Raw genomic sequence first — 111,264 nt, 5'->3', positions numbered from 1 at the left:
GGGCCGCCGCGCCGTTGGTGCCGACGCCTCCGGCCGGGCCGTTGACGTAGTTCCGGCGCAGGTGATCGTCGTCGCGGGCGAAGGTCTGCTCGTGCCAGTTGGTCAGGCTGAAGCGCTCGTCGAAGGCCTCGAAGTCGTAGCCCAGCACCCAGCCGGCCATGTAGCCGTTCTCGCCGTCGTAGCCGCCGTCGCCGCTCTCGACCCAGGCCTTGCCGAGGAAGGGCTTGATCCACAGGCCGCCCGGGAAGGTGTGGCGATAGCCCAGCCCGGCGATGCGGTCCTGCTCCTCGCTGTTGAAGCCATAGTCGCGGAAGTCGTAGACGTGGAAGTAAAGCGAGAAGGGCGTCTCGCCGAGATAGAGATGCGAGGTGACCTTGGCGGCGCTACGCCGGTTGTCGCGGGTGTCGTCCTCGAGGGTGTCGTTGTGGGGGTTCTCGGTATCGTAGAAACCGTAGAACTCGCCCCAGTCGAAGCCCACACCGCCCTCGAGCTCGAGGTAGAAGAAGTCGCCCTTGGCGGCGTTGCTGGCGGTGCGCCGCTCGGTGCCGTCGGACCAGTCGAGGTAGTTGATCGAGGCGTTGGCGAACGACCAGATCGGCGTCAGGGCGTCGGCCTGGGCGATGGGCGCGATGCCGGCCAGCAGGGCGGTACCGGCGATGGTCAGGGGCTGGCGGCGTGCAGGGTAAGACATGGGGTCCTCGCGTTGTCGTTGTGCTTGAGGGGGTATCGGGGGTGGCCGGGCGGGCGACCGGCCGTGAAGGGACGTCAGCCGACCAGACGCAGCAGCTCGTCGTAGGCCCGGTCGAAGGCCGCCAGGCCCTCGCGCTGCAGGCGCTCGCCGATGTCGTCCAGGTCGATGCCCTGGGCGTCCAGCTCGGCGAGTTGCTCGCGGGCCGTCGCGAGGCCGGCGGTCAGCGTCTCGGCCGCCTCGCCGTGGTCGGCGAAGGCCGCCAGGGTGGCGTCGGGCACGGTGTTGACGGTGTCGGGGCCGATCAGCTCTGCCACGTAGAGGACGTCGGAATAGGCCGGGTTCTTGGTGCCGGTGCTGGCCCACAGGCAGCGCTGGGGGCGGGCGCCGGCCGCCCGCAGTGCGGCGAAGGCCTCGCCGGCGAAGGTCGCCTGCCAGCGGGCGTAGGCGGCCTTGGCCGAGGCCACGGCGATGCGGCCGCGCAGGTGGGCGGCGGCCTCCGGTAGCTGGGCGTCGACCAGGGTGTCGACCCGACTGAGGAAGAAACTCGCCACGGCGCGGATGTGGTCGACCGGCTTTCCGGTGGCGTGCCGGGCGGCCAGGCCGTCGCGATAGGCGGCGAAGACCGCGTCGAGGTGGCGCGGCGAGAACATCAGCGTGACGTTGACGTTGAGGCCCGCGGCGATGGCGTCGCGGATGGCCGGCAGGCAGGCCCGGGTGGCCGGGATCTTGATCATGGCGTTGGGCCGGTCGATGGCGGCCCACAGGCGCTCGGCGGCGGCCAGGGTGGCGGCCGCGTCCTGGGCCAGGCGCGGCGAGACCTCGAAGCTGACATAGCCCGCCTCGCCGCCGGAGGCCTCGAAGCGCGGGCGCAGCAGGTCGCAGGCCGCGCGGATGTCGGGCAGCACCAGCGCCTCGAAGCGGCGCTCGAGGTCGGGTTCCTGGTCGCGCAGCCGCGCCAGGTCGTCGCGGTAGAGCGGATCCTCGGCGATGGCCTTGTGGAAGATCGCCGGGTTCGAGGTGACGCCGGCGATGGCGTCCTCCTCGACCCAGCGCTCGAGGCGACCGCTCTCCAGCAGGCGGCGCGACAGGTTGTCCAGCCAGACCTGCTGGCCGAACTCGGCGATGCGACTCAGACGACTCATGGGGAAACCTCCTGGGTGGCGGGGCGGGGGGCCAGCAGCCGGCGGGCCCGTTCGGTCACGGCCTCGGCGGTGAGGCCGAAGTGGCGGTAGAGCGCGTCGGCCGGGCCCGACTCGCCGAAGGTGTCGAGCCCCACGACATCGCCGTCGAGGCCCACGTACTTGCGCCAGTAGTCGCTGACCCCGGCCTCGACCGCCAGGCGCGGCACGCCGGGTGGCAGCACGGCGTCGCGGTAGTCGCGGTCCTGGCGGTCGAAGGCGAAGGTCGAGGGCAGCGACACCACCCGGGCCTCGAGGCCCTCATCGGCGAGTCGCGCTCGAGCCTCGACGGCCAGTTCGACCTCGGAGCCGGTGGCGATCAGCACGATGTCCAGGGGGCCGCTCTCCCGGGCGAGCACGTAGCCGCCGCGACGGATCTCGGCCAGCCGTCGGGCATCGCGGGGCTGGGCGGGCAGCGCCTGGCGGCTGAGGATCAGGCTGGTGGGGGTGGCGCTATGCTCGAGGGCGGCCTGCCAGGCCACCCGGGTCTCCACGGCGTCGCAGGGGCGCCAGACGTCCATGTTGGGCATCAGGCGCAGGGTGGCGGTCTGCTCCACCGGCTGGTGGGTGGGGCCGTCCTCGCCGAGGCCGATGGAGTCGTGGGTGAAGACGAAGATCGGGTTGATCTTCATCAGCGCGGCCATGCGCAGGGCGTTGCGGGCGTATTCGGAGAACATCAGGAAGGTGCCGCCGAAGGGCCGCAGGCCGCCGTGTAGGCACAGGCCGTTCATGACGGCGGCCATGCCGAACTCGCGCACGCCGTAGTGCACATAGTTGCCGCCGCCGTCGCGGGTGACCGCGCGGGCCTGGTCCCAGAGCGTCAGGTTGGAGCCCGCCAGGTCGGCCGAGCCGCCGACGAGTTCCGGCAGCCCCTCGGCGAAGGCCTGGATGGCCTGCTGGCTGGCCTGGCGGGTGGCGAGTGTCTCCGCCCGTTCGGCCACGGCCTCGAGGCATTGTCGGGCCCGGGCCGCGAAGTCCTCGGGTAGCCTGCCGGCGAGGCGGCGTTCGAAGTCCGCGGCGGCTTCGGGATGGGCTTCGGCGTAGCGGGCGAACAGTGCCCGCCAGGCGGCCTCGTCGCGCCCGCCGCGCTCTCGGGCGCTCCACGCCTCGGCCACGTCGTCGGGAATCGCGAAGGGCGCGTGCGGCCAGCCCAGGGCCTCGCGGGCGGCGCGGATCTCGGCGTCGCCCAGCGGCGCGCCGTGGCTGGCGTGGCTGCCCTGCTTGGTGGGGGCGCCCTTGCCGATCAGCGTCCGGCAGGCGATCAGGGTGGGGCGGTCGTCGGCCCTGGCTCGGGCGATGGCGGCGTCGACGGCCGCCACGTCGTGGCCGTCGACGGCGGGGATCACCTGCCAGCCGTAGGCCGCGAAGCGTCCCGCGGTGTCGTCGGTGAACCAGCCCGCGACCTCGCCGTCGATGGAGATGCCGTTGTCGTCGTAGAGCACGATCAGCTTGCCGAGGCCCAGGGTACCGGCCAGGGAGGCGACCTCGTGGCTGATGCCCTCCATCAGGCAACCGTCGCCGACGAAGGCGTAGGTGTGGTGGTCGACGATCGGGAAGCCATCACGGTTGAACGCCTCGGCCAGCAGCTTCTCGGCGAGCGCCAGGCCCACCGCATTGGCCAGCCCCTGGCCCAGCGGGCCGGTGGTGGTCTCGACGCCGGGGGTATAGCCGAGCTCGGGATGGCCCGGGGTGCGGCTGTGCAGCCGCCGGAAGGCGGCGAGGTCGTCGCGCGAGAGGTCGTAGCCGGTCAGGTGCAGCAGGGCGTAGAGCAGCATCGAGCCGTGGCCGTTGCTGAGCACGAAGCGGTCGCGGTTCGCCCAGTCGGGATTGGCCGGGTTGTGGCGCAGGTGGCGGTGCCAGAGGGCGACGGCGATCTCGGCCATGCCCATGGGCATGCCGGGGTGGCCGGAGCCGGCCCGCTGCACGGCGTCCATGGACAGGGCGCGCAGGGCGTTGGCGAGGGTAGGGGTATCGGGCGTTGTCATTGTCGGTGTCCAGCTTGTGAAGGGCAGTGGTCGATCGTGGGCTGTGGAGGCGGGCCTTTTCCGGCGACAAGCCCCGAGGTGTCGGACCATCGCGAGGGCGCTGTGAACCCGTCCCTGGGCGCTACCGCCGCCCTGCGGCGCTCTTGCTTCCTGCGCCGCTTGCAGGGCCTGGGTTGGCCATCCATGGCCAACCCGTTCGGCGGTAGGAACATCCACTGGATGTTCCTCTCCTTCCGCCTCACCCCTGGCAAAGGACCCTCGCTTCGCCTTGTCCCCGGCGACCCGCTGAAAAGCGTGTGGCGAGAGCGCTCATTCCCGCTGTGGCCGGTCGGGGGAGATAAAGGTATCCATGAACAGCGTCATCAGGCGCGGGCCGTCGACGTCCACGCAGACCCGCTGCGAGGGCCGGCCGTCCCAGTCATTGGGCGGGAAGTCCCGGTCATCGGGGCGCTGGATGGTCTGGCCCATGGCCAGGCCGTCGCGCACGGCGCGCACCGGGCCGCGGCGCGTCTCGAACAGGCTCGGGTCGAGGACATAGGCCACGGCGCTGGAGTCGTGGATATAGCAGCCGTCGATGGCCTCGCGCTCGGAATAGAAGCCCACGTAGTGGCGCGAGATCCGCCACATGAAGTCGCCGTCCTCGCCGCCCTGCTCGCGCAGGCGGTGGAAGTCGGCGTTGCGCATCAGCACCCGATGGGTGACGTCCAGGCCGACCACCGTGACCGGCCAGGCGGCGGTGAAGACCAGGTCGGCGGCGTGGGGGTCGCCGTGGATGTTGGCCTCGGCGACCGGGGTGATGTTGCCACCCTGGCCGCCGATGGCGAAGGCGCCGCCCATCACCACCACTTCCTTGACCAGGCCGGCGATCGCCGGGTCCTCCTTGAGCGCCAGGGCCAGGTTGGTCAGCGGGCCGACGGCGATCAGCGTCACCTCGCCCGGGTGGCGTCGCATCGTCTCGATGATCAGTCGATAGGCCGGGCGCGGGTCCGGCCGGCGGGTCGGCGCGAAGGACAGGCCGACATTGCCCAGGCCGTCGTCGCCGTGGACGACGGTCGGCGGCGCGGACTTGGCCATCGCCAGGGGTTCCGTGGCGCCGCGGGCGACGGGTACCTCGAGGCCGAAGCGCTCGGCCAGGTAGAGGGCGTTGCGGGTGGTGGTGTCGGTGCGGGCATTGCCGTGCACCGTGGTGATGCCCTGCAGGTCGAGGCCTGGATGGCGGTGCAGGAACAGCAGCGCCATGGCGTCGTCGATGCCCGGGTCGGTGTCGAAGAGCACCTTGGTGGGGGACTGGGTGGCCATCGTCATTCTCCTGTGGGGCGTCAGTGGGGGGCGAGCTCGTCGCGGTGAGGGATCGACGCCTGGGCGCCGGCGCGGGTCACGGCGAGGGCGGCGGCGGCCTGGCCCTCGCGGACTGCCGCCGCCACGGCCTCTCCACGCAGCAGCGCCGTGGCGAAGCCGCCGACGAAGGTGTCGCCGGCTCCGGTGGTGTCGACGGCCGCCACTCGCGGGGCCGGGTGGTGGTGCAGGCCATCCTCGTCGGCCGCGACCACGCCGTGGGCGCCCAGGGTCACGAGGATCCGGCGGCAGCCCGACCGGCGCAGGCGGCGGATCGCCTGGACGGCCTCGTCGGGATGGCCGACGGGGTGGCCGGAGAGGGCGGCGGCCTCGCTCTCGTTGACCACCAGCCAGTCGACCAGCGCCAGGACGTCCTGCGGCAGGGTCATGGCCGGGGCGGCGTTGAGCAGCGTGGTGGTGCCGTGCCTACGGGCGCGGGCCAGCGCCTCGCGTACCGCCGCCAGCGGCACTTCCAGCTGGCAGACCAGCAGCCGGGCATGGGCCAGCAGGGCGTCGGCGCCGGCCACGTCCGCCGCGGACAGTTCGCCGTTGCTGCCGGGGATGATCACGATGCTGTTCTGGCTGGTGTCGTCGACCTGGATCATGGCCACGCCGGTCTCGGTGTCGGCGCTGGTCTGCACACCGCGGCAGCGGATGCCCTCGCGATCGAGGTTGGCCAGCAGCGCCCGGCCGTAGGCGTCGTCGCCGATGCGGCCGACCATCGCGGTGCTCGCACCGAGGCGCGCCAGGGCCACGGCCTGGTTGGCGCCCTTGCCGCCGGGGGTGGCCGAGAAGTGGCGCCCGCGCAGGGTCTCGCCGGGGTGAGGGGCGCGCGGCGTGCGGACCACGAGGTCCATGTTGAGGCTGCCGACGACGACCGCGTCGGCATGGGAAGCCGAGGTGGCGTCCCGGGGGGGAGTGATGGGGGCGGTGGTCACTGCAGTCACCCTGTGGGGTTGATGGACGGTCGGCCAGGGCGTCGCGGGGCCCAGGGATCGATGGGTTGCGCTCACCCTAGCGCAGAGAAAAACGTTTGCGCAAACGTTTTTCTCTGCGCCGCTCGGGGTATCATGGTGCCGATCCCGGCATGGTTCATGGCGAGGCGGCGGTGAGCCCGACCGAGGCGGAGAGCGCTGCTACTCGATGAATCAATACGTTATGCTGGGTGTGGCGAGGGCCGGCACGGCGACGCCGTGGCGCGGGCCGGGGCTGGCGATCCGGGCGGCAGACAGGAGAGACGATGAGCGGCAGGCGAGCGACGGGTGCGTGGGGCGGGAGTGGCCGCTTCCGATGGTGACGATTACCGATGTGGCCAGGGAGGCGGGGGTGTCCGTCTCGACCGTGTCCCATGTGGTCAACGGCACGCGCTTCGTCAAGGCGGCGACCCGCGAACGGGTCATGGCGGCGATCGAGCGGCTCGATTACACCCCCAGCACCTCGGCGCAGTCGCTGAAGAAGAACGTGACGCACACCATCGGGATGATCGTCACCAGCTCCACCAACCCCTATTTCGCCGAGATCGTTGCCCGGCTCGAGGCCGAGCTCTACGCGGCCGGCTTCAACCTGATCCTGTGCAACTCCGGGCGCGACATCGACAAGCAGCGCAGTTACATCCGCACGCTGAAGGGGCGGCGCATCGATGGGCTGCTGGTGCTGGAGTCGGTGCTCTCCGAGGCCTACCTGGAACTGCTGGCGTCCTGCAGCTTCCCGGTGGTGATGCTGGATTCGGACACGCCCGACCTGACCAGCGTCAGCGATGATTCCGAACTCGGCGGCTACCTGGCGACGTCCCACCTGATCGCGCAGGGCCACCGGGCGATCGGCTGTATCGCCGGACCCGAGCGGCATCACCAGTCGATGCGGCGTTTTCGCGGCTTTCGGCGTGCTCTGGCCGAGGCGGGCCTGCTCCTCGAGCCCGACTGGGTGCATGCCGGCAACATGGATATCGACAGCGGGGAGGCGGCGGTGCGTCGACTGTGCGGCGGGACACATCGCCCCACGGCGCTGTTCGCCTTCAACGACTTCTCGGCGCTGGGGGCAATCAGCCAGGCGACCCGACAGGGGCTGCAGGTGCCCGGGGATCTCTCGGTGATCGGCTACGACGACATCGAGATCGCGCGCCTTTTCACCCCCGCCTTGACCACCGTGCGTCAACAGGCGGGGGCCCTGTGCCGGGAAGCCAGCCGCCTGTTGACGGCGGCCATCGCCGACAAGGCGACGAGCGTCGAGCACCTCAAGATTGCACCGGAGCTGGTAGTGCGCGATTCCGTGCGGACGCTGTCGGCGAGCCAATAACCGCTCAGTTGCCGTCGCCGCAAGCGCCCGCCGGCACCTCTTCCGGGCATGCCGGCGCTCCCGCGGGCCGACAATCCTGTCGCGGGTCGAGGCCTGGACCGGCGAGGCTTGCTATGCTGACAAGCGACAGGCCGGAAACGGCCGCCGCTACCGCCTAACGCATTCCCATGCTCTGGAGGTCTCACCATGCATGCCGCCGACGTCATGACGCCCAATGTGATCACGGTGTCCCCCGACAGTGAAGTCAGCGAGATCGCCAGCCTGCTGCTGGAGCATGGCATCAGCGCCGTGCCGGTGGTCGACAAGGACGACCGGGTGCTCGGCATCGTCAGCGAGGGCGACCTGATTCGCCGCATCGAGAGCGATGAAGCGGACAAGGCGCAGGGCTCCTGGTGGCTGCGGCTATTCTCCACAGGGGACAAGGACGCCGATTATGTGCGCACCCACGGGCGTCTGGCCGGCGAGATCATGACCCCGTCACCGGTCACCGTGGAGGAAGACGAGCCGCTGTATCGCATCGCGGCGCTGCTGGAGAAGCGGGGCATCAAGCGAGTGCCGGTGGTCCGCGACGGTCGCCTGGTGGGGATCGTCAGTCGTGCCAACCTGCTGCGCGGCTTCTCGGTCGCGTCGCCGGGCGACGCGCCGCTGGCCGATGACCGGGCGATTCGCGAGGCCATCCTCAAGGAAGTCGATGCCCATACCGGGGTGATCGTCGATCGCCTCAATGTCATCGTCTCCGACGGCCACGTCCAGCTATGGGGCCTGGTGGAAAGCAAGGAGCAGCGCTGGGCGGTCCAGGTCGCCGCCGAGAACACCCAGGGCGTGAAGGCCGTGGAGAACAACCTGGGTTTCATGCCCAAGGGCATGGGCGCCGCCTAGCCCGAGCCGACGTCATCCGCCCGCCGTACCGACCGCCGCCCCCGCGAGAGGGCGGTGCGACACCCTGCGTCAAATCGTCCCTTCCGTTTCGCCCTCACTGTTTGCACAATTCCGGCCTCGCGGCCACCGCCTGCTCGTGACACCGTTCGACGTGTCCCGATCCTGAGGCCGTGAGTCAGCCCCGGAGCCCTCTCCACGACGGTCGCATGATCCCGGCAGGGTGAGCGTCGACCTGCGCCGGAGAGGTCTTGGGCATGCATATAGCTTGCTTAAAATGAATAGGCTATGCGCCTGTCACCAAGCCCCTGACGAGGTCGAAACATGAGTCGAACCCCCTCCCTGCGCAAGCTCGGCGCCCTGCTGCTGGCGGTGCTGCCCTTGCTACTGGCGGGCTGCAGCTCGGCGTTGCTGGATCCCAAGGGACAGATCGGGGAAGAGCAGCGCACCCTGATCCTGACCGCCTTCGGTCTGATGCAGATCGTCGTCGTCCCGGTCATCGTGATGACCCTGCTGTTCGCCTGGCGCTACCGTCGCAGCAATCGTGACGCCACCTACCAGCCCGACTGGGCCCACTCCAACAAGATCGAAGCCGTGGTCTGGCTGATTCCCTGCGTGATCATCGCCTTCCTGGCGCTGCTGACCTGGTACACCTCCCACAGCCTCGACCCGCACAAGCCCATCGCCGCCGACGACGGCCAGGAGCCGATGGAGATCCAGGCGGTCTCGCTGGACTGGAAGTGGCTGTTCATCTACCCGGAACAGGGCATCGCCACGGTCAACGAGCTGGCCTTCCCCGAGGATACCCCGGTGCGTTTCCGTGTCACCTCGGGCTCGGTGATGAATGCCTTCTTCATTCCGCGCCTGGGCAGCCAGATCTACGCCATGGCCGGTATGGACAACGACGTCCACCTGATCGCCGACGAGCCGGGCACCTATCCGGGGCGCTCCACCAACTACAGCGGCGCTGGCTTCTCGGGGATGACCTTCGATGCCCACGTGGGCTCCGAGGAGGACTTCGACGCCTGGGTGGCCGAGGTGCGTGAGTCGTCCCGGTCGCTGAGCTTCCCCGAGGAGTACTACGCGCTCGCCTCGCCCAGCGAGAACGACGAGATCCAGTACTTCTCCGAGGTATCCCCGGCTCTCTACGAGAGCATCCTCAAGAGCTTTCATGCCGGTGGCGAACACGCCGAACACATGGCGGCCTACGCCGACCAGCGTCCGGGTGGCCATGGTGGCGGCCACGGCGAACCGGCCGAGTCTCACGGTGCGTCCCTGAGCGCGAAGGGAGCGGAGTAAATCATGTTAGGAAAACTCAGTCTCGAGGCGATCCCCACCCACGACCCGATCATCATGACGACCTTAGTGGCCGTCGTGCTGGGCGGGCTCGCGGTGATGGGCGGTGTCACCTACTTCAACAAGTGGGGCTATCTGTGGCGGGAGTGGATCACCTCCATCGACCACAAGAAGCTCGGCATCATGTACTTCATCGTGGCCCTGGTGATGCTGCTACGCGGCTTCGCCGATGCCATCATGATGCGCAGCCAGCTGGCCATGGCCTCGGCCGGGGCCGAGGGCTTCCTGCCGCCGGAGCACTACGACCAGATCTTCACCGCCCATGGCGTGATCATGATCTTCTTCGTGGCCATGCCCATGGTCATCGGCCTGATGAACCTGGTGGTGCCGCTGCAGATCGGCGCGCGTGACGTGGCCTTCCCCTTCCTCAACAACCTGAGCTTCTGGCTGTTTGCCGCCGGCGTGGTGCTGGTCAACGTCTCGCTGTTCGTGGGCGAGTTCGCCAAGACCGGCTGGCTGGCCTATGCGCCCCTATCGGGACTCGAATACAGTCCCGGGGTCGGGGTCGACTACTGGATATGGGCGTTGCAGATATCGGGGATCGGCACGACCCTGACGGGGATCAACTTCTTCGTCACCATCCTGAAGATGCGCACCAAGGGCATGACGCTGTTCCGCATGCCGATCTTCACCTGGACCTCGCTGTGCGCCAATATCCTGATCATCGCCTCCTTCCCGATTCTGACGGCGACGATTGCCCTGCTGACGCTGGATCGTTACCTGGGGATGCACTTCTTCACGAACGATTTCGGCGGCAACATGATGATGTACGTCAACCTCATCTGGGCCTGGGGCCACCCCGAGGTGTACATCCTGATCCTCCCGGCCTTCGGCGTGTTCTCCGAGGTCATCGCGACCTTCGCCAGGAAGCGCCTGTTCGGCTACAACACCATGGTCTGGGCCACGGTGGCGATCACCTTCCTGTCGTTCATCGTCTGGCTGCACCACTTCTTCACCATGGGGGCGGGCGCCAACGTCAATGCCTTCTTCGGCATCATGACGATGATCATCGCCATTCCCACCGGCGTGAAGATCTTCAACTGGCTGTTCACCATGTACCGCGGCCGGCTGGAATTCACCTCGCCGGTGCTGTGGACCCTCGGCTTCATCATCACCTTCACCATCGGTGGCATGACCGGTGTGATGCTCTCGGTGCCGGCGGCGAACTTCGTGCTGCACAACAGCCTGTTCGTCATCGCCCACTTCCATAACGTCATCATCGGCGGGGTGGTGTTCGGCATGCTGGCGGGCCTGACCTTCTGGTTCCCCAAGGCCTTCGGCTTCACGCTGGACGAGAAGTGGGGCAAGCGCTCCTTCTGGTGCTGGATCATCGGCTTCTACGTGGCCTTCATGCCGCTCTACGTGCTGAGCTTCTTCGGTGCCGTGCGCCGCATGCAGTCCTATGCCAACCCCGAGTGGCAGCCGATGATGGTCATCGCCTGGGTCGGTGCGCTGATCATCGCCGCCGGCATCGCCTGTACCGTGATCCAGTTCTACGTCAGCCTGCGCGATCGCAAGCAGAACCAGGACGTCACCGGCGATCCCTGGGACGGCCGCACCCTGGAGTGGTCGACCTCCTCGCCGGCGCCGTTCTACAACTTCGCGCACCTGCCCGAGGTGAAGGGCGTCGATGACTTCTGGACGGTCAAGCAGGCCAACGGCGGCCAGTCGCCGCTGTCCGAGCCGCCCTATCAGGACATCCACATGCCCAAGAACACCTGGGAAGGCCCGGTCATGGCGCTGTTCGCCACCATCGCCGGCTTCGCCCTGGTGTGGCACATCTGGTGGCTGGTGGCCGTGGGCGGCCTCGGGGTCTTCGCGACCTTCATCGCCCGGGTCTTCAACGAGGACGTCGACTACTACGTGCCGGCGGCAGAGGTGGAGCGCATCGAGCGCGAGCACCGTCAGCGCCTGAAGCAGAAGGGTGACCTCGCGTATTCAACTCGGCTGGGAGTGCAGGCGTAATCATGGCTACCGATACTCTGAGCAATCACGGTCATGCCCACGGGCATGACCACCACGACGATCATCACGATACGGCGGGCACCAAGGTCTTCGGGTTCTGGGTCTACCTGATGAGCGACCTGGTGATCTTCGGATCCCTGTTCGCGACCTATGCCGTGCTCCTGCGGGGCACGGCCGGGGGCCCGACCCCGGGCGAGATCTTCGAACTGCCGTTCATCCTCGTCGAGACCTTCCTGCTGCTGTTCTCGAGCTTCACCTACGGCATGGCCGTGCTGTCGATGAACGCCAACCAGGCGGCCAGGGTCGGCCGCTGGCTGTGGATCACCTTCGCCCTGGGCACCGCCTTCGTGGCCATGGAGATCTACGAGTTCCAGCACCTGATCCATGAAGGGTTCGGCCCGGATCGCAGCGGCTTCCTGTCGGCCTTCTTCACCCTGGTCGGCACCCACGGCCTGCACGTGACCTTCGGCCTGATCTGGATCCTGGTGATGATCCTCCAGGTCAAGCAGAAAGGGCTGACCGAGGTCACGCGCCCGCGGATCATGTGCCTGAGCCTGTTCTGGCACTTCCTGGACATCGTCTGGATCTGCGTCTTCTCCTTCGTCTACCTGATGGGAGTCCTGTGATATGAGTGGACAAACGCACAGCGAGCACAGCCACGGCAGCGTCAAGTCCTATGTGATCGGCCTGATCCTGTCCATCGTCCTGACCATCATTCCCTTCGGGGTGGTGATGACCGGGGCCCTCGACACCCTGGCGACGGTGATCACCATCGTGGTGGCGGCCGTGGCCCAGCTGCTGGTGCAGCTGGTGCTGTTCATGCACATGAATACCAAGGCTGACGAAGGCTGGAACTTCATGTCATTCGTCTTCACCGTGACGATCCTGGTTCTGGTCATCGGAGGTTCGCTATGGATCATGCATCATCTGCATCTGAACATGATGATCGGCTGACTCCGGCGCCGACCCTGCGCCAGGACTACCTCACCCTCACCAAGCCGGGAATCATCGGTGGCAACACCATCTCGGTACTGGGCGGCTTCTTCCTGGCCGCCCGAGGGGAGGTGGACCCGCTGCTGCTGCTGGCGACCCTGGTCGGGCTGGCGCTGGTGATCGCCTCCGGATGCGCCTTCAACAACGTCATCGACCGGGACATCGACGCCCTGATGACGCGCACGCGCAACCGGCCGCTGGTCCAGGGCCGGCTCACGCCGGCCGCCACGCTGCGCTTCGCGACCCTGCTCGGGGTCGCGGGCTTCGCCTTGCTGGCGCTGTTCACCAACGGCCTCACGGTGGGGCTGGCGGTATTCGGCTTCGCCATCTATGTGGGGGCCTACAGCCTGGTCATGAAGCGCCGCTCCGCCTACGGCACCCTGGTGGGCAGCCTGTCCGGGGCGGTGCCGCCGGTGGTGGGCTACTGCGCGGTCACGGGGACGTTCGATACCGGTGCCCTGACGCTGCTGGTGATCTTCTGCCTGTGGCAGATGCCGCACTCCTACGCCATCGCCATCTTCCGGCTCAAGGACTATCGCGCGGCCTCGATCCCGGTGTTGCCGGTGGTCAAGGGCATCCAGACGGCCAAGCACTATATCCTCGGCTACATCCTGGCCTTCGTGGCGGCCTCCCTGACGCTGAGCGTGGCGGGCTATGCGGGACCGGGCTACTTCGCCGTGGCCCTGGGCATGGGCGGCTACTGGCTGTACCTGGCCCTGCAGGGCTATCGCGCCGATGACGAGGAGCGCTGGGCGCGGCGGGTCTTCGGCTTCTCGATCCTGACCATCACCGCCCTGAGCCTGATGATGTCGCTGGATGCGAGCCTGCCGCCGGCCGCGCCGCTCTGGGCCGCCGCGTTGAACTGAGCGTTCCTTGGCGCGGGCATGCCGTCCCGCCTCCTGCCTATACTGCATGTGTCGCCTGACACAATGGACCGACGGGCCGCCCGGCCCGTCGACGGCAGGAGGTAACGCGATGTTGACACATGCCTGGGGACTGCTGGCCCACCCGCAGCGCGAGTGGCGCCAGATCAAGGAAGAGCGCGAGACGCTCACTCATCTCTACGAGCATCATGTGCTGTTGCTGGCGGCCATCCCGGTCATCTGCTCCTATATCGGTACGACCCAGGTGGGGTGGGGGCTGGGGGGCGAGACCACGATACGGCTCGGCTACCTGGATGCCCTGGGCGCCGGGATCGTCTTCTATCTGGTGATCCTTGCGGCGGTCTATGCGGTGGGCAAGGTGATCCGTGCCATGGCCAAGCGCTTCACGAAGCCACCGAGCCAGAGCCAGTGCATCGTGTTCGCCGGCTATGTGGCCACGCCGATGTTCCTCAGCGGCATCGTGGCGGTCTACCCGCTGATCTGGCTGTGCCTGCTGGCCGGCGTCATCGGGCTCTGCTACACCGCCTACCTGCTGTACCTGGGGATTCCGGCCTTTCTGGGCATCAGTCGCGAGGAAGGCTTCATCGTCTCGAGTACCACGCTCGGCATCGGCGTGCTGGTGCTGGAGGCCCTGCTCGGGGTGACGGTGCTGCTGTGGGGCTACGGGGAGCGGATCCTGCTCTCGCTGCTCGGTTCCTGAGGCGAACGCGCCTCCCGTCTTACACCTGGACACACGAAGGGCGGCCAATGGCCGCCCTTCGTCGTGCCGGGGAGTGTGCTCAGGCCCGTTCGTGGTCGGCCTCGACCGCCGTGAGCGCGCGCTCGAGGTGCTCCAGGCTGCGCTCGATATGATGCAGCTTGTCGAGGCCGAACAGGCCGATGCGGAAGGTCCGGAAGTCGTCGCCCTCGTCGCACATCAGCGGCACGCCGGTGGCCACCTGGACGCCGGCGGCGGCGAACTTGACGGCGATGTCGGGATCCTGGGTGTAGCAGACCACCACGCCGGGCGCCTCATAGCCAGGGGCGGCGACGCTCCGGTAGCCGTGCTCGGCGAGCAGCTCGCGGACGCGGCGCCCCAGTTCGAGCTGTTCGTCGCGGACCTTGTCGACGCCATAGGCCTCCGTCTCGGCCATCACGTCGCGCAGCCGGCGCAGGCCGTCGGTGGGCATGGTGGCATGGTAGGCATGGCCGCCGGCCTCGTAGGTCTCCATGATCGACAGCCACTTGCGCAGGTCGCAGGCGAAGCTCGAGCTCTCGGTCTCGTCGATGATCTCCCGGGCCAGGCGCGAGAGCATCACCATGCCGCAGCAGGGCGAGCCGCTCCAACCCTTCTGGGGCGCACTGATCAGCACGTCGACGCCGACGTCCTGCATGTCGACCCAGACGGTGCCCGAGGCGATGCAGTCGAGCACCAGCAGGCCGCCCTCGTCGTGGATGGCCTCGGCGATGCGCCGCAGGTAGTCGTCCGGCAGCTGTATGCCGGAGGCGGTCTCGACGTGGGGGGCGAAGACCAGGTCGGGCTTCTGGTCCTGGATCGACTCGATCACCTCCTCGAGGGGCGGCGGCGCGAAGGGCGAGGTCGGGTCGTCGTCATCCAGCCGGCGTGCCTTGCGCACGCCGAGGTCGGAAGGAATGTCGCCCTTCTGCAGGATCTGGCTCCAGCGGTAGCTGAACCAGCCGTTGCGGATCACCAGGCAACGTCGGTCGGTGGCGAACTGGCGGGCGACCGCCTCCATGCCGAAGGTGCCGCTGCCCGGCACGATCACCGCGGAATGGGCGCGGTAGACCTGCTTGAGGGTGGCGGAGATGTCGCGCATCACTTCCTGGAAGCTCTTCGACATGTGGTTGAGCGAACGGTCCGTGTAGACCACCGAGTACTCGAGCAGTCCATCGGGGTCGACATCGGGTAACAGTCCGGTCATTGCGGTCTCCCTGTTGTGGTGCGGGCCATCACGTATGGCTCAGAGGATATGCGCAATCTCCCCCTCAAGCCAGGGCGAGCGGCATCGTGCCCTCGGTAGGCCGCTCTCGCCCGGCGTCATGGCCAGTCCTGGTCAGGGCGTCGGGTCGCCCCGCGGCATTGGCCTGGCCAGGCATGCAGTGATCCCTCATCGATCCGCCGAGGCGAGATCGGCCGCTTCCGGCAGGGCTTCCCGATTGATGTTGGCGATGGCCTCGGCGGCTCGTTGCAGGGCCGGCAGGCAGGCCAGCGCCTTGTCGCGATTCATCCGCATCACCGGCGCCTGGATGGCCAGGCCGGTGTTCGACGGTCCCGCCGGGTTGGGCGCCAGCACGGCGATGCACAGCAGTCCGGGCAGGAATTCCTCATCATCGAAGGCATACCCCTGGCGACGCACGGTCTCGATCTCGGCCTCCAGGATCGCCGGGTCGGTGAGGGTGTTGTGGGTGAACGCCGTCAGCGGCATCTGATCCAGCAGCCGCCGGCGCTGGGCGGGCGCCATCTGGGCCAGGAACAGCTTGCCACTGGCCGAGCAATGCACCGGTACCCGGGAGCCGGGGTGCAGATAGAAGCGCAGGGGAGCCGAGGTCTCCACCCGGTCGAGGTACAGCACCTCGCCGCCGGAGAGTGCCGTGATATTGCAGCTCTCGCCGACCTCGTCGACCAGCTGCGTCAGCACGGCATGGCGTGCCCCCTGGATCGTGTCGTTGAGCAGCAGTGTCTCGGCCAGCCGGCGCAGGCGGCTGCCCTTGCTGTAGTGCCGGCCATCGGCCTCTCGCTGCAGCATGCCCGAGGACTCCAGCTGCTGGAGCATGCGGTGCAGGGTCGGCTTCGGCAGGCCGGTTTCGTCGACCATGCCCTGCAGTGTGAAGAATTGGTCCTTCCCCGCGATGACCTCCAGCAGGGCCAGCAGGCGCTGTGCCGGCGTATCGCCCTCGAGGCGGCTCATGTCGGTTCGATTGGTGGTCATGATCAGTTCTCCCTTTGCCGACAAGATAATTCGTTCCTGAAAAGAAATCAATTTGTCCCATTTTATGGAATTTGTGTTGACGAGGCGTGGGTGTGGCGCTACTTTTTACTCGCGTTCCAAATTCTGGAACTTCTCGTACCATAAACAGGATTCGCGAGAACAACATCCATCCAAGCGCTCCCGTGGAGGTTCCCATGAGCACCGACAACACCGCAGACACCCGCCAGGTCGTGCAGGGCAAGCAGACCATGACGCCCTCGGAGGCCTTCGTCGAGACCCTGGTCGCCAACGGCGTCACCGACATGTTCGGCATCATGGGCTCGGCCTTCATGGACGCCATGGACATCTTCGCGCCGGCCGGCATCCGCTTGATCCCGGTGGTCCACGAGCAGGGCGCGGCGCACATGGCCGACGGCTATGCGCGGGTCTCCGGCCGCCACGGCACGGTGATCGGCCAGAACGGCCCGGGGATCTCCAACTGCGTGACCGGCATCGCCGCGGCCTACTGGGCGCACAGCCCGGTGGTCATCGTCACCCCCGAGGCGGGCACCACCGGCATCGGCCTGGGCGGCTTCCAGGAGTGCCACCAGTTGCCGATGTTCCAGGAGTTCACCAAGTACCAGGGTCACGTGACCCACCCGGCGCGGATGGCCGAGTACACCGGGCGCTGCTTCGACCGGGCGATGTCGGAGATGGGCCCGACCCAGCTGAACATCCCGCGGGACTACTTCTACGGCGAGATCGAGGCGGAGATTCCCCAGCCGGCGCGGCTGGACCGCGGCCCGGGCGGCACCCGCACCCTCAACGAGGCCGCCGAGCTCCTGGCCGAGGCCGAGTTCCCGGTGATCGTCTCCGGCGGCGGGGTGGTGATGGCCGACGGCGTTGGCGCCTGCCAGGCGCTGGCCGAGCGGCTGGGTGCGCCGGTGGTCAACAGCTACCAGCACAACGACTCCTTCCCGGCCAGCCACCCGCTGTGGTGCGGCCCGCTGGGCTACCAGGGCTCCAAGGCCGGCATGAAGCTGATCGCCCAGGCCGACGTGGTGGTGGCGCTGGGCACGCGGCTGGGGCCGTTCGGCACCCTGCCGCAGCACGGCCTGGACTACTGGCCGAAGAACGCCAAGATCATCCAGGTCGACGCCGATCACAAGATGCTGGGCCTGGTGAAGAAGATCGCGGTGGGCATCTGCGGCGACGCCCGGGAAGCCGCCGAGGCGATCACCGAGCGCCTGGCGGGTCGCGAGCTGGTCTGCGACGCCACCAAGGGAAGCCGCGCCGAGCGGATCGCCAGCGAGAAAGAGGCCTGGGAGCGCGAGCTCGACGAATGGACCCACGAGACCGACCCGTTCAGCCTCGACGCCATCGACGAGGCCGCCAGCGAGACGCCGTTCTCCGGCGGCGAGTACCTGCACCCGCGGCAGGTGCTGCGCGAGCTGGAGAAGGCCATGCCCGAGGACGTGATGGTCTCGACCGACATCGGCAACATCAACGCCGTGGCGCACAGCTACCTGCGTTTCGATCGGCCGCGCAGCTTCTTCGCGCCGATGAGCTTCGGCAACTGCGGCTATGCGCTGCCGACCATCATCGGCGCCAAGGTGGCCGCGCCGGAGCGCCCGGCGATCGCCTATGCCGGCGACGGCGCCTGGGGCATGAGCCTGATGGAGACCATGACGGCGGTGCGCCACGACATCCCGGTGACGGCGGTGGTGTTCCACAACCGCCAGTGGGGCGCGGAGAAGAAGAACCAGGTGGAGTTCTACAACCGCCGCTTCGTGGCCGGCGAGCTGGACAACCAGAGCTTCGCCGAGATCGGCCGGGCGATGGGCGCCGAGGGCATCACCGTGGACCGCCTGGAGGACGTGGGTCCGGCGCTGAAGAAGGCGGTGGACCTGCAGATGAACGAGGGCAAGACCTGCATCCTCGAGATCATGTGTACCCGCGAGCTGGGCGATCCCTTCCGCCGCGATGCGCTGAAGACGCCGGTGCGCCTGCTGGAGAAGTACCAGGACTACGTCTGAGTCGGTTGAGTCGTAGTGTGTTGCCCCCGACGATGTCGGGGGCTTTTTTGCCTGATGACTGCCGCGACGCGCGGCAGTGAGGGGAGGCCACATCATGAAAGCCTTGAATCAGATCCTCGAGCGCGCCCAGCGCTCGCCCCGGCGCATCGTGCTCTGCGAAGGCGAGGACGAGCGGGTGCTGCGCGCCGCCGCGAGGGCGGCCGAGGACGGCATCGCCAAAATCATCCTGGTGGGGAAGTGGGCAGCGATGGCCGAGCTGGCGAGATCGCAATCCTTGAGCCTGTCGCGCATCGAGCTGATCGACCCGGCCGATTCGCCCCTCGCCGAGCTCCTGGCCGAGGCGCTGTTCGCGCTGCGCCAGAAGAAGAGCATGACCCGGGAACAGGCCGCGGCGGCGGTGCGCGAGCCGCTGTGCTTCGCCAACATGCTGGTCCGTGAGGGGCATGCCGACGGGTCCGTCGCCGGCGCGGTGCACACCACCGCCGATGTGGTGAGAAGCGCCATCCAGCTGCTCGGCCTGGCGCCGGGCAGCCAGCTGGTCTCGAGCTTCTTCCTGATGATGCTGTGTCAGCCCTTCCACAACCTCAAGGGCGGCATGATCTTCTCCGACTGCGGCCTGGTCATCGACCCCGATGCCGAGCAGCTGGCCCAGATCGCCATGGCCGCGGCGGACAGCGCCGAGGCCCTGCTGGGTGAGCCACCCCGTGTCGCCATGCTCTCCTTTTCCACCAGCGGCAGTGCCCGGCACGGCAACGTGGAGAAGGTGGTCCAGGCGGCCCGCAGCGTGAAGGCGCAGCGGCCGGGGCTCGCCATCGACGAGGACGTCCAGCTCGATGCGGCCATCGTGGCGGAGATCGCCGAGCGCAAGCTGCCCGACTCGAAGGTCAAGGGCAAGGCCAACGTGCTGATCTTCCCCGACCTGGAGGCCGGCAACATCGGCTACAAGCTGGCCGAGCGGATCGGCGGCGCCGAGGCCATCGGTCCGCTGCTGCAGGGGCTGGACAAGCCCGCCAACGACCTGTCCCGGGGCTGCGGCGTCGACGACATCTATCACGTCATCGCCGTGACCACGGTACAGGCCCAGGCCGCCGAGGCGCGGGACGCTGCCGGCTGATCACCCATGAGCCTCGAAGTTCCCCTGGCCTTCCTGGCCATCGCCGCCCTGGCCGGCTACTTCCAGACCGTGACCGGCTTCGGGCTGGGGATGATCGTGATGGGCGCGACCAGTGGGCTGGCCATCGCCCCGGTGGCCTCGGTGGCCGCGGTGGTGAGCCTGATGACGCTGGCCAACAGCGCGGTGGCCCTGCCGGGCAAGCTCGCCCATCTCGACCGGCGGGTGACCCTGGCCACGATCGCCGGCATCCTGCCGGCGATCGTGCTCGGCGTGTTGCTGCTCGATATGCTCAGCGGCAGCGCCGCCAGCCTGGTGCGCATCGCCCTGGGCGTGGTGGTCCTCTATGGGGGGCTTAGCCTGGTGCTGCGCCCCCGCCAGCGGACGACCCTCTCCTCGCCAGCGAGCTTCTTCGCCAGCGGCGTGTTGTCGGGGCTATGCGGCGGGCTGTTCGGGATCGCCGGGCCGCCGGTGATCTACCAGTGCTATCGCCAGCCGATGCCGCTGGTGGCGATCCGCAACATGCTGATCCTGCTGTTCGCCGCCACCTCGGGCATGCGCACCCTGTTCGTCGCCCTGCGCGGGCAACTGGATCTCGAGATCCTCACCCTCACCGCCTGGGCCATTCCGGTGGTGGCCCTGGCCACTTACGCGGGGCGGCGCTGGCCGCCCCCGCTCTCCCCGCTCGCCATGCGCCGCCTGGCCTTCGCCACCCTGATGCTGATCGGGGGCGGGCTGATCCTCTCGGAGTTGAGCTGAGCGCGCCCCCTCACCGGCGGTGAAAGGGCGTGGTCCGGGGGAGGGCGCTTAGCCGGCGGGCTCGCAGAGCCGCCAGGCGCCGTCCTCGATGGGCAGGAAGGCGGCGATCGCCGCCGTGGCGATGACGTGGGTGGTGGCGTTGTCCGGGGCGTGGACGTTCAGGCCGCCGTGCACCATGCTCACCTCGGCGCGGCCGCGGGGCAGCTCTGCCGCCACCACCTTGGCGTCGACCCGCTCGGGGGCCTGCACGGCGATGGTCACCTGGACGCGCATCTCGCGGTGGTCGATGCCCAGCGACGTGAACAGCACGAGGGACGAGTGGTGCAGGGCGTCCTGGACGGCGCGGCAGGCCGCCTTGGTGTAGTCCTCGCCGTAGAGGTCGTTGCCGGTGCCCATCTCGAGGATGATGCGTCGCTCAGTCATGGCTTCGCTCCATGTCGAAGGAGACGATGACGGCGGCGTTGGCGATCACGGTGGTGCCGCCGCCGGGCTTGTCCACGTCGAGACCGCCCTTGACCACCGAGATCCGCGGTTGCCCATAGGGAAAGATGCCCAGCAGGGCCGCGGTCTCCACGGCCTCGGGCTGCTGGACGCCGATCTCGACGTCGATCAGCATGGCGGCCTTGGGAAAGCCGAAGGCGTCGGCCACGTTGAGGGAGTGGTGCCACAGGGCGTCGCGGACCGCCCGCGCCGCCGCCTCGGTATAGTTGCGGCTGCGGATCGAGCTGCCCATGCCGAACTGATGCACCATGCGCGTCTTGGCCATTGCGGTCTCCTCGGTAGTGGCACGAATGCCGTGCCAGGTCGTGCGATCGTCAGCGTCGGTGGCGGCCGCCGATCAGCTCGACGATCTCGTCGAACAGGTGGGTGTCCAGCGCCTCGGACATGTCGGTGGCCAGGCAGCGGCGATAGAAGGGGCTGAGGTCCAGGCCCACGCCCAGGCCCAGCACCTCCACCTGGCCCTGCAGGGTGCGCCGGGCGGCGACCTCCTTGAGATGGTTGTCCAGGTAGAAGGCGTCGTTGGCCAGGTTGGTGGCGCTGTCCGCCGGGCAGCCGTCGGCGATCACGATCAGGATGCGGCGCGTCTCGGGACGGGCGAGCAGGCGCTCGCAGGCCCAGTCCACTGCCTCGCCGTCGATGCCCTCGCGGAACAGGTCGGGCTTGAGCAGGGCGGCGATGTCGGTGCGGGCGCGCCGCCAGCTGCGCTCGGCGTCCTTGAAGACCAGGTGGCAGACCTCGTTGAGACGCCCCGGGCCGCGGGGGCGACCCGAACGCATCCACTCCTGGTAGGCACGGCCGCCGTTCCAGGCGCCGGTGGTGAAGCCGAGCAGCTCGGTGCTGGCCCCGATCATCTCCAGGGCGCGGATCAGGCTCTCGGCCATCAGCGTCACCGGCATGATGTGGTGCTTCATGGACCCCGAGCAGTCGATGAGCAGGCTGACGGCACAGTCGGCGCCCAGCTTGATCTGGTCGAGGTAGAAAAGGCGTCGCTCGGTGGGCGAGCTGACCAGCTGGGCGAGGCGACGGCCATCGATACGGCCCTCCTCCTCGCCGAAGGCCCGGCCATCCGGGCGCGGTTCCCAGAGCACGCTGCCCAACCGGCGGGCCAGGCGGGGCAAGTTGATGCCCTGCTCGGCGGTGGCCTGGTCCAGCCGTTCGCGGTTCTCGCGCAGCAGCGCCCGGCGGACCAGGCTGCCGGCGGCGACCTCGCGATCGAAGCGGGTGGTGAAGACCCGGTAGGCCAGGGCGGCGTCCTCGAAGGTCTTGCTGTGCCCGGTGGTGGCGGCCGCGACGCCGTCCTCGTCGCCATCGCCGTCCTCGAGATCGAGCAGCAGGGCGAAAGCGTCGCTGGCCGCTTCCGCTGGCTCCTCGTCCTCGTCGTCACCGGCCTGTTCCCGTTCGGCGCGCACCCGCGTGGCGACGATCCGGGCGATGGCCAGGGCGTGCTCGGCATAGGCCGCCTGGTCGTGGCGCTGGCGGCGCAGGCCGTAGAGCGCCGTGCCGAGCTCGCCGACCAGGGAGGCGCGGGTGCCCTCGATATAGTCCTCGGTCTCCTCGAGCACTGGCCGGGCCTGCAGGCGCGACCAGCACATCTGCGCCACGGTGTAGAGCAGCAGGCCGATGCTGCCCTCGGTGAGCCCGGAACGGTAGAAGGCCCGCGACCAGCTCTCGAAGCGCCGCAGCAGGTTGTCGGCCATGCCCGGCATGTCGTCGGGGACGCGCGTCTCCACGCGCAGCTGTTCGAGCAGCTCGAAGATCAGGCGCTCGACCGCGTCCTCGGGGCAGCGCGTGCGGTGGAGGGCCGGGTCGGAGTGCAGCAGGCGCAGGGCCATGCCGTCGGCGGCGGCCCGGCAGTCGGCGAAGTCGTCTTGCTCGGGGTCGATGCGCAGGTGGGGCGCATGGGTCGGCAGGCGTGTCTCCCCCTGATACAGCCGGCGCCCCCGATAGTGCAGGTCGGCATGGCCGGTCAGGGCGCGCAGGCTGGCCGCGCACAGCTCCTCGATCCGCTGTTGGCGGCGCGCCTGGTGCTGGGCGCTTCGGGTCATGACGCGGTCGCCTCCCGCATCCACGACTCGTCGAGCTCCTCGCCGAAGCAGCGCTGGTAGTACTCGGCGACGAGGGGCCGCTCGGCCTCGTCGCACTTGTTGAGGAAGGAGAGCCGGAAGGCCAGCGCCGGGTTGCGGAAGATCTCGCAGTTCTCGGCCCAGGTGATCACCGTGCGCGGCGACATCAGCGTGGACAGATCGCCGGCGGCGAAGCCCTGACGCGTCAGGTTGGCCACCGCCACCATCGAGGCGATCAGCGCGCGTCCCTTGTCGGTGTCCTTGCTGGGCACCCGGCCGAGCACGATGGCCGCCTCCTCCTCGCGGGGCAGGTAGTCGAGCTTGGCGACGATGTTCCAGCGGTCCATCTGGGCGTGGTTGAGCACCTGGGTGCCCTGGTAGAGCCCGGTGAGGTTGCCGAGCCCCACGGTGTTGGCGGTGGCGAACAGCCGGAAGTAGGGGTGGGGATGGATGACCCGGTTCTGGTCGAGCAGGGTGAAGTGGCCGTCCCGCTCGAGGATGCGCTGGATGACGAACATCACGTCCGGCCGGCCGGCGTCGTACTCGTCGAAGATCAGGGCCACCGGCCGCTGCAGCGACCAGGGCACGATGCCTTCCTGGAATTCGGTGATCTGCACCCCGTCGCGGACCACGATGGCGTCCTTGCCCACCAGGTCCAGGCGACTGATATGGCCGTCCAGGTTGACCCGCATGCAGGGCCAGTTGAGGCGCGCCGCCACCTGCTCGATATGCGTCGACTTGCCGGTGCCGTGCAGCCCTTGGACCATCACCCGGCGGTTGCGGGTGAAGCCGGCGAGTATCGCCAGGGTCACGTCGGGGTTGAAGCGATAGGCCTCGTCGATCTCGGGCACGTACTCGTCGCGCCAGCTGAAGGCGGGCACCTCGAGGTCGCTGTCGATGCCGAAGAGCTCGCGCACCGACACCTGGATGTCGGGCTGGGCATTCATGGGGTCTGTCATCACCGTCTCCTCGGCCCGTGGGACCGTTGACCTTGGGCGTCCCTGATCGATGCGTGGGCAGGGGACGTCGCTGCCGGCGTGTCCGAGGAGCATAGTTCAATTCCATAAAAAGAATCAAATTGTACCGTTTTGTGAAATATGTTCTTGACGGTCGTGTGGAGGAGGGCCTAGAGTCATCTGTATTCCGAAAACCGGAATGATAAGTTCCGTATAAAATCACCAATAATGGCTCGGAGGACTCCCATGAGCACCGACAACACCGCAGACACCCGCCAGGTCGTGCAGGGCAAGCAGACCATGACGCCCTCCGAGGCCTTCGTGGAGACCCTGGTCGCCAACGGCGTCACCGACATGTTCGGCATCATGGGCTCGGCCTTCATGGACGCCATGGACATCTTCGCGCCGGCCGGCATCCGCTTGATCCCGGTGGTCCACGAGCAGGGCGCGGCGCACATGGCCGACGGCTATGCGCGGGTCTCCGGCCGCCACGGCACGGTGATCGGCCAGAACGGCCCGGGGATCTCCAACTGCGTGACCGGCATCGCCGCGGCCTACTGGGCGCACAGCCCGGTGGTCATCGTCACCCCCGAGGCGGGCACCACCGGCATCGGCCTGGGCGGCTTCCAGGAGTGCCACCAGTTGCCGATGTTCCAGGAGTTCACCAAGTACCAGGGTCACGTGACCCACCCGGCGCGGATGGCCGAGTACACCGGGCGCTGCTTCGACCGGGCGATGTCGGAGATGGGCCCGACCCAGCTGAACATCCCGCGGGACTACTTCTACGGCGAGATCGAGGCGGAGATTCCCCAGCCGGCGCGGCTGGACCGCGGCCCGGGCGGCACCCGCACCCTCAACGAGGCCGCCGAGCTCCTGGCCGAGGCCGAGTTCCCGGTGATCGTCTCCGGCGGCGGGGTGGTGATGGCCGACGGCGTTGGCGCCTGCCAGGCGCTGGCCGAGCGGCTGGGTGCGCCGGTGGTCAACAGCTACCAGCACAACGACTCCTTCCCGGCCAGCCACCCGCTGTGGTGCGGCCCGCTGGGCTACCAGGGCTCCAAGGCCGGCATGAAGCTGATCGCCCAGGCCGACGTGGTGGTGGCGCTGGGCACGCGGCTGGGGCCGTTCGGCACCCTGCCGCAGCACGGCCTGGACTACTGGCCGAAGAACGCCAAGATCATCCAGGTCGACGCCGATCACAAGATGCTGGGCCTGGTGAAGAAGATCGCGGTGGGCATCTGCGGCGACGCCCGGGAAGCCGCCGAGGCGATCACCGAGCGCCTGGCGGGTCGCGAGCTGGTCTGCGACGCCACCAAGGGAAGCCGCGCCGAGCGGATCGCCAGCGAGAAAGAGGCCTGGGAGCGCGAGCTCGACGAATGGACCCACGAGACCGACCCGTTCAGCCTCGACGCCATCGACGAGGCCGCCAGCGAGACGCCGTTCTCCGGCGGCGAGTACCTGCACCCGCGGCAGGTGCTGCGCGAGCTGGAGAAGGCCATGCCCGAGGACGTGATGGTCTCGACCGACATCGGCAACATCAACGCCGTGGCGCACAGCTACCTGCGTTTCGATCGGCCGCGCAGCTTCTTCGCGCCGATGAGCTTCGGCAACTGCGGCTATGCGCTGCCGACCATCATCGGCGCCAAGGTGGCCGCGCCGGAGCGCCCGGCGATCGCCTATGCCGGCGACGGCGCCTGGGGCATGAGCCTGATGGAGACCATGACGGCGGTGCGCCACGACATCCCGGTGACGGCGGTGGTGTTCCACAACCGCCAGTGGGGCGCGGAGAAGAAGAACCAGGTGGAGTTCTACAACCGCCGCTTCGTGGCCGGCGAGCTGGACAACCAGAGCTTCGCCGAGATCGGTCGGGCGATGGGCGCCGAGGGCATCACCGTGGACCGCCTGGAGGACGTGGGTCCGGCGCTGAAGAAGGCGGTGGACCTGCAGATGAACGAGGGCAAGACCTGCATCCTCGAGATCATGTGCACCCGCGAGCTGGGCGACCCCTTCCGTCGTGATGCGCTGAAGACGCCGGTGCGCCTGCTGGAGAAGTACCAGGACTACGTCTGAAAATTGACTGCGCTCGGCCATACGGCGTTAAAAATCAGCTCAAGATACTCATTTACACCCACGTAAACTCCGTTCTTTCGCTGATTTTTGCCTTGTCTGGCCTTCGCTCGTCGAATTTTCAGTCTGCATACGTGCTGTCCGACGGCCCCGGCCGTCTGGCGATCTGTCGCCGGGCCGGGGCTTTTTTGTGACCGGGGCATTACTCCCCACAACGACGATTTCGAGGAGGCGATCCATGAAGGACTTTCTGATCATCGGTGGCGGCGTCATCGGCATGATGACCGCCTGGCAACTGGCCGAGGCCGGCCACGAGGTGACCCTGCTCGAGCGGGGGCCCTGCGGCGGCGAGGCCTCCTGGGCCGGGGGCGGCATCGTCTCGCCGCTCTACCCCTGGCGTCATCCGGCCCCCATCTCGAAGCTGGCGAGCTGGTCGGAAGGCCGCTATCCCCACCTGACGGCACACCTGGCCGCGGTCACCGGCATCGATCCGGAGTTTCGCCAACAGGGGCTGCTCTATCTCGACCTGGAGGATGAGGCCAGTGCCATGGCGTGGTCGAGCCGCGTCGACAAGCCGCTGAGCCGGATCGATGCCTATGCCGTCTATGCCCGGGAGCCGTGTCTCGTCGATGGTCTCGAGGGCGGGCTGTGGATGCCGACCCTGGGCAGCCTGCGCAACCCCCGGCTGGGCCAGGCACTGCGTGCCAGGCTGCAGGCCTTGCCCCGCGTCACCGTGCACGAGCATTGCCGGGTCGATCGCCTGGTGGTCGAGCGTGGTCGGGTCGGCGGCGTCGAGACCGCCGCCGGACGGTTCACGGCGGGTCGCGTGATCCTGTGCGGCGGGGCCTGGACGGCCCGGCTGCTGGCGCCCCTGGGGATCCCTCTGCCGGTACGGCCGGTGAAGGGGCAGATGATGGTGTTCAGGACCCCGACCGTCACCGGCAGCCGGCAGTGGCTCGAGCGGGTGGTGTTGCGCGGCGGGCGCTACCTGATTCCCCGCGCCGACGGGCGCGTGCTGGTGGGCTCGACCCTGGAGGAGGCCGGCTTCGACAAGACCCCGACCGTGGAGGCCCGCGAGTCGCTGCATGCCAGCGCGGTGTCCATCCTGCCGGCCCTGGCCGAGTGCGAGATCGAGCATCACTGGTCGGGCCTGCGGCCGGGAGCGCCCGAGGGCCTGCCCTTTATCGGCGAGATCCCCGGCGTGGCGGGGCTCTTCGTCAACGCCGGCCACTACCGCAACGGCCTGGTGCTGGCGCCGGCCGCCACCCGGCTGCTGGTCGACGAGCTGCTGGGGCGCACGCCGATCCTCGACTCGGCCCCCTTCCAACCGGCCGCGCGACTCGCCTCCCAGTCGCCGCTGGCCGCGACCGGCTGAGCCGGGTCGCAACCCTGGTCCAATATCCCGCCGGCAACTGGCGCTAATGCCGGGCCGGCGGGGGCAGTAGGCTCGTTAGCGATGGGGGGCGAGCCCCGCCGCCCCCCTCCGCTTCGCTTTACCTCACAACGACCATTACTCAGGAGATCGAGATGAGCCAACCCGACACCGCCTTTCTCGAGGCCTTCAGCGACGCCCTGAACCGTCATGACATCGATGCCGTCATGGAGATGATGACCGAGGACTGCGTGTTCCATGCCATTGCCGGTCCGGACCTGCAGGGCAAGAGCTTCGTGGGACAGGCGGAGGTGCGTCAGGGCCTCGAGAACGCCTGGAAGACCGCGCCCGATGCCAGTTGGGTCGACGCCGAGCACCACGTGATCGGCGACAAGGGCTTCACCGAGTCCACCTACACGGGCACTACCACCGACGGCGTACGCAGCGAGGCCCGCATGATCGATGCGTTCACCTTCCGCGACGGCAAGATCGCGGTGAAGAACGCCTTCCGCAAGAACCGTCCGCCCGTCAACGCCTGAGCCGGCGAGGACGAACCACGGCATCCGACTGCGAGGAGTCCGATCATGGAGACAACAATGCCGAACGCCGAGGCGGCGACGCAGCAGGCGACCGCTCCCGCCCAGCCGTACGATCCGGCCTATGATCCGCTCAAGAGTGCGACCCCGGGAGCGGGACGCGACTATGCGCCCACCTACTGGATCGGCACGGCCGGCGAGCCCCCGGCGGACGACGGCCCGATCACGCAGGATACGGATGCCGATGTGGTGATCATCGGTTCCGGCTTCACCGGCCTGACCGCCGCCATCTTCCTGGCCCAGGAATACGGCATCAAGGCCACGGTGCTCGAGGCCAATCGCACCAGCTGGGGCTGTTCGACCCGTAACGGCGGGCAGGCCCAGTGTGCCTCGGGACGTCTCAAGCGCTCCCAGTGGATCCAGCGTTATGGCCTGGAGACCGCCCTGAAGCTCCATCGCGAGTGCCTGGATGGCATGGCGACCTTCAAGGAGTTGATCGCCGATATCGATTGCGACCCCCAGCCAGGCGGTCATCTCTACGTGGCCCATCGCGACAAGGTGATGCCGGTACTCGAGAAGGAGGCGAAGCTGCTGCGCGAAACCTTCGACTACGATGCCCGGATCCTGGATGCGGACACGGTCAAGCGCGACTGGATCGGTGACCAGGAAGCGGCCGGCGCCATGCACGAGCCGGAAGGGATCGGCATCCACGCCGGCAAGCTCGCCTTCGGCTATCTGAAGAAGGCCCGGGCGCTGGGGGTGAAGATCCATCCGGCCAGCCCCGTCCAGGGCTTCGAGACCCGGGGCGGCGTGCATTACCTGAAGACCCCCGGTGGGGTGGTCAAGGCGCGCGCGGTGGGTATCGCCACCGGCGGCTACACCTCCCAGAGCCTGCATCGCGAGCTCAAGAACCGCCTGCTGCCGATCCTGTCGAACTCCATCGTCACGCGCCGGCTGACCGATGAGGAGATCGCGGCCTGCAACATGCGCACCCATCAGGTGATCACCGATACTCGGGTACTGCGCCATTATTATCGGCTGCTGCCGGACAATCGGCTGCAGATCGGCAGTCGCAGTGCCATTACCGGCCGTGACGCGCCGCAGCAGAAGTATGAGAACGCGCTGGTCGGCAACATGCACCGCAAGTTCCCGGCGCTCGAGGGCATCGAGATCGACTACTCCTGGTGGGGCTGGGTGGATGTCAGCCACGACATGATGCCGCGCATCCATCAGCCTGATGTCAAGGAGACGGTCTACTACGCCCTCGGCTACGGCGGCAACGGGGTCATGTACTCCGCCCAGGCCGGCCGGCGCCTGGCGCAGTGGATCGCCGGCCACGGCCAGGCGCTGGATCTGCCGATCTTCACCTCCAAGCTGCCCTTCCCCAACGTCCGCGAGATGGTCGAGTCCCAGGCCTTCGCCCCCTTCCGGCGTTTCGGCCAGCGTTTCCTGTATCGCTGGTACTATCTGAAAGACGAGGTGCTCTAAGCCGCTTCTCCCGAAATCTTCCGCCTGAAGCCGCCCTCGAGGCGGCTTCGTTGTTGAGGGAGGGTGAGGCGGCGGCGCTCAGGACGTGCCGATCGCCTGGGGCACCAGCGCCGCCAGACGCTCGATCCCCGGTTCGATGCGCGACTCGGCGATCGCCGAGAACCCCAGCCGGAAGTACTCGAGGCGAGGGGCGTCGAAGAAGTGGATGTCACCGCACTCGATCAGGATGCTCTGCTCGGCCGCGAGGCGGCGGAACTCATGGCAGTCGAGCCCGTCGGGACCCTTCACCCAGAAGCAGGAGCCCCCGTAGGTGGAGGGTACCGAAGCATGGGGCATGTGCCGGGCCAGGGCCTCGCTCATGCGTTGCCAGCGGCTGTGGAAGACCTGGTGGATCTGCCGCAGGAGGGCATCGTGATAGCCGCGATCGAGGAACAGGGCCACGGCGCGCTGGTTGTTGGTCGGCGGGTGTCGCAGCATCAGGCGCCGCAGTGCCCGAGCCTCGCGGATCAGCGCCGGGGGGCCGACCATGTAGCCCAGGCGCAGACCGGGGGCCAGGGTCTTGGAGAGACTGCCCACGTAGATCACCCGATTGTGGCGGTCCAGACTCTTCAGGGCCGGGGTGGGGTTGTCCAGGTAGTTGGTCTCGCTCTCGTAGTCATCCTCGATGATCAGGAAGTTGTCGGTCTCTGCCATGTCGAGCAGTTGCCGGCGACGCTCCAGGGGCATGGTGACCGTGGTCGGCGCCTGATGGCTCGGCGTGACATAGAGCAGCTGGCAATCGGCGATGTCGTCTTCCAGGCGCATGCCTTGCTCGTCCACCGGCAGCAGGCGGATGTCGTCGGTAAAGGTGCGGGCGATGTTGTACATGTCCACGTAGCCGGGGTTTTCCATGCCGAACCGCCGGCCGGCCTTGAGCAGCAGCATGCAGGTGATCCATAGCGCCTGCTGGGCGCCCACCGTGACCAGGATCTCCTCGGGGGCGGCCCAGACGCCGCGGCGGGGGAGCAACCGCTGGTGAATCTGCTCGATGAGCAGGGGATCGTCGTCGTTGAGATGGTCGACCGCCCAGCTGCGAATGGCCGGCACGCTCATCGAATCCCGGCTGCATTCCCGCCAGTGCTGAGTCGGAAACAGCTCGGGGTCGATCTGGCCGTAGAGGAACGGGTAGTCGTAGCGATACCAGTCGCTGGGCTTGCTGATGGTGGCCTGCCGCGACGGGTGCATGGTGAGCAGCTCTTCCCAGGGCAGGCGCTCGGCATCGATATCGTTCAGGCGCACGGGCTTCTCGGCACGCCCCTCGAGGATCTCGGGATTGACGAAGTAGCCGCTGCGTTTCTTGGCGATCAGGTAGCCGTCATCGAGGAGTTGCTCGTAGGCCAGCATCACCGTGTTCCGTGCCACATGCAGTTCCTTGGCCAGCTTGCGGCTGGAGGGCAGCGCCTCGTCCAGGGGAAGATGGCCGTCGAGGATGGCGCGAGCGATCTGCTCGCGCAGTTGTCGCTGGAGGCTTTCCGGCCGATCGGGGTCGAGGTGGAAGAGAAGCTGGCTCATTGAAATTGTGTCTCGCCACGGCTGATGAATCGGCAATCCCCGAGTATGCCATACCCCAGCGGGCATGGGCCTGGAGCGCTGCACCAGACGGGGTCCCGCCGGCCGGCTGCGCACTCTTCCTGGGCTGGACCAATCGACGGTGTCCCACTGGTTCTAGTGGCACGACAGGCGAGTGCGTAGAACATGATAATCAGGATATGGCGAACTGCACGTATCCCGATGATCGGCGAGGAGAGCGCCCGGAGGTCGCGACACAGGCGACAGTACCAGGATGGCACCTCCGGGCTTGCCGCGGTGACTCACCTCGGACAGTCTTTCCAGGCTCACCGGTCATCCAGGAAGGCGTCGCATCACGCTTCCCTCCTGTCTTTCCGACAATAACAAGGTTTGGAGATCACAATGCGTATCCAGAAACTGATCATCCCCATGGCAGTATCCGCCGCAAGCCTGGCCCTGAGCGGTAACGTCATGGCCGAGACCTGGAAGATGGCCCTGGGCGATGCCGCCGGGGGCACCCAGTACGAGCTGGGCACGGCCTTTGCCGATCTCGTCGAGGAGAAGACCGAGGGTGAGGTCACCATCGACCTGTTTCCCAACGGCCAGCTCGGCAGCGAGCAGGACACCGTCAACAATGCCAGTATGGGGCTGCTGGACCTTTCGGTTCTGGCCATCAACAACATCACCCCCTTCTCGCCGACCGTGGGCGTGATGACCTTGCCCTACGTGATCCAGGGGCCCGAGGATGCACGCATCCTGACCCAGGGGGACATCGGGGAGGAGCTGACCCAGAACACCATCCGCGATGCCGGCGTGCGCATCCTGGGCTGGGCCTATTCCGGCTGTCGTCGCCTGACGAACTCCGCCAAGCCGGTGGCGACGCCCGCCGACCTCGAGGGCCTGGTGATCCGGGTACCCAAGAACGAGATCATGATCTCCGCCTATCAGGCCTGGGGCGTGAATCCCAACCCGCTGGCCTGGTCCGAGACCTTCACCGCCCTGCAGCAGGGAGTGGTCGATGGCCAGGACAACCCCTACATCACCATCGATGCGATGAAGTTCTACGAGGTTCAGGACTACGTCACCGATAGCTGCTACGTGTTCTCGCTGGAGCCGCTGATCATCAGCGAGGGCAAGTTCCAGAGCTTGAGTCCCGAGATGCAGGACGTGGTGCTGGAAGCCGGCCAGGAAGCCACCGACCACAGCTACGAGTACCTGCTCGAGACCGAGGCCTCCATCAAGGAGCGTCTGGTGGAGGAGCATGGCATGGAGATTACCCAGCCCGCCAACGACGAGCGGCAATGGATCGAACTGGCGACCGGTATCTGGCCCGAGTTCTACGACAGCATCGGCGGCAAGGAGAAGCTCGACGAGGTGCTCGCCGCCCTGGGCCGCGATCCCGCGCCAGCAGAGTGACCCCCGCCATCACGGCATGCAGCGACTCCCGCATCGGCCTTGGGGCCGATGCGGGGAGGTGCCCACCGGGAGCCGATCGTCAAGGGGCCAGCCTCATGAAACAGCTACTCTTCAAGATCATCGACAACCTGGAGGGCGTCATCTGTCAGCTTCTCCTGGTATCCTTCGTCGTCCTGTTGTTCGCCCAGATCGTGCTCAGGAACCTGTTCAGTTACTCACTTCCCTGGGGCGACGAGCTGGCGACCTATGCCTTCGTATGGTTTGCCTACTTAGGGGCGGTCTATGCCACCAAGATGTCGGCCCATAACCGGGTCACCTTCCAGTTCAAGTTCTTTCCCCGGTGGGTCGAGACGTTCTGTGCCGTGCTCACCGACCTGATCTGGATCGGCTTCAATGCCGTCTTCATCTACCTGAGCTACGACTTCGTCTTCAACAAGATGAACCTCTTCTGGAAGTCCCAGACCCTGGGGGTTCCGATGAAGTATTTCTACCTGATCCTGCCCATTGCCTTTATCGCCATGACGCTGCGTATCCTCCAGAACAACTACCTCAAGTTCGTCAAGAAGGTGGATCTTGTCGACCCCGAGTCCCGGGAAGTCGAGCAACTAAAGCACCATGACGACGCGACGGGTGATGGCCCGAAACCGCGGGAGAAATGAGTATGGATCCCACGATCGTCTACATCCTGTTTGGCGCCTTCTTCCTGTTGTTGATCCTCGGGGCGCCGATCACCGTTTCGCTGGGGGTGGCGGCACTGGCCACCTACCTTAGCTTGGGCGAAAATCCCATGGCGTTCGTGCAGATCGCCTTCACCTCGGTGGGATCCTTCCCGTTGATGGCCCTGCCGGCATTCATCCTCGCCGGGGCGCTGATGGAAGCCGCCGGTATCTCCAAGCGCCTGGTCGATATCGCCGAAGCCTTTGCCGGTCCCGTCACTGGTGGCCTCGCCGCGGCGACGGTGTTCGCCTGCATGTTCTTCGGAGCGATCTCCGGCTCCGGGCCGGCGACCACCGCGGCGGTGGGCATGCTGATGATCCCGGCCATGGCCAACCGTGGCTATGACCGCGGCTATGGCTCTGCCATCACCGCCTCCTCGGGCGGGCTCGGGGTGGTGATCCCGCCCTCGATCCCGATGGTGATCTTCGGCATCTCCGGCATGGGGTTGCAGCCGCCACCGGAGGCCGTGGCCGAGCACGGGGCCTTCCAGACACTGTCGATCCCCAAGCTGTTCATCGCCGGCATCATGCCGGGGGTGGTGATCGCCGGCTGCCTGCTGACCATCAACTACCTCATCTCGCGCAAGCGCGGCTATCGGGGCCTGACCGACCACTGGTCCTTCCCGCAGATCCGCGGGACCCTGCGCAAGGGCATCTGGTCGATGTTGGCGCCACTGATTATTCTCGGCGGCATCTACAGCGGGCTGTTCACGCCTACCGAGTCGGCCATCGTGGCAATCTTCTACACGCTGATCGTGGGTATCTTCCTGCACAAGGAGCTGGCCTGGACGCCGGCCCTGCGGACGCTGGAGACCACCACCTGGATCACCGGTCGGGTGCTGCTGATCCTGTTCACGGCCACCGTGTTCGGGCGCCTGCTGGTGGAACAGCGGGTTCCCGCCTATATCGCCGAGGTGATGCTGGGGGTCACCGACAACACCTACGCCATCTGGGCGATGATCATCTTCTTCCTGCTGTTCGTGGGCATGTTCATGGAGACCCTGGCGGCGATCATGATCCTCACGCCGGTACTGCTGCCGATCATGTACATGCTGGGCATGGACCCGGTGCACGTGGGCATCGTGGTGGTCTGCGCCCTGGCCATCGGCTTCCAGACGCCACCGCTCGGGGAGAACCTGTTCGTGGCCTCGGGGATCGGCGGCTCCTCGATCGAGGAGATCTCGTTGAAGGCGCTGCCCTTCGCTGCCGGCTCCATCGTGGCGCTGTTCATCATCGCCTACTTCCCCCAGATCTCGCTCTGGTTACCCAGCGTGATGGGCTACTAGCCGCTATCCGTTGCTGATACCGGCGCGGTGTCTCCCGATGCCGCGCCGATGGAGGAGGAATCATGAGTCATGGTATCCGTCGTATCCTGTGCGGCGTGGGGCTGAGAGGCGACTGCGACCTGGTGCTGACCCAGGCAGTGGGCCTGGCGTTGGCCACCGGTGCCGAGCTTCACGTCCTGCACGCGGTCAAGTCCCTGTCCGATGACGTGGTGAATACCCTCAAGGTCAATATCCGCGATCGGAAGATGCTCGAGATCCTGATGGCGCAACGCCTCGATCAGGCTCGCGAGGAGCTCGACCAGCGGATCGACACCTTCTGGACCCGTCATGCCGAGCTTCGCGAGGCCTTCGGTGATCGGGATGTGACGCGCAGCGTGCTGGAGGGCTATCCGGCCTCGGTGATCACCCATTTCGCCACGCGTTCCGGCAGCGACATGATCGTGATGGCGGCCAACAAGCGCAGCTTCACGGCCACCTACGCCGGCAAGATCACCAAGGGGGTGATCAAGCGGGCCAGGGTGCCGGTGGTGGTGGTGCCGACCCGCTCCGACTAGGCGACGTCGCCTTGACCCAACCTGTCCGATGACTCGCCCGGCCCCGTGCCGGGCGAGTCGCGTTCGGGCGCCGGGAACCGGCGGTTGGCCTCACCTCTCGCCGGGAACTGGTCCTAACTCCGTGACCTGGCGCCATGCACCATGGGGCGGTGTCATCTCGAGGCGCCTCGCCGGGGGCTCGAGGTGACATCCAGGGCCCCCAGCCCCGGGTTGCGACACCGGGGGCCCCATTCCAATAACGAAGGGCCGTGTCAACCGTCGAGGGAGTCGACGGCCGGCCCCTGGCTTGAAAGGTGGTGATATGACGCGTCGAGACACCGGTGGTACCACCGAAATGTCGACTGCAGAGAACAACAAGCGGGCCCTGCCCCGCAGCCTGGAGCCCTTCCAACGCATCATGCCGGGGCTGATGATCTGCATCACCATCGCTCTGGCGACGACCTTCATCGCCGATCACTACGGCGGGCCGACGCTGCTCTATGCACTGCTGTTCGGCATGACCCTGCATTTCCTGTCCGAGGAGGGACGCTGCCTGGCCGGGGTGGAGTTCGCGGCCAAGCGGGTGCTGCGCCTGGGGGTCGCCCTGCTGGGCGTGCGCATCACCATCGAGCAGGTCGCCGAACTCGGCATCGGGCCGGTGCTGACCGTGGTCTGCGGCGTGATGCTGACCATTGTCATGGGCGCCGTGCTGGCGCGCCTGTTGGGGCTCGACCGGGACATGGGGCTGCTCACGGGCGGGTCGGTGGCCATCTGTGGCGCCTCGGCGGCGCTGGCCCTGTCGGCGGTGATGCCACGCCATTCTACCCATGAGCGCAACACCATCATGACAGTGGTGGGCGTGACCACCCTGTCCACCATGGCCATGGTGACCTATCCGCTGATCGTCGGGGTGCTGGGGCTGAGCGACACCGATGCGGGCATCTTCCTCGGCGGCACCATCCATGACGTGGCCCAGGTGGTCGGCGCCGGCTACATGATCTCCGAGGGCACCGGCGACGTCTCCACCTTCGTCAAGCTGCTGCGGGTGGCTATGTTGGTGCCGGCGGTGATGGTGTTCATGTTCCTGTTCCGGCGTGATCGCTGCGACGAGGACGGCGGCGGCAAGGTGCCGATGCTGCCGGGCTTCCTGGTCGCCTTCGTCGCCCTGGTGATCGTCAACAGCCTGGGCTGGATTCCGCCGATGGTCAGCGAGGGCTTCACCGACCTGTCGCGCTGGTGCCTGGTCACGGCCATCGCCGCCCTCGGCATCAAGACGTCCTTCCAGAAGCTGGCCGTGGTGGGCTGGAAGCCGGTGATCCTGATGGTGGCGGAGACCGTCTTCCTGCTCCTGCTGGTGCTGGCCTTCATCCACTTCGATCTGGCGAGCCTGTGATGATCAGGATCCACATCAACGGCGAGGAACGGACCACCGAGGCAGAAGGTACCCTGGCGCGCCTGCTCGAGGAGCTCGGCCTGGCCGGCTCGCGCATCGCCGTCGAGGTGAACGAGGAAGTGGTGCCCGCCAGCCGTCACGCCGATACCGTCCTCGCCGCGGGCGACCGCATCGAGATCGTGCATGCCATCGGCGGCGGATGAGTCCCGTTAAACGAGGAGCTCCCGGATGACAGATTCCGATCAATCGCTATGCATCGCCGGCCGCGAGTTCGCCTCGCGCCTGCTGGTCGGCACCGGCAAGTACCGCAACGCCGCGGAGACGGCGGCGGCACTCGAGGTCAGCGGCACCGAGGTGGTGACCTTTGCCGTGCGCCGCACCGATCTGGGCCAGGGTAACGACGAGTCGTCCCTGCTCGATGTGGTCCCGCCATCCCGCTATACGTTGCTGCCCAACACCGCGGGGTGCTATGACGCCCGGGCCGCCGTGCGTACCTGCCGGCTCGCCCGGGAGCTGCTTGACGGCCACAATCTGGTCAAGCTCGAGGTGCTGGGGGACGCGACCACTCTCTACCCCAACGTGGTCGAGACCCTCAAGGCCGCCGAGGCGCTGATAGCCGATGGCTTCGACGTCATGGCCTACACCAGCGACGATCCCATCGTTGCCCGCGAGCTCGAGGCGCTGGGATGCTGCGCCATCATGCCGCTGGGCTCGCTGATCGGCTCGGGATGCGGCATCCAGAACCCCCACAACATCCGGCTGATCATCGAGCGGGCCTCGGTGCCGGTGCTGATCGATGCCGGCATCGGCACCGCCTCGGAGGCCGCGCTGGCCATGGAACTGGGCTGCGACGCCGTGCTGATGAATTCCGCCATTGCCCATGCCCGGGACCCGGTGGCCATGGCCAGGGCGATGCGTGCCGCGGTCCTGGCCGGGCGCGGCGCCTACCTGGCCGGGCGCATGCCGCGCCGGGGGCAGGCCGAGCCTTCCACGCCCATGGCGGGTCGCATTCGGGGCTGAAGCCGGCGCACCTCGCCAGGCGTCGGTGCGGGGAGTCGGTAAGCGCCTCAGGAGCGGCAGTAGTAGAGCTTCGCCGGGAGAACGTTGAGGAGCTCGAAATCGCACTCCACGTTGGAGAAGACGCGGCGTAGATCGGGCAGCACCCGGGAGGAGAACTGGTAGATCAACATGGCGCCCTGGGGCGCGAGCGCGTCCAGGCTGTTCCTGAGGACGGACTCGCGGCTCGTGGCCGACATGGTGCTGAAGGGGATGCCGGCCAGCACGTAGTCGGCGGTGGGCAGCCCCAGGCGTCTCAGTTCGGCCTGGACCGTCTCCGCGGAGCCGCGGACCACCCGGAGACGGGGGTCTGGCAGTGACTGCTGGAGGAAGTCGACGAACTCCTGGTTGGTTTCCAGCACCAGCAGAGTGCTCTCCGCCGGCATGCGTTGCAGGAGCTCCCGGGTGATGGTCCCGACTCCGGGCCCGTATTCGACGATGACCCGGGCATTCTGCCAGTCGATCCGCTCCAGCAGGCGGCGAACCAGATAGGGGGAGCTAGGGATGATCGAGCCCAGCATTCGTGGATGCTTGAAGAAGTTGCGTGCAAAGAGCGATAGCTGGGCGCGTCGCCCGTTGCCTGCCAAGGTCGTGGTCCGGTCTTGCGCGGTCATGGGCGAGCCTCCTGCTGCGAAATGGCGACCGATGCTTCCACTCTAGGTCGGCAGAGAGGAAGGAGGAAGGGCGCGCCACTCTCGTCTCGTCGGGCGCGGCCGGCGCCGGTGCGCTCAATCGCCCTGGCCGGCCTGGATGGCGGTCAGGGCGATGGTGTAGACGATGTCGTCGACCAGGGCCCCGCGGGAGAGGTCGTTCACCGGCTTGTCGAGCCCCTGCAGCATGGGGCCGACGCTGGTCACCCGGGCGCTGCGCTGGACCGCCTTGTAGGTGGTGTTGCCGGTATTGAGATCGGGGAACACGAACACCGTGGCGCGTCCGGCCACCGGGGAGCCCGGCGCCTTCTGTCGGCCGACGCTCTCGATGGCGGCGGCGTCGTACTGCAGGGGGCCGTCGATGGCGAGTTCCGGGGCCCGCTGCCGGGCCAGCTGGGTGGCCCGCCGTACCTTGTCGACATCGGCCCCGCGGCCGGACTCGCCGGTGGAGTAGCTGAGCATGGCGACCCGCGGCTCGATGCCGAAGGCGGCGGCGGAGCGCGCGCTCTGTACGGCGATCTCCGCCAGGGCCTCGGCGTCGGGGTCGGGATTCACCGCGCAGTCGCCGTAGACCACCACCTGGTCCGGCAGCAGCATGAAGAACACCGACGAGACCAGCGAATAGCCGGGGGCCATCTTGATCAGCTGGAAGGCGGGGCGGACGGTATTGGCGGTGGTGTGCACCGCGCCCGAGACCAGGCCGTCCACCTTGCCCTCGGCGAGCATCATGGTGCCCAGTACCACGTTGTCGTGGAGCTGCGCCTCCGCGGTCAGGGCGTTGAGCCGGCCCTGGCGGCGCGCCACCATCGGCTTGACGTAGCGCAGGCGGATGCGGTCCGGGTCGATGATCTCCAGCGTCTCGGGCAGCTCGAGGCCGCGCTGGCGGGCCACCTCGGCGATCGCCTCGCGCTTGCCCAGCAGCACGCAGTCGGCGATGCCGCGGCGCTGGCAGACGATGGCGGCCTCCAAGGTGCGTGGCTCGTCTCCCTCGGGCAGCACGATGCGCCGCCGGACCCGCTGCGCCATCTGTACCAGCCGGTGACGGAAGGCCGCCGGCGACAGCCGGTGGGGAAAGCCATGGCTCAGCGTCTGGCGGAGCCAGTCGAGGTCCAGGTGGTCGGCGACGAAGCGCGTCACCCGCTCGGCCCGCTCGGGATCGTCCTGGGGGATGTCGCGACTCATCTGGTCCAGTCGACGGGCCGTGGTATAGCTGTCGCTGTCCACGGCCAGCACCGGCAGGCCGGTCTGCAGGGCCGGGCGGCAGAAGTCGATCATCGCCGGCTCGGGCGGCTCGCCATGGGTCAGCAGGAGCCCGGCCAGGCGGGCCCCGTTCATGGTGGCCAATGCCGTCGCCAGCAGGGTGTCGTCGCGATCCCCGGAACTGACGATCAGCCGCCCCGACTGGAAGGCATGCAGGGAGTGCGCCGCACTGCGGGCGCACAGGCTGGTCCCCAGCACCCGGCGTGTCGCGGCCTCGCCCTCGTGGAGGAAGCGCGCGTCCAGGGCGCGGGCCACGTCCAGGATCCGCGGGGCACTCAGGGCGGCGTGATAGGGGACCGCCGCGATCAGCGGGGGCGTCTCGGCATCGAGGGTGGCCAGGCGCTCCCGCCAGGCCGCGAGGATGGCTTGTGCCCGGTGGGCCGAGGCCTCCGGGGGTTCGGCGGCGGCCTCCTGGGGCGGCAGCCGCATCAGCAGGCAACCCAGGGTGCGCCGCGTCTCGTCGCCGTCGAAGGCCTGGGCATGCATGTCCAGCCGCTCGGCCAGGGCCTGGGGATCGGCGGGGTCGCCATCGGTGACCAGCAGGATGCGGGCATCCAGGGCGTGGGCCAGCTGGGCGTTGAGCCGGGTGGCGTAGCTGCTGTGCAGGCTGGGGGCCAGCCCCTCCACCAGGATCAGTTCGGCCGGCTCGCCGTTCGCCGGGGCGGCCAGCTCGGCGTGGCGCTCCACGGCGTGCTCCATCAGCTCGTCGAGCCGATCCTCGCGCAGCAGCCGCTCCAGCGCCGGCTGGGGCAGTGGCAAGGGGGGCGTCAGCCCCAGGGTGCTGGCCACCAGGGCCGAGGAGCGGTCCGGCCCCTCCCCGTTGAGATCGTCCTGGCGGAAGGGCTTCATGAAGCCGGTGCGCAGGCCCAGGGTGTCCAGGGCCCGCAGCAGGCCGAGACAGGCCGAGGTCAGGCCAACGCCGGCGTCGGTGGGCACGACCAGCAGGGTCCGGGGCTCGGTGGCCGTGGCGTCGACAGGACTCATGGGCAGGGGATCTCCAGCAGGCAGCGCGTTTCCTCGGCGATATGCGCCTCCTCGTCGGTGGGGATCACCCACACCTGTGGCCGGGGGCCGCCGGCATCGATGCGCCCTTCCTCGCCCCCCACCGCGTGGGCATTGGCCGTCGCTGAGAGGCGCAGCCCGAAGTGCGGCAGCTGGTCGATCACCCGGGCGCGGATGGCGGCGGCATTCTCGCCGATGCCGCCGGTGAAGACGATGCCGTCCAGGCGGGGCAGGGCGCAGGACAGGCCCGCCAGGGACTTGGCGAGCCGGTAGCAGAACACCTCGATGGCCAGGGTGGCGCCGGCGTGGTGCTCCGCCGCGGCCTGCTCGAGGCGGCGCATGTCGTTGGACAGCCCGGACAGGCCCAGCAGGCCGCTCTCCTTGTTGAGCAGGGTGTCGATGCGTTCCAGCGACCAACCCAGCCGGCGGGACAGGTGGACATGCAGTCCCGGGTCGACATCGCCGCTGCGGGTGCCCATCACCAGGCCCTCGAGGGGCGTCAGGCCCATGCTGGTGTCGAGGCTCCGACCCTGCCAGACCGCACAGGTGGAGCAGCCATTGCCCAGGTGGGCGATCAGCCAGCCCCCATGGGGGCGATCGCTCAGGCGGTCGACACGGCGGCTGACATAGGCATGGCTGCTGCCGTGGAAGCCATAGCGGCGGATCCCCTGGTTGCGATAGAGGGCCTCGGGAAGGGCATAGCGATAGGCCCTGGGCGGCAGGCTCTGGTGAAAGGCGGTGTCGAACACCGCCACCTGGGGCAGCGACGGGAACAGCCGCCGCGTGGCGGCCACGCCCTCGAGGTTGGCGGGGTTGTGCAGCGGCGCCAGCTCGCTGATGGTCTCGAGGCGACGCAGCACCGCATCGTCCAGCAGGGTGGCGTCAGTGAAGCGCTCGCCGCCGTGGACGATGCGGTGGCCCACGCCGACTGGCGCCAGGCCCTCCAGCTGTTCCAGGATCGCCGACATGGCCTCGTGATGCCCGGCACCGTTCAGGGCGCGGGAAACGCGCTGTCCCCGCCGGTCGGTGCCCGTGAGGCGGGCATCCACGGCCCCCAGCCGTTCCACCAGGCCGGCTAGCCGAGACGCCTGGTGGGCGCTCGGAACCAGCGCGTACTTGATCGATGACGAACCGCAGTTGATCACCAGTACCGGGTCTTGCATGCCGCTTCCTGTGGTGTCCGGGGCCGCCCTGCCGGCGGGCGGCCGAGGTCTCGAATCTACCATGGGCCGGGGGTTCCCGCAGTGACCGTGGCGGCCATGCCGCGCTCCCCCTGACGTCGAGCAAGGCAGCATGGCGGGTTGCCCCACCTTGTACCAGACTGTCATAAACGCGGGGAAACATCGTTTCCCGACGGGAGGAGTATCATGAAGAGATTGGCGATTCCTGTGGTGTCCGCGGCCTGCCTGTTCGCCGCGACGGCCGTCCAGGCCCAGGGCGGGCCAATGATGTACCAGCCGAGCCCCTATGTCGGCGCCGATGCGATGTTCTGGGAGCTGGATCCCGAGGGCCGGGGCGGGGATTTCGACAGCACCGGACTGCGCCTGCGGGGCGGGGTGGCCTTCAATGACTACTTCGCCCTCGAGGGCCACCTGGGCACCGGCGGCTCCGATGGTCCGGTGGACCTCGACTACCTGGCCGGCGGCTACGCCAAGGGCATGCTGCCGGTTACGCCGCGGATCCGGATCTTCGGCCTGCTGGGGGCCACCGAGGTGGAGTTCGAGGGCAGCGACGATTCCGAGAGTGATCTCTCCTATGGCGGGGGGGCCAGCTACGCCGTGATGCCCAACCTCTCGGTGGACGCCGATTACATGCGCTATCTGGAGGAGTCGCGCTTCGACTTCGATGCGGTCAGCGTCGGGGCGACCTACCACTTCTGAGCGCGATTCGCATCACAGGGCGCACCAATACGACGCCCCCGCCGGTCACGGCGGGGGCGTCGCGCGTCGTGGCGGGGCAGGGCGGCAGGGCGCGAGACGCATCCTGCCCTCTTTTGGTGCGTATCCGGGCGCGAGGAGCCGCCTACACGGGCGGCGCGGCCCCGCCGCCACCTCCGACGCCCATCGGCAGGGGAGCTCAAGGCTATCGCAGTTGCCTGTAGCGGGGCGGTGGGCCGGGGGCAGACCTTAGAGGAGGTCCTACGCTAGGGATGGCGTCGGTAGCGCCCAGGGAGGGGTTCACAGCGCCTCCTCGGTGGTCCTGCACCCCGGTCCTGCCGTCGCTCACCCCCTAGCGTTGCTGCTCTCTGCGATACCCTGCGGGGGGCTGCCGGGGGCTTGCGGCCGACCTGGCACGTGCCGTGCAAGGCATTGCCCGTAACCGGGACACACAAGGTGATGCCATGCCCTGCGACTGGATGTTCCCCGGTGATGCGCCGTCCTCGCGACTGCTCTTCACCGATCTCGACGGCTCCCTGCTCGACCACCAGAGCTACGACTGGTCGCCGGCCGCCCCCTGGCTGGAGCGCCTGGCGATGCTCGGGGTGCCGGTCATCCCGGTGACCAGCAAGACCCGCAGCGAGCTGCTGCCCCTGCGCCAGACGCTGGGGCTGACGGCATCGCCCTTCGTCGCCGAGAACGGGGCGGTGGTCGGCCTGCCCCCCGCCTGGTGCCATGCCCGGCTGGAACGCATCCCGGGGCCCGACGGCCTGGTGATTCGCACGCTCGGGGTCGATATCGGCTTCATCCGCCAGCGCCTGGCGGTGTGGCGGGAGCGGCTGGGCATACGCTTCACGGCGATGAGCGAGATGGCGCTCGACGCGCTGGTCGCCTTCACCGGCCTGGGCGAGCAAGAGGCGCGCCTGGCCAGGATGCGCGAGGGCAGCGAGCCCTTGACCTGGGAGGACAGCGACGAACGCCTGGCCGCGTTCCGCGAGGGGCTGGCCGGCGACGGCCTGCGCCTGGTGCGGGGCGGGCGCTTCTGGCATGTCACCGGGGAGGCCGACAAGGGCAGTGCCGTGAGCTGGCTGGTGGCGCGCCTCGAGGCGCTGCGCGGCGTGCATCCCCTGACCCTGGGGCTGGGCGACGGCCCCAACGATATCACCATGCTCGAGGCGGTGGACCAGGCGGTGGTGATCCGGGGCTGCCACGGCCTCGAGGTCGCCCCGCGGCAGCCGGCGCTGTATCGCAGCCGGGCCAGTGGCCCCGCCGGCTGGGCCGAGGGGGTGGACCACTGGTGGGGGCGAGCGAGGTGCCGGGCGCGGCCGGCGCTGACGCCCGCGGATCCGTCGACCCAGGGGAGGGGCCTGGCATGAGCGACTTCCATCAGAACGGCATCATCACCGACTTCCACAACCTCACCCGCCGCCCCCTGGACGCCCTCGAGGCCGACCTGGTGCAGTTTTCCCGGCGGCGGCCCATGAGCCTGATCCTGCCCTCGCTGTTCTCCGAGCTGGAGGGACCGGCGCTGGCCAACATCGTCGAGGAGCTCGCCCGGGTGCCCTACCTCTCGGAGGTGGTGATCGGGCTCGACCGGGCCGACCGGGAGCAGTTCCTGCACGCCCGGCGCTTCTTCTCCCGGCTGCCCCAGCACCATCGTATCCTGTGGAACGACGGACCGGGGCTGCGCGCCCTGGATGCCGAGCTGGAGGCCCAGGGGCTGGCGCCCCAGCAGCCGGGCAAGGGGCGCAACGTCTGGTACTGTGCCGGCTACGTGCAGGCCTCACACCGCAGCGAGGTGGTGGCGCTGCACGACTGCGACGTCCTCACCTACGACCGCAGCCTGCTGGCGCGGCTCTTCTACCCGGTGGCGCATCCCTACTTCAACTACGAGTTCTGCAAGGGCTACTACCCGCGCATCGCCGACGGCCGGCTCAACGGCCGGGTGTCGCGGCTGATGGTCACCCCCCTGCTGCGGGCCCTCAAGCAGATCCACGGCCCGCTGCCCTACCTGGAGTACCTGGACAGCTACCGCTATCCGCTGTCCGGGGAGTTCGCCATGCGCAGCGAGGTGCTGGACGGCATCCGCATTCCCGCCGACTGGGGGCTGGAGATCGGGGTGCTCTCCGAGGTGCACCGCAACTATTCCACCAAGCGCCTCTGCCAGGTGGATCTCGCCGATGCCTACGACCACAAGCACCAGCCGGTCTCCGAGCAGGACGCCTCCGCCGGGCTCAACCGCATGAGCCTCGACATCGCCAAGGCGCTCTACCGCAAGCTGGCCACCCAGGGCGTGACCTTCAGCGCCGAGGGCTTCCGCACCCTCAAGGCCACCTACTACCGGCTGGCGCTGGACCTGATCGAGGCCTACGACCACGATGCGGTGATGAACGGCCTGAGCCTGGATCGCCACGGCGAGGAGCAGGCGGTGGAGCTGTTCGCCACCAACCTGCTGGAGGCCGGCAGCGTCTTCCTCGACAACCCCGGCGAGCGGCCCTTCATCCCCAGCTGGAACCGTGTCCGCGCCGCCATTCCCGACCTGCCGGCGCGCATGGCCGACGTCGTCGAGCAAGACAATACCGGCCGCTAGTCGAGCGGCCGGTTGACCAGCCACAAGGCGCCGTAGGGCGGCAGGCTGTCCACCGGCACCCAGGGCGCCTCCTCCAGCAGATCGTGCCAGGCCTCGCCGGCCAGGGCGTCCAGGGGCAATGGCTGGGGCGTGTCGGTGATGTTGTGCATCGCCAGCAGGCGCCGGCCGTCGTCCAGGGGCCCCCGCTCGAAGACCAGCAGCGACGGCGGCGTCTCCCACACGCGCTGGGGGGCGTCGGGATGGAAACAGGGTTCGCGGCGGCGGGCCTGCAGCAGGCGCGTCAGGGCCGCGAAGACATCGCGAGTCGGGGTGCTGGGGCTGTCGAGCAGCAGGGCGAGCTCCTCGCGCTGCCAGCGGCGGCGATTGATGGAGCGCAGCCGCCCGCTGCGCTCCACGCCCTCCAGGTCGTTCAGGGTCCCGGTCAGCACGTGCAGGTAGAGCGCGGGGATGCCCCGCAGGCCCAGCATCAGCTGCTGGCTGCACAGGAAGCGCGGCACCTGCCAGGGATCCGGGCCGCGGCGCGTGCCCTTCATGGCATCGAACCAGGTGATGTTGATCTCGTAGGGACTGTCCTGGCCGTCGTCCCGGGTGCGCATGCTGACGAAGCCCCCGAAGCGGTGCATCAGCTCGAGCAGCGCCTCGATCTCGTGGGGCGGCAGCCAGCCCTCCAGGGGGCGCACGCCGATGCCGTCGTGGCTGGCGGTGAAGTTGAGGAAGCCGCAGCCCGGCGGCAGCGCCGGCAGGCCCTTCAGCCAGGCGGCCAGGGTGCCCGCCTCGCCGCTGGTCAGGGTGTGCAGCAGCAGCGGCGGCAGGGGGAACTGGTAGACCAGATGCGCCTCGTCGGGCGTCGCCGGCTCTGGGCTGGCCTCGTCGAGCCACTCGAGCCCCCCGCCCGAAAGACGTTCCAGACCGAAGTAGTCGAGGTTCTCCGGGTGGGGGACGTTGGTCTCGGTGAGGATCAGCGTCCCCGGGGCCACATGGTCGACGATGGCCCGCAGCAGACGCACCACCTCGTGGGTCTGGGGGAGATGGATGCAGGAGGTGCCGACCTCCTTCCACAGGTAGGCGATGGCGTCCAGGCGGATCACCCGGGCCCCCTGGGACAGGTAGAAGAGCAGGATGCCCACGAACTCCAGCAACACGTCCGGGTTGGCGAAGTTCAGGTCGATCTGGTCCTCGGAGAAGGTCGCCCACAGGTGTCGGGGGCCGCGCCGGGTAGGCACCTTGACCAGCAGCGGCGAGTTGCGCGGGCGCACCACCGCGGAGAGGTCGGTGTCCGGCGCCATCTCGATGAAGTAGTCGCGGCCCGGCTGGCTGCCGGCGAGGTAGTCGACGAACCACAGCGATTCCCGCGAGACATGGTTGAGCACCAGGTCGACCATCAGGTCGAAGCGCTCGGCCAGGCGGCGTACCTGGTGCCAGTCGCCGAGGGCCGGGTCGACCTCCCGGTAGTGGATGACCGAGAAGCCGTCGTCGCTGCTCCAGGGAAAGAACGGCAGCAGGTGGACCCCGCTGAAGGTATCGGCGAGGCGGCTCGCGAGGAAGTCGTCGAGCACGTCGAGGGGCGCGCCCTCGCCGTCGACCAGGCTGTCGCCGTAGGTGATCAGCCACTGGTCGCGCTCGCTCCACAGCGGGCGGGCCTCGGGCGTCTTGGCTTCGGCGGATTCCCCCACGGGGTGCAGCGATGGGGCCTGGTGCGCCAGGAGGGTGAGCAGGCGGCGCAGCACCTCATCGGCGCGTGGGCCGTAGAGATGGCTCAGGTGACGGTGGGCCCGCTCGCGGAAGCGGGCGGGGTCGAGCGGGGTCGAGCGCGAGGAGGCATGGGGCATGGGGGCTACCGCCGTGTGATCCACTTTCCCTGACCATGCAGGGGACGTGCCAGTGGCCGCACGGCGGTACCGGCGGCGGGAGGGCCCCGCCGCCGCGCCTCACACCTCCTTGTACAGCTCGGCGCCGGTCTGGCGGAACTTCTCGGCCTGCTCCTCCATTCCCTGCATCACGGCCGCCTGGTCACCCTCGAGGCCCCTGTCCCGAGCATAGTCGCGGACCTCCTGGCTGATCTTCATCGAGCAGAACTTCGGCCCGCACATGGAGCAGAAGTGCGCCACCTTGGCGGAGTCCTTGGGCAGGGTCTCGTCGTGGTACTCCCGGGCGGTGTCCGGGTCGAGGCCCAGGTTGAACTGGTCCTCCCAGCGGAACTCGAAGCGCGCCTTGGACAGCGCGTTGTCACGCCTTTGCGCTGCAGGATGCCCCTTGGCCAGGTCGGCGGCGTGGGCGGCGATCTTGTAGGTGATGATGCCGGTCTTGACGTCGTCCTTGTTGGGCAGGCCCAGGTGCTCCTTGGGCGTCACGTAGCAGAGCATGGCGCAGCCGTACCAGCCGATCATCGCCGCGCCGATGCCGGAGGTGATGTGGTCATAGCCGGGCGCGATGTCGGTGGTCAGCGGCCCGAGGGTGTAGAAGGGCGCCTCGTCGCACTCGGCGAGCTGCTTGTCCATGTTCTCCTTGATCAGGTGCATGGGCACGTGACCGGGCCCCTCGATCATCACCTGGACGTCGTGCTGCCAGGCGATACGGGTCAGCTCGCCCAGGGTTTCCAGCTCGGCGAACTGGGCCTCGTCGTTGGCGTCCGCCACCGAGCCCGGGCGCAGGCCGTCGCCCAGCGAGAAGGCGACATCATAGCGCTTGCAGATCTCGCAGATTTCCTCGAAGTGGGTGTAGAGGAAGCTCTCCTGGTGGTGGTAGAGGCACCACTTGGCCATGATCGAGCCGCCCCGGGAGACGATGCCGGTGACCCGCTTGGCGGTCAGCGGCACATAGCGCAGCAGCACGCCGGCATGGATGGTGAAGTAGTCCACGCCCTGCTCGGCCTGCTCGATCAGGGTGTCGCGGAACACCTCCCAGGTCAGGTCCTCGGCCACGCCGCCCACCTTCTCCAGCGCCTGGTAGATGGGCACAGTGCCGATCGGCACCGGGGCGTTGCGGATGATCCATTCCCGGGTCTCGTGGATGTTGGCCCCGGTGGAGAGGTCCATGATGGTGTCCGAGCCCCAGCGGATGCCCCAGGTCATCTTGTCGACCTCGTCCTCGATGGAGGAGGTCACCGCCGAGTTGCCGAGGTTGCCGTTGATCTTCACCAGGAAGTTGCGGCCGATGATCATCGGCTCGGATTCCGGGTGGTTGATGTTGCTGGGGATGATGGCGCGGCCGGCGGCCACCTCGTCGCGCACGAACTCCGGGGTGATCTCCTCGGGGAGTCGGGCGCCGAAGCCCTGGCCCGCATGCTGGTGGCCGAGGATGCGCTCGACCTCCTCGGTGCCGAGCGCCTGGCGGCGCTGGTTTTCCCGAATGGCGATGAATTCCATCTCCGGGGTGACGATGCCCTGGCGGGCATAGTGCAGCTGGGTGACGTTGTGCCCTTCCCTGGCGCGGCGCGGGGTGCGGGTCAGGTCGAAGCGCAGCGGGGCGAGCATGGGGTCGTTGGCGCGGCGGCGGCCGTACTCGGAGGTGGGGCCGTCGAGCAGCTCGGTGTCGCCGCGCTCCTCGATCCAGCCGCGGCGCAGCTCGGGCAGGCCGCGGCGCAGGTCGATCTCGGCCTCGGGGTCCGTGTAGGGGCCGGAGGTGTCATAGACCAGCAGCGGCGGGTTGGCCTCGTCGGCGCCGGAGGTGCGGGTCGGCGACAGGGCGATCTCGCGGAAAGGCACGCGGATGTCGGGGCGCGAGCCCTCGACGTAGCGCTTGCGCGAGCCGGGCAGGGCCTGGATGGCGGCCTCGTCGACGCGGGCGCTCTCGGCGAGGAAGTGATCGGTCTTGGCCATGGGAGTCTCCTTGGGGTCCATCACGGTTGTGGTTGTATCGGGAGGAGACGTAGGCGGGGCGTCGTCCGGCGGGGCCGGGGCGTCGCTTGATCCCTACGCTGGTACCCTCCCCGTGGTCAGGGAATTAGCCAGTTCAGGTTCAACGGGATCCATGCTCGGGCGCCTCGCGCCGCATGATCTCAGCCGTCATCAACGGCACCCCGTCAAGCGTTGTGGTGCCCGCCATCGCCGGCGGGCGGAGTCATCGTGGCTACATGCTTGCCTCGGTCTCGGGGCTGATCCGTCGACAGGTCTGCGAGGGGGCGCTGTGAACCCCTCCCTGGGCGCTACCGACGCCATCCATGGCGTAGGACCCCCTCTTAGACCTGTCGCCGGCGCCCCGTACGTCGTGGCAGCCGCGACGGTCTTGCTCGGCAGTGGTTAGTCCGCGCGATCCAGGCCCATCTGCCAGAAATCGATCTCGAGCCGCGTGGCATCGCGGAAGATGGTCGCCAGGCGCGCGAAGCGCTCCGGCGTGACCTCGGCCAGCCGGGCGTCGAGCCAGGCCCGCTCGTCGTGCATGGCGGCCTGGAAGGCGTCGCCCTCGTACATGGCGATCCAGGCATCATAGGGGTTGGCCGCACCGCGCATCGTGGAGGCCTGGGCGTTCAGCCAGTTCGCGATCTCGCCGTAGCCGATCAGGCAGGGGGCGAGCGCCACGTGCAGGTCGAGCAGGTCGCCGCGGCTGCCGGTGTCGAGCACGTAGCGGGTATAGGCGAGGGTGGCCCGGGCCTCGGGCAGCCGGGCCAGGTCGTCCTCGGTGATGCCCCACTCGCGGCAGTAGCCGACATGCAGGTCGAGCTCCACGTCGAGGATGGTCTTCAGGCCCTCGAAGGCGTGGCGCAGCTCGGCCAGGGTCTGGCTCTTGTAGGCGGCCAGGGCATAGGCCCGGGAGAAATGCACCAGGAACAGGTAGTCCTGTTCCAGGTAGTGGCGGAAGGCGTCCTCGTCGAGCCGGCCGGCGCCCAGCGCGCGGACGAAGTCGTGCTCGATATAGGCGCGCCAGTCCTGCTGGCAGGCATCGGTCAGGTCGCTGAAGCGGTAGCCCATCTTGCCTCCGGTGCGGTCGGGATCCGGGGGCGAGCGAAGCGGAAGACGGGAGGAGGGCCGGACGGAAAGGGGCGTGCCGGGCCCACCGCCTGATTCCCTACGCCGGTTCACGTGCGGGCCTGCGCCACGCACCCACCCGGATCAGGTTCCACGGGATCGGCGCTGGGTTCTCTCGATCGCTCTCGAAGTCGAACCTGCGCCATCTCAGCCGGTTCCACCGGCACCCCGTCAAGCGAGTAGGGCCAGTCTAGCAGCTTGGATCGGCATTACCAGCCCCGGCAGGACAGCGGTCCCGTCGGGGCCGGTGGGCGGGAGCCTATGAGGCGGCTGGCCTCAGTAGAGGCGGAAGCGCTTCCAGTCGGCGCGTCCCGCCTCGCGCTCGGGGACCTTGCGATAGCGCTTGTATTCCCACTGGTACTGGGCCGGGTCCAGGGCGATGGCCGCCTCCACGCTGGCGTTGACGCCGGCGGCGGAGCTCGCCTCGTCGGCATCGTAGACCCGGGCGTCGGCGGCCAGGAAGTGCAGGGCGAAGCCGCGCCCGGGCAGGCGCCGGGCGACGCCGGTGACCACCCGGGCCTCGGTGCGCGCGACCAGCTTGGGCAGCAGGGTGGCGGTGTAGGCCGGGCGACCGAAGAAGGGTGCGAAGACCCCGCTGCCCCAGTCCGGCTCCTGGTCCGGGAGGATGCCCACCGCCTCGCAACGCTTGAGCGCCTTGAGCAGGGCCGCCACGCCACGGGGGTTGGTGGGCACCAGGCGAGCCCCCTGGCGCTCGCGGCCCTGGCGGGTCACCGGGTCCAGGGCGGCGAGCTTGGGTGGCTCGTACATGGCGGTGAAGGGGAAGTGGCTCGACAGCCAGAAGTTGAGGATCTCCCAGTTGCCGAAATGCGGGGCCAGCACGATCACCCCGCGGCCCTCGGCGCGGGCCTCGTCGAGCAGCTCGCGGCCATGGACCTCGAGGATCGAGGCCGCCACCCGCGACGGGTCGCCCATCCAGGCGAAGCCCAGCTCGAGCATGGTGGCGCTGGAGTGGGTCAGGCTGTCCCGGGCCAGGCGACGTCGTTCGGCCTCGCCAAGCGTGGGGTAGGCCTGGGCCAGGTTGACCCGGGTGACCCGTCGCTCCCGGGAGCTGACGGCCTGGACGAGGGGGCCGGCGAGGCGGGCCAGTCGCCACAACGGGGCCGGCCGCCAGGCGGACAGCCAGCGCCACAGGGTGGCGACGGCGCGGGCCTGGTGGCGGCCGGCGTTGGTCTGCGCTGCTGCCATGGCCTCAGACCAGCCAGGTGTCCGGGTTGTCCGGTGCGCGCTTCTCCTGCAGGCCCTTGAAGCCCTTGACGCAGCGGATGATCAGCCACACGGCCAGGGCGATCAGCAGCGGGAAGCCGATCACGATCAGGGTGAGCAGGGCGGCGACGGCCCCGTAGAGCAGGCCGATCCAGAAGGTGCGGATCTGGTAGCGGTAGTGCTCGTCCAGCCAGTCCGGGCCCTTGCCGCGGTAGACGTAGGCGATCACCACGCCCACCAGGGAGGTGAAGCCCACCACGAAGCTGGCCAGGTAGAGGGCATAGACCACCATGGCCAGGGTGGTGTCGGGCGGCGGGTGGGACTCGGCGACCACGGGATCGCGATGGGCGGTCTGGTTCTCGTTCATCGGTCGTCCTTGAGGGTGATGGAGCGGGACAGCGGCTCGCCACATGATACCCGCTGAGGGCCATGATGCCACCGAGGCGGCCGGGTCAGCGCAGGGGGCGACTGATCTCCAGCAGGTTGCCGTCCGGGTCGCGCAGGTAGAGGGACTCGAGCTCGCCATTGGCGCCCTGGCGGATCACCGGGCCCAGCTCCACCTCGACGGACAGGGCCTCCAGGTGCCGGCGGAACTCGTCGAGGGGCAGCTGGCTGCGCAGGCACAGGTCCAGGCTGCCCGGCGTCGGCGTGGCGGCCCGCGGCTGGATGTCGGTGGCGGTCCAGTGCAGGCGCAGGGCCATGTCGCCCAGCATCAGGTCGACGCGTTCCTGGTCCCGGTAGCGCACGTCGAGGCCCAGTACCCGAGTGTAGAAGTCCACGGCGCGGGATATGTCGGTCACGGTGATGACCAAATGGTCCAGACCTGACAGCATGCATGTCTCCTTGGAAGAGTGATCTGGTTCAGAGAATACGATGATGCCGTCCTGTCCGCTATGTGCATCCCCCGAGACCGCCCCCTACCATCGCGATGCGCGGCGCGACTACCGGGCCTGCCGGGAATGCGCGCTGGTCTTCGTGCCCGCCCACCAGCGCCTGGCGCCGGCCGACGAGAAGGCGGTCTACGACCGGCACCAGAACTCCCCGGACGATGCCGGCTATCGACGCTTCCTGTCGCGGCTCTTCGACCCCCTGGTCGCCCGGCTGGCCCCCGGGGCCCGGGGGCTCGATTTCGGGGCCGGCCCCGGGCCCACCCTCTCGGTGATGTTCGAGGAGGCCGGCCATCCCATGGCCATCTACGATCCCTTCTACGCGCCGGATACCCGGGTGCTGGAGCGGACGTACGACTTCATCACCGCCACCGAGGTGGTCGAGCACCTCTTCGCCCCCGGCCGCGAACTCGAGCGGCTGGTCGAGCGCCTGGCCCCGGGGGGCTGGCTGGGCCTGATGACCAAGCGGGTCAGCACGCCCGAGGCCTTCGCCGGTTGGCACTACATCCTCGACCCCACCCATGTGTGCTTCTTCAGCGAGGCCACCTTCACCTGGCTCGCCGGGCGCCTCGACATGCGCGTGCACTTTCCCGCCAACGACGTCGTATTGCTGCAGCGTAGGTGACCGCTTCCCTTTCGATAACGTGCCGTGATCGAAAGGGAAAAACCTCGCTCCGGCGGGGCGCGGGGGATTGGCGGCGACCGGCGCCGGGCGTATATTCGGGCCCAGATCCTCTCCTTGCGCGGCTGCGGCGGCGCCCGTCATACCGTCCGTCTCGAGGCTTCCGCTCATGTCCCGGCAGTTGCTGCTCATGGCCCTGGCTCCCCTGCTGGGGCTGTTCATTCTGGGGATCGGCAATGGCTTTCTGGCCACCTTGATCACCCTGCGCCTCGACGCCGCCGGCGAATCGCCGGTGGTGATCGGCTGGGTATCGTCCGCCTACTTCATCGGCCTGGCGCTGGGCGCGATGCTCAACGACCGCCTGCTGCTGGCGATCGGCCATATCCGTGCCTACGGCAGCTTCGCCTCGCTGGTGGCGGTCACGGTGCTGCTGCAGGGCCTGTTCTTCGAGCCCGTCGCCTGGTTCGTGCTGCGCCTGATCGGCGGCTGGGCCACGGTGGGCGTCTTCCTGGTCATCGAGAGTTGGCTGCTGGCCGCCGGCGACGCCCAGGTGCGGGGGCGGCTGCTGGCGCTGTACATGATCGCCATCTATGCCGCCGGGGTACTGGGCCAGCTGTTGCTGGGCGTCACCCAGTCCATGGGACCCACGGCGCCCTTCATGGTGATCGGCCTGCTCGCCTCGCTGTCGGTGCTGCCGATGGCCATGATCCCGCGGGTCACCCCGCTGCTCGAGAAGGCCGAGCCGCTCTCGCCGCTGCGCCTGATCACCCTGACGCCCACCGGCGTGATGGGCAGCTTCGGCTCGGGACTGGCCGTGGCGGCGGTCTACACCCTGCTGCCGCTCTACCTGCAGCGGGTCGGCTTCGCGGTCGACCGGGTCGGCCAGCTGATGGCGGTGATGGTGCTCGGCGCCATGCTGTTGCAGTACCCGGTGGGGCGCTGGTCGGACCGCCATGACCGCCAGATGGTACTGATCCTGATCGGCGCCTTCTGCGCCCTGATCTCCGCCGGCATCCTCTGGCTGCCGTTGCCGCCCTGGGGGCTGGCCGCGCTGCTGTTCCTGCTCGGTGGCGGGGTCTTCTCCCTGTACCCGGTCTCGGTCGGCCACGCCGCCGACCGCGCCCCGGCCGGTGCCCTGGTGCGCATGAGCCAGGGCCTGCTGCTGATCAACGCCATCGGCTCGACCCTGAGCCCGCCGATCATCACCCCGGTGATGGCGGTAGTCGGCGATGCCGGCCTGTTCTGGTCGCTCGGCGCCCTGGGCCTGATCCTGGTCGGCTTCTTCGGCTGGCGGCGCAGCGTGCGGCCGGCACCGGTGCCGGTGGCGCCGTTCTCGCCCACCACGCCGCTGAGTGCCGCGGGGGCCGAGCTGTCGGTGACCGAGGCGTGGAGGCAGGGGGCCCTGGAGCACGAGCACGTGGAAGACCTGTCCGGGGCCGTGCCCGACGTGGAGGTGGCCGAACCCCTGGTGGGACCGCCGCCGCCCGACGAGGCGCATATCGTCTACTACGCTGACGACGGGACGACCCCGTCCGAGGCTGAGGCGTCGGGGCAGAGGGACATGGCCGGCGCCACGCGGTCGTGAGACGGGCATGCGACCTAGGCCCAATGGTTAGCGGGAAGTAGTAAATCTACTATCGCCGGTATCATTTTTCCTGAGGTGCCGTCATGACCCCCTTCGCCGCTCCCGTTCGCGACGTCCGCTTCGTGCTCGAGGAACTCCTCGAGCACGACTCGCTATCGCTGCCCGGCTTCGAGGAGACCACCCCCGAGCTGGTCGAGGCGGTGCTGGAGGAGGCCGCCCGGCTCGCCGGCGCGGTCTGGGCGCCCCTCAATGCCGGCGGCGACCGCCAGGGCTGCCGCCGGCGCGAGGACGGTGGTGTCGAGGTGCCGGATGGCTTCGCCGAGGCCTATCGCGCCTACGCCGAGGGCGGCTGGAACGGCATCGGGGTCGCCGAGGCGCTGGGCGGCCAGGGCCTGCCCGAGGTGGTGGCCAGCGCCGTGCAGGAGATGCTGCATGGCGCCAACATGGCGCTGGGCCTGTGCCCCATGCTCACCGCCGGCGCCATCGAGGCCCTGGCCCATCACGGCAGCGCGGCACAGCAGGCCCGCTACCTGGCGCCGCTGGTCGAGGGCCGCTGGACCGGTACCATGAACCTCACCGAGCCCCAGGCGGGGTCGGATCTCTCCCGGGTGCGCACCCGGGCGGTGCCCTGCCCGGATGCCGAGGGCGACCACTACCGCCTCACCGGCCAGAAGATCTTTATCACCTGGGGCGAGCACGACTGCGCCGAGAACATCCTGCACCTGGTGCTGGCGAGGACCCCGGACGCCCCCCAGGGCAACCGGGGCCTCTCGCTGTTCCTGGTGCCCAAGTTCCTGGTCAACGACGACGGCTCCCTCGGCGAGCGCAACGACGTGACCTGCACCTCTCTCGAGCACAAGCTCGGCATCCACGGCTCGCCGACCTGCACGCTGAGCTTCGGCGAGCAGGGCGGCGCCATCGGCTACCGGATCGGCGAGCCCGGCCGCGGCCTGAATCACATGTTCACCATGATGAACGAGGCCCGCCACAAGGTCGGCCTCCAGGGCATCGGCGTGGCCGAGCGGGCCTGCCAGCAGGCCCTGGCCCATGCCCTGGAGCGCACCCAGGGGCGCCGTCCCGCGTCCCGCGGCGGCCAGGAATGCGCGATCGCCGAGCACCTCGACGTCAAGCGCATGCTGCTCTCCATGCGGGCCCGCACCGATGCCCTGCGCGCCCTGGCGCTGACCTGCGCCGCCCAGATGGACGTGGCGCGCCATGCCGAGGACGCCGAGGCGCGCCATGCCGCCCAGGCCCGGGTCGACGTGCTGATCCCGGTGGTCAAGGCCTTCTCCACCGACCAGGCCGTGGACATCGCCTCCCTGGGGCTGCAGGTCCATGGTGGCATGGGCTATGTGGAGGAGACCGGGGCCGCCCAGCTGCTGCGCGATGCCCGCATCGCGCCCATCTACGAGGGCACCAATGGCATCCAGGCCCTGGACCTGGCCGGGCGCAAGCTGACCCGGGACGGTGGCGCCGCCCTCGACGGCCTGATCGACGAGGTGGAGGCCACCGCCAGGGCGCTGTCCATCAGCGAGGACCTGCACTACCTCGGCGAGAGCCTGGCCGCCGGCGCCACCGACCTGCGCCTGGCCGCGTCGCTGGTGCTGGAGCAGAGCCACGACCCCGACCTCGGCCCGGATGCCGTCCAGGCCCATGCCACGCCCTTCCTGACGCTGACCGGGCATGTGCTCTGCGCCTGGCAGATGGGCCGCGCCGCCCTCAAGGCCGAAGCCGCCCTGGCCGAGGGCAGCTCCGACCCCTTCTATCGCGCCAAGCTGGCCAGCGCCGACTTCGCGCTGCGTCACTGGCTGCCCCTCGGCCGCGCCCAGCTGGCGGGGATCGAGGCCGGCATGGCGCGCCTGGCCGACCTCGACCCGGCCAGTTTCTGAGCCCCGCTCGCCGGCCCCTGGCCGGCGGTCCTTCCGTCTCGCGCCGTCCCGAGCGAAGGCGGAGAACTTCAATGAGCCGCCCAAGACGTCCATCGGCAAGATCCACAAGTTCGTGCTGCGCGAGGAGGCGCGCAACCGGTAACCTGCAGGACGCGACACACGGTTCCTTACCCCCGAACAGGAGAGTGCAGCAATGAGCCAACAACCGATCGGCGTGGTCGGCGCCGGGACCATGGGGCATGGCATCGCCCAGGTGCTGGTCACCAGCGGCTTCCCGGTCCAGCTCTACGACGTGGCCGACGCCCAGCTCGAGCGTGCCCGGGGCGCCATCGACAAGGGCCTGGGCAAGCTGGTGGCCAAGGACAAGCTGGCCGAGGCCGACAAGGACACCGCCCTGGGTCGCCTCGCCACCAGCACGACGCTGGATGCCCTGGCCGACTGCGAGGTGATCATCGAGGCGGCCCCGGAGCAGCCAGCGCTCAAGGAGAAGCTGTTCCGCGATCTCAGCCACCTGACCGGCGACGCCATCCTCGCCTCCAACACCTCCTCGCTGTCGCTGACCCGCCTCGCCGCCGTCTGCGAGCGCCCCGAGCGGGTGGTGGGCATGCACTTCTTCAACCCGGTCCCGGTGCTGAAGCTCGTCGAGGTGATCCGCGCCGAGCAGACCTCGGATGCGACCGTGGCGCGCATCGGGCGGCTTGCCGAGGCGCTGGGCAAGACCGCCGTACCGGTGGGCGACTCCCCGGGGTTCGCGGTCAACCGCCTGCTGGTACCGATGATCAACGAGGCGGCCTTCCTGGTGCAGGAGGGGGCGGCCACTCCCGAGGCCGTGGACGAGGCCATGAAGCTCGGCGCCGCCCATCCCCTGGGGCCGCTGGCCCTGGCCGACCTGATCGGCCTCGATGTCTGCCTGGCGATCATGGAGGTGCTGCAGGACGGCTTCGGCGACCCCAAGTACCGGCCCTGCCCGCTGCTCAAGCGCATGGTCGATGCCGGCTACCTGGGTCGCAAGAGCGGCCGCGGTTTCCATACCTATTCGTGAGGCCGACAAAAGGCGGGATTGCCGACCAACCAAGCGTTCGCTAGGGTGAGGCGGTAGCCCGTCCCCCCACCAGCCGAGGAGGCCCCATGAGCGAGCAACTGATCGAGATGCAGGACAACGCCGGCGTCGTGCGCCTGACCATCAACCGTCCCAAGGCGCTCAATGCCCTGAACAGCGAGGTGATCGCCGGACTCGAGACGGTCCTGGTCGAGCTGGAGGCCCGCGACGACCTGCGGGCCGTGCTGATCACCGGCGCCGGGGAGAAATCCTTCGTCGCCGGCGCCGACATCGCCGAGATGAAGGACAAGACCCCGGAGCAGGCGCGGGCCTTCGCCGGCCAGGCCCTGCGCACCATCAAGCGCCTGGAGACCCTGCCGGTGCCGGTGGTGGCCCTGGTCAACGGCTTCTGCCTGGGGGGGGGCTGCGAGCTGGCCCTGGCCTGCGACTGGGCGGTGGCCAGCGACAACGCCGTCTTCGGCCAGCCCGAGGCGCTGCTCGGGGTGATCCCGGGCTTCGGTGGCACCCAGCGCCTGCCGCGCCGGGTCGGTCCGGCCATGGCCCTGGATCTGGTCACCACCGGCCGCAAGATCGATGCCCATGAGGCGCTGCGCATCGGCCTGGTCAACCGGGTGATGCCCCAGGCCGAGCTCGAGGACTACGCGGGGGAGCTGACCAGGCAACTGGGCGGCAACGGCCCGCAGGCGGTGCGTGGGGCCAAGCAGGCGGTGCACGACGGCATGGACCAGGACCTCGACAGCGCCCTGGCGCTGGAGACCAGCCTGTTCGCGCTGTGCTTCGCCGGCGAGGAGCAGAAGGAGGGCATGGCCGCCTTCGTCGAGAAGCGCCAGCCGAACTTCTGAGCCGGCCCCGCCCTCGACAGTCTACCGGCCGTGGCGAAGACGCCACGGCCGGCCACGTTCCGGCCCGGCTCATTGCAGGGGGGCGACCCCCTGACCCGCCAGTTCGGGGAAGGCGTCGTGCATGGTCAGCGCCGCGGTGTTCTCCCGGGCCCCCAGAAATTCGGGGCGGCGCATGGGGGCGGCGAAGGGCTCCTCCAGGGGGTTGTCCACGCTGTTGTAGACGAAGAACAGGTTGGAGCGCGGCCAGGGCGACATGTTCTCGTTCGAGGCATGCAGGGTGTTGCACTCGAACAGCAGCAGCGAGCCGGCTGGCCCCTTGGGCGCCTGGATGCCGCCATGCTCGGCCAGCCGGGCCAGCGCCTGCCGGTCCGGCACGCCGATCTTCTGGGCCTTCAGGGATTCCTTCCAGTTCATCGCCGGGGTCTCCCCCACACAGGGCACGAAGTGGCGGTGGGAGCCGGGGATCAGCATCAGCGGCCCGTTGAACTCGTTGTTCTCGGTGAGCATCAAGGAGGCGCTCACCGCGCGCATCTGCGGCATGCCGTCCTCGGCATGCCAGGTCTCGAAGTCGGAGTGCCAGTCGAACCCGCTGCCCTGGAAGCCGAACTTGTCGTTGATGCGGGATTGATGGATATAGACCTCGCTGCCGAGCAGCTGGCGCACCATGCCGAGGATGCGCGGGTCCCGGGTCAGGCGGTCGAAGCGCGCGGAGAGCTCGTGCATGCCGAACACCGAACGGATGGCGCCGCTATGGGGGTCCTGGATGACCTGCTCGGAGTCCATCAGGGCGTCGTCGCGGGCCATCTGGCGCAGTTCCTCGAAGAAGGGCTCGGTGATGTCCCGGGAAAAGAAGCCGTTGAACCACAGGAAGCCGTCGCGCTCGTAGCGCGACAGGGCCACCTCGTCGAGGGGCCCTTCCCAGCGCCGCTGGTTGCGGGAGTGGACCACGGGCTCGTTCCGAGGGAAGGCCGCAGCATGGTCCTCGAGGCGGGTGGGGTAGCGGTCCTGGCGATCACGCATCTGCTCTACCTCCTGGCTTGGCGGGGCAAGCCTTGATGCGATGGGGGCAAAGCAAGCTGACGATCCTCCTGGCGAGCCCCCATCGGGTGACGGATGTCCGGGCTCGGTCCCTGAGAGACGGGGCTGTTATCTACTGTGGTGGTCAGGGGGCGGGCATTTCAAGGCGTTGCCTGAGCCGATCGACCAGGGCCTCCATGTGGGCCACGTGACTGCCGTGCCAGTAGACCTGGCCACAGCCCTGGCACTGCAGGAAGTCGTCCACGTAGCGTCGGGTCAGCGGCTCGAGGTGGTGGTCGACGGCGGCCTTGTCCACGCTCGCGAGCCGTCCGTTGCAGCGCGTGCAGCGGGTGAAGGGCGCCAGTTCGCCGAGCAGCGAGAAGGCGCGGGCGACCTCCTCGAGCTGGATGAAGGGATCGTCGGCGCGCACGAAACGGCCGAGCGCGACGCGCTTGCGCTTGAGCAGGTTGCGATCCCGGGTCAGCAGGATGCGCCCCTCCCGCTCGGCTCGGGCGGCGAGCTCGGCGTCGCCGGCCCGGTGATGATAGCGGCAGTCGAAGCCCAGCAGGCGCAGGTAGCGGGCCAGGCGCCCCAGGTGGACGTCGAGCAGGAAGCGCAGGGGATGGGGCAAGGGCGGACGAAGTCGGCGTGGGGCACGCCCCGGCACGGCCGCGCCGGCGGGATAGACGTCCACCCGGTCGCCGTCCCGCAGGCGGTGGTCGAAGCCCACCGAGGCGCCGTCCACCAGGATGACGTTCACCTCGGGGTGGGGCACGCCCAGGGCCTCGATGGCATCCTTGATGGCGGCCTGGCGATCGAAGGGGTAGGCGAAGCGGCGCTCCCGCCGCTCCGGCGGCAGGAAATCGTTCAGCTCGGCATGGAAGCGGAAGCGGGCGATGGCCATGGCGTGGCCCCGGTGGCCAGCGGAGACGACACGGCTTCAGTCTAGGGGCTCGCCGCCGGGAGGCTCAATGCGGCGCGGCGCAGGACGACGCAGCCGGATCATGCGGGTGGCGATGGCCGTGCCGGTCAGGGTGATGGCCATGCCGGCGAGGACCTGCAGGCTCAGGGTCTCGTCGAGCAGCAGGTAGCCCCACAGCAGGGCGCTGACCGGCACCAGGAAGGTGACGGTGGAGGTGGCGGTGGCCCCGGCGCTGGCGATTAATCCGAAATAGAGCAGGAAGGCCACGGTGGTGCTGAAGACTGCCAGCGCCAGGCCGTTGCCCCAGCCCAGCGCGCTGATGGGGGCCTCGGGCCACAGCCACAGGCCGGGCAGCAGCAGGATCAGCGCCGACATGGCACAGCTGCCGGCGGCCAGCACCCGCACCGGCAGGTGGGTCAGGTAGGTCTTCGAGAAGTTGGTGGCGATGCCGTAGCAGAGGGTGGCGCCCAGCACGGCGAGGATGAACCAGCCATCGCCGCCCAGGGCGAAGTCCAGCCGGTCGGCGGAGAGCACATAGACGCCGAGGAAGGCCAGGGCCAGGCCCAGGTACTGGCGGCGCGGCACCGGCGTGGCGAAGAACAGCGCCCCCAGCAGGGCGGTGAACAGCGGCGTGGTGGCGTTGATCAGCGAGGTGAAGCCGGCCTCGAGCCGCGTGGTGGCGAGCGCCAGCAGCGAGAAGGGCAGCACATGGTTGACCAGGCCGAGCACCATCAGCTTGCCCCTGTTTTCCCACACCTGGCGCAGGTAGTGCCGCCCCAGCAGCAGGGGCAGCATCAGCAGTGCGCCCACGCCCATGCGTACCAGGATCAAGGGCACCGGACCGAACTCGGGCACCGCCACGCGCATGAAGATGAACGACATCCCCCACAGCGAGGAGAGCAGGATCAGGCGAAGGGTATCGGCCGGGGACATGCGGGGTCCTTGATCGAGGATCGGGTGGGGCGGCGATGCATAGGCAGGGTAGGCGTTTCCCTCGTCCGCGGGAAGGACCGGTCGTCGGCCACGGTGCGGCATGGGCACGAGAGCGCTGACGTCTCCGTCGTGGCGAAGCTCCAGCGCCAAGCTTGATGCAGGGCAATTGTCATGGCCGCCGACTATGGTGTGATGAACTTACCAGCCCTGAACGAGGACTCGCCCATGCCCGCCATGATGAAAGCCGCCATCTTCGTCGAGCCCGGCCGCATCGAGATCGACGACAAGCCGGTTCCCGAGATCGGTCCCGACGACGCCCTGATGCGCGTGACCACTACCACCATCTGCGGCACCGACGTGCATATCCTCAAGGGCGAGTACCCGGTCGAGAAGGGACTGACCATCGGCCACGAGCCGGTGGGCGTGATCGAGAAGCTCGGCGCCAACGTCAAGGGCTACGAGGAGGGCCAGCGGGTGATCGCCGGCGCCATCTGCCCGAGCTTCACCTCCTATGCCTGCCAGGACGGTTGCAGTGCCCAGGACGGTGGCCACCACGGCCATGGCTACAAGCCCATGGGCGGCTGGCGGTTCGGCAACACCATCGACGGCGCCCAGGCCGAGTACCTGCGCGTGCCCGATGCCCAGGCCAACCTCGGCCCGGTGCCCGACGGCCTCACCGACGAGCAGGTGCTGATGTGCCCCGACATCATGTCGACCGGCTTCGCCGGGGCGGAGTCGGCCGATATCCGCATCGGCGACACGGTGGCGGTATTCGCCCAGGGCCCCATCGGGCTGTGCGCCACCGCCGGGGCCCGGCTGCGCGGCGCCGGGCTGATCATCGCCGTGGACGGCGTGGACGAGCGCCTGGCCATGGCGCGCCAGCTGGGAGCCGACGTGGTGCTCGACTATCGCCGGGTGGACGTGGTCGACGAAATCCTGCGGCTCACCGGCGGCCGCGGCGTGGATGCCTCCATCGAGGCGCTGGGCCTGCAGGTCACCTTCGAGAACGCCCTGCGCGTGCTCAAGCCCGGCGGCACGCTCTCCAGCCTCGGCGTCTACGCCGAGGACCTGACCATCCCGCTGGCTGCCTTCAGCGCCGGTCTCGGCGACAATCGCATCGTCACCTCGCTGTGTCCCGGCGGCAAGGAGCGCATGCGCCGGCTGATGCAGATCCTCGGTGGTGGCCGGCTCGACCTGAGGCCGCTGGTGACTCACCGCTACGGGCTGGAACAGATCGTCGAGGCCTACGACCTCTTCGCCCACCAGCGCGACGGGGTGCTCAAGGTGGCCATCCGCAACGGCTGAGCGTCTGCGGCGGCGCTGCCCTGCAGGACGCGCCCGCGGCCAGGGGCAAGGCGCCGCCGGGCTTGGTAGAGTGGGCCTTCCACCATCGCCAGGGAGGCACGGATGCGCATCACCCAGCTCAATATCTATCCGGTCAAGTCGCTGCGGGGGATTGCCCTCGAGACGGCGACGCTCACCCGCCGCGGGCTCGCCTTCGACCGCCACTGGATGCTCGTCGACGACGACCATCGCTTCGTCACCCAGCGCGAGCTGCCGGCCATGGCGGGCGTGACCGTGCGGCTGACCGACGAGGCGCTGGTGCTGGAACACCCCCGGGTCGCGCCCCTGATCGTCCCCCTGGCGCGGACGGGGCAGCCGCGGTGCACCGTGCGCATCTGGAAGGACACCTGCGAATCCCTGGACGAGGGCGCTGCCGCGGCCGACTGGCTCGCCGAGGCGCTGGGCCGCGGCCTGCGGCTGGTCCGCTTCCCCGACGACTCTCGCCGCGAGGTGGAGGCGGGCTATCTCAGGGTCGAGCGTGGCGAGCGGGCCGATACCGCCTTCCCGGACGGTTACCCCTTCCTGGTGGCCAGCGAGGCCTCGCTTTCGGCACTGAACGAGCGGCTCGCGTCCCAGGGCCTCGCGCCGGTGCCCATGAGCCGTTTCCGGCCCAATGTGGTGGTGGAGGGCACCACGCCCTTCGCCGAGGGGCTATGGGACGCGCTCGAGGCCGGCGACGCGGGCTATCGGTTGGGCCTGCGCAAGCCCTGCAAGCGCTGCAAGATCATCACCCAGGACCAGCGCACCGGCGAGGCGCCGGTGCCCAAGGAGCCCCTCCGCACGCTGGTGGCGATGGACACCCAGCCGGGCTGGCGGGGCGCCTATTTCGGCCAGAATGCCATCCTGCTCGACGGCGGGGGCCGGACGATCGCCGTCGGCGATCGTCTGACGGTTCACCGGCGTTGAGCCCCCGGGGAGAGGGAGGCACCGCATGCTCGAGGAGGCGAGCCCCCGGGACCGGGCCTGGGCCGCGGCCCTGGTACGGGACAACATGGACGCGACCTATCGCCGGCATGGCCTGGCCTGGGACCCGGCCCGCTTCGCGGCCGACTGGGCCGCCGGGGAGAACTACCTGCTGCGGTGCGACGGGGAGGCCGTCGGCTATCTGAGGCTCTTCCACCACGCAGGGCGGAGTTACCTGCAGGACCTGCAGGTGGTGGCCGGGCGGTGCGGCTTCGGCCTGGGCACCCAGGCGCTCGAACAGGCCAAGGTCCTGGTCGGCGGGCGGGGCGACGACGCATTGCGCCTCAAGGTCTTCGCCGACAGTCCGGCCGTGCGCCTGTATCGTCGCCACGGCTTCGTCGAGCTCCTGCACGAGCCGCCGCTGATCGGCATGGAATGCCGACTCACGCACCGGGGCGGGCATCGGCGACTAGGCGTAACGCGCTAGTCGTCCTTCGGCACTTCCAGGGCGAAGTCCAGGATACGGCGCTTGCCGAGCCAGACCTTGCCCAGGTAGACGCCCGGCTCGATCTCGCGGATCTCGTCGCGCACGGCACGAAAGAAGAACGAGGTGCGCGAGTAGTCGATCACGATGGTCGGCTGGCCGTCCATCCAGCTGGGGGCCCGGTAGACCTTGGCGACGACGAAGCCCAGCCCGAAGGGCGAGACCTTGTTGACCAGCACGCCGGCGGAGCCGTCCTCGGCGAACATGTCGAAGACCTTGCCCTGCCAGGCGAACAGCCGGGCGAAGCCGGCGAACGCCTTGGCCAGGGGCATACCGGCGACGATCGGCGTGCCGCGGGTATCGCCCTGGGGGATCTCGCCCGGCGATGCCTGGCGGTAGAGGGCGTCGAGCTCGTCGCGACTCATGCGTAGCCAGTCCTGGACCGTTGCGCTCATGGGGAACCTCCCGATGGGTGTCGGCGTGCCTCGGCGGGGGAGGCGAGCGCGGCATGATGCTCGGTGCGCAGCGCGCCGACCGCCCGGTAGATGCCGCGTCTCACGCGATTGATGCCGCCCAGCGGACGGTGGTCGGGATGGCCGCTCCAGGGGTTGAAGGCCATGCCCTCGCAGTGCGACAGCGCCGCCGGGTCGTCCACCCGCTGGGGCGGCAGGGTCAGGCGTGCCACGGTGTGGAAGGGCGAGCGGGCCTCGTCCCAGGCCACGAGGCATCCTCGATGGGCATCCGCTGCGGGTCCTGCTGGAACTGTACCTGCAGCGCCAGGCAGGCGCTGTCCTCGGCCAGGCGCTCGGCCATGGCCTGACGCAGGAAGTCGGGGTCGTCGCCCCCGGACGGTGCGGCGGATGCGAGCGTGTCGCCGTCACAGGGGCCCACCGCGTACTTGATCGCCTCGCCCTCGCCATAGCGATAGGGCGTGGTGTTCCAGAAGCGCATGTCGAGCAGGCTGTCGGGCTGGCCGCGCGCCCGCCAGGCGATCCACAGCGAGCGGGGGTGGGTCAGGAAGTACCACCACAGGCGCTCGCCGGTGACCGCCTCGACGAAGGCATGGAAGTCCTCGGGCGTGCCGGCGAACAGCACCGGGTGGCCGTTCAGCAGCAAATCCTGGCGTCCCGGGGTGCCGTCGACGCCGACGGCGCCGGGCACGTCCTCCACGCGGATCGACGCCGGCGCCGGACGACTACCTGCGGGAGGCCATGCAGCGCACGCTTGCCTCGGCCGAGGCGGTGGTCTTCGAGATGCGCATCCAGTGTCAGGAAGATCCCGTGACCATGCCCATCGAGGATGCCTCGGTGATCTGGATCTCGCCGGAGATCCCGGTGGCGACCCTGCGCATCCCGGCACAGGCCTTCGTCACCCCCGAGCGTGAGCGCCTGGCCCGGGAGCTGACCATCAATCCCTGGCATGCCTTGCCCGACCACCGGCCGCTGGGCAATCAGAATCGCGCCCGTCGGGAGATCTACTACGAGACCTCCCGGGTACGCCAGCGCATCAACGGCGAGACCCACTTCATTCCCGATACCCAGGCGTGGCGTCGGCGCCGTGAAGACGTGCATGCAGACCGTGGACACGCTGGTCGAGTCCCGGGGCGGGGCCGTCCACCCTGACGCCGGGCACGACCCGCTGGATCGGCAAGGGCGCCACCGGGGGAGGGGCGACGCCCAGGGCGTTCAGCCAGTCGACGAGCTGCTCGGCGGAACTGGCGTAGACGATGCGCCCCAGCCCCACCCAGCCATGGGCGGCGGCACACATCGGACAGTGCTCGCCGGAGGTGTAGACCGTGGCCGCCGCGCGCTCTTCCGGGGTCAGGTGTTCGGCGGCCCAGCGCGCGATGGCGAATTCCGGGTGACGGGTTGCATCCCCGTCGGCAATGCGGTTGCGATCCTCGAACAGTACCCGGCCGTCGGCGGCCACCAGCAGCGAGCCGAAGGGCTCGTCGCCGGCCTCCAGCGCCTCCTCGGCCAGCCGCACGCAGCGTTCGAGATGGGGCCTGTCCTCGTCGTGGATCATCGTCCTGTCTCCTATCGGGGTGTCTCGTGTCCGGACAGTCTACTCCCCTGTCACGGTGCCTGGGGAGAGCCGCCGGGCCCGTCGGTGCCCGGCACCTCGGGCTCGGCCAGCTCCGGATCGACCGGCCAGGATCTGTGCTAGCTTCACGTTCAACGGCCCGGTCCCATGCCTCGCGAGGTGGTACCTCATGCTCTTCATCACCAACCGCTTTCCCCGCCAGAGCATCAAGACGAGGATTCACCGCAATTTCGACTTCGACCTGGCCAACAATGCCGCCAGCAATTCGGTGTTCTTCTGTGAGCGCCTCGGCCATGAGGTCTACGAAGAGATCGGCAGCAAGCGTTTTCTGCAGCGGCTCAAGGCCGCCAGGCACCGGCAGATCCTGATCTACCTGCATGGCGACTCCAATCTCCCGGAAGATGTCTTTCCCGCCGTCGAGGAATTCCAGGCCCTGTGTGAGGCCCAGGAGCCGGAGGAAGCCCTGGTGGTGCCCCTGATCTGGCCCTGTGACAACGACATGGGAGCGGTCCAGGACTACTGGGACGATCAGGAGTCGGCGGATCTCAGTGGGTTTTCCTTCGCCCGCGTGCTGCAGAAGTTCCTGGCCTGGCGGGAACTCGAACAGTTCGAGGAGAACGCCGCTCCCTGTCTCAAGCGCATCAACCTCCTGCCCCACTCCATGGGCAATCGGGTAGTGGTTGAACCTTCCCCAGCCTGTTCGTCAAGGTGGACGGGGTGCCCGGGCAGCGCACCTCGATGGCCTTTCGCTTCGCCACCGGCCACTACCTTCCCGGCGACCCGCGCACCGGCGACCCGCACAGCGAGGCGAACTGACGGGCTCAGCCGTCGGGCAATGGCGGCACCAGTCCCAGAGCGGTGACCATGCGCACCAGTTCGGCCAGGTTGGCGGCCCCCAGGGCCTTCATGGACCGCAACCGGTAGATCTCCACGGTCTTGGCACTGATCGCCAGGTGCTCGGCGATCTCCCGGCTGGTCATGCCTTCCGCCACATGGATCAGGATCTCGCGTTCCTTGGGGCGCAGGGCATCGAACCGGGTCTGCAGGGCCTCGAGACGTTCCCGCTCGTGGCGGATCCGCTGGTGCTGGGCCAGTGCCTGCTGGACGATGTCGATCAGTTGCTGATGGTTGAAGGGCTTCTCGATGAAGTCGAAGGCGCCTGCCTTGAGCGCCGTGACGGCCATGGGCACGTCGCCATGCCCGGTCATGAAGATGATCGGCGTATCGTCGCCGCGCTCGCACAACCGCTGCTGGACCTGGAGCCCGCTGAGCCCGGGCATGCGGACGTCGAGCAGGATGGCGTCGTGGGCCGCGGGGTCGGTGGCCAGGAAGGCCTCGCCATCGCCATAGGCCAGGGTCGCGAGGCCCACGGACTCGAGCAGCCAGGCCAGCGACTCGCGAAGGGCCTGGTCATCGTCGACCACGGCGATGCAGGACGGTCGGCTGGCGGACTCGGTCACGCGGGACTCCGGTGAGGCTGGGCGGGGTGGGCGAACCTGGAGGGGCAGTGTAGCGCCTCGCACCTGTCCGGGCCATCTCGGCCGCGCCGGTCCTGCTAGGCTGGAGAGGGTGGTCGCGATGCCCCTCTGCCGAGGCGGTTGTCGTCATGGCTCATCCCTCGCCCGGAGGTGCCCCGGACATGTCCCGATCCCGTGCCATCAGCTCCACGCCCGTTGCCGGGTCCCCACAACGGGGGGCGGACGCCGACAACGGACCGCGTCTGGATCGCGCCTTCCTCGCCGGTGTCGCGCGTCTGACGGCGGGGGTCTCGCCGGCGGGGCTGGCGAGCCTCTATGCCGAATGGCTCATGCACCTGGCGCTGTCCCCCGGCAAGCAGCTCGAGCTCGGCGAGAAGTACAACCGCAAGATGCTGCGCTTCGGCCAGTACGTGCAGCGCCTCGCCGCCAACCCGGGGGCGGAGGCCTGCATCGAGCCGCTGACCCAGGACGAGCGCTTCAGCGGCGCGGCCTGGCAGCAGTGGCCCTATAACCTGATCCATCAATCCTTCCTGTTGACCCAGCAGTGGTGGCACAACGCCACCACCGACGTGACGGGGCTCTCATCGGAACGCGAGCATGCGATCAACTTCATCACCCGCCAGTGGCTGGACCGCTGGTCGCCCTCCAACTCGCCCTGGCTCAATCCCGAGGTCAGTTCGGTGACCCTGGCCACCGGCGGCCAGAACCTGGTCCAGGGCTGGCAGAACCTGCTCGAGGACTGGGAGCGGGCGGTGTCCGGCAAGCCGCCGGTGGGCGCCGAGGCCTTCCGGGTGGGGAGCGAACTCGCCGTCACGCCCGGCAAGGTGGTCTATCGCAATGCGCTCATCGAGCTGATCCAGTACGCCCCGACCACCGCGCGCGTGCATGCCGAGCCCCTGCTGATCGTGCCGGCCTGGATCATGAAGTACTACATCCTCGATCTGCAGCCCGGCAAGTCGCTGGTCGAGTACCTGGTCGACCAGGGGCATACGGTGTTCATGATCTCCTGGCGCAACCCCGGCACGGCGGATCGCGACCTGGGCATGGCGGACTACCGGCGGCTGGGGCCGATGGCCGCCTTGGACGTGGTCACCGAGATCACCGGCTGTCCACGCGTCCATGGCGTCGGCTATTGCCTCGGCGGAACCCTGCTGTCGATCGCCGCGGCAGCCATGGCCCGCGACGGTGACGACCGGCTGGCGACCCTCACCACCCTGGCGACCCAGGTGGACTTCTCCGAGGCGGGCGAGCTGATGCTGTTCATCGGCGAGAGCGAGGTCTCCTTCCTGGAGAGCATGATGTGGGAGCAGGGCTACCTGGACGGCTACCAGATGGCCGGCGCCTTCCAGATCCTGCACTCCAACGACCTGATCTGGTCCCGGGTGATCCACGAGTACCTGCTGGGGCGTCGCCGGTCGATGAATGCGCTGATGGCCTGGAACGCCGACCTCACCCGCATGCCCTATCGCATGCACTCCGAGTACCTGCGCTGGCTGTTCCTGGACAATGACCTGTCCGGCGGGCGCTACCTGGTGGACCGGCGGCCGGTGGCGATCCGCGACATCGAGGCCCCGATCTTCACGGTGGCGACCACCGGCGACCATGTCGCGCCCTGGCGTTCGGTCTTCAAGATCCACCTGCTCGGCGACCCCCACGAGGTGACCTTCCTGCTCACCAATGGCGGCCACAATGCGGGGATCATCAGCGAGCCGGGCCATCCCCGCCGTCACTTCCAGATGCACACGCTGGGCAAGAACGATCACTACATCGACCCGGATACCTGGCGGGGGACCATGCCCGAGCGGCAAGGCTCCTGGTGGCCGGCCTGGCAGCAGTGGCTGGCCGAGCACTCCTCGGGGCGGGTGGCCCCGCCGCCGCTCGGTAGTGATCGCCATCCGCCTCTCGACGCGGCGCCCGGCCGCTTCGTGCGGATGCCCTGAGCCGCCATGCCTCAGGGCCGGGAGGCGACGCAGGGGGGCGGCCCCTCGGCGCGCAGGATGGCGACGAAACGGGCGCCTCCCGCCTCGGGGGGCGCTGCCAGGACCAGGCCGCCGCCCATGGCCTCCATCAGCGAGTGACTGATGGCGAGCCCCATCCCCAGGCCGTCGTGACGCCCGGAGTGGAAGGGCGTGAAGATGCGCTCCTGGTCCGCGTCGGCCACCCCGGGACCGCGGTCGCTGACCGTGACGCTGACCTCGCGGGGGCCCGAGCGCCGGGCCGTGATCGCCACCCGGTCCGCCCCGGGATGCTTGCGGCTGGCCTCCATGGCGTTGAGCAGCAGGTTGACCAGCACCTGCTCGAGGGCGATGGGGTCGGCCAGGACCCGGGGCAGGTCCTCGGGCAGCGCCTGGACCAGGGCCACGCCGGCCTGCTGGAACTGCCACTCGCACAGCCGGCAGGCCCCCGCCACGGCCTCGGCCAGTGGCATCGGGCGGCTGCGGGTCTGGCCCTTGCGCACATAGGCACGGATATGGCGTAGCCGCTCGGCGAGCCCCGACACCTGCGCGTTGATGCGCTCGAGGGGCAGGGCGAGGTCGGCGGCCGGCGCGTCGGGGGCGCTGCGCAGCCTCATCAGCGCGCCGCTGGCATAGTTGGCGATGGTGGCCAGCGGCTGGTTGAGCTCGTGGGCGATATTGGAGGCCAGCTCGCCGGTGGTGGCCAGGCGGTTGGCATGGGCGATCTGCGCCTGGTGACGGCGGGCCTGGGCCTCGGCGGCCTTGCGCAGGCCGATATCGCGGTTGAGCAGTGACAGGTGACCGGGCTCGGCGCCGGGGCCGCGATGGGCCAGCACCACGCTGAGCACCGGCAGCGTGTCCCGACGGCCGCGCATGGCCAGCTCGCCGCTCCAGGAGCCGTAGCGGGCCACGGCGGGCAGTACGATGTCACGCAGTTCGCCCAGCGAGGCCTCGGTATAGGCGTCGGCGAGGCCGGCCCCGCCGTCGGGAGGCAGGGCGAGCCGTCGCCGGGCGGCCTCGTTGGAATAGAACAGGCGCTCGGCGTCATCGGCGAAGAGCACGTAGTCGGTGGTGGATTCCACCACCCCGGCCAGGCGCTCGCGGTTGGCTTCCGTGCGCAGGCGTCTTCCGACGTCCCGCGATACGCAGAGGATATCCAGCAGCTCGCCGGTCTCGGGATCGCGGCGGGTGCGACTGGTGGTCTCGAACCAGACGTAGTGGCCGTCCCGGGCGCGGAAGCGATAGGTGTACTGATAGAAGCCGTCGCGGTGGTAGACCCGGGGCGACTTGTTGAGCAGGTCGGCGAGGTCGGCCGGGTGGAAGAGGTCGTAGGCACGGACGCCGATCAGCGCCTCGGGCGCATAGCCGAGCAGGTCCCGGGCCGCCCGGGAGACATAGAGGAAGGTGCCGTCTCGGGCATGGCGCGAGATCAGGTCGGTGGTGCTCTCCGCCAGCCAGCGGTAGTGGCGCGTCTCCGCGTCGAGGGCCGTGTTGCGGGTCTCGAGCTCGGCATTGCGGGCCTCGAGCGCCGCCAGGCGCGCCTCCAGCCGGCGGGACCGGTCGTCCGCCATCAGTGGGCCGGGTCCACCATGCCGCCGAGGGAGGCATTGCGCCGGAACCAGCCGGCGATGCTGGCGCGGGGCCGGCGGGTCGGCAGGACCTCGTGGGGCACGCTGTCGGAGAGGAAGCAGGCGAAGGTGCCGGCCTCGGGGCGCACCCGGGCCACCTCGCGCTGCGGGTCGTCCGGGGCGAAGATCGCCATCTCGCCGCCGGCGTCCAGGGGCCAGGCGGGATTGAGGTAGCCGACGGTGGAGATCACCCGGTTGGCCCGGCCGCGGAAGCTGTCCAGGTGGCGGCGGTAGAAGGCGCCCGGCGGGTACTGGGCGAAGTGGGCCTCGTACTCGAACAGGCCCAGGAACAGCGCCTGGTTCAGCGCCTGCTGCAGCTCGCCCATGGCCTCCAGGTAGCGGCGTTGCGCCAGGCTCTCGCGGTCGAGCCAGCGAATGGCGTCACCGCGGATGTCCCGGCGCAGGTGATGCTCGTTGCCGCGCCCGATGCCGGCGACCTCCAGGGCGTCGCGGCGGGCCATCTCGGCCAGCTCGTCGAGCAACGGCCGGTGCAGGGCCTCGGGCAGGAAGTCCTCGCCGACGTACCAGCCCCGGTCGACCAGGGCATCGACCAGTTCGGCCAGGCGGGACTCGGGCAGCAGGGCAGGGGAGGCGCTTGCGTTCATCGATCGAGCAGCCGGCGTTCGGGGTGGTAGTGGAGCTCGCCGGACGGGCGGGCGAAGAGACTGATCGGCATGCCCCAGCCCTCGGCCAGCAGCTCCACGAGCATCATCGACGACAGGCCCCAGATGACATGGCCGTCGCGTCGATAGCTGGGCACATAGTAGTCCCGACCCTCGACCCGGATCACGTCGGTATGGGTGCGACGATCCTCGAGGAAGTGTGCCACCGGGACCTCGAAGATGGTATCCAGCTCGCGGCGGTCCGGGACCAGGGGCAGGTCGGGCGGGATCACGCCCACGTAGGGCGTGACCTTCAATCCATGCAGGGAGAGCACGTCGGAGAGCCGGCCAAGTATCTCGACCCGGGACGGTGGCAGGGCGATCTCCTCCTCGGATTCGCGCAGGGCGGTGGCCAGCAGGTCGTCATCCTGCTCCTCGCGCTTGCCGCCGGGAAAGGCCACCTGGCCGCTGTGGGTGGAGAGATGGGCGGCGCGGCGGGTGAAGAGCAGCGTCGGCTCGGGGCGCGCCACCAGCGGTATCAGCACGGCCGCCTGGGGCAGGTCGAGCCGCAATCGCCGGGGCGCATGCGCTTGCAGGCGATCGCGAAATTTCTCTAACATGGTGCTTCCGTCGGGTTTCATCCCATTTACCCAGTCGCCGCGAGCGGCGTCAAGCCCGGGCCATGGCCTGTCGCCAGCCTGTCAGGGAGCCACATGAACTTCTGCAGCCATTGCGGCCAGCCGGTCCGCTTCGCGATTCCGGACGGCGACGATCGACCGCGGTATCTCTGCGAGGCCTGCGGCACCATCCATTACCAGAACCCGCGCATCGTCGCCGGTACCCTGCCGGTCCTCGGCTCCCGGGTGCTGCTGTGTCGTCGGGCGATCGCGCCGCGCAAGGGCTACTGGACCCTGCCGGCGGGATTCATGGAGAACGCCGAGACCACCGTGGAGGCGGCGGCGCGGGAGACCCGCGAGGAGGCCCTGGCCGACGTGGCGATCCATGACCTCTACACCCTGATCAACCTGCCGCACATCAACCAGGTGTTCATGATCTTTCGCGCCGACCTCGCCGGCGACTTCGGGGCCGGCCCGGAAAGTCTCGAGGTCGCGCTGTTCGAGGAACACGAGGTGCCCTGGGATGCGCTCGCCTTCCCCACCATCGAGCGCACCCTGCGCCACTTCTTCGCCGATCGCGCCGGCGGCGACTACCCGCTGCACATCAGCGACATCACCCCGGAAGACCGCGAACGCTACTTCGGGTCGGCCTGAGCCGCCCGAGTCGCCCCGCCCGTCGGGGGAGGGGTAAGGGCCCGCCTGGCAGGCCCTATGCCCTACACCGTTGCCAGTGGCCAGACATCATAGGCCGGTTCCTCGTAGGGATGGGCCAGCCGGAGGGCCGCCACCGCCTCGCGGATCACGGCATCCTCGCAGACCAGCTCCACCTTGAGTTCCTCCACCGTCTCCAGCTCGCCGACCCGGCCGATATGCGGCTGGGCGCCCGCCAGCGGGCGAAACTGGCCGGTGCCGGGCGTCTGGAAGCAGCAGGCCTCGTAGTCGCCGATGCGTCCGGCGCCGGTGGCGAAGACGGCCTCCTTGACCCGCTCGGCAGCGTCGACGGGCACGAAGAATGCAAGCTTGTACATGGTGAGGCTCCTTCCCGGGAATGTCCCCCCCCTTGTGCCATAACCGGGCGCCGCCGTCAGCCTCAAGGGGGGGAGCCGCCAGGTCGAGAAAAATAATTCTTGTCCAGTAACTGTACATGGATTACTTTTTGTATAGGAAGGAGCGGCAGTGGTTTCGCCGTCAGGCAAGCGTCACGCCGAGCGCCCCTTCTTGCGCTGGCGTTATCCCCAGAGGAGTGAGCCAACATGAACGCCATCACCACCCACGCCCCGCAATGGATCGGTACCGGCCTGCTGGGCCTGATGCTGGCCGGCAGCGTCCAGGCCGACAGTCATGGCATGAAAGAGGATATCGTCGACACCGCCATGGCGGCCGGCCAGTTCGAGACCCTGGTCGCGGCCGTCGAGGCCGCCGACCTGGTCGACACCCTCAAGGGCGAGGGCCCCTTCACCGTCTTCGCGCCCACCGATGAGGCCTTCGCGGCCCTCCCGGACGGGACCGTCGAGGACCTGCTCAAGCCCGAGAACCGGGAAACCCTGCAAGCCATCCTCACCTACCACGTGGTACCCGGCAGGATTATGGCCGAGGACGCCATGGCGGCCGACAGTGCCACCACGGTGCAGGGGCAGGATGTCACCGTCACCACCATGGATGGCCAGGTGATGGTCGACGACGCCACCGTCATCCAGGCCGATATCGAGGCCAGCAACGGGGTCATCCATGTGATCGACGGCGTGCTGATGCCCGAGTGAGGGCCTTCATCCCCTGCGGTTGTCCCGTGCAACCCCCTTGCCGCCCATCCGGGCGGCTTTTTTGACAAGGCAGCGGGTGTCTGACGAGGCTATGGGCCATCGCAGGAGTGGAGTGGACGCATGCAACGGGATATCGAGCGCCTGATGGAGCGCATCGGCCTGATCCCCCGGGGGGCGCCGATGGCCCTGGCGGGAGGCGACATCGCCGCGGTGTTCCGGCTGGAGACCGACCAGGGTGCGGTCGTGATCAAGCGGGATGCCGCCGGGCGCCTGGTCGGGGAGGCGGAAGGGCTGACGGTGCTGCGCGAGGCCGCGACCCGGCTGGTGGTGCCGGAGGTACTCGGCCAGGAGGGAGAGTGGCTGGTGATGGAGGCCCTCGCCACCTGCGGACGGGCACCGGGTGGCGAGGTCGCCCTGGGCGAGGGGCTGCGTGAGCTGCATGCGGTGACCGGGGGGCCGCATGGCTGGCACCGTGACAATGCCTGCGGCACCACGCCCCAGCCCAACGCGCCCCTCGCCGATGGCCGCGCCTTTCAGCGAGAGCGACGGCTGTTGCCGCTGACCCGGGCCTGCCATGAGCGGGGACGGCTGGACCAGCGACTGCGCACACGCCTGCAGGCCCTGGCGGAAGGGCTGGAGACGTGGTTACCGGATGCCCCGGCGCGCCTGGTCCACGGCGATCTCTGGTCCGGCAATGTGCTCCATACCGATCGGGGACCGGCCGTCATCGACCCGGCGGTCTATCGCCATTATCCCGAGGTGGACCTGGCCATGCTGACCCTGTTCGGCGCGCCCTCCGAGGCCTTCTTCGAGGCCTACTGGAACGGTGCGCCCCCGGACGACTGGCCGCGGCGCGAGGCCCTGTTCCAGCTCTATCCGCTGCTCAACCACCTGCTGCTGTTCGGGGGCAGCTATCGGGGCGCCGTGGAGCGAACGCTGGACCGACTGGCCAGGGACTGAGCCATCGCCGGTGGCGGGGAGGGTGGTCGCGCTGCCGACTGGGCAGCGGCGCTCAGGCCCAGCCGCCGAGATGGCGAAGCCAGCGACGGCCTCGCCGCCACCACCCGGCCACCGGCGTGACGACACGCGGCAGGGAGGGCGCGGCGGACAGGAAGTCAGCGATGGGCGCGACCTGGCGGGGGCGATCGAGCATGGGGGCGTGACCGCAACCGGGGACCTCGAGGCTGACCAGGCCGGGCTGGGTCTCGCGCATGCGGGTCACGCTCTCGGCGCTCAGCAGCGGCGAGGTCTCGCCGCGCACCACCATCAGCGGGCAGCGGATCGCCTGCCAGTCGGCCCAGGTGTCCCGAGGGGTGTCATGGACGAATTGCTCGCCGATGCGCGGATCATAGTGGTAGGTCCAGCTGCCGTCGGGGAGTCGGCGGGCGCTGGCCAGGGCCAGGCGTCGCCAGGCGTCGTCGCCCTCGATGCCGAAGCCGGCATAGTGGCGGCGAAGCTCCTCCTCCAGTTCGCTGAAGCGACAGAAGCGGTGGGGGACAGCGAAGTAGGCGGCCAACGAGGCCAGGCCGTCGGGGTCGAGTTCCGGGCCGACATCATTGAGTACCAGGCGCTCGATGCGCCCCGCGGTGGCCGACTCGGCGGCCAGCAGCATGCCCAGCAGGCCGCCCATGGACGTACCGACCCAGGGCACCCGCTCCAGGCCGAAGTGATCCAGCAGCGCAACTGCTATTGTCATGTAGTGCGAATACAGATAGTCGTGTGATGGATACAGCGACCAGCTGGACAGCCCCCGACCCGGGGTATCGGGCGCCAGGACCCGCCAGTCGGGCCCGAGCGCCCGGGCGAAGTCGGCGAAGTCGCCGCCGTGGCGGGCCAGTCCATGCCAGGCGATGACGGTTCGCGGGGCCTGCGGGTGCCAGATGCGCACCGCCACCTCCAGCTCCCTGACCCGCAGCAGTGTCAGTGCATCCATGTCGCATTCCCCCGGGTTCGACTATGCTGCTTTGCAGCATAGTCGATTCGCCGGCCACTGCCGAGGGCCTCGAAAAATTTCACGCGGCTTGCATGGTTGACGATGGATTGACGCCATAAACATGCGACAATGAATGTATAACCTCTATCGACACAAGGAACTTGCCGATGATGCCGTTTCGTTCGGTGCTTCCGGGCTCTGGTCCTCGCCCCGGGGCACGGGCCCTGCTACCCCTGCTGGTGACCTCGCTGATGGTGGCGCCGGCCCAGGCGGCCGACCTGCTGACCATCACCCGGGACGCCCTGGACAACAACGCCGAGCTGGCCTCGGCGCGCGCCCAGCTCGGCAGCGTGGAAGCCGGCCGCGACGTCGAGCGCGGTGACCTGCTGCCCCAGGTCAACGCCTCGGGCCAGCTGGCCCACAACCGCGAGTACCAGAGCCAGACCTCGCCTCTGGCCGCGCGTTTCGGTACCGGCTCGGAGACGGGAGACGACGCCTACAACAGCGGCGCCCTGACCCTGGAGGCCACCCAGGCGCTCTTTGATGCCCGCAATGGCGCCGAGGTGGAGCAGGCCGACCGTCAGATCGACCAGCAGACCTACCAGCTGGCCGCCACCGAGCAGCAGGTGCTGATCGACGTGGCATCGGCCTACTTCGATATCCTGCGCGCCCACGAGATCCTCGAGGCACGCCGGGCCCAGGAGCGGGCCATCGGTCGTCAGCTCGAGCAGGCCCGCGAGCAGTTCGATGTGGGCCTGATCGCCATCACCGAGGTGGAGGAGGCCCAGGCGCGCTTCGACCAGTCCCGGGCCGAGCGGATCGCCGCGGAGAGCGACCTGCAGGTCAGCTTCGAGGCCCTCGAGCGTCTCACCGGCACGCGCTACGACAGCATCGAGTCGCTCAAGGAGGCCATGCCGGTCACGCCGCCCGACCCCCGCCGGCGGGATGCCTGGGTGGAGAAGGCCCTGGACAACAACCCGCTGGTGCTGGCCAGCCAGGCCGGCGTCGAGGTGTCGCGCAGTGGCGTGGACATCGCCCAGGCCCAGCGCCTGCCGGTGGTCGAGGCCTTCGCCAACTACAACTACAGCGACAACGACCGCGACAGCGTGGAGGGGGAAAACTCCGCCAGCCAGGTCGGGGTCGGGGTGAGCCTGCCGCTGTACACCGGGGGGCGCACCACGGCGAGCATCCGGCAGAGCACCTATGCGCTGGAGGCGAGCCAGTATGATTTCGAGTCCCAGCGCCGCGACACCGTCCAGCAGGTGCGCTCCCTGTTCACCCAGGTCAGCAACGACGTGACCACGGTGGAGGCCCGTGCCCAGGCCATCGTCTCCAACCAGAGCGCCCTGGATGCCACCCGGGCCGGCTACGAGGTCGGGACCCGCAACATCGTCGACGTGCTCAACGCCGAACAGAACCTCTACGACGCCGTCGCCGACTATGCCGATGCGCGCTTCAGCTACGTGACCAATCTGCTCACCCTGCGCCAGCAGTCGGGCACCCTGAATGTCGAGGCCATCGAGGCACTCAATGCGTGGCTCGACGAGGAACAGGGCGTGTCCTTCACCCTGCCCGAGGAGGGAGAGGGAGATCGCTACGAGGCGGCGCTGGAGATCGGAGACCCTCCACGCCCCGCCGACTGATACCGCCGACCATCATGGCATACAGTCGTGGATGTATGGTTTACATTCACGACTGTATGCGTGTAGTCTCTGTCGACTCTTGACGCGCTCAACGGGATAGCAAGGCATGAAAACGATCATCCAGAGGAGCCGGGCCGGCCTGCTGGCGCTGGCCTCGAGCCTGATGCTGGCAGCCTGTGGCCAGGAAGAGGTCCCGCCACAACAGGCCGACGGAGGCGACGCCCCGCCCCGGCCCATGCAGGTGATGGAGATGGCGCGCCAGGACATCCCCCTGGACAAGTCCTATCCCGCCAAGCTGCGCAGCGAGAACGAGGTGACCCTGGTGGCCCGCGTGGATGGCTTCCTGGAGGCCAGGCACTTCGAGCCGGGGGAGTTGGTGGAGCAGGGCGACAGCCTGTACTCCATCGAGCCGGACCTCTACGAGTCCGTCGTGGCCCAGCGCGAGGCCGACCTGGAGAGCGCCGAGGCCGAGCTGGTGCGGGCCCAGCGCGATGCCAACCGCTTCCGGCAGCTGCTCAGCCAGAACTCGGTGAGCCGTCAGCAGTACGACCAGGCCCTGGCGGACCAGAGCGTGGCCCGAGCCGCGGTGGCCCAGGCCGAGGCGGCCCTGGCCAATGCCCGGATCGATCTCGGCTATGCCGACGTCACCGCCCCGGTGACCGGCATGATCGGCCTGAGCCAGGTGAACGTGGGCAATCTGGTGACCGAGGGCACCGAGCTCGCCACCATCACGCCCCTGGATCCGCTGGAGGTGCGCTTCCAGCTGCCCCAGGAGGACGCCTTCGCGCTGCGCCGCCAGCTGGCTGACCAGGCGATCAGCGATATCGGCGCCCGCCTGGAGCTGCCCGCCGGCGGCGGCAGCCTGAGGGGGCACCTGGACTTCCTCGGCTCGCGAGTCGACGAGGCCACCAGCACCGTCCAGGCCAAGGCGACCTTCGCCAACCCCGAGGCGCGGGTGCTGCCCGGCCAGTTCGTGCGGGTGCAGCTCGAGGGCATGAAGCGCTTCGACGTCATGGCGGTGCCCGAGATCGCCCTGACCCAGGGGCTGATGGGGCCCCAGGTCTTCGTGCTCGACGAGGACGACAAGGCCAGGGCACGCACCGTGCAGCTCGGCGAGATTGCCGGCCCCTGGCAGCTCTTGCGTGATGGCCTCGAGAGCGGTGATCGGGTCGTGGTGAGCGACCCCGCGGGCCTGCAGCCCGGCACGCCCATCGCCGCACAGGCCTTCGACGGCGACGCGGCGGCGCTGATGGCCCAGCAGACCGCTGCCGGTCCGGGGCAGGCAGGCGCTGACGCCTCCGCGGCCGAAGGGGACGGCGGGCAATGAACATCTCCAACTTCTTCATCAAGCGGCCGATCTTCGCCTCGGTGCTGGCCATCATCCTGACGCTGATCGGGCTGATGAGCATGCGGGTGCTGCCCATCGAGCAGTACCCGAGCGTGGTGCCGCCCACGGTCTCGGTCAATGCCACCTTCCCGGGGGCCGATGCCGAGACCGTGGCCCAGACCGTGGCCGCGCCCCTGGCCGAGGCCATCAACGGCGTCGAGGACATGCTCTACATGACCTCGACCAGCGCCGACAATGGCTCGATGCAGCTGCAGGTGGCCTTCAACATCGGCACCGACGGCGACATCAACACCATCAACGTCAACAACCGGGTACAGGGCGCGCTGTCGCAGTTGCCCGAGGCGGTGCAGGACCAGGGCGTGACCGTGGAGCTGCGCTCCAGCTCGATCCTGATGCTGGTCTCGCTGATCTCCCCCGAGGGCGACTACGACCGCACCTACCTACAGAACTATGCGACCCTCAATGTCCTGGACGAGCTGCGCCAGGTCCCCGGGGTCGGCGATGCCGAGGTACTGGGGGGCGGCGAGTTCGCCATGCGGGTGTGGATGGACCCGGACAAGCTGGCCCAGTACGACCTGACCCCCGCCGAGGTTGCCTCGGCGATCCGCGCCCAGAGCACCGAGGTGCCGGCGGGCAACCTGGCGGCCACGCCCCAGTCGGACCCGCGTGCCTTCACCTACACCATCACCGCCGGGGGGCGGCTGTCGAGCACCGACGACTTCCGCGAGATCTTCCTGCGTACCAACCCCGACGGCTCGGCGCTGCGCCTGGGCGACGTGGCGCGCATCGAGCTGGGGGCATCGTTCTACGGGGTCGAGGCGCGGCTGAACGGCGGCACCATGGCGCCGATCATCATCAACCAGCAGCCCGGCGCGAACGCCCTGGAGACCGCCGGGGCGGTCGAGGCCGCCATGGACGAGCTGGCCGGCCGCTTCCCGCCGGGGCTCGAGTACGTGGTGCCCTATGACACCACCCAGTTCATCGATGCCTCGGTGGAGACGGTGCTGCATACCTTCATCGAGGCCTTCCTGATCGTCGGCGTCATCCTGTTCATCTTCCTGCAGAACTGGCGCTTCACGGTGATCGCCATGTCGGTGGTGCCGGTGTCGGTGCTGGCGACCTTCGCCGGCTTCTTCGCCTTCGGCTTCACCATCAACCTGCTGACGCTGTTCGCCCTGGTGCTGTCCATCGGCATCGTGGTCGATGATGCCATCCTGGTGGTGGAGAACGTCGAGCGGGTGCTCGGCGAGGACGAGGAGGTCACCGTCCGCCAGGCGACCGTGCAGGCCATGCGCGAGGTGGGCGGACCGGTCATCGCCACCTCGCTGATCATGGCGGCGGTGTTCGTGCCGGTCGCCTTCCTGGGTGGCTTTACCGGGCAGATCTACCAGCAGTTCGCGCTGACCATCGCCATCTCGGTGGCCTTCTCGGCGCTGATGGCGCTGACCTTCACCCCGGCGCTCTCGGCGATCTTCATCAAGCGCAAGTGGCACCAGACGACCACGGCCTTCGGCCGTGCGGTGGGCACCCCGCTGCGGCTCTTCGACCGCCTGTTCGCGGGCATCACCGCGGTCTACATGTGGATCGTGAAGGCGCTCGTGCGCTTCTGGGGGCTGGCGCTGCTGCTCACCGCCCTGGTGGGTGGCGGTTCCTGGTGGCTCTACCAGAGCACGCCGTCGACCCTGGTGCCGGAAACCGACCAGGGCATCGTGCTGGCCGCCGTGCAACTGCCGGATTCCGCCTCCCTGGCGCGCACCCGGGACTACATGGGCCGGCTCAGCGCGGCCATCGAGGAGATCCCCGGGGTCAAGTACTCCTCGGCGGTCGCCGGCTACGACATCCTGTCGAGCTCGGTGAACACCGCCCGCGGCATCATCTTCGTCAACATGGTCCCCTGGGAGGAGCGGACCCTGACCGCCACCGGCCTGGTCGGTCGCATCATGCAGCTCGGCGCCCGGCTCGAGGGTGGCTCGGCCATGGCCTTCAACATGCCGCCGATCATGGGGCTGTCGACCACCGGCGGTTTCACCGGTTATCTGCAGTCCTTCGAGGGCGCCACGCCCCAGGAACTGTACCAGGCCTCGCTGAAGGTGATGCAGGCGGCCGGCCAGCATCCCGCACTGAACCAGGTGTTCACCACCTTCAACGTCAACGTGCCGTCCTTCCGCGCCGAGATCGACCGGCAGAAGGCGCTCAGCTACGGCGTGGCGCTGGAGGACCTGAACGCCACGCTGTCGAGTACCTTCGGCAACGGCTTCGTCAACTACTTCAACTACCAGAGCCGCAACTTCCAGGTCTATCTGCAGAACGAGGACGAGTTCCGCAAGACGCCGGACGACGTGGCCAGCATCTACGTGCGCGGCGGCAACGGCGAGCGTATCCCGCTCTCCGAGTTCGTGACCCTGGAGCGCCAGGCGGCGCCGGCGGTGGTCACGCGCTTCGGTGTCTACACCGGGGCCCAGTTCCAGGGCGGCCCCGCCCCGGGCTACAGCTCGGGGCAGGCGATCGCCGCCATGGAGGACATCGTCGCGGAGCAGCTCGGCGACGGCTGGGGCATGGGCTGGACCGGCACCGCCTATCAGGAGAGCCAGGCGGGCAGTGCGGCGACCCTGGCCATCGTCTTCGGCCTGCTGATGGTGTTCCTGATCCTGGCGGCGCAGTACGAGAGCTGGTCGCTGCCACTGGCGGTGCTGACCGCCACGCCCTTCGCCTTCCTGGGCGGGGTCGGCGGCATCTTCCTGCGCGGCCTCGATACCAGCGTCTACGTGCAGATCGGCATGCTGGTGGTGGTCGGCCTGGCGGCCAAGAACGCCATCCTGATCGTCGAGTTCGCCGAGCTGCAGCGTCGCGAGATGGGCCGGTCGATTCGCGAGGCCGCGGTGACGGCGGCGGAGCTGCGCTTCCGGCCGATCGTCATGACCTCCCTGGCGTTCATCTTCGGCACCCTGCCGCTGGCGCTGGCCACCGGGGCGAGCGACACCAGCAGCCACCATATCGGGACCACGGTGGCGGTGGGCATGGCCTCGGTGGCGGTGCTCGGCAGCCTCTTCGTGCCGACCTTCTACGCCATGATCGCCGCGGTGTCCGACTGGCTGCGGCGCAAGACCCGCCCGGCCGACCGGGAGGCCGAGCCGGCGCCGGCGCACGACACGCCCTGATCCTGCGGCAGCGGTCGGCGGGCACCGTCTCCCTGGGGGGCGGTGCCCGTTTTCGTTGGGGCCTTGCGACCAAAGTGGCGACGGCGTCCCTGATGACGCTGGCTACGCTGAGAAGACAAACACTTTGCCGGCTAATCGGGCCGGCCGGAGGCGCCGCCATGAATGCCCTTCTCGATCTCGCCACGAGCTTTCCGCTGGTCGTCTTCACCGGGCTGCTGGTGCTGCTGGGCGTCTACTGGCTGCTGGTGCTGCTGCGCCTGGCCCCGACCGAGCTCTTCGAGCACGACAGCCTCAAGGAGGAGCACCTGGCCAGCACCATGGTCTCGCTGGGCTTCGCCGGGGTGCCCGTGTCGCTGGCGCTGAGCGTGCTGATCGTCCTGGCGGGCGGGCTGACCCTGGTCGTCGAACTGGCGGTGCTGCGCTGGCTGCCCCTGGGGCTGTTCCGGATCCCGCTGGGGGTGCTGGTCCTGTGGGGCGCCTTCGCCCTGGCCTCGCCCCTGGCGGCCGCGCTATGCCAGCGGCTGCATCGTCGGCTGCACCGTGCGCCCGAGCGCCTGCCGCGGTGCCTGCTCGGCGAACGGGTGCGCGTCACCGCCGAGGCCGGCGCCGATGGGCGCGTCACGGCCGTGCTGGACGAGGATGACCGTCATGAGGTGGTATTGCTGGGCAAGCCGGGCCACCTGCCCAGGCCGGGCGAGCGGCACGTCCTGGTCAAGTACCTGCCGGAAGCCGACGGTTATCGTTCGGTGCTGGAACGGGATTTCCTGGACGCCCATACGCGCCTGATGCGCCTGCACATGCGCAAGCGCCACCATCGCCCCGGAGGACGCAACGGCTCGGCGTCCTCCGCTTAGCGCCTGTCGGACTTGACGCTGATCGGCGGTGACGCTCGGTCCAGGCCGACAGGTTGCTGGGTCTACACGCCTAGGCGGGCGGGGGCTGGCGGCTCAGCAGGGCCAGCTGGGCATCGACCAGGGCCATGCCATGCTCGCGCAGGGAGAAGGCCCGGGTGTCGCGTAGCCAGTCATGGAACAGGCCGCTGAGCAGCGTCTGCAGCAGGCGGGTGGCGAGTTCCGGGGCGATGTCCGTCCGGAGCAGGCCCTGGGCGTGGGCCGCGTCGAAGTAGTCCCCCAGAGCCGCCAGGCATTCGTCGGCCATCTCGCTCTGCATGGCGCCGGGGTCGATGTCGCTGAAGAATTCGCAGCGGTGCACGAGGATGGCATGCACGCGGCGATGGCGGGGCTGTTCCAGGCGCAGGAAGCCCTGCTGGCAGCCCAGCCGGATGGCCTGGAGGGGCGAGGCGGCGGCGCCCGGGTCCTCGGCCTCGTCGACCAGCTCCTGGAAGGGCATGCGGACCCGGTCCATCATCGCCCGGAACAGGTCGGCCTTGTTGCGGAAGTGCCAGTAGACGGCGCCCCGGGTCAGTCCGGCGTGGCGGGCGATCTGCTCCAGGGAAGTGCGGGCGACGCCTTTCTCGAAGAACACCTCCTCGGCGGCATCCAGCAGCGCCGCCCGGGTGGCCTCGGCTTCGGCCTTGGTACGTCTGGCCATGGGGATTTCGCCTCCGGGAGAAAGTCGTCTCATTCTACCGGAGCCGCCGGCTGTTTTACATTCGTTCGTGTATGCCAATCGCCGTTTCGGGGCTCGTCATTTGCCGGTGGCGGGCGTATAACGGGACATGAGGAAACACTGTTTTTGTCATTCAAGGACGGTCCATGGCCCGTGCCCCCTTCGAACTCGCCGGTGTCCGGGTGGCGCCGGGATCCCGCAGCCAGATCGACGTGCCCGTGGCGCGTCTCTATACCCATGCCCCCCTGTACATCCCGGTGGAGGTGGTGCATGGGCGCCAGCCCGGACCGGTGCTGCTGGTGTGTGGCGGCATCCATGGCGACGAGATCAATGGCGTGGAGATCGTGCGGCGCCTGCTGCGTTCCCGCCAGATCCAGCGCCTGCGCGGGACCCTGATCGGGGTACCCATCGTCAACGTCTTCGGCTTCGTGCAGCACAGTCGCTACCTGCCGGATCGTCGCGACCTCAATCGCTGCTTTCCCGGCAGCGAGTCCGGTTCCCTGGGGGGGCGGGTGGCGGCCCTGTTCCGTCAGCAGATCGTCGACCACGCGACCCACATCATCGACCTGCACACCGGCGCCATCCATCGCACCAACCTGCCCCAGATCCGGGCCCAGCTCACCCCCGATGGCGAGACCGAGCGCATGGCCAACGCCTTCGGCGCGCCGGTCATCCTCAACGCCGACCTGCGTGAGGGGAGCCTGCGTCACCATGCCCAGACCCGCGGCATCCCGGTGCTGACCTACGAGGCCGGCGAGGCGCTGCGCTTCGACGAGTGGGCGATCGCCCCCGGGGTGCGGGGCGTGTTGCGGGTGATGCGCCGGCTGGGCATGCTCAGCGGCGAGCAGCGCCGGCGCTCGCCGCCGGCGGCGGAGGTCGCCAATGGCTCGAGCTGGGCGCGGGCCCCCATCGACGGCATCCTCAGGCCCCAGGTACGGCTCGGTGCGCGGGTGGCCGAGGGGGAATTGCTGGGGCGGGTGGCCGATCCCTTCGGCAACGCCGAGGGGGAAGTGCGCTCCATCGCCGACGGTATCGTCATCGGCATGGGGCGACTGCCGCTGGTCAACGAGGGCGAGGCGCTCTTCCATATTGCCCGCTTCGATGCCATCGAGGAGGCGGAGAGTGCCGTGGAGACCTTCCAGTCCAGCCTGGAACCGCCCCCGGATGCGCTCTATTGATCAGCCGGCCAGGGCGGGCTCGGGCGCCGGTACCAGGCCCAGGGCATCGTCGAACACCGCCAGGCCGGCCCCGTCGCGGTGGGCGTTCTCGGACAGGTGGCGCCGGAAGCGGCGACCGCCGGGGCAGCCCTGGAAGAGCCCGAGCAGGTGGCGGGTGAGATGGTTGAGCCGCGCGCCCTCCTCGAGGCGGCTGGCGATATAGGGGCGCAGGGCCTCGGCCGCGGCATGGCGGCTCGCCGCCGGGCCCGGCTCACCGTAGAGGTGCCGGTCGACGCCGGCCAGCAGCCAGGGGTTCTGGTAGGCCTCGCGGCCGACCATCACGCTGTCGACGTGGCGCAGCTGTTCCCGGCAGCCGTCGAGGGTCTTGAGCCCCCCGTTGATGCCGATGTGCAGCTCGGGGTGCCGGGCCTTGAGCCGGTGGATCCGGGGATAGTTCAGCGGCGGGACGTCGCGGTTCTCCTTGGGAGAGAGGCCGTCCAGCCAGGCCTTGCGGGCATGCACGATGAACACCTCGCAGCCGGCCTCGGCGACGGTGTCGATGAAGCGGGCCAGGTCGGCGTCCTCGTCCTGGTCGTCGATGCCGATGCGACACTTCACGGTGACCGGGATCGACACCGCCGCGCGCATGGCCCTGACGGCCGCGGCCACCTTGTCGGGGTGCGCCATCAGGCAGGCGCCGATCAGGTTGTTCTGCACCCGGTCGCTGGGGCAGCCGACATTGAGGTTCACCTCGTCGTAGCCCCAGGCCTCGGCGATGGCCGCGCACTCGGCGAGCTCCCCGGCGTCGCTACCGCCGAGCTGCAGGGCCAGCGGGTGTTCGACTGCATCGTAGCCAAGGAAGCGCTCGCGGGGGCTGCCGTGAAGGATGGCGCCGGTGGTCACCATCTCGGTGTACAGCAGGGCGCGCCGGGTCAGGGTCCGGGCGAAGGCGCGATAGTCGCGGGTCGTCCAGTCCATCATCGGCGCGACGGAGAAGGTGCGGTCGAGATCGGTCATCGGGCATCACGGGCAAGGGGCCAGGGAGAGCGTATTCTACCAGTCGCGGCGCAGGTTGCGAGGGGCGGCGGGTGCCGATGCCGGCACGATCGGCCCCGTCGCCCGGGATATCCCCCATACTGCATGGATCGGCGAGGCGTTTTGCCTGGCCGTCGCGAGGAGCCAGGCATGCATGACGATCTCACTACCTCCCAGCAGGATCTGCTGGCCCGCGTGCTCCAGCACGGGGGCGTGCTGTCCGCGCCCTTCGGGCATGTCGGGGAGGACAGCCAGTTGCCCGGGATGCTGAAGGATATCGATCGTCTGGAAGCTCAGGGGCTGCTAAGGGTGCTGCGGGAGGCTCGGGGGGCGCCCGAGCGCCTCGAGCTCACCGACGCCGGGTATGCCCGCCTGGGCATGACCTGATCGGCGAGCGCTGCGGCGTCAGCGCCTATGCTAGGAGAAGCGGCGGCGAACGGCCCGCCGCCTCGAGGCATGTTCAGGCAGGAGACACGGCATGAGCGATCGGCAGCAACAGCTGGAACGGCTGCGGGACGAACTCAAGGAGCGGCTGGAGCGCTATCAGGCGCACCGGCAGCGGGCGGGCGGTCCGGTGGACAAGGACATGGAGGATCAGCCCCTGCAGACGCGGGACGACGAGGTGGTGGCTTCCCTCGAGGCCGAGGCCGAGGAAGAGCTCAGTCAGGTGCGCCATGCCCTGGCCCGCATCCGCGAGGGCCAGGGGGATATCTGCGAGCGCTGTGGCGAGGTCATCGACGCCGGGCGCCTGGGGGCCGTGCCCTATGCCACCCTGTGCCGGGAGTGCAGCACGGCCTGATCGGAGCAGGCGGCACTCGATGTTAGGCTGGCGATGTAGCCATGGTCACGGAGGGCGTGCATGAAGGCATGGAGATGGAGTGGCGTGGCCGGTGTGCTGCTCTTGCTGGTCGGCTGCGGCGGCAGCGAGGATGCCGATTCCGCGTCCGATGACGCAGAGCGGCTCGGCGGTGTGGCCCAGCCCCAGACACAGGCACAGCCGACGGCGCCGCCATCACCCGAGGTCGCACCCCTCGACGAGGCCGTGGCGGTCGACGTCTCGGCGCGACTGGGCAGTGACCGCCGCCTGCTGGTCGAGGGCACCACCAACCTGCCGGATGACACTCGCCTGCAGGTCCTGGTGGAGCGTGAGGCGAGCGGCGTGCGCTGGCAGGAACGCACCGAGGTCGAGGGTGGCCACTTCGCCGCGGGCCCGTTCGGCCCCGGCAGCGGCCTGCCGGATGGTGGCTATCGGATTACGGTCAACATGCCGGCGGTGAGCATCCAGCCCGCCGAGGTGCGGGCACGCCTCGGTGAGGAGGGGGAGTACCTGAGCGGTCCGCTGGTGCAGGAGTCCCGCCATGGCCTGGGGCGGGTGATCAGTGCCAGCGAGCGCTTCCTGGTCGGCAGCCAGCCGAGGCGGACCACCGATCAGGTGGAGGTGCAGTCACTGGAACTGGAGTGAGGGGGCGAGGCCGCTTAGAGGGGCTCGTGACGCCACAGGGCCACGAGCTTGGCGATCAGGCGGCAATCGGGTGTGTAGGGACGGGCCTCGGCGTCGTCCTGGCCCTGAAACATCAACTCCCCGGTGGGCCCCTGGTGGACCCGGCGGATCACCAGGCGGCCGCCTTCCTCGACGAGATACAGGCCCGGCTGGCGGAAGATATCGGTGGGCGCGACGGCCGCCAGGTCACCCTGGGACAGGAAGTCGAAGGTCTCGCCCGGGGCCGGCGTCACCAGGTGACAGTCACCGTCCCAGCGCTGGCCCGGCGTCAGTTCCATCGGCAGCTCGATGCCCTTGGAGTTGCTGGCCTGCCAGGGCTCGGGAAGCTCATGGCGCAGGTAGAGGGGGGCGGGACGCGACGTGCCGCCGTCCAGTAGCGCCGAGAGCGGACAGTTCAGGGCCTGGGCCAGGGCCACCAGCCGCTCGTGGCCGATCTGCTTGATGGCCCCGGACTCCCAGTAGGAGATGGTCACGTCCGAGACGCCGACTCGGCGAGCCAGGGCGGCCTTGTTGAGCTTGGCCTCCAGCCTGAGCTGCTTGATCCGTGGGCCGAGTGTATCCATGACGCATACCTGTCAGTGGTAAGAAAGGAAGCATGGTCCGTGATCGTTCATGACTGTGCAATAGCGCGCATCAACGGTTGTTCGACCATCCCGTGTCGCCGTTATCACCAGGAAATCGGCTCGGCGTTCCAGTCGCGAAAATCGCCGCTGGCTGCCGGTGTCCGCCGCCCCAGGCCCCCCGGTCGGCGCAGTTCCAACGCGGCGGTCTTCATCAGCACCGGTCGGAGGCACCGGTCACCAGGGCCGAGAAGCCGTCGGGAAGTGGGGGCAGCATGGTCGCTCCGCGGGTCGTCGAGATATCCAGAGGTGGACCGCCGGGCTCGGAAATGATTCCACGGCCACGGCTGCCGGCCATGGGCGAGGTGCGTATAATGCGGCCATCCGCCCTGGCCTCAGGGCCTCCTTCCCACCATTGGACCAAGGACGACATGACCGTACGTACTCGTATCGCGCCGTCTCCCACCGGTGACCCCCATGTGGGCACTGCCTATATCGCCCTGTTCAACCTGTGTTTCGCGCGCCAGCACGGCGGGCAGTTCATCCTGCGGATCGAGGACACCGACCGGGTGCGTTCCACCGAGGAATCGGAGCAGATGATCCTCGACTCGCTGCGCTGGCTGGGGCTGGAATGGGATGAGGGGCCCGATGTGGGCGGCCCGCATGGCCCGTATCGCCAGAGCGAGCGCGGCGATATCTACGGCGAGTATGCCCGCCAGCTGATCGAGGCCGGCCATGCCTTCCGCTGCTACCGGACCAGCGACGAACTCGACGAGCTGCGCGAGGCCCGCAAGGCCGCCGGGCTGCACCTGGCGCTCAAGCCCGCCGACCTGGCTCTGCCCGCCGAGGAGCAGGCCCGCCGGGAGCGCGAGGGCTGGCCCCACGTGGTGCGCATGCGGGTGCCGGACAGCGGGGCCTGCGTGGTCGAGGACATGCTGCGTGGCGTCATCGAGGTGGACTGGGCCCAGGTCGATGCCCAGATCCTGCTCAAGTCCGACGGCATGCCGACCTACCACCTGGCCAACGTGGTCGATGACCACCTGATGGGGATCACCCATGTGCTGCGCGGGGAGGAGTGGATCAACTCCGCCCCCAAGCACCAGCTGCTCTACGAGTATTTCGGCTGGAAGATGCCGGTGCTCTGCCATATGCCGCTGTTGCGCAACCCGGACAAGTCCAAGCTCTCCAAGCGCAAGAATCCGACATCCATCAACTACTACCGCCGCATGGGCTTCCTGCCCCAGGCGGTGACCAACTACCTGGGGCGCATGGGCTGGTCGATGCCCGACGAGCGCGAGAAGTTCACCCTCGACGAGATGATGAGCCATTTCGACATCCAGCGGGTGTCCCTGGGCGGGCCGGTCTTCGACCTGCAGAAGCTGACCTGGCTGAACGGCCTCTACATCCGCGAGGACCTCGACGACGAGGCCTTCCTCAAGGCCCTGCGCGACTGGGCCTTCAACGAGGACTACGTGCGCCGGATCCTGCCCCAGGTGCGCCCGCGGGTGGAGACCCTGTCCGACGTGATGCCGCTGGCCGGACACTTCTTCTCGGGGCTGCCGGCGATCGAGGAGGGCGACTTCGACGCGGTCAAGCTGGGCCGCGAGGACCTGGTCAAGCTGCTGCAGTTTCTGGTGTGGCGCTTCGAGGCGGTCCCGGCCTGGCACAAGGAGAGCCTGCTCGTCGAGGTGAAGGCGCTCGCCGCCCACTTCGAGCTGAAGATGAAGGACTTCCTCGCCCCGGTCTTCATCGCCATCACCGGCTCGGCATCCAGCACCTCGGTGATGGATGCCATGGCCATCCTCGGTTCCGACATGACCCGGGCCCGTCTGCGCCATGCCATCGCGGTGCTCGGCGGCGTGTCCAAGAAGCAGGCCAAGCGCTTCGAAAAAGAATACCGCGAACTCTAATGTAATAGGAAAACGCAGAAGTTCCGTCGCGAGCGACGATAGGCTGGTCGCCGCCGGAGCATAGCGCCCGCAGTGTAGCCTGCTACATGAGGAATCGACCGGGCCGGCGCTCCGGCACCGCCGGCGGCCAGGATGGCTAGGTGTGTAAACCCACCAGGTTGTTCACGGAAAGCCTCAGCCGGCTAACCGGAGGCCGATAATCCAGACTGGCATGTGGCCGATGCCAGTTGTACTGATGAAGCCAGGCAGGCAGATGCCTGCCTCGCTCCTCCGAGTTGATGTATGACCGGGCGTAGGCCCATTCCCGCAGGGCGGTCTGAATGAACCGCTCTGCCTTGCCATTGGTGCGGGGCGTATAGGGTCGAGTGCGTTTGCGCTTCAGTCCCAGACGCTGGCACAGGCGGCGGAACGGCTTGGATTTGTAGCATCCACCATTGTCGGTCAGCACGCGCGAGAAGCGAATGCCCAGGTTCCTGTAGTAACGCACGGCCTCCAATAGGGCATAGCACGCACTCCAACCGGTTTCATCGGGATAGCGGGTGCCGAAAGCGACCCGCGAGTGATCGTCGATGGCGATGTGAACATACTCCCAGCCGGCGCCCCGCGTGTTCTGCTGGCGATCGCCGGTGACACGATGCCCTGGGCGTTCGAAGCGGCCGAGTTTCTTGATGTCCAGGTGCAGTAGATCTCCCGGCGCGTCATGCTCGTAACGATTCACGGGACGGGCAGGTGTCAAGGCCGAGAGACGATTCAGCCCCTCGCGTTCGAGGAGCCGTGCGACCGTGCTGTGTCCGATCCCTAACCGCTCGGCGATCTGGCGGTAGGTCTGGCGCTGCTGGCGACGCTCGAGGACCTGCTCGCGAACCTCGGCAGGGACCGCATGAGGGCAGCGACGGGGACGAGAAGAGCGGTTCTGCAGCCCGGCCTCACCCTCTTGCCGGTAGCGGCGCACCCACTTGTAGACCGTCCTCACACTGACGCCTTGCGCCTGGGCGACCTCCTCGGGCCGGAGCCCTTCGTCAACGACTCGGCGGACCAGCAGGGCTCGACCATGCGGTGTGAGACGGGCATTCTTATGGGTGTTCATCCGGGCCTCCTGGAGGTTGGTTTGGGTCGCACCTCCAATTGTCCGGGTAGGTTCCGGATGAACAACCTACCGAGAGATCACAGCTAGGCTCGTTCCCGACGAGCCTACGCACTTCCCACTTCCATGTGGGGCGTCGAGCGCAGCAGGAAATTCTCGATTTCCCGTTGACGAAGGCGATGGGAATCAGTACTATACGCCTCGTCTTCACGAGATGCGGGGCCTTAGCTCAGCTGGGAGAGCGCGACACTGGCAGTGTCGAGGTCAGCGGTTCGATCCCGCTAGGCTCCACCACCTTCTCGATCGAAGGCGATGCGTCCCATTCGTCTAGTGGTCCAGGACACCGCCCTTTCACGGCGGGAACAGGGGTTCGAACCCCCTATGGGACGCCACTCCTTCTTCAGGTATCTCCAGGCGCTGACGGCGTCTTTTTTTGTGTCCGCTTGCGGGGTGCCCTGCCATCCGGTGTCGGTCATCTCTCATACTATCGCATGGGAAAAGTGGTGCATTTCCTCTTGACTTGTCCACGCGCCCTGTTCCTGCGGCCCTTTCTGTGAATAATTCACCCGCCAGGCCCCGTGCCAGTGGGCTTCTTGTGTTAATCCTTTAAAATCAAGCAATTAGACTAGATCAAAAATTGATCAATCTAAGGCGAAGCCGCTGTTCATGGCGATTCGAGGCGCTTGTCTAGGGGTTTTGAACAGGTTTATCCACAGAATGTGTGGAAAACGCTACAGCGAGTGGGGAGGCTTGGCGGGGCGGAGGCGAGCCGGGCTGCCGGGAGGCGGGAGCGCGGTCGCAGCGCTCCCGCCCGCGGGCGTCACGCCTTGTCCGGGTCGCGCAGTCGGCGCAGCAGGGAAGAGGTGTCCCAGCGGCCGCCGCCCATCGCCTGGACCTCGGCGTAGAATTGATCCACCAGGGCGGTCACCGGCAGCCGGGCGCCGAGGCGTCGTGCCTGGTCCAGGCAGATTCCCAGATCCTTGCGCATCCAGTCCACCGCGAAGCCGTGCTCGTACTCATCTTCGATCATGGTTCGATGACGGTTGTCCATCTGCCAGGAGCCGGCGGCCCCCTGGCTGATCACCTCCACCACCCGGAGGGGATCGAGGCCGGCCCTGTCGGCGAAGTGCAGGCCCTCGGCCAGGCCCTGGATGAGCCCGCCGATGCAGATCTGGTTGACCATCTTGGTCAGCTGGCCGCTGCCGGCCGCTCCCATCAGGGTCACCGCCCGCCCGTACAGGTCGAGCAGGGGGCGGGCGCGCTCGAAATCGGCCAATGCGCCGCCGCACATGATGGTCAGCGTGCCCTGTTCCGCGCCCTGCTGTCCGCCGGACACGGGGGCATCGATGAAGCCGATGCCGTGCTCCCGGCAGGCGGCGTCGAGCTCGGCTGCCAGCTCGGCGGAGGCGGTGGTGTGGTCCACCAGCAGGCTGCCGGCGGCCATGCCCCCCAGGGCGCCCTCCGGCCCCGTGGTGACCTGGCGCACATCGTCGTCGTTGCCCACGCAGACCAGTACCAGGTCGGCGCCGTGGGCGGCCTCGCGGGGGGTGGGGTGGTGGCTGCCGCCATGCTCGGCCACCCAGGCGGCGGCCTTGTCGGCGGTGCGATTGTAGACCCGGACGTCGAGGTCGGCGCCGGCCAGGTGTCCGGCCATGGGGTGGCCCATGACGCCCAGCCCGATAAAGGCGATGCTGGAGATGTCTTGCGGCATGTTCGGTTTCCTCGCTTGGCGATCTGCGAAACGCAGAAGGCCGCCCGGGGGCGGCCTTCTTCAAGGGATGATGCGGAGTGGCGACTTACTCGCTGGGATAGTCGCGCTGGTCGTAACCCACGTAGAGCTGGCGCGGGCGGCCGATCTTGTAGCTCTCGCTGATCATCTCGTGCCAGTGGGAGATCCAGCCGATGGTCCGGGACACCGCGAAGATCACGGTGAACATGTTGGTCGGGATGCCCATGGCCTTGAGGATGATGCCGGAGTAGAAGTCGACGTTCGGGTACAGCTTGCGCTCGATGAAGTACTCGTCTTCCAGGGCGATCTGCTCCAGGCGCTTGGCGATCTTGAGCTGGGGATCGTCGGCCATGCCCAGTTCGGCCAGCACCTCGTCGCAGGTCTCCTTCATGACCTTGGCCCGCGGGTCGAAGTTGCGGTAGACGCGATGACCGAAGCCCATCAGCTTGAAGGGGTCGTCCTTGTCCTTGGCCTTGTCGATGAAGCGCTGGATGTTCTCCTCGGACTCGTCGCCGATCTCGTCGAGCATGTTCAGCACCGCCTCGTTGGCACCGCCATGGGCCGGGCCCCAGAGGGCAGCGATGCCGGCGCTGATGCAGGCGAAGGGATTGGCGCCGGTGGAGCCGGCCAGTCGCACCGTGGAGGTGGAGGCGTTCTGCTCGTGGTCGGCATGCAGCATGAAGATGCGGTCCATGGCCTTGGCGAACACCGGATTGACCCGATATTCCTCGCAGGGGTTGCTGAACATCATGTAGAGGAAGTTCTCTGCATAGCTCAGGTCGTTGCGAGGATAGTTGAACGGCTGGCCGACGTTGTACTTGTAGGACATGGCCGCGAGGGTCGGCATCTTGGCGATCAGGCGAATGGCACTGATCTCGCGGTCTTCCTGCTTGGTGATGTCCAGGTGGTCATGGTAGAAGGCCGCCAGGCCGCCGACCACGCCGCACAGGATGGACATCGGGTGGGCATCGCGACGGAAGCCCTTGTAGAAATTGGCCAGTTGCTCGTGGACCATGGTGTGGCCGCGCACGCGCCCCTCGAAATCCTGGTACTGGGCCTTGTCGGGCAGTTCGCCGAACAGCAGCAGGTAGCTCATCTCGACGAAGTTCGAGTTCTTGGCCAGCTGCTCGATGGGGTAGCCGCGGTGCAGCAGCACGCCCTTGCCACCATCGATGTAGGTGATGGCCGACTGGCAAGAGGAGGTCGCCATGAAGCCGGGGTCGTAGGTGAACAGGCCCTGTGCGCCGAGGCCGCGCACATCGATGACGTCTGGCCCCACGGTGCCCGAGTAGATCGGCAGCTCGATCGGCTGGTCCAGACCCTCTACCGTCAATGTCGCTTTCCTGTCAGCCATAACTGGCCTCCTCTCGAGTTCATGGTGGCGCGATAAGTCGTTATTTCGCAGAACTTGCCGGCGAAAAGGTTCGCCCACTATAGAAGCGTCTTCGAGATTGTCAATTAGCCCATTGACCTTCTCTCCATGTACGATGACCTCATTGCTGTAAAGGCCTTGCATGGGAAATGGTGCTCTGCATCATCCGCAGCCCAGGCCCGACGCGGCCCGCAGCGACATCGGGACAAACCCCCTTGGCGTCGGGATTTCGGGCGCTCGATGGGACCTTCCACCATGGTCGAGTCGGCGGGGCGCCATTTGTCATGGGTGGGGCATAACCCTATAATCTTGTCGCGCGACTGGCAGGAAACGACGATCACGACCGCAGAGTCATGATCCTGTCCCTTCCCGAAACCACCGCCCGTGTCGGGCCTCGCCCGAGCGCCCATCCGCGGGCCAAGAGAGTGTGTAGAGAGCCGTGAATAGCAAACGACCCGTAAATCTGGATCTGTCCACGATACAGTTCCCCCTCCCCGCCTTGACGTCGATTGCCCACCGCATCACCGGCGTCATCCTTTTCATCGGCCTGATCTTCGCTTTCTGGGCCTTCGACACGTCACTGTCGTCGCCCGCCGGCTTCGCGGCCGTGAACGATGCCCTGGCCCACAACTTCCTGGCCAAGCTGGTCGCCTGGGGCCTGCTGTCGGCGCTGGCGTTCCACTTCGTGGCGGGCATCAAGCACCTGCTGATGGATATCGACATCGGCGTGACCCTCGAGGGGGGTGTCAAGAAGGCACAGATCACCGTCGTGGTGAGCGTGGTCCTGATCATTCTGGCTGGAGTCTGGGTATGGTAACCAACGTCACGAACTTCGGACGCAGCGGTCTTTCCGACTGGCTCGTCCAGCGCGTCTCGGCCATCATCCTGGCCCTCTACACCCTCTTCATCGTTGGCTACCTGCTGTTCCATCCGGGCCTGGATTACGCGGCCTGGAGCGGACTTTTCGCCCAGACATGGATGCGCATCTTCTCGCTGCTGGCCTTCGTGTCCCTGTCCGCCCACGCCTGGGTCGGTCTGTGGACCGTGACCACCGACTATCTCAAGCCGACCGGCATTCGTATCGCCACCCAGACCGTCATCATCCTGGCCATCTTCGTGTTCCTGGTCTGGGGCATCCAAGTTCTGTGGGGAGCCTGATCCATGTCCAACCTGCGTAGCCTGACGTTCGACGCCATCATCATCGGCGGTGGCGGTGCCGGCCTGCGGGCCGCCCTCGAGCTGGCCAAATCCGGCAAGAAGACCGCCGTGCTCTCCAAGGTCTTCCCGACCCGCTCGCACACCGTATCCGCCCAGGGCGGCATCACCTGTGCCATCGCCTCCGCCGACCCCAACGACGACTGGCGCTGGCACATGTATGACACCGTCAAGGGCGGCGACTACATCGCCGACCAGGACGCGGCCGAATACATGTGCTCCGAGGGCCCCAAGGCGGTGTTCGAGCTCGAGCACATGGGCCTGCCGTTCTCCCGCTTCGACAACGGCCGCATCTACCAGCGCCCGTTCGGCGGCCAGTCCAAGAACTTCGGTGAGGGCGGCCAGGCGGCCCGCACCTGCGCCGCCGCCGACCGGACCGGCCATGCGCTGCTGCATACGCTCTACCAGAACAACCTGAAGAACAATACCACCTTCCTCAACGAGTGGTACGCCGTCGACTTGGTCAAGAACGCCAACGGCGATGTCGTCGGCTGCATCGCCATGGACATCGAGACCGGGGAGGTGGTTCACGTCAAGTCCAAGGCCACCGTGCTGGCCACCGGCGGCTCCGGCCGGATCTATGCCTCCACCACCAACGCCCTGATCAATACCGGCGACGGCATCGGCATGGCCCTGCGCGCCGGCTTCCCGATGCAGGACATGGAGATGTGGCAGTTCCACCCCACCGGCATCTACGGCGCCGGTACCCTGGTGACCGAGGGCTGCCGTGGCGAGGGCGGCTACCTGGTCAACAAGGACGGCGAGCGCTTCATGGAGCGTTATGCTCCCAACGCCAAGGACCTGGCCGGCCGTGACGTGGTGGCCCGCTCCATGGTCATGGAGATCCTCGAGGGCCGCGGCTGCGGCGAGAACGGCGATCACGTCTACCTCAAGCTGGATCACCTGGGCGAGGAGGTCCTCGGCAAGCGCCTGCCGGGGATCGTTGAGCTGTCCAAGACCTTCGCCCACGTGGACCCGGCCAAGGAGCCGATCCCGGTAGTGCCGACCTGCCACTACATGATGGGGGGCGTGCCCACCAATGTGCATGGCCAGGCGATCATGCAGGATGCCGAGGGCAACGACCAAGTCGTCAACGGCCTGTTCGCCTGCGGCGAGGCGGCCTGTGTCTCGGTGCACGGCGCCAACCGCCTGGGCGGCAACTCGCTGCTCGACCTGGTGGTCTTCGGCCGTGCCGCCGGCATGTTCATCGAGAGCGCCCTCAACGAGGGCATCGAGTACCTCGATGCCAGCGAGTCCGACGTCGAGTCGGCCATGCAGCGCATGAACCGCTGGAACGCGTCCGAGAGCGGCGAGACCGTGCCCGAGCTCAAGCGCGAGCTGCAGGACATCATGCAGAACGCCTTCGGCGTCTTCCGTCAGGAGGACAACATGCAGAAGGGCGTCAAGCAGCTCGCCGAGCTCCGTGAGCGCATCGACAACGCCTACCTGCCGGACAAGTCGAACACCTTCAACACCGCTCGGGTGGAGGCGCTGGAGCTCGACAACCTGATGGAGGTCGCCGAGGCCACCGCCATCGCCGCCCTGGAGCGCAAGGAGAGTCGCGGCGCCCATTCCCGCTACGACTATCCGGACCGCGACGACGTCAACTGGCTGAAGCATTCGATGTACTTCCCGGCCGAGAAGCGACTGGGACAGCGCGAGGTCAACTTCGCGCCCAAGACCGTCGACATGTTCGAGCCGAAAGTCCGCACTTACTGAGGGGAGTCACGATGTCCAAGCTTCAGGTATCCCTGTACCGCTACAACCCGGAAACGGACTCCGCCCCCTACATGGAGGAGTTCCAGGTCGATACCCAGGGTCGCGACCTGATGGTGCTGGATGTGCTGCATCTGGTGAAGGAACAGGACAACGGCCTGGCCTACCGCCGCAGCTGCCGCGAGGGCGTGTGCGGTTCCGACGGCATGAACATGAACGGCAAGAACGGCCTGGCCTGCATCACGCCGCTCTCCGAGGTGGTCAAGAAGGGCAAGCTCACGCTGCGTCCGCTGCCCGGCCTGCCGGTCATCCGTGACCTGGTGGTCGACATGGGGCTGTTCTACAAGCAGTACGAGCGCATCCAGCCGTACCTGCAGAACGACCAGCCGGCGCCGGCCATCGAGCGCCTGCAGTCACCGGAGGAGCGCGACAAGCTCGACGGCCTCTACGAGTGCATCCTGTGTGCCTGCTGCTCGACCGCCTGCCCGTCGTTCTGGTGGAACCCGGACAAGTTCGTCGGTCCGGCCGGCCTGCTGCAGGCCTACCGTTTCCTGGCGGATTCCCGGGACGAGGCCACCCGCGAGCGCCTGTCCGAACTGGAGGACCCGTTCTCCGTGTTTCGTTGCCGCGGCATCATGAACTGCGTGGCGGTCTGCCCGAAGGGCCTCAACCCGACACGGGCGATCGGCAAGATCCGCGAGATGCTGCTGGCGAATGCCACTTAAATCGTGGCCGTCGGCTTGTTATCATACGCACCGGCCCTGAGCTGCGGCACGTGGTCGCAGCCTTGACCCGGTGTGTTGTCGAAGAGCCGGTGCCTTGTGCACCGGCTCTTGACCATCGAATGAAAGGTGTCCGGCCCCTGGCAGGCCACCCCCGATGTCGCCATGGGTGAGCCGTGACGACGCCGATACCACCCCATCAGTGCAGGGTGACCGAGAAATGCAACAAGGCATAATGGAGTTGATGTGGCGCTCCTCCCACGTCAGTGGCAGTAATGTCCACTATGTGGAAGCGCTCTACGAGCAGTACCTCGATGACCCCTCCGCCGTTCCCGACGAATGGCGCCAGTACTTCGACCAGCTGCCGAGACCCGATGGCAGCGCCACTCGCGACGTTCCGCTTGCCCCGACCCGAGAACAGTTCTACCAGATAGGCCGCCAGCGCCGCACCGCCCAGACCGCCGCCGCCACCGAGAGCGACGCGAGCCGCAAGCAGGTCAAGGTGCTGCAGCTGATCAACGCCTACCGTTTCCGCGGGCACCAGAAGGCCAAGATCGATCCCCTCGATCTGCGCGACCCCAAGCCGGTGCCCGACCTCGACCTGTCCTTCCACCAACTCTCCAAGGCCGACCTGGACACCGAGTTCCAGACCGGTTCCTTCTTCCTCGGCGTGGACAAGGCGCCGCTCAAGGAGATCGTCGAGGCGCTGGAGCAGACCTATTGCCGCAGCATCGGCTGCGAGATCATGCATATCGTCGATACCGAGGAGAAGCGCTGGCTGCAGCAGCGCTTCGAGTCGGTGCGCTCGGCGCCGAAGTTCAGCGACGATGTGCGCAAGCACGTGCTGGAGCGCCTGAGCGCCGCCGAGGGCCTGGAGAGCTACCTGGCCTCCAAGTACCCGGGGACCAAGCGCTTCGGCCTGGAGGGCGGCGAGTCCTTCATCCCCATGATGGACGAGCTGATCCAGCGCGCCGGCGGCTACGGCACCAAGGAAGTGGTGATCGGCATGGCCCACCGCGGGCGTCTCAACGTGCTGGTCAACATCCTCGGCAAGAACCCCTCCGAGCTGATCGACGAGTTCGACGGCAAGAAGGTGGTCGAGCGGGGCTCCGGTGACGTCAAGTACCACCAGGGCTTCAGCTCGAACGTGATGACGCCGGGCGGCGAGGTCCACCTGGCGCTGTCGTTCAACCCCTCCCACCTGGAGATCGTCGCGCCGGTAGTGGTGGGCTCGGTGCGGGCCCGTCAGGATCGCCGCAACGACTTCGAGGGCGGCAAGGTGCTGCCGATCAACGTGCACGGCGACGCGGCCTTTGCCGGCCAGGGCGTGGTCATGGAGACCTTCCAGATGTCCCAGACCCGCGCCTACCGCACCGGCGGCACGGTGCACATCGTGATCAACAACCAGGTCGGCTTCACCACCTCGCACCCGGAGGACTCGCGCTCCACCGAGTACTGCACCGATATCGCCAAGATGGTTCAGGCGCCGATCTTCCACGTCAACGGCGACGATCCCGATGCCGTGCTGCATGCCACCCAGGTGGCGCTGGACTACCGCCAGCAGTTCAAGAAGGACGTGGTCATCGATCTGGTCTGCTATCGCCGCCGCGGCCACAACGAGGCGGACGAGCCCTCCGGCACCCAGCCGATGATGTACGGCAAGATCAAGAACCATCCGTCCTCGCGGACCCGCTACGTCGAGCGGCTGGTCAAGCAGGGGCTGCTCAGCGACGACGATGCCAAGGCCATGATGGAAAAGTACCGGGACGACCTGGTGGCCGGCAACCATGTCGCCAACGCCCTGGTGCAGAAGCCCAACACGGCGCTGTTCGTCAACTGGAAGCCCTACCTGGGCCACGAGTGGTCCGGCCACACCGACACCAGCTTCGACCTCAAGCGACTGCAGCACCTGGCGGCGCGGATGTGCGAGATCCCCGACGGGGTCAAAGTGCAGCGCCAGGTGGCCAAGATCTATGACGATCGCCGCAAGATGCAGGCCGGTGGCATGGCGGCCAACTGGGGCTTCGCCGAGACCCTGGCCTACGCCACCCTCCTCGACCAGGGCCATCCGGTGCGCCTGACCGGCCAGGACGTGGGACGCGGCACCTTCTCGCACCGCCATGCGGTGGTGCACAACCAGAAGGACGGCACCACCTACGTGCCGCTGCAGCACCTGACGGACGGCCAGCCACACTTCACCATCCACGACTCCTTCCTGTCGGAGGAGGCGGTGCTGGCCTTCGAGTACGGCTACTCGACCACGGCGCCCAACGACCTGGTGATCTGGGAAGCCCAGTTCGGCGACTTCTTCAACGGCGCCCAGGTGGTGGTCGACCAGTTCATCTCGTCTGGCGAGACCAAGTGGGAACGCTTGTGTGGGCTGACCATGCTGCTGCCCCATGGCTACGAGGGGCAGGGACCCGAGCACTCCTCGGCGCGCCTCGAGCGCTTCCTGCAGCTGTGCGCCGAGCACAACATGCAGGTCTGCGTGCCGACCACGCCGGCGCAGATCTACCATCTGCTGCGTCGCCAGGTGATCCGCAAGCTGAGAAAGCCGCTGGTGGTGATGTCGCCCAAGAGCCTGCTGCGTCACAAGGAGGCCACCTCCAGCCTCGACGAGCTGGCCAACGGCACCTTCCAGATGGTGCTGCCCGACCAGGGGGAGCGCGAGGCGACGCAGGTCGAGCGCATCATCCTGTGTGCCGGCAAGGTCTACTACGACCTCGCCAACTGGCGCGAGGAGAACGCCCGGGACGACGTGGCCATCCTGCGCCTGGAGCAGCTCTACCCCTTCCCCGAGGAGGAGTTGTTCGAGGCGATCCAGGACTACACCAACGTCACCGACGTGGTGTGGTGCCAGGAGGAACCGCTCAATCAGGGCGCCTGGTACCCCAGCCAGCACCATATGCGCAGCGTGGCCGAACGCCTCAAGGCGGGCCTGGGCGGCAAGCTCAAGTTTGCCGGTCGTCCGGCCTCGGCGGCCCCCGCGGCGGGCTACATGTCCGTGCATACCGAACAGCAGCGCCAGCTGGTGGAAGACGCCTTCAACCTCTGAGGCAGCCCACCGGGACGAGAGAGAACACACAAGGGAAACTACATGGCTACCGAGATCAAGGCACCCACCTTTCCGGAATCCGTTGCCGAGGGCAGTGTCGCCGCCTGGCACAAGAAGCCGGGCGACAGCGTCGAGCGTGACGAGCTGATCGTCGAGATCGAGACCGACAAGGTGGTGCTCGAGGTCGTGGCACCCGAGGCCGGCACCCTCGCCGAGGTGCTGGTGGAGGAAGGCGATACCGTGCAGTCCGAGCAAGTGCTGGGCCGCATCGGCGAGGGCGCCGCGAGCGGCGGCGAGAAGGGCGGTGCCGAGGCCACGTCCGAGGGCGAGTCCAAGGCCAAGCCCGAGGCCAAGGCGCCGGCCGGCGGCGGCAAGCAGCACGAGGTGAAGGCTCCGACCTTCCCCGAGTCCATCCAGGAAGGCACCGTGGCCAGCTGGAACAAGCAGGTCGGCGAGGCGGTCAAGCGCGACGAGGTGCTGGCCGAGATCGAGACCGACAAGGTGGTGCTCGAGGTGGTGGCGCCGGCCGATGGCGCGCTGTCCGAGATCAAGGCCGAGGAGGGCAGCCAGGTCGAGTCCGAGGCCGTGCTCGCGCTGTTCAGCGAGGGGGCCGGCGGTGCCGCCGCCGAGAGCGGCGGCGAGGAGAAGGCGCCGGCGTCCGCCGACGACGGTGCCAGCGACGAGAAGGTCGGCGACAAGATCCTCGCCCCGGCGGCCCGCAAGCTGGTCGCCGAGCACGATCTCGACGTCGCCAGGATCGAGGGGACCGGCAAGGGGGGCCGCATCCTCAAGGAAGACGTCCAGAAGGCCGTCAAGGCCGGCAGCGCCAAGAAGGCCGCCAAGCCGGCCGTCGGCGGGGGCCAGGCGGCCGCGGCCGCCGCTCCGGCCGTCGAGGGCGAGCGCCCCGAGAAGCGCGTGCCGATGAGCCGCCTGCGCCAGACCATCGCCAAGCGCCTGGTCCAGGCCCAGCAGACCGCCGCCATGCTGACCACCTACAACGAGGTGGACATGGGCGCGGTGATGGACCTGCGGGCCCAGTACAAGGACACCTTCCTCAAGGCCCACGACACCAAGCTCGGCTTCATGGGCTTCTTCGTCAAGGCGGCCAGCGAGGCCCTCAAGCGCTTCCCGGACGTCAACGCCTCCATCGACGGCACCGACATCGTCTATCACGGCTACCAGGACATCGGCGTGGCCGTGTCCACCGATCGTGGCCTGGTCGTGCCGGTGCTGCGCGACACCGACAGCATGAAGATCGCCGACGTCGAGAAGGGCATCGTCGATTTCGGCAAGCGGGCCCGTGACGGCAAGCTCGGCATCGACGAGATGCAGGGCGGCACCTTCACCATCACCAATGGGGGGATCTTCGGCTCGCTGATGTCGACGCCGATCCTCAATCCGCCGCAGACCGCCATCCTGGGCATGCACAAGATCCAGGAGCGGCCCATGGCGGTGAACGGCCAGGTCGAGATCCGCCCGATGATGTACCTGGCGCTGTCATACGATCACCGCATGATCGACGGCAAGGACGCGGTCCAGTTCCTGGTGACCCTCAAGGAACTGCTCGAGGATCCGGCACGCCTGCTGCTGGATATCTGATCCGCGGACCGCACAACGTATTTCAGCGAAGCGCAACGCAAGGAGCCAACATGGCCGACAAGTTTGATGTGATCGTCATCGGTGCGGGCCCCGGCGGCTACGTCGCCGCCATCCGTGCCGCTCAGCTGGGCCTGAAGACCGCCTGTGTCGAGAAGTGGATTGGCAAGGAAGGCAAGGTGGTCCACGGCGGGACCTGCCTGAACGTGGGCTGCATCCCGTCCAAGGCGCTGCTGGAGGCCTCCCACAAGTTCGTCGAGGCCAAGCATGACTTCGGCGACCTGGGAATCGAGGCCGGTGACGTCACCATGGACGTCAAGAAGATGATGGCGCGCAAGGACACGATCGTTAAGAACCTGACCGGCGGCATCGCCGGCCTGTTCAAGGCCAACGGCGTCACCGCCCTGGAAGGCACCGGCAAGGTGACCGGCAGCAAGCAGGTCGAGGTCACCGACAAGGACGGCAAGGCCGCCACCTATGAGGCCGACAACATCGTCGTCGCCGCGGGCTCGGTGCCGGTGGAGATCCCGCCGACGCCGCTGACCGACGACCTGATCGTCGATTCCACCGGCGCCCTGGAATTCCAGGAGGCCCCGAAGCGCCTGGGCGTGATCGGCGCCGGCGTCATCGGCCTGGAGCTCGGCAGCGTGTGGAACCGCCTGGGCAGCGAGGTCACCGTCCTCGAGGCCCTGGAGGACTTCCTGCCGATGGTCGATTCCGCCATCGCCAAGGAGACCCAGAAGCTGCTCAAGAAGCAGGGCCTGGACATCAAGCTGGGGGCCCGGGTCACCGGCTCCGAGGTCAAGGGCACCGAGGTGGTGGTCAAGTACTCCGACGGCAAGGGCGAGCAGGAGATCACCTTCGATCGCCTGATCGTCTGCGTCGGCCGCAAGCCCTACACCCAGGGCGTGATCGGCGACGGCGTCGGCGTCGACCTCGACGAGCGGGGCTTCATCCACGTCGACGACCAGTGCCGCACCAGCGTGCCGGGCGTCTACGCCATCGGCGACTGCGTGCGGGGCCCGATGCTGGCCCACAAGGCCTCCGAGGAAGGCATCATGGTCGCGGACATCATCGCCGGCCACAAGGCCGAGATGAACTACGACGCCATCCCCAACGTGATCTACACCTTCCCGGAGGTGGCCTGGGTCGGCATGACCGAGCAGGACGCCAAGGCCGCCGGCATCGAGGTCAAGACCGGTGCCTTCCCGTTCGCCGCCAGCGGTCGCGCCATGGCCAACAACGCCACCGAGGGCCAGGCCAAGGTGATCGCCGATGCCGAGACCGATCGTATCCTGGGCATGCACATCGTCGGCCAGCACGCCGGCGAGATGATTGCCCAGGGCGTGATTGCCATGGAGTTCGGCTCCAGCGCCGAGGATCTGGCGCTCTCCTGCTATGCGCACCCGACCATGTCGGAGGCCGTGCACGAGGCCGCGCTGGCCGTGGAAGGCCATGCCATCCACATGGCCAACCGCAAGAAGCGCAAGTAAGACAACAAGCGCCGCCCGCGGGCGGCGCATCCCTTCCGGCCAAGTATCGGGAGGGATCGGTGGTAGCCTGACCCTCGCGCCGCCCGGGCGCCATCACGGCTACCGTTCGAGTCACATGCAACCAATGGCATGAATCGATGAACCTTCACGAGTATCAGAGCAAACAGCTGTTTGCCGACTATGGTCTGCCGGTTTCCAAGGGCTTCGCCGTCGACACCCCGGAAGAGGCGGCGGAAGCCTGCAAGAAGATCGGCGGCGAGATGTGGGTCGTCAAGGCCCAGGTCCATGCCGGTGGTCGCGGCAAGGCCGGCGGCGTCAAGCTGATCAAGAGCCCGGAAGAGGCCAAGGCCTTCGCCGAGCAGTGGCTGGGCAAGAACCTGGTGACCTTCCAGACCGACGAGCACGGTCAGCCGGTCGCCAAGATCCTGGTCGAGAACTGCACCGATATCGCCAACGAGCTCTACCTGGGTGCCGTGGTCGACCGCGCCACTCGCCGCGTGGTCTTCATGGCCTCCACCGAGGGTGGCGTGGAAATCGAGAAGGTCGCCGAGGAAACCCCCGAGAAGATCCTCAAGGCCGAGATCGACCCGCTGGTCGGCGCCCAGCCGTACCAGGCGCGTGAGCTGGCCTTCGCCCTGGGCCTCTCCGGCGACCAGGTCAAGCAGTTCACCAAGATCTTCCTGGGCCTGTCCAAGCTGTTCCACGACAAGGACCTGGCGCTGCTCGAGATCAACCCGCTGGTGATCACCGACGAGGGCAACCTGCACTGCCTCGACGCCAAGATCAACCTCGACGGCAACGCCCTGTACCGGCACCCGGACCTGCAGGCCATGCGCGACCCCTCCCAGGAGGATTCCCGCGAGGCCGAGGCCGCGGCCTGGGACCTGAACTACGTGGCCCTGGACGGCAACATCGGCTGCATGGTCAACGGGGCCGGCCTGGCCATGGGCACCATGGACATCATCAAGCTCAACGGCGGCCAGCCGGCCAACTTCCTCGACGTGGGGGGCGGCGCGACCAAGGAGCGGGTGGCCGAGGCGTTCAAGATCATCCTCTCCGACGATTCCGTGAAGGCCGTGCTGGTCAACATCTTCGGTGGCATCGTGCGCTGCGACATGATCGCCGAGGGCATCATCGGCGCCGTCGAGCAGGTCGGTGTCAACGTGCCGGTGGTGGTGCGTCTCGAGGGTAACAACGCCGAGCTGGGTGCCGAGAAACTGGCCTCCAGCGGTCTGAACATCATCGCTGCCAAGAGCCTCACCGATGCGGCTCAGCAGGTCGTCAAGGCAGCGGAGGGCAAGTAATGAGCATCCTGATCGACAAGAACACCAAGGTCATCTGCCAGGGTTTCACCGGCGGACAGGGGACCTTCCACTCCGAGCAGGCGATCGCCTACGGTACCCAGATGGTCGGCGGCGTGACCCCGGGCAAGGGCGGCCAGGAGCACCTGGGCCTGCCGGTGTTCAACACCGTCAAGGAAGCCGTGGCCGAGACCGGCGCCGAGGCCAGCGTGATCTACGTGCCGGCCCCGTTCTGCAAGGACTCGATCCTCGAGGCCGCCAATGCGGGCATCAAGCTGATCGTGTGCATCACCGAGGGCATCCCGACGCTTGACATGCTCGACGTCAAGGTGAAGTGCGACGAACTGGGCGTGCGCCTGATCGGCCCGAACTGCCCCGGCGTGATCACCCCGGGCGAGTCCAAGATCGGCATCATGCCGGGCCATATCCACAAGCCGGGCAAGGTCGGGATCGTGTCGCGTTCCGGCACCCTGACCTACGAGGCGGTCAAGCAGACCACCGACCACGGCTTCGGCCAGTCCACCTGCGTGGGCATCGGCGGCGACCCGATTCCCGGTTCCACCTTCATCGACATCCTCGAGCAGTTCGAGAAGGACCCGGCCACCGAGGCCATCGTGATGATCGGCGAGATCGGCGGTACCGCCGAGGAAGAGGCCGCGGCCTACATCAAGGCCAACGTCTCCAAGCCGGTCGTGTCCTACATCGCCGGCGTCACCGCCCCTCCCGGCAAGCGCATGGGCCATGCCGGTGCCATCATCGCCGGCGGCAAGGGCACCGCGGACGAGAAGTTCGGCGCCCTGGAGGCCGCGGGCGTGAAGACCGTGCGTTCGCTCGCCGAGATCGGCGACGCGCTGAAGGAGGCCGCCGGCTGGTAAGCCGAGCCATCCTGCCGGTATCGCGCAAAGGGCACCCTCGGGTGTCCTTTTTCGTCGCCGCGCGGTGGCGGCTCAGCCGGCGGTGCGCCAGCGGTCCCGCCCCTCGCGCTTGGCCTCGAGCAGGGCCTCGTCGGCGCGCTGGATGGTCGTCGCATAGTCGTCGTCGAGACGATGCTGGGCCACCCCGATGCTGGCGGTGAGGCGCAGTCGCTCGCCCTCGAAGGTGATGCTCAGGGCGCGGAACCGCTCGCACAGCCGGACCACCAGGGGCTCCGCCTGGTCCAGCGAGGTGGCCGGCAGCACCACCAGGAATTCCTCTCCACCCCAGCGGGCGCAGTGATCGGCCCCGCGCAGCTCGCTGGCCAGGGTCTTGGCCAGGGCGACCAGCAGGCGGTCCCCGGCCGCATGGCCGTGGTGGTCATTGACGCGCTTGAAGTGGTCGATGTCGATCATGGCCAGGGTGAACGAGCGTCCATGACGGTGCGCGTCCGCCGCCAGGCGCTGGAGCTGCTCGTGGAGCAGGCGACGGTTGGCCAGGCCGGTCAGCGGGTCCAGGGTCGCGGCGTCCACCAGGGCGGCGTTGCGCTCGCGCAGCAGCGCCTGGTAGCGATCGGCGATGCGCGACAGCTTGCGCTGGCGCTTGAGCTGGCGCTGCAGCTGGTGACGCGTGGCATGGAGATCCTCGTGGGCGGTCTGCTGGAAGCCGTCGGCAATGCTGATCAGGCGCTCGAGGCGCTCGCGCTGTTCCAGGTGGCGTGCATAGAGCTGGCTCAGGGCCTCGTGCAACGGATGCCCTCGATAGGCGTCGCTGTCGATCAGCGCCGCCACCCGGTCGAGAAGCGCCTGGTCCTGGGGAGTCACGGGGAGGCCTGCATCGCCGTGATGGCGAAGGGGTAGCTGCAGTCCTCCTTGAACTCCTCGGCGAGTTCGGCGATGCGCTCGTTGCGGCTGTCGTAGCGCCAGATGACACCGACCTCGCGCCCACCCTGGTGGGCGTCCTCGAGCAGGTCGAAGATATCCATCATCGCCTTCACCGAGCTGGTGTTGAGGTAGACGAGCTCGAGGTCGAGGACGAGGGGGGCCGTGGCCCGGGCGAGGTAGGCTTCCGCCCAGTCGGTGACGTGGCGGAACAGCTCATAGGAGTTCTCCGGATAGGAATCGCCTTGCATGCTGAGCCGGCCGGCCTGCCAGTCGCTCTGGATCGCGGGGGTGGACGGGCTACCGGGAATGTTCAGATCTTGGATCATGGGTAGGGTCCGGATTAGATAGTGGCTGTCAGGCTAAAGAAGCTTAGCCCCGAGGGCAACGCCTGAAGCGAGGCCGTCAGCGGCTGGCTGGACTTGCGGGCCATGTCGATCAGCCCCAACCCCGCACCGCCCCCGGCATCCTCCCGGGGACGCCGCAACTGCTGCTTGTAGGCGTGCTTGAGGGCGGCGGCGTCGAGACTGGCCAGGTGCTCGACGGTCTCGACCAGGCGCTGCCCGTCGGCTTCCTTCACCAGGTTGCCCGCCGAGACCAAGTAATGCCCCTGGGGATCCCGGGCCACGGCCAGGGTGGCGGTGGCCGTCTGTTCGTCATAGCCCTGGCGGCGGGCATAGTGGCGGATGTTCTGGGTCATCTCGATATAGACGGCGAACACGTCCATCGCCTCGGAGGGCGCCGCGGACTGGCTGTTCAGGTAGTTGCGCAGCGCATGACCGATCTCCTCGATCAGGCTGCGGGAGATCGGGCCGTTGAAGCACAGCATGATCCGTTGCTGCAGGTAGTTGTCGCGCAGTGTCAGCAGGTCCATGACACCTCCTGGTGGACGGGACGTTCGGGATGGGTGGTGAACGCGCCGCTCGCACTCGGCGTGGTCGGGGTCTCGTCATCGAAGCGGAAGCTCAGCAGGGTGATGTCGTCACGCTGGGGCAGCTCGCCGCGGTAGCGGTCGAGCGCCTCGCCGAAGGCCTCGACCTGACGGTGCAGCGGGTCGTTGGCATGGCGCCTGAGCATCGCCTCGAAGCGGCTGTGGCCGAAGCCGAAGCCGTGTTCACCGCCGGCCTGGTCGAGGAAGCCGTCGGTGGCCAGGGTGTAGGTCCAGCCCCGGTGCAGGGGCATATGCTGATTTTCATAGGTCATGGCGCGCTTGTCGCCCAGGGCGCGCTTGCCGCCGGCCTGGACCTCGAGCCGGTCGCCGTCGCTGGCGTACAACGACATCTTGGCGCCGGCGAAGGTCAGCCGGCCGGCCGCGGGATCCACCCAGACCAGGCCCATGTCCATGTTGGTGGCGATCGAGCGGGGCAGGGTGTCCTTGTGCAGGGTACTGCGGTTCTGGCGGTCCGTTTCGTTGAGGATGGCGGCCGGATCGTCGGCGCCGACATGAAGGATGGCATTGTCGATGATGGCCCGGGCCAGCATGGTCATCAGCGACCCCGGCACCCCATGGCCGGCACAGTCGATGACCCCCATCAGCCAGCCGCGTTCGGTGGCACGGAACACGTAGAAGTCGCCGCCCACCACATCCCGGGGTCGCCACATGATCGCGTGATGGCGGGGCAGGTGATCCTGCAACTGGCGGTTGGGCAGGATCGCGCGCTGGATGATGCTGGCGTATTCCAGGGAGGCATCGATCTGGCGGCGGGCCAGGGCCATCTCGGCGTTGGTCTGCTCCAGGTCCCGGGTGCGTTGATGCACCTTGTCCTCCAGGTCCTGGGTATGGCGCTCGACCTGCCGTGCCATGTGCGAGAAGTCCCGTGAGAGCTCGCCGATCTCGTCGCCGCGCTCGGTGGGCAGGGCATGGTCGAAATCGCCACCGGCGATGGCCCGGGCAGACTGCTGGAGGCGCCGCAGCGGCCCGAGAATCAGGCGCTCGATGCCGAGGGCGAAGCCGGCCATCAGGATGACCAGGACCAGGGTCAGGGCAACGATAAGCGACCACAGCCAGCGGTTCTCGAGGATCGGGGCCGCGTCCAGGTCCAGGGCGGTGACCAGCAACCATTCGAGTTCCGGGATATAGCCGACGCTGAGCAGGCGGGGTTCGCCCTCCAGGGTGGCCTCCAGGCTGTGGACCTGGCCGGGACGGCGCATGGCCGCCTGCATGGCCGAGCTCAGTCGCTCGCGTTGGGACTCGTTCCCGAGCATCGACGACAGGCGTTGTGCCTCGCTCGCCTCGAGGGCGTCGGCCCCGGAGTTGAAGGCCAGTCGCCGGCGCTCGGGGTGGGCCTGGAGGTCGCCCCGGGGATTGACGATCATCGGTGTCAGGCCGGGAGTATCGTCGCGAAGGAAGCGATCGAGGAAGCGGGTCAGGTCGAGGCCGCCGCCGGCAAGCCCCAGGGCGCGACCGTCGTGCCGGACCTTGACGTTGATCCAGACCTTGGCCAGGCCGAGCTTCTCGTCCTGGTTGACGTTGATGTCGTAGGTCCCGGTGCTGTCCATGGTCGAGAAATACCAGGTGTCGTCGGGATCCTCGGGGGAGAGCCGGTAGCGGGGCGAGTGGCTCTCGGCTCGCGTGCCGTCGTTGAAGTAGTAGTCACCGGTGGCGTGGTGAATCATGAAGTAGGCATCGCCGCTGAACTGCCAGCGGAAGCCCTCCGCCTCGCGGAAGAAGCGGTCGCGCTTGACGGGATCCTCGGGGTCCAGGAGCCACTCCCGAGTCACCACCGAGTCGGCGAGGCGGCGTGACAGCGCCAGCTCCCGGGAGACGGGGGTGAGGATCTTCTGCATGTGCAGCAGGGTGTACTGCTCGGCATAGCCGCTGGCGAAGTGGCGTCGGACATCGTCGATCGCCTGCCAGCCGATCAGCAGTGCCGGCACCAGCGCCAGCAGGCAGGCGATCAGCAGCGTCACGGTGGACTTGCTGCGTAGTCCCCAGGGGTTGGCCATGGGCAGCTTCCTTGGCGTCGTCCCGCTTGTGTCGCTCGGGACGGACTAGTTTTGTAATGAATTGTGACTACTATGGCACATACCGAAGTGTAGTGTATTAACGGCCAGCGGACGTGGGAGCAGGACGACCGGGGACCCAAGGGCCCCGGTCAGCTCGCGAACTCAGCCGGCGACTTCCTCGATCGCGGTGTTGCCCAGCCCGAGGACCTGGACGTCCAGGGCCTGGCCCGCCGCGTCCTCGGCGGTCATCTCGGCGGGCAGCGTGTCCTCGCCGTAGGCCTTGAAGGCGAAGCGCCAGGCCTCGCCGGGCGCGAGGGTGAGGTCGCTGTCGTCCCGGACCCGGTAGCCCTCGGCCCCGCCGGCGAGATCGCCATTCCACAGGGTGTCGATCCGGGCGGGCAGCGTGAAGCCCAGCTCCGGGTCGATGATGTCGTCATCGGAGATATTCTCGACGAAGACCTCGGCGACATGGCCCGAGGACCACTGGCTGGTGAGATTGCCGGTGACCAGCAGCTCGGCGTCGTCATCCAGCAGGGCCGGGGTTTCTCCCCCCTTGCCGAGGATCTCCAGGGGCTGGCCGTGCTCGTCCCGTGCCGCCACATGGCTGGGTGTCGTTTCCTCGCCATAGGCCTTGAAGGCGAAGCGCCAGCTGTCCCCCGGCGCGAGGACGTTGTCGCTGTCGTCCCGCACCCAGTAGCTGTCGGCATCCCGGGTGATGTCGCCGTTCCACAGGGTGTCGATATCGGCGGCCAGGTCGAAACCGATCTCGGGATTGATGATATCCGCATCGGAAACATTCTCGACGAAGACCTCGGCGACATACCCCGATGACCAGCTGCTGGTGACCTGGCTGGTGATCATCATCGCCGGGTCGTTGCCGCCACCGCTGAGAATCTCCTCGGGGCTGGGGATCTGGAGGGGGCTGCCGCGGAAGGCATTCCCCGAGGCCAGATGCAGGGTGATGCCGTCGCCGAAGACCGCGAACTCCATGTCGGTCAGGGTGTCCTGGCTGCCCTGGCCAATGATGGTGACGCCGTTCTCACCGAATTGGATGTCGTGGTCCGCGAAGTCGCCGGTGTAGCGTGCGGTATCGACGCCCTGGCCGCCGTCGAGCCGGTCGGTACCGTCGTACCAGTCGTCGCCCGGCCCTCCCTGGAGGATATCGTCGCCCGCACCGCCCGACAGCGTGTCATGGCCCAGGCCGCCATTCAGGTAGACGCCGTCGTCCGAGCCCTGGACCTCGTCATCCCGGCGCGAGCCGATCAGGTAATCGAACACCACCTCGTTGGCCTCGGGATCGGTGGGCGCCCCGAAGCTCTCGCCCCCCTCGTTGACATACAGCGACGGTGACAGGGCATCGGCTTCCGGGTCCCGCTCCGAGCGCAGGACGCGGACACTGTTGTCGTGATCCCGGCCGCCGTGGAAGTTGACATCGCGATCGGTGAAGGCGATCTCGGCCTCGTTGCCCACCGAGGAACGCCAGGAGGCGAAGACGAGGCTGTGGCGCATGCCACTGTCCTCGAGGCCGGTGAGCTGGCCATCGTAGCTCTCGTGCAGCTCAAAGGCGTAGCCATTGCCGCCACTGCCCTTGTTGAAGGTGCCGTGGGCCTCGAGATCCTCGGCGACGGGGTCGAGGGTCCTGGAGAACCGGAAGGCCGTGGAGGGGCCGTCATGCACCCTGATGTCGGAGAGCCGGGTATCCGTGGTGCCGGTCAACAGGACAGCGTTGAAACCGGTCAACTCGCCCAGGGTGTTCTCGAAGGTACCGGGGTCGGGGGTACCTAGCGTGAAGTCGACACTGAAGCCCTCCAGGGTGACGTTGTCCACGGTCTCCATGCTGGCGACCTGGGTCTTGCCGGCTTCGAAGTCGAAGTGGACGCCGCGATCGAGGGTGATGGTATCCCCCTCGACCGACTCGATCCTGGCCATGCTGGTGCGCAGCTCGGCGTGTTGCACCTTGCGCCAGCTGGTGTCGCCGATCGCGTCGAA

General features: G+C 68.2%; 102 protein-coding genes, 2 tRNA genes and 2 riboswitches (2 of these 106 running past the window's edge). Of the genes, 59 read left to right on the top strand and 45 right to left on the bottom strand.

Going from position 1 to position 111,264, the window contains the following annotated elements; all coding sequences use genetic code 11:
- The 5 genes from OCT48_RS13230 to rbsK form a co-directional block, all read right to left on the bottom strand.
- Positions 1–691 carry the 5' portion of an outer membrane protein OmpK gene (locus OCT48_RS13230; RefSeq protein ID WP_263589599.1) on the bottom strand. Its footprint begins 125 nt before the window's first position, so only the first 691 of its 816 coding nucleotides appear in the window; its start codon is at positions 689–691; its stop codon lies beyond the left edge, outside the window.
- Positions 692–765: 74 nt separating this feature from the next.
- A complete protein-coding gene (tal, locus tag OCT48_RS13225; protein WP_263589598.1) occupies positions 766–1,833 on the bottom strand; it encodes a transaldolase in 1,068 nt (355 codons plus the stop codon).
- Positions 1,830–3,854 (bottom strand): transketolase, encoded by a 2,025-nt coding sequence (gene tkt / locus OCT48_RS13220; protein ID WP_263589597.1) that lies wholly within the window; start codon positions 3,852–3,854, stop codon positions 1,830–1,832. Before tkt ends, tal begins: the two co-directional genes overlap by 4 nt.
- A gap of 309 nt (positions 3,855–4,163) precedes the next feature.
- Positions 4,164–5,153: a nucleoside hydrolase gene (locus OCT48_RS13215; RefSeq protein WP_263589596.1), complete on the bottom strand. Its 990-nt coding sequence runs from the start codon at positions 5,151–5,153 to the stop codon at positions 4,164–4,166.
- 20 nt (positions 5,154–5,173) lie between these two features.
- A complete protein-coding gene (gene rbsK, locus OCT48_RS13210; RefSeq protein WP_263589595.1) occupies positions 5,174–6,127 on the bottom strand; it encodes a ribokinase in 954 nt (317 codons plus the stop codon).
- A 352-nt stretch (positions 6,128–6,479) separates the two neighbouring features.
- Here rbsK and OCT48_RS13205 point away from each other — a divergent pair, with 352 nt between their 5' ends.
- The 8 genes from OCT48_RS13205 to OCT48_RS13170 all read left to right on the top strand — a co-directional run bounded on the left by OCT48_RS13205 (position 6,480) and on the right by OCT48_RS13170 (position 14,258).
- The gene (locus tag OCT48_RS13205; RefSeq protein WP_263589594.1) at positions 6,480–7,484 is read left to right on the top strand and encodes a LacI family DNA-binding transcriptional regulator; all 1,005 of its coding nucleotides are present in this window, start codon (positions 6,480–6,482) and stop codon (positions 7,482–7,484) included.
- A gap of 186 nt (positions 7,485–7,670) precedes the next feature.
- Positions 7,671–8,363, top strand: coding sequence for a CBS domain-containing protein (locus OCT48_RS13200; RefSeq protein ID WP_263589593.1), 693 nt, complete (start codon positions 7,671–7,673; stop codon positions 8,361–8,363).
- Between the two features lie 321 nt (positions 8,364–8,684).
- Entirely contained in the window at positions 8,685–9,659 is a 975-nt protein-coding gene (gene cyoA, locus OCT48_RS13195; protein WP_263589592.1) for a ubiquinol oxidase subunit II, read from the top strand.
- 3 nt (positions 9,660–9,662) lie between these two features.
- Complete coding sequence (gene cyoB, locus OCT48_RS13190; RefSeq protein ID WP_263589591.1) at positions 9,663–11,681, top strand: cytochrome o ubiquinol oxidase subunit I; 2,019 nt, start codon at positions 9,663–9,665, stop codon at positions 11,679–11,681.
- Positions 11,682–11,683: 2 nt separating this feature from the next.
- Positions 11,684–12,307: a cytochrome o ubiquinol oxidase subunit III gene (cyoC, locus tag OCT48_RS13185; protein ID WP_263589590.1), complete on the top strand. Its 624-nt coding sequence runs from the start codon at positions 11,684–11,686 to the stop codon at positions 12,305–12,307.
- 1 nt (position 12,308) lies between these two features.
- Complete coding sequence (gene cyoD / locus OCT48_RS13180; RefSeq protein ID WP_263589589.1) at positions 12,309–12,635, top strand: cytochrome o ubiquinol oxidase subunit IV; 327 nt, start codon at positions 12,309–12,311, stop codon at positions 12,633–12,635.
- On the top strand, positions 12,593–13,540 hold the full coding sequence (cyoE, locus tag OCT48_RS13175; protein WP_263589588.1) for a heme o synthase: 948 nt from the start codon (positions 12,593–12,595) through the stop codon (positions 13,538–13,540). Before cyoD ends, cyoE begins: the two co-directional genes overlap by 43 nt.
- A 109-nt stretch (positions 13,541–13,649) precedes the next feature.
- Entirely contained in the window at positions 13,650–14,258 is a 609-nt protein-coding gene (locus tag OCT48_RS13170; RefSeq protein ID WP_263589587.1) for a Yip1 family protein, read from the top strand.
- A 79-nt stretch (positions 14,259–14,337) separates the two neighbouring features.
- Here OCT48_RS13170 and OCT48_RS13165 read toward each other — a convergent pair whose 3' ends face one another.
- Both OCT48_RS13165 and OCT48_RS13160 read right to left on the bottom strand, forming a co-directional pair.
- Positions 14,338–15,480 carry an aminotransferase class V-fold PLP-dependent enzyme gene (locus OCT48_RS13165; RefSeq protein WP_263589586.1) on the bottom strand — a complete coding sequence of 381 codons (1,143 nt, stop codon included), beginning with the start codon at positions 15,478–15,480 and terminating at the stop codon, positions 14,338–14,340.
- 186 nt (positions 15,481–15,666) lie between these two features.
- Complete coding sequence (locus tag OCT48_RS13160) at positions 15,667–16,488, bottom strand: IclR family transcriptional regulator (protein WP_263589585.1); 822 nt, start codon at positions 16,486–16,488, stop codon at positions 15,667–15,669.
- Between the two features lie 194 nt (positions 16,489–16,682).
- Here OCT48_RS13160 and xsc (OCT48_RS13155) point away from each other — a divergent pair, with 194 nt between their 5' ends.
- The 3 genes from xsc (OCT48_RS13155) (at position 16,683) to OCT48_RS13145 (ending at position 20,373) form a co-directional block, all read left to right on the top strand.
- Positions 16,683–18,503: a sulfoacetaldehyde acetyltransferase gene (gene xsc, locus OCT48_RS13155; RefSeq protein WP_263589578.1), complete on the top strand. Its 1,821-nt coding sequence runs from the start codon at positions 16,683–16,685 to the stop codon at positions 18,501–18,503.
- Between the two features lie 94 nt (positions 18,504–18,597).
- On the top strand, positions 18,598–19,617 hold the full coding sequence (pta, locus tag OCT48_RS13150; protein WP_263589584.1) for a phosphate acetyltransferase: 1,020 nt from the start codon (positions 18,598–18,600) through the stop codon (positions 19,615–19,617).
- A 6-nt stretch (positions 19,618–19,623) separates the two neighbouring features.
- Positions 19,624–20,373 (top strand): sulfite exporter TauE/SafE family protein, encoded by a 750-nt coding sequence (locus tag OCT48_RS13145; protein WP_263589583.1) that lies wholly within the window; start codon positions 19,624–19,626, stop codon positions 20,371–20,373.
- A 48-nt stretch (positions 20,374–20,421) separates the two neighbouring features.
- Here OCT48_RS13145 and OCT48_RS13140 read toward each other — a convergent pair whose 3' ends face one another.
- Genes OCT48_RS13140 through OCT48_RS13125 form a run of 4 tightly spaced genes read right to left on the bottom strand, consistent with a single transcriptional unit; the run spans position 20,422 to position 23,896 of the window.
- The gene (locus OCT48_RS13140) at positions 20,422–20,796 is read right to left on the bottom strand and encodes a Lin0512 family protein (RefSeq protein WP_263589582.1); all 375 of its coding nucleotides are present in this window, start codon (positions 20,794–20,796) and stop codon (positions 20,422–20,424) included.
- Positions 20,789–21,139, bottom strand: coding sequence for a Lin0512 family protein (locus tag OCT48_RS13135; protein ID WP_263589581.1), 351 nt, complete (start codon positions 21,137–21,139; stop codon positions 20,789–20,791). The genes OCT48_RS13140 and OCT48_RS13135 overlap by 8 nt, the downstream gene beginning before the upstream one ends.
- Positions 21,140–21,188: 49 nt before the next feature.
- On the bottom strand, positions 21,189–22,919 hold the full coding sequence (locus OCT48_RS13130) for a cobaltochelatase CobT-related protein (protein WP_263589580.1): 1,731 nt from the start codon (positions 22,917–22,919) through the stop codon (positions 21,189–21,191).
- Positions 22,916–23,896 (bottom strand): AAA family ATPase, encoded by a 981-nt coding sequence (locus OCT48_RS13125; RefSeq protein WP_263589579.1) that lies wholly within the window; start codon positions 23,894–23,896, stop codon positions 22,916–22,918. The genes OCT48_RS13130 and OCT48_RS13125 overlap by 4 nt, the downstream gene beginning before the upstream one ends.
- A gap of 243 nt (positions 23,897–24,139) precedes the next feature.
- Here OCT48_RS13125 and xsc (OCT48_RS13120) point away from each other — a divergent pair, with 243 nt between their 5' ends.
- From xsc (OCT48_RS13120) to OCT48_RS13105, 4 genes are all read left to right on the top strand, one after another.
- Positions 24,140–25,960: a sulfoacetaldehyde acetyltransferase gene (gene xsc, locus OCT48_RS13120; protein ID WP_263589578.1), complete on the top strand. Its 1,821-nt coding sequence runs from the start codon at positions 24,140–24,142 to the stop codon at positions 25,958–25,960.
- 235 nt (positions 25,961–26,195) lie between these two features.
- Positions 26,196–27,332 carry a glycine oxidase ThiO gene (gene thiO / locus OCT48_RS13115; RefSeq protein WP_263589577.1) on the top strand — a complete coding sequence of 379 codons (1,137 nt, stop codon included), beginning with the start codon at positions 26,196–26,198 and terminating at the stop codon, positions 27,330–27,332.
- A 152-nt stretch (positions 27,333–27,484) separates the two neighbouring features.
- Positions 27,485–27,868, top strand: a complete 384-nt coding sequence (locus OCT48_RS13110) for a nuclear transport factor 2 family protein (protein ID WP_263589576.1) — start codon at positions 27,485–27,487, stop codon at positions 27,866–27,868.
- Positions 27,869–27,913: 45 nt separating this feature from the next.
- On the top strand, positions 27,914–29,353 hold the full coding sequence (locus tag OCT48_RS13105) for an NAD(P)/FAD-dependent oxidoreductase (protein ID WP_263589575.1): 1,440 nt from the start codon (positions 27,914–27,916) through the stop codon (positions 29,351–29,353).
- A 78-nt stretch (positions 29,354–29,431) separates the two neighbouring features.
- Here OCT48_RS13105 and OCT48_RS13100 read toward each other — a convergent pair whose 3' ends face one another.
- The gene (locus tag OCT48_RS13100) at positions 29,432–30,904 is read right to left on the bottom strand and encodes a PLP-dependent aminotransferase family protein (RefSeq protein ID WP_263589574.1); all 1,473 of its coding nucleotides are present in this window, start codon (positions 30,902–30,904) and stop codon (positions 29,432–29,434) included.
- Between the two features lie 399 nt (positions 30,905–31,303).
- On the opposite strand from OCT48_RS13100, the gene OCT48_RS13095 reads away from it, so the two are divergent.
- The 7 genes from OCT48_RS13095 to OCT48_RS13065 all read left to right on the top strand — a co-directional run bounded on the left by OCT48_RS13095 (position 31,304) and on the right by OCT48_RS13065 (position 37,265).
- Positions 31,304–32,317 carry a TRAP transporter substrate-binding protein gene (locus OCT48_RS13095; protein ID WP_263589573.1) on the top strand — a complete coding sequence of 338 codons (1,014 nt, stop codon included), beginning with the start codon at positions 31,304–31,306 and terminating at the stop codon, positions 32,315–32,317.
- 95 nt (positions 32,318–32,412) lie between these two features.
- Positions 32,413–32,976: a TRAP transporter small permease gene (locus tag OCT48_RS13090; RefSeq protein ID WP_263589572.1), complete on the top strand. Its 564-nt coding sequence runs from the start codon at positions 32,413–32,415 to the stop codon at positions 32,974–32,976.
- Positions 32,977–32,978: 2 nt separating this feature from the next.
- Positions 32,979–34,319, top strand: coding sequence for a TRAP transporter large permease (locus OCT48_RS13085; protein ID WP_263589571.1), 1,341 nt, complete (start codon positions 32,979–32,981; stop codon positions 34,317–34,319).
- A 62-nt stretch (positions 34,320–34,381) separates the two neighbouring features.
- Positions 34,382–34,873, top strand: a complete 492-nt coding sequence (locus tag OCT48_RS13080; RefSeq protein WP_263589570.1) for a universal stress protein — start codon at positions 34,382–34,384, stop codon at positions 34,871–34,873.
- Between the two features lie 301 nt (positions 34,874–35,174).
- A complete protein-coding gene (locus OCT48_RS13075) occupies positions 35,175–36,245 on the top strand; it encodes a YeiH family protein (protein ID WP_263589569.1) in 1,071 nt (356 codons plus the stop codon).
- A 2-nt stretch (positions 36,246–36,247) separates the two neighbouring features.
- Positions 36,248–36,448 carry a sulfur carrier protein ThiS gene (gene thiS, locus OCT48_RS13070; protein ID WP_412031049.1) on the top strand — a complete coding sequence of 67 codons (201 nt, stop codon included), beginning with the start codon at positions 36,248–36,250 and terminating at the stop codon, positions 36,446–36,448.
- Positions 36,449–36,473: 25 nt separating this feature from the next.
- Positions 36,474–37,265 (top strand): thiazole synthase, encoded by a 792-nt coding sequence (locus OCT48_RS13065; protein ID WP_263589567.1) that lies wholly within the window; start codon positions 36,474–36,476, stop codon positions 37,263–37,265.
- 47 nt (positions 37,266–37,312) lie between these two features.
- Here the strand turns inward: OCT48_RS13065 and OCT48_RS13060 are convergent, their stop codons facing one another.
- The 3 genes from OCT48_RS13060 to OCT48_RS13050 form a co-directional block, all read right to left on the bottom strand.
- Positions 37,313–37,915 carry a class I SAM-dependent methyltransferase gene (locus OCT48_RS13060; RefSeq protein WP_263589566.1) on the bottom strand — a complete coding sequence of 201 codons (603 nt, stop codon included), beginning with the start codon at positions 37,913–37,915 and terminating at the stop codon, positions 37,313–37,315.
- A 114-nt stretch (positions 37,916–38,029) separates the two neighbouring features.
- Positions 38,030–40,195 (bottom strand): phosphate acetyltransferase, encoded by a 2,166-nt coding sequence (gene pta, locus OCT48_RS13055; RefSeq protein WP_263589565.1) that lies wholly within the window; start codon positions 40,193–40,195, stop codon positions 38,030–38,032.
- Positions 40,192–41,376, bottom strand: coding sequence for an acetate/propionate family kinase (locus tag OCT48_RS13050; protein ID WP_263589564.1), 1,185 nt, complete (start codon positions 41,374–41,376; stop codon positions 40,192–40,194). Before OCT48_RS13050 ends, pta (OCT48_RS13055) begins: the two co-directional genes overlap by 4 nt.
- Before the next feature lie 204 nt (positions 41,377–41,580).
- Here OCT48_RS13050 and OCT48_RS13045 point away from each other — a divergent pair, with 204 nt between their 5' ends.
- The 3 genes from OCT48_RS13045 (at position 41,581) to OCT48_RS13035 (ending at position 44,680) form a co-directional block, all read left to right on the top strand.
- The gene (locus OCT48_RS13045) at positions 41,581–42,093 is read left to right on the top strand and encodes a porin family protein (RefSeq protein ID WP_263589563.1); all 513 of its coding nucleotides are present in this window, start codon (positions 41,581–41,583) and stop codon (positions 42,091–42,093) included.
- Positions 42,094–42,554: 461 nt separating this feature from the next.
- Positions 42,555–43,466, top strand: a complete 912-nt coding sequence (locus OCT48_RS13040) for an HAD-IIB family hydrolase (RefSeq protein WP_263589562.1) — start codon at positions 42,555–42,557, stop codon at positions 43,464–43,466.
- Positions 43,463–44,680 carry a glycosyl transferase gene (locus OCT48_RS13035; RefSeq protein WP_263589561.1) on the top strand — a complete coding sequence of 406 codons (1,218 nt, stop codon included), beginning with the start codon at positions 43,463–43,465 and terminating at the stop codon, positions 44,678–44,680. Before OCT48_RS13040 ends, OCT48_RS13035 begins: the two co-directional genes overlap by 4 nt.
- Here OCT48_RS13035 and OCT48_RS13030 read toward each other — a convergent pair.
- The 6 genes from OCT48_RS13030 to OCT48_RS13005 form a co-directional block, all read right to left on the bottom strand.
- Positions 44,677–46,509, bottom strand: coding sequence for an alpha-amylase family glycosyl hydrolase (locus tag OCT48_RS13030; RefSeq protein WP_263589560.1), 1,833 nt, complete (start codon positions 46,507–46,509; stop codon positions 44,677–44,679). The genes OCT48_RS13035 and OCT48_RS13030 overlap by 4 nt on opposite strands.
- A gap of 99 nt (positions 46,510–46,608) precedes the next feature.
- Positions 46,609–48,498, bottom strand: a complete 1,890-nt coding sequence (gene thiC, locus OCT48_RS13025) for a phosphomethylpyrimidine synthase ThiC (protein WP_263589559.1) — start codon at positions 48,496–48,498, stop codon at positions 46,609–46,611.
- A gap of 73 nt (positions 48,499–48,571) precedes the next feature.
- Positions 48,572–48,711: riboswitch (TPP riboswitch) on the bottom strand.
- Between the two features lie 207 nt (positions 48,712–48,918).
- Complete coding sequence (tenA, locus tag OCT48_RS13020; protein WP_263589558.1) at positions 48,919–49,587, bottom strand: thiaminase II; 669 nt, start codon at positions 49,585–49,587, stop codon at positions 48,919–48,921.
- A 76-nt stretch (positions 49,588–49,663) separates the two neighbouring features.
- Positions 49,664–49,825: riboswitch (TPP riboswitch) on the bottom strand.
- A gap of 95 nt (positions 49,826–49,920) precedes the next feature.
- Entirely contained in the window at positions 49,921–50,850 is a 930-nt protein-coding gene (locus OCT48_RS13015) for a lysophospholipid acyltransferase family protein (RefSeq protein ID WP_263589557.1), read from the bottom strand.
- A gap of 4 nt (positions 50,851–50,854) precedes the next feature.
- Positions 50,855–51,235 carry a DUF4870 family protein gene (locus OCT48_RS13010; RefSeq protein ID WP_263589556.1) on the bottom strand — a complete coding sequence of 127 codons (381 nt, stop codon included), beginning with the start codon at positions 51,233–51,235 and terminating at the stop codon, positions 50,855–50,857.
- 85 nt (positions 51,236–51,320) lie between these two features.
- Positions 51,321–51,701 (bottom strand): VOC family protein, encoded by a 381-nt coding sequence (locus OCT48_RS13005; protein WP_263589555.1) that lies wholly within the window; start codon positions 51,699–51,701, stop codon positions 51,321–51,323.
- A 40-nt stretch (positions 51,702–51,741) separates the two neighbouring features.
- Here OCT48_RS13005 and OCT48_RS13000 point away from each other — a divergent pair, with 40 nt between their 5' ends.
- The 5 genes from OCT48_RS13000 (at position 51,742) to OCT48_RS12980 (ending at position 57,753) form a co-directional block, all read left to right on the top strand.
- A complete protein-coding gene (locus tag OCT48_RS13000) occupies positions 51,742–52,380 on the top strand; it encodes a class I SAM-dependent methyltransferase (protein WP_263589554.1) in 639 nt (212 codons plus the stop codon).
- Positions 52,381–52,546: 166 nt separating this feature from the next.
- Positions 52,547–53,962 (top strand): MFS transporter, encoded by a 1,416-nt coding sequence (locus OCT48_RS12995; protein ID WP_263589553.1) that lies wholly within the window; start codon positions 52,547–52,549, stop codon positions 53,960–53,962.
- Positions 53,963–54,045: 83 nt separating this feature from the next.
- Complete coding sequence (locus tag OCT48_RS12990; protein WP_263589552.1) at positions 54,046–55,851, top strand: acyl-CoA dehydrogenase; 1,806 nt, start codon at positions 54,046–54,048, stop codon at positions 55,849–55,851.
- Between the two features lie 193 nt (positions 55,852–56,044).
- Complete coding sequence (locus tag OCT48_RS12985) at positions 56,045–56,893, top strand: 3-hydroxyacyl-CoA dehydrogenase NAD-binding domain-containing protein (protein WP_263589551.1); 849 nt, start codon at positions 56,045–56,047, stop codon at positions 56,891–56,893.
- An 86-nt stretch (positions 56,894–56,979) separates the two neighbouring features.
- Positions 56,980–57,753 (top strand): enoyl-CoA hydratase-related protein, encoded by a 774-nt coding sequence (locus OCT48_RS12980; protein WP_263589550.1) that lies wholly within the window; start codon positions 56,980–56,982, stop codon positions 57,751–57,753.
- 69 nt (positions 57,754–57,822) lie between these two features.
- Here the strand turns inward: OCT48_RS12980 and thpD are convergent, their stop codons facing one another.
- From thpD to OCT48_RS12965, 3 genes are all read right to left on the bottom strand, one after another.
- Positions 57,823–58,773, bottom strand: coding sequence for an ectoine hydroxylase (gene thpD / locus OCT48_RS12975; RefSeq protein ID WP_263589549.1), 951 nt, complete (start codon positions 58,771–58,773; stop codon positions 57,823–57,825).
- A gap of 142 nt (positions 58,774–58,915) precedes the next feature.
- Positions 58,916–59,674: a Mut7-C ubiquitin/RNAse domain-containing protein gene (locus OCT48_RS12970; RefSeq protein ID WP_263589548.1), complete on the bottom strand. Its 759-nt coding sequence runs from the start codon at positions 59,672–59,674 to the stop codon at positions 58,916–58,918.
- Positions 59,675–59,710: 36 nt separating this feature from the next.
- The gene (locus OCT48_RS12965) at positions 59,711–60,625 is read right to left on the bottom strand and encodes a DMT family transporter (RefSeq protein WP_263589547.1); all 915 of its coding nucleotides are present in this window, start codon (positions 60,623–60,625) and stop codon (positions 59,711–59,713) included.
- 225 nt (positions 60,626–60,850) lie between these two features.
- Between OCT48_RS12965 and OCT48_RS12960 the strand changes: the two genes are divergently transcribed.
- From OCT48_RS12960 to OCT48_RS12950, 3 genes are all read left to right on the top strand, one after another.
- Positions 60,851–61,930 carry an NAD(P)-dependent alcohol dehydrogenase gene (locus tag OCT48_RS12960; protein WP_263589546.1) on the top strand — a complete coding sequence of 360 codons (1,080 nt, stop codon included), beginning with the start codon at positions 60,851–60,853 and terminating at the stop codon, positions 61,928–61,930.
- Positions 61,931–62,032: 102 nt separating this feature from the next.
- On the top strand, positions 62,033–62,875 hold the full coding sequence (locus tag OCT48_RS12955; protein ID WP_263589545.1) for an MOSC domain-containing protein: 843 nt from the start codon (positions 62,033–62,035) through the stop codon (positions 62,873–62,875).
- Positions 62,876–62,900: 25 nt separating this feature from the next.
- Positions 62,901–63,359 carry a GNAT family N-acetyltransferase gene (locus OCT48_RS12950; protein WP_263589544.1) on the top strand — a complete coding sequence of 153 codons (459 nt, stop codon included), beginning with the start codon at positions 62,901–62,903 and terminating at the stop codon, positions 63,357–63,359.
- On the opposite strand, the gene OCT48_RS12945 is transcribed toward OCT48_RS12950, so the two are convergent.
- Genes OCT48_RS12945 through OCT48_RS12935 form a run of 3 tightly spaced genes read right to left on the bottom strand, consistent with a single transcriptional unit; the run spans position 63,356 to position 64,526 of the window.
- Positions 63,356–63,811 carry a hypothetical protein gene (locus tag OCT48_RS12945; RefSeq protein WP_263589543.1) on the bottom strand — a complete coding sequence of 152 codons (456 nt, stop codon included), beginning with the start codon at positions 63,809–63,811 and terminating at the stop codon, positions 63,356–63,358. The two genes, OCT48_RS12950 and OCT48_RS12945, sit on opposite strands and share 4 nt — an antisense overlap.
- Positions 63,808–64,077, bottom strand: a complete 270-nt coding sequence (locus tag OCT48_RS12940; RefSeq protein ID WP_263589542.1) for a hypothetical protein — start codon at positions 64,075–64,077, stop codon at positions 63,808–63,810. Before OCT48_RS12940 ends, OCT48_RS12945 begins: the two co-directional genes overlap by 4 nt.
- Positions 64,029–64,526 carry a hypothetical protein gene (locus OCT48_RS12935; RefSeq protein WP_263589541.1) on the bottom strand — a complete coding sequence of 166 codons (498 nt, stop codon included), beginning with the start codon at positions 64,524–64,526 and terminating at the stop codon, positions 64,029–64,031. The genes OCT48_RS12940 and OCT48_RS12935 overlap by 49 nt, the downstream gene beginning before the upstream one ends.
- A 41-nt stretch (positions 64,527–64,567) precedes the next feature.
- Here OCT48_RS12935 and OCT48_RS12930 point away from each other — a divergent pair, with 41 nt between their 5' ends.
- Positions 64,568–64,978, top strand: coding sequence for a hypothetical protein (locus OCT48_RS12930; RefSeq protein WP_263589540.1), 411 nt, complete (start codon positions 64,568–64,570; stop codon positions 64,976–64,978).
- On the opposite strand, the gene OCT48_RS12925 is transcribed toward OCT48_RS12930, so the two are convergent.
- On the bottom strand, positions 64,881–65,381 hold the full coding sequence (locus OCT48_RS12925; protein ID WP_263589539.1) for a nucleoside deaminase: 501 nt from the start codon (positions 65,379–65,381) through the stop codon (positions 64,881–64,883). The two genes, OCT48_RS12930 and OCT48_RS12925, sit on opposite strands and share 98 nt — an antisense overlap.
- Positions 65,382–65,568: 187 nt before the next feature.
- Between OCT48_RS12925 and OCT48_RS12920 the strand changes: the two genes are divergently transcribed.
- The gene (locus OCT48_RS12920; protein WP_263589538.1) at positions 65,569–66,261 is read left to right on the top strand and encodes an alpha/beta hydrolase; all 693 of its coding nucleotides are present in this window, start codon (positions 65,569–65,571) and stop codon (positions 66,259–66,261) included.
- On the opposite strand, the gene OCT48_RS12915 is transcribed toward OCT48_RS12920, so the two are convergent.
- Positions 66,221–66,859, bottom strand: coding sequence for a response regulator transcription factor (locus OCT48_RS12915; RefSeq protein ID WP_263589537.1), 639 nt, complete (start codon positions 66,857–66,859; stop codon positions 66,221–66,223). The two genes, OCT48_RS12920 and OCT48_RS12915, sit on opposite strands and share 41 nt — an antisense overlap.
- Before the next feature lie 179 nt (positions 66,860–67,038).
- On the opposite strand from OCT48_RS12915, the gene OCT48_RS12910 reads away from it, so the two are divergent.
- On the top strand, positions 67,039–68,817 hold the full coding sequence (locus tag OCT48_RS12910; protein ID WP_263589536.1) for a PHA/PHB synthase family protein: 1,779 nt from the start codon (positions 67,039–67,041) through the stop codon (positions 68,815–68,817).
- A gap of 11 nt (positions 68,818–68,828) precedes the next feature.
- On the opposite strand, the gene OCT48_RS12905 is transcribed toward OCT48_RS12910, so the two are convergent.
- From OCT48_RS12905 to OCT48_RS12895, 3 genes are read right to left on the bottom strand one after another with little or no spacing between them, the layout of a single operon-like run.
- Positions 68,829–70,403 (bottom strand): ATP-binding protein, encoded by a 1,575-nt coding sequence (locus OCT48_RS12905; RefSeq protein ID WP_263589535.1) that lies wholly within the window; start codon positions 70,401–70,403, stop codon positions 68,829–68,831.
- On the bottom strand, positions 70,403–71,065 hold the full coding sequence (locus OCT48_RS12900) for a 2OG-Fe(II) oxygenase (protein WP_263589534.1): 663 nt from the start codon (positions 71,063–71,065) through the stop codon (positions 70,403–70,405). The genes OCT48_RS12905 and OCT48_RS12900 overlap by 1 nt, the downstream gene beginning before the upstream one ends.
- On the bottom strand, positions 71,062–71,682 hold the full coding sequence (locus tag OCT48_RS12895; protein WP_263589533.1) for a CoA pyrophosphatase: 621 nt from the start codon (positions 71,680–71,682) through the stop codon (positions 71,062–71,064). The genes OCT48_RS12900 and OCT48_RS12895 overlap by 4 nt, the downstream gene beginning before the upstream one ends.
- Before the next feature lie 93 nt (positions 71,683–71,775).
- On the opposite strand from OCT48_RS12895, the gene OCT48_RS12890 reads away from it, so the two are divergent.
- Positions 71,776–72,333: an NUDIX hydrolase gene (locus tag OCT48_RS12890; RefSeq protein ID WP_263589532.1), complete on the top strand. Its 558-nt coding sequence runs from the start codon at positions 71,776–71,778 to the stop codon at positions 72,331–72,333.
- A gap of 62 nt (positions 72,334–72,395) precedes the next feature.
- On the opposite strand, the gene OCT48_RS12885 is transcribed toward OCT48_RS12890, so the two are convergent.
- On the bottom strand, positions 72,396–72,707 hold the full coding sequence (locus OCT48_RS12885) for an NGG1p interacting factor NIF3 (RefSeq protein WP_263589531.1): 312 nt from the start codon (positions 72,705–72,707) through the stop codon (positions 72,396–72,398).
- Positions 72,708–72,989: 282 nt separating this feature from the next.
- Here OCT48_RS12885 and OCT48_RS12880 point away from each other — a divergent pair, with 282 nt between their 5' ends.
- Complete coding sequence (locus OCT48_RS12880) at positions 72,990–73,439, top strand: fasciclin domain-containing protein (RefSeq protein WP_412031048.1); 450 nt, start codon at positions 72,990–72,992, stop codon at positions 73,437–73,439.
- A gap of 120 nt (positions 73,440–73,559) precedes the next feature.
- Complete coding sequence (locus OCT48_RS12875; RefSeq protein ID WP_263589529.1) at positions 73,560–74,399, top strand: fructosamine kinase family protein; 840 nt, start codon at positions 73,560–73,562, stop codon at positions 74,397–74,399.
- Between the two features lie 52 nt (positions 74,400–74,451).
- On the opposite strand, the gene OCT48_RS12870 is transcribed toward OCT48_RS12875, so the two are convergent.
- A complete protein-coding gene (locus OCT48_RS12870; protein ID WP_263589528.1) occupies positions 74,452–75,372 on the bottom strand; it encodes an alpha/beta fold hydrolase in 921 nt (306 codons plus the stop codon).
- A gap of 167 nt (positions 75,373–75,539) precedes the next feature.
- Between OCT48_RS12870 and OCT48_RS12865 the strand changes: the two genes are divergently transcribed.
- The 4 genes from OCT48_RS12865 (at position 75,540) to OCT48_RS12850 (ending at position 82,375) form a co-directional block, all read left to right on the top strand.
- A complete protein-coding gene (locus OCT48_RS12865) occupies positions 75,540–77,015 on the top strand; it encodes a TolC family outer membrane protein (protein WP_263589527.1) in 1,476 nt (491 codons plus the stop codon).
- 106 nt (positions 77,016–77,121) lie between these two features.
- Entirely contained in the window at positions 77,122–78,342 is a 1,221-nt protein-coding gene (locus OCT48_RS12860) for an efflux RND transporter periplasmic adaptor subunit (protein WP_263589526.1), read from the top strand.
- Complete coding sequence (locus tag OCT48_RS12855) at positions 78,339–81,521, top strand: efflux RND transporter permease subunit (RefSeq protein ID WP_263589525.1); 3,183 nt, start codon at positions 78,339–78,341, stop codon at positions 81,519–81,521. The genes OCT48_RS12860 and OCT48_RS12855 overlap by 4 nt, the downstream gene beginning before the upstream one ends.
- Positions 81,522–81,679: 158 nt before the next feature.
- Positions 81,680–82,375 carry a hypothetical protein gene (locus OCT48_RS12850; RefSeq protein ID WP_263589524.1) on the top strand — a complete coding sequence of 232 codons (696 nt, stop codon included), beginning with the start codon at positions 81,680–81,682 and terminating at the stop codon, positions 82,373–82,375.
- A gap of 70 nt (positions 82,376–82,445) precedes the next feature.
- On the opposite strand, the gene OCT48_RS12845 is transcribed toward OCT48_RS12850, so the two are convergent.
- Complete coding sequence (locus OCT48_RS12845; protein ID WP_263589523.1) at positions 82,446–83,072, bottom strand: TetR family transcriptional regulator; 627 nt, start codon at positions 83,070–83,072, stop codon at positions 82,446–82,448.
- A 164-nt stretch (positions 83,073–83,236) separates the two neighbouring features.
- Here OCT48_RS12845 and OCT48_RS12840 point away from each other — a divergent pair, with 164 nt between their 5' ends.
- A complete protein-coding gene (locus OCT48_RS12840; protein ID WP_263589522.1) occupies positions 83,237–84,268 on the top strand; it encodes a succinylglutamate desuccinylase/aspartoacylase family protein in 1,032 nt (343 codons plus the stop codon).
- Here the strand turns inward: OCT48_RS12840 and dusA are convergent, their stop codons facing one another.
- On the bottom strand, positions 84,269–85,264 hold the full coding sequence (dusA, locus tag OCT48_RS12835; protein ID WP_263589521.1) for a tRNA dihydrouridine(20/20a) synthase DusA: 996 nt from the start codon (positions 85,262–85,264) through the stop codon (positions 84,269–84,271).
- 168 nt (positions 85,265–85,432) lie between these two features.
- On the opposite strand from dusA, the gene OCT48_RS12830 reads away from it, so the two are divergent.
- From OCT48_RS12830 to OCT48_RS12820, 3 genes are all read left to right on the top strand, one after another.
- Entirely contained in the window at positions 85,433–85,669 is a 237-nt protein-coding gene (locus OCT48_RS12830; RefSeq protein ID WP_263589520.1) for a hypothetical protein, read from the top strand.
- A gap of 91 nt (positions 85,670–85,760) precedes the next feature.
- Positions 85,761–86,081, top strand: coding sequence for a TraR/DksA family transcriptional regulator (locus OCT48_RS12825; RefSeq protein ID WP_263589519.1), 321 nt, complete (start codon positions 85,761–85,763; stop codon positions 86,079–86,081).
- A gap of 60 nt (positions 86,082–86,141) precedes the next feature.
- A complete protein-coding gene (locus OCT48_RS12820; RefSeq protein ID WP_263589518.1) occupies positions 86,142–86,744 on the top strand; it encodes a hypothetical protein in 603 nt (200 codons plus the stop codon).
- Between the two features lie 14 nt (positions 86,745–86,758).
- Here the strand turns inward: OCT48_RS12820 and OCT48_RS12815 are convergent, their stop codons facing one another.
- A complete protein-coding gene (locus tag OCT48_RS12815; RefSeq protein ID WP_263589517.1) occupies positions 86,759–87,346 on the bottom strand; it encodes a helix-turn-helix domain-containing protein in 588 nt (195 codons plus the stop codon).
- Between the two features lie 428 nt (positions 87,347–87,774).
- On the opposite strand from OCT48_RS12815, the gene gltX reads away from it, so the two are divergent.
- A complete protein-coding gene (gltX, locus tag OCT48_RS12810; protein ID WP_263589516.1) occupies positions 87,775–89,253 on the top strand; it encodes a glutamate--tRNA ligase in 1,479 nt (492 codons plus the stop codon).
- 136 nt (positions 89,254–89,389) lie between these two features.
- Here gltX and OCT48_RS12805 read toward each other — a convergent pair whose 3' ends face one another.
- Positions 89,390–90,340, bottom strand: a complete 951-nt coding sequence (locus OCT48_RS12805; protein WP_263589515.1) for an IS481 family transposase — start codon at positions 90,338–90,340, stop codon at positions 89,390–89,392.
- 215 nt (positions 90,341–90,555) lie between these two features.
- On the opposite strand from OCT48_RS12805, the gene OCT48_RS12800 reads away from it, so the two are divergent.
- Both OCT48_RS12800 and OCT48_RS12795 read left to right on the top strand, forming a co-directional pair.
- Positions 90,556–90,631: transfer RNA gene (locus OCT48_RS12800), tRNA-Ala, on the top strand.
- Between the two features lie 22 nt (positions 90,632–90,653).
- Positions 90,654–90,729: transfer RNA gene (locus tag OCT48_RS12795), tRNA-Glu, on the top strand.
- Positions 90,730–91,157: 428 nt separating this feature from the next.
- On the opposite strand, the gene OCT48_RS12790 is transcribed toward OCT48_RS12795, so the two are convergent.
- Together OCT48_RS12790 and gltA are read right to left on the bottom strand one after the other, a co-directional pair.
- Positions 91,158–92,048: an NAD(P)-dependent oxidoreductase gene (locus OCT48_RS12790; RefSeq protein WP_263589514.1), complete on the bottom strand. Its 891-nt coding sequence runs from the start codon at positions 92,046–92,048 to the stop codon at positions 91,158–91,160.
- A gap of 85 nt (positions 92,049–92,133) precedes the next feature.
- Entirely contained in the window at positions 92,134–93,420 is a 1,287-nt protein-coding gene (gltA, locus tag OCT48_RS12785) for a citrate synthase (protein WP_263589513.1), read from the bottom strand.
- Between the two features lie 457 nt (positions 93,421–93,877).
- Here gltA and sdhC point away from each other — a divergent pair, with 457 nt between their 5' ends.
- The 9 genes from sdhC (at position 93,878) to sucD (ending at position 105,411) form a co-directional block, all read left to right on the top strand.
- On the top strand, positions 93,878–94,255 hold the full coding sequence (gene sdhC / locus OCT48_RS12780; RefSeq protein ID WP_263589512.1) for a succinate dehydrogenase, cytochrome b556 subunit: 378 nt from the start codon (positions 93,878–93,880) through the stop codon (positions 94,253–94,255).
- On the top strand, positions 94,249–94,596 hold the full coding sequence (gene sdhD / locus OCT48_RS12775) for a succinate dehydrogenase, hydrophobic membrane anchor protein (RefSeq protein WP_263589511.1): 348 nt from the start codon (positions 94,249–94,251) through the stop codon (positions 94,594–94,596). The genes sdhC and sdhD overlap by 7 nt, the downstream gene beginning before the upstream one ends.
- A 3-nt stretch (positions 94,597–94,599) precedes the next feature.
- Positions 94,600–96,372, top strand: a complete 1,773-nt coding sequence (gene sdhA, locus OCT48_RS12770) for a succinate dehydrogenase flavoprotein subunit (RefSeq protein WP_263589510.1) — start codon at positions 94,600–94,602, stop codon at positions 96,370–96,372.
- Positions 96,373–96,383: 11 nt separating this feature from the next.
- Entirely contained in the window at positions 96,384–97,094 is a 711-nt protein-coding gene (locus tag OCT48_RS12765; RefSeq protein WP_183381841.1) for a succinate dehydrogenase iron-sulfur subunit, read from the top strand.
- Positions 97,095–97,311: 217 nt separating this feature from the next.
- The gene (locus OCT48_RS12760; protein WP_263589509.1) at positions 97,312–100,146 is read left to right on the top strand and encodes a 2-oxoglutarate dehydrogenase E1 component; all 2,835 of its coding nucleotides are present in this window, start codon (positions 97,312–97,314) and stop codon (positions 100,144–100,146) included.
- 42 nt (positions 100,147–100,188) lie between these two features.
- Positions 100,189–101,745, top strand: coding sequence for a 2-oxoglutarate dehydrogenase complex dihydrolipoyllysine-residue succinyltransferase (gene odhB, locus OCT48_RS12755; RefSeq protein ID WP_263589508.1), 1,557 nt, complete (start codon positions 100,189–100,191; stop codon positions 101,743–101,745).
- A 50-nt stretch (positions 101,746–101,795) separates the two neighbouring features.
- Positions 101,796–103,235: a dihydrolipoyl dehydrogenase gene (gene lpdA / locus OCT48_RS12750; RefSeq protein ID WP_263589507.1), complete on the top strand. Its 1,440-nt coding sequence runs from the start codon at positions 101,796–101,798 to the stop codon at positions 103,233–103,235.
- Between the two features lie 137 nt (positions 103,236–103,372).
- Positions 103,373–104,539, top strand: coding sequence for an ADP-forming succinate--CoA ligase subunit beta (sucC, locus tag OCT48_RS12745; RefSeq protein ID WP_126485888.1), 1,167 nt, complete (start codon positions 103,373–103,375; stop codon positions 104,537–104,539).
- On the top strand, positions 104,539–105,411 hold the full coding sequence (sucD, locus tag OCT48_RS12740; RefSeq protein WP_263589506.1) for a succinate--CoA ligase subunit alpha: 873 nt from the start codon (positions 104,539–104,541) through the stop codon (positions 105,409–105,411). Before sucC ends, sucD begins: the two co-directional genes overlap by 1 nt.
- Positions 105,412–105,483: 72 nt before the next feature.
- Here sucD and siaD read toward each other — a convergent pair whose 3' ends face one another.
- The 5 genes from siaD to OCT48_RS19535 form a co-directional block, all read right to left on the bottom strand.
- Positions 105,484–106,272, bottom strand: coding sequence for a biofilm regulation diguanylate cyclase SiaD (gene siaD, locus OCT48_RS12735; RefSeq protein WP_263589505.1), 789 nt, complete (start codon positions 106,270–106,272; stop codon positions 105,484–105,486).
- Complete coding sequence (siaC, locus tag OCT48_RS12730) at positions 106,269–106,658, bottom strand: biofilm regulation phosphoprotein SiaC (RefSeq protein ID WP_412031008.1); 390 nt, start codon at positions 106,656–106,658, stop codon at positions 106,269–106,271. The genes siaD and siaC overlap by 4 nt, the downstream gene beginning before the upstream one ends.
- A 14-nt stretch (positions 106,659–106,672) precedes the next feature.
- Positions 106,673–107,203 carry a biofilm regulation protein kinase SiaB gene (gene siaB / locus OCT48_RS12725; protein WP_263589504.1) on the bottom strand — a complete coding sequence of 177 codons (531 nt, stop codon included), beginning with the start codon at positions 107,201–107,203 and terminating at the stop codon, positions 106,673–106,675.
- Positions 107,191–109,275, bottom strand: a complete 2,085-nt coding sequence (gene siaA / locus OCT48_RS12720; RefSeq protein WP_263589503.1) for a biofilm regulation protein phosphatase SiaA — start codon at positions 109,273–109,275, stop codon at positions 107,191–107,193. Before siaA ends, siaB begins: the two co-directional genes overlap by 13 nt.
- 162 nt (positions 109,276–109,437) lie before the next feature.
- On the bottom strand, positions 109,438–111,264 hold the 3' portion of the coding sequence (locus tag OCT48_RS19535; RefSeq protein WP_318152500.1) for a cellulose binding domain-containing protein. The gene runs 366 nt beyond the window's last position; only the last 1,827 of its 2,193 coding nucleotides appear in the window; its start codon lies beyond the right edge, outside the window — the gene reads right to left on this strand; the stop codon is at positions 109,438–109,440.

The organism is Halomonas sp. M4R1S46 (genome assembly GCF_025725685.1).
Classification (GTDB): domain Bacteria; phylum Pseudomonadota; class Gammaproteobacteria; order Pseudomonadales; family Halomonadaceae; genus Halomonas.
Note: the sequence above shows the minus strand (reverse complement) of the source record. Positions and strands in the feature narration are given on the sequence as shown.

What these genes read in the sequence shown, in the direction of transcription:
- OCT48_RS13030 (WP_263589560.1), bottom strand. Translation starts at nt 46,509, where the DNA reads ATGCCCCATGCCTCCTCGCGCTCGACCCCGCTCGACCCCGCCCGCTTC.
- OCT48_RS12790 (WP_263589514.1), bottom strand. Translation starts at nt 92,048, where the DNA reads ATGCCGCAAGACATCTCCAGCATCGCCTTTATCGGGCTGGGCGTCATG.
- OCT48_RS12870 (WP_263589528.1), bottom strand. Translation starts at nt 75,372, where the DNA reads ATGGATGCACTGACACTGCTGCGGGTCAGGGAGCTGGAGGTGGCGGTG.
- OCT48_RS12925 (WP_263589539.1), bottom strand. Translation starts at nt 65,381, where the DNA reads ATGATCCACGACGAGGACAGGCCCCATCTCGAACGCTGCGTGCGGCTG.
- OCT48_RS12950 (WP_263589544.1), top strand. Translation starts at nt 62,901, where the DNA reads ATGCTCGAGGAGGCGAGCCCCCGGGACCGGGCCTGGGCCGCGGCCCTG.
- sucC (WP_126485888.1), top strand. Translation starts at nt 103,373, where the DNA reads ATGAACCTTCACGAGTATCAGAGCAAACAGCTGTTTGCCGACTATGGT.
- siaA (WP_263589503.1), bottom strand. Translation starts at nt 109,275, where the DNA reads ATGGCCAACCCCTGGGGACTACGCAGCAAGTCCACCGTGACGCTGCTG.
- OCT48_RS12845 (WP_263589523.1), bottom strand. Translation starts at nt 83,072, where the DNA reads ATGGCCAGACGTACCAAGGCCGAAGCCGAGGCCACCCGGGCGGCGCTG.
- thiO (WP_263589577.1), top strand. Translation starts at nt 26,196, where the DNA reads ATGAAGGACTTTCTGATCATCGGTGGCGGCGTCATCGGCATGATGACC.
- OCT48_RS13005 (WP_263589555.1), bottom strand. Translation starts at nt 51,701, where the DNA reads ATGCTGTCAGGTCTGGACCATTTGGTCATCACCGTGACCGACATATCC.
- OCT48_RS13160 (WP_263589585.1), bottom strand. Translation starts at nt 16,488, where the DNA reads ATGACCACCAATCGAACCGACATGAGCCGCCTCGAGGGCGATACGCCG.
- OCT48_RS13095 (WP_263589573.1), top strand. Translation starts at nt 31,304, where the DNA reads ATGCGTATCCAGAAACTGATCATCCCCATGGCAGTATCCGCCGCAAGC.
- OCT48_RS12900 (WP_263589534.1), bottom strand. Translation starts at nt 71,065, where the DNA reads ATGAACGCAAGCGCCTCCCCTGCCCTGCTGCCCGAGTCCCGCCTGGCC.
- OCT48_RS12830 (WP_263589520.1), top strand. Translation starts at nt 85,433, where the DNA reads ATGCATGACGATCTCACTACCTCCCAGCAGGATCTGCTGGCCCGCGTG.
- OCT48_RS13060 (WP_263589566.1), bottom strand. Translation starts at nt 37,915, where the DNA reads ATGACCGCGCAAGACCGGACCACGACCTTGGCAGGCAACGGGCGACGC.
- odhB (WP_263589508.1), top strand. Translation starts at nt 100,189, where the DNA reads ATGGCTACCGAGATCAAGGCACCCACCTTTCCGGAATCCGTTGCCGAG.
- OCT48_RS12885 (WP_263589531.1), bottom strand. Translation starts at nt 72,707, where the DNA reads ATGTACAAGCTTGCATTCTTCGTGCCCGTCGACGCTGCCGAGCGGGTC.
- OCT48_RS13170 (WP_263589587.1), top strand. Translation starts at nt 13,650, where the DNA reads ATGTTGACACATGCCTGGGGACTGCTGGCCCACCCGCAGCGCGAGTGG.
- pta (WP_263589565.1), bottom strand. Translation starts at nt 40,195, where the DNA reads ATGAGTCCTGTCGACGCCACGGCCACCGAGCCCCGGACCCTGCTGGTC.
- OCT48_RS12995 (WP_263589553.1), top strand. Translation starts at nt 52,547, where the DNA reads ATGTCCCGGCAGTTGCTGCTCATGGCCCTGGCTCCCCTGCTGGGGCTG.
- OCT48_RS12905 (WP_263589535.1), bottom strand. Translation starts at nt 70,403, where the DNA reads ATGGCGGACGACCGGTCCCGCCGGCTGGAGGCGCGCCTGGCGGCGCTC.
- OCT48_RS13125 (WP_263589579.1), bottom strand. Translation starts at nt 23,896, where the DNA reads ATGACAGACCCCATGAATGCCCAGCCCGACATCCAGGTGTCGGTGCGC.
- OCT48_RS12930 (WP_263589540.1), top strand. Translation starts at nt 64,568, where the DNA reads ATGCAGCGCACGCTTGCCTCGGCCGAGGCGGTGGTCTTCGAGATGCGC.
- OCT48_RS13010 (WP_263589556.1), bottom strand. Translation starts at nt 51,235, where the DNA reads ATGAACGAGAACCAGACCGCCCATCGCGATCCCGTGGTCGCCGAGTCC.
- OCT48_RS12890 (WP_263589532.1), top strand. Translation starts at nt 71,776, where the DNA reads ATGAACTTCTGCAGCCATTGCGGCCAGCCGGTCCGCTTCGCGATTCCG.
- OCT48_RS12865 (WP_263589527.1), top strand. Translation starts at nt 75,540, where the DNA reads ATGATGCCGTTTCGTTCGGTGCTTCCGGGCTCTGGTCCTCGCCCCGGG.
- OCT48_RS13040 (WP_263589562.1), top strand. Translation starts at nt 42,555, where the DNA reads ATGCCCTGCGACTGGATGTTCCCCGGTGATGCGCCGTCCTCGCGACTG.
- OCT48_RS12765 (WP_183381841.1), top strand. Translation starts at nt 96,384, where the DNA reads ATGTCCAAGCTTCAGGTATCCCTGTACCGCTACAACCCGGAAACGGAC.
- OCT48_RS12945 (WP_263589543.1), bottom strand. Translation starts at nt 63,811, where the DNA reads ATGAGCGCAACGGTCCAGGACTGGCTACGCATGAGTCGCGACGAGCTC.
- OCT48_RS13050 (WP_263589564.1), bottom strand. Translation starts at nt 41,376, where the DNA reads ATGCAAGACCCGGTACTGGTGATCAACTGCGGTTCGTCATCGATCAAG.
- xsc (WP_263589578.1), top strand. Translation starts at nt 24,140, where the DNA reads ATGAGCACCGACAACACCGCAGACACCCGCCAGGTCGTGCAGGGCAAG.
- OCT48_RS12920 (WP_263589538.1), top strand. Translation starts at nt 65,569, where the DNA reads ATGCTCTTCATCACCAACCGCTTTCCCCGCCAGAGCATCAAGACGAGG.
- gltX (WP_263589516.1), top strand. Translation starts at nt 87,775, where the DNA reads ATGACCGTACGTACTCGTATCGCGCCGTCTCCCACCGGTGACCCCCAT.
- siaB (WP_263589504.1), bottom strand. Translation starts at nt 107,203, where the DNA reads ATGGACCTGCTGACACTGCGCGACAACTACCTGCAGCAACGGATCATG.
- OCT48_RS13065 (WP_263589567.1), top strand. Translation starts at nt 36,474, where the DNA reads ATGACAGATTCCGATCAATCGCTATGCATCGCCGGCCGCGAGTTCGCC.
- pta (WP_263589584.1), top strand. Translation starts at nt 18,598, where the DNA reads ATGAAAGCCTTGAATCAGATCCTCGAGCGCGCCCAGCGCTCGCCCCGG.
- OCT48_RS13080 (WP_263589570.1), top strand. Translation starts at nt 34,382, where the DNA reads ATGAGTCATGGTATCCGTCGTATCCTGTGCGGCGTGGGGCTGAGAGGC.
- OCT48_RS13135 (WP_263589581.1), bottom strand. Translation starts at nt 21,139, where the DNA reads ATGGCCAAGACGCGCATGGTGCATCAGTTCGGCATGGGCAGCTCGATC.
- dusA (WP_263589521.1), bottom strand. Translation starts at nt 85,264, where the DNA reads ATGACCGATCTCGACCGCACCTTCTCCGTCGCGCCGATGATGGACTGG.
- OCT48_RS12955 (WP_263589545.1), top strand. Translation starts at nt 62,033, where the DNA reads ATGCGCATCACCCAGCTCAATATCTATCCGGTCAAGTCGCTGCGGGGG.
- OCT48_RS12850 (WP_263589524.1), top strand. Translation starts at nt 81,680, where the DNA reads ATGAATGCCCTTCTCGATCTCGCCACGAGCTTTCCGCTGGTCGTCTTC.
- tal (WP_263589598.1), bottom strand. Translation starts at nt 1,833, where the DNA reads ATGAGTCGTCTGAGTCGCATCGCCGAGTTCGGCCAGCAGGTCTGGCTG.
- OCT48_RS13100 (WP_263589574.1), bottom strand. Translation starts at nt 30,904, where the DNA reads ATGAGCCAGCTTCTCTTCCACCTCGACCCCGATCGGCCGGAAAGCCTC.
- tenA (WP_263589558.1), bottom strand. Translation starts at nt 49,587, where the DNA reads ATGGGCTACCGCTTCAGCGACCTGACCGATGCCTGCCAGCAGGACTGG.
- xsc (WP_263589578.1), top strand. Translation starts at nt 16,683, where the DNA reads ATGAGCACCGACAACACCGCAGACACCCGCCAGGTCGTGCAGGGCAAG.
- cyoA (WP_263589592.1), top strand. Translation starts at nt 8,685, where the DNA reads ATGAGTCGAACCCCCTCCCTGCGCAAGCTCGGCGCCCTGCTGCTGGCG.
- OCT48_RS12760 (WP_263589509.1), top strand. Translation starts at nt 97,312, where the DNA reads ATGCAACAAGGCATAATGGAGTTGATGTGGCGCTCCTCCCACGTCAGT.
- gltA (WP_263589513.1), bottom strand. Translation starts at nt 93,420, where the DNA reads ATGGCTGACAGGAAAGCGACATTGACGGTAGAGGGTCTGGACCAGCCG.
- OCT48_RS12880 (WP_412031048.1), top strand. Translation starts at nt 72,990, where the DNA reads ATGCTGGCCGGCAGCGTCCAGGCCGACAGTCATGGCATGAAAGAGGAT.
- siaC (WP_412031008.1), bottom strand. Translation starts at nt 106,658, where the DNA reads ATGATCCAAGATCTGAACATTCCCGGTAGCCCGTCCACCCCCGCGATC.
- cyoD (WP_263589589.1), top strand. Translation starts at nt 12,309, where the DNA reads ATGAGTGGACAAACGCACAGCGAGCACAGCCACGGCAGCGTCAAGTCC.
- OCT48_RS13110 (WP_263589576.1), top strand. Translation starts at nt 27,485, where the DNA reads ATGAGCCAACCCGACACCGCCTTTCTCGAGGCCTTCAGCGACGCCCTG.
- OCT48_RS13090 (WP_263589572.1), top strand. Translation starts at nt 32,413, where the DNA reads ATGAAACAGCTACTCTTCAAGATCATCGACAACCTGGAGGGCGTCATC.
- OCT48_RS12825 (WP_263589519.1), top strand. Translation starts at nt 85,761, where the DNA reads ATGAGCGATCGGCAGCAACAGCTGGAACGGCTGCGGGACGAACTCAAG.
- OCT48_RS13145 (WP_263589583.1), top strand. Translation starts at nt 19,624, where the DNA reads ATGAGCCTCGAAGTTCCCCTGGCCTTCCTGGCCATCGCCGCCCTGGCC.
- OCT48_RS13015 (WP_263589557.1), bottom strand. Translation starts at nt 50,850, where the DNA reads ATGGCAGCAGCGCAGACCAACGCCGGCCGCCACCAGGCCCGCGCCGTC.
- OCT48_RS13000 (WP_263589554.1), top strand. Translation starts at nt 51,742, where the DNA reads ATGATGCCGTCCTGTCCGCTATGTGCATCCCCCGAGACCGCCCCCTAC.
- OCT48_RS13085 (WP_263589571.1), top strand. Translation starts at nt 32,979, where the DNA reads ATGGATCCCACGATCGTCTACATCCTGTTTGGCGCCTTCTTCCTGTTG.
- OCT48_RS12965 (WP_263589547.1), bottom strand. Translation starts at nt 60,625, where the DNA reads ATGTCCCCGGCCGATACCCTTCGCCTGATCCTGCTCTCCTCGCTGTGG.
- OCT48_RS12910 (WP_263589536.1), top strand. Translation starts at nt 67,039, where the DNA reads ATGTCCCGATCCCGTGCCATCAGCTCCACGCCCGTTGCCGGGTCCCCA.
- tkt (WP_263589597.1), bottom strand. Translation starts at nt 3,854, where the DNA reads ATGACAACGCCCGATACCCCTACCCTCGCCAACGCCCTGCGCGCCCTG.
- cyoB (WP_263589591.1), top strand. Translation starts at nt 9,663, where the DNA reads ATGTTAGGAAAACTCAGTCTCGAGGCGATCCCCACCCACGACCCGATC.
- sucD (WP_263589506.1), top strand. Translation starts at nt 104,539, where the DNA reads ATGAGCATCCTGATCGACAAGAACACCAAGGTCATCTGCCAGGGTTTC.
- OCT48_RS13130 (WP_263589580.1), bottom strand. Translation starts at nt 22,919, where the DNA reads ATGACCCGAAGCGCCCAGCACCAGGCGCGCCGCCAACAGCGGATCGAG.
- OCT48_RS12970 (WP_263589548.1), bottom strand. Translation starts at nt 59,674, where the DNA reads ATGGCCATCGCCCGCTTCCGCTTCCATGCCGAGCTGAACGATTTCCTG.
- OCT48_RS12820 (WP_263589518.1), top strand. Translation starts at nt 86,142, where the DNA reads ATGAAGGCATGGAGATGGAGTGGCGTGGCCGGTGTGCTGCTCTTGCTG.
- OCT48_RS13105 (WP_263589575.1), top strand. Translation starts at nt 27,914, where the DNA reads ATGGAGACAACAATGCCGAACGCCGAGGCGGCGACGCAGCAGGCGACC.
- OCT48_RS12815 (WP_263589517.1), bottom strand. Translation starts at nt 87,346, where the DNA reads ATGGATACACTCGGCCCACGGATCAAGCAGCTCAGGCTGGAGGCCAAG.
- OCT48_RS13075 (WP_263589569.1), top strand. Translation starts at nt 35,175, where the DNA reads ATGACGCGTCGAGACACCGGTGGTACCACCGAAATGTCGACTGCAGAG.
- OCT48_RS13140 (WP_263589582.1), bottom strand. Translation starts at nt 20,796, where the DNA reads ATGACTGAGCGACGCATCATCCTCGAGATGGGCACCGGCAACGACCTC.
- OCT48_RS13205 (WP_263589594.1), top strand. Translation starts at nt 6,480, where the DNA reads ATGGTGACGATTACCGATGTGGCCAGGGAGGCGGGGGTGTCCGTCTCG.
- OCT48_RS12860 (WP_263589526.1), top strand. Translation starts at nt 77,122, where the DNA reads ATGAAAACGATCATCCAGAGGAGCCGGGCCGGCCTGCTGGCGCTGGCC.
- OCT48_RS12990 (WP_263589552.1), top strand. Translation starts at nt 54,046, where the DNA reads ATGACCCCCTTCGCCGCTCCCGTTCGCGACGTCCGCTTCGTGCTCGAG.
- cyoE (WP_263589588.1), top strand. Translation starts at nt 12,593, where the DNA reads ATGGATCATGCATCATCTGCATCTGAACATGATGATCGGCTGACTCCG.
- lpdA (WP_263589507.1), top strand. Translation starts at nt 101,796, where the DNA reads ATGGCCGACAAGTTTGATGTGATCGTCATCGGTGCGGGCCCCGGCGGC.
- thpD (WP_263589549.1), bottom strand. Translation starts at nt 58,773, where the DNA reads ATGCGTGATCGCCAGGACCGCTACCCCACCCGCCTCGAGGACCATGCT.
- OCT48_RS12895 (WP_263589533.1), bottom strand. Translation starts at nt 71,682, where the DNA reads ATGTTAGAGAAATTTCGCGATCGCCTGCAAGCGCATGCGCCCCGGCGA.
- OCT48_RS12855 (WP_263589525.1), top strand. Translation starts at nt 78,339, where the DNA reads ATGAACATCTCCAACTTCTTCATCAAGCGGCCGATCTTCGCCTCGGTG.
- OCT48_RS13200 (WP_263589593.1), top strand. Translation starts at nt 7,671, where the DNA reads ATGCATGCCGCCGACGTCATGACGCCCAATGTGATCACGGTGTCCCCC.
- OCT48_RS12875 (WP_263589529.1), top strand. Translation starts at nt 73,560, where the DNA reads ATGCAACGGGATATCGAGCGCCTGATGGAGCGCATCGGCCTGATCCCC.
- OCT48_RS13035 (WP_263589561.1), top strand. Translation starts at nt 43,463, where the DNA reads ATGAGCGACTTCCATCAGAACGGCATCATCACCGACTTCCACAACCTC.
- OCT48_RS12985 (WP_263589551.1), top strand. Translation starts at nt 56,045, where the DNA reads ATGAGCCAACAACCGATCGGCGTGGTCGGCGCCGGGACCATGGGGCAT.
- OCT48_RS12980 (WP_263589550.1), top strand. Translation starts at nt 56,980, where the DNA reads ATGAGCGAGCAACTGATCGAGATGCAGGACAACGCCGGCGTCGTGCGC.
- OCT48_RS13045 (WP_263589563.1), top strand. Translation starts at nt 41,581, where the DNA reads ATGAAGAGATTGGCGATTCCTGTGGTGTCCGCGGCCTGCCTGTTCGCC.
- sdhD (WP_263589511.1), top strand. Translation starts at nt 94,249, where the DNA reads ATGGTAACCAACGTCACGAACTTCGGACGCAGCGGTCTTTCCGACTGG.
- OCT48_RS12840 (WP_263589522.1), top strand. Translation starts at nt 83,237, where the DNA reads ATGGCCCGTGCCCCCTTCGAACTCGCCGGTGTCCGGGTGGCGCCGGGA.
- sdhA (WP_263589510.1), top strand. Translation starts at nt 94,600, where the DNA reads ATGTCCAACCTGCGTAGCCTGACGTTCGACGCCATCATCATCGGCGGT.
- thiC (WP_263589559.1), bottom strand. Translation starts at nt 48,498, where the DNA reads ATGGCCAAGACCGATCACTTCCTCGCCGAGAGCGCCCGCGTCGACGAG.
- OCT48_RS13215 (WP_263589596.1), bottom strand. Translation starts at nt 5,153, where the DNA reads ATGGCCACCCAGTCCCCCACCAAGGTGCTCTTCGACACCGACCCGGGC.
- OCT48_RS13165 (WP_263589586.1), bottom strand. Translation starts at nt 15,480, where the DNA reads ATGACCGGACTGTTACCCGATGTCGACCCCGATGGACTGCTCGAGTAC.
- OCT48_RS12805 (WP_263589515.1), bottom strand. Translation starts at nt 90,340, where the DNA reads ATGAACACCCATAAGAATGCCCGTCTCACACCGCATGGTCGAGCCCTG.
- cyoC (WP_263589590.1), top strand. Translation starts at nt 11,684, where the DNA reads ATGGCTACCGATACTCTGAGCAATCACGGTCATGCCCACGGGCATGAC.
- OCT48_RS12960 (WP_263589546.1), top strand. Translation starts at nt 60,851, where the DNA reads ATGCCCGCCATGATGAAAGCCGCCATCTTCGTCGAGCCCGGCCGCATC.